The organism is Thermus thalpophilus, from assembly GCF_022760915.1.
GTDB classification, from domain to species: Bacteria; Deinococcota; Deinococci; order Deinococcales; family Thermaceae; genus Thermus; species Thermus thalpophilus.
In genome coordinates, this window is the sequence record NZ_JAKTNS010000003.1 from 1 (window position 1) to 107,894 (window position 107,894).

Annotated in this window: 111 protein-coding genes, 2 tRNA genes and 1 pseudogene (1 of these 114 running past the window's edge); 58 read left to right on the plus strand and 56 right to left on the minus strand. The window is 66.9% G+C overall.

What is annotated here, in order from left to right; genetic code table 11:
* Positions 1-84 precede the first annotated feature (84 nt).
* From L0D17_RS01985 to pgeF, 7 genes are read right to left on the minus strand one after another with little or no spacing between them, the layout of a single operon-like run.
* A complete protein-coding gene (locus L0D17_RS01985) occupies positions 85-714 on the minus strand; it encodes a histidine phosphatase family protein (protein WP_243093678.1) in 630 nt (209 codons plus the stop codon).
* On the minus strand, positions 711-1,712 hold the full coding sequence (gene purM, locus L0D17_RS01990; RefSeq protein ID WP_243093679.1) for a phosphoribosylformylglycinamidine cyclo-ligase: 1,002 nt from the start codon (positions 1,710-1,712) through the stop codon (positions 711-713). The genes L0D17_RS01985 and purM overlap by 4 nt, the downstream gene beginning before the upstream one ends.
* A gap of 5 nt (positions 1,713-1,717) precedes the next feature.
* Positions 1,718-3,127 (minus strand): Asp-tRNA(Asn)/Glu-tRNA(Gln) amidotransferase subunit GatB, encoded by a 1,410-nt coding sequence (gene gatB / locus L0D17_RS01995; protein WP_243093680.1) that lies wholly within the window; start codon positions 3,125-3,127, stop codon positions 1,718-1,720.
* Between the two features lie 17 nt (positions 3,128-3,144).
* Positions 3,145-4,230: a type IV pilus twitching motility protein PilT gene (locus L0D17_RS02000; RefSeq protein ID WP_243093681.1), complete on the minus strand. Its 1,086-nt coding sequence runs from the start codon at positions 4,228-4,230 to the stop codon at positions 3,145-3,147.
* Between the two features lie 11 nt (positions 4,231-4,241).
* Complete coding sequence (gene pilB / locus L0D17_RS02005) at positions 4,242-6,911, minus strand: type IV pilus assembly ATPase PilB (protein WP_243093682.1); 2,670 nt, start codon at positions 6,909-6,911, stop codon at positions 4,242-4,244.
* A complete protein-coding gene (locus L0D17_RS02010; RefSeq protein ID WP_071676685.1) occupies positions 6,908-7,390 on the minus strand; it encodes a YqeG family HAD IIIA-type phosphatase in 483 nt (160 codons plus the stop codon). The genes pilB and L0D17_RS02010 overlap by 4 nt, the downstream gene beginning before the upstream one ends.
* Before the next feature lie 35 nt (positions 7,391-7,425).
* Positions 7,426-8,151: a peptidoglycan editing factor PgeF gene (gene pgeF, locus L0D17_RS02015; protein WP_071676684.1), complete on the minus strand. Its 726-nt coding sequence runs from the start codon at positions 8,149-8,151 to the stop codon at positions 7,426-7,428.
* Between the two features lie 71 nt (positions 8,152-8,222).
* Between pgeF and L0D17_RS02020 the strand changes: the two genes are divergently transcribed.
* Positions 8,223-8,627: a DUF4395 domain-containing protein gene (locus L0D17_RS02020; protein ID WP_071676683.1), complete on the plus strand. Its 405-nt coding sequence runs from the start codon at positions 8,223-8,225 to the stop codon at positions 8,625-8,627.
* Here L0D17_RS02020 and ribH read toward each other — a convergent pair.
* Positions 8,614-9,087: a 6,7-dimethyl-8-ribityllumazine synthase gene (gene ribH, locus L0D17_RS02025; RefSeq protein WP_071676682.1), complete on the minus strand. Its 474-nt coding sequence runs from the start codon at positions 9,085-9,087 to the stop codon at positions 8,614-8,616. The genes L0D17_RS02020 and ribH overlap by 14 nt on opposite strands.
* Before the next feature lie 20 nt (positions 9,088-9,107).
* Between ribH and crcB the strand changes: the two genes are divergently transcribed.
* A complete protein-coding gene (gene crcB, locus L0D17_RS02030; protein ID WP_243093683.1) occupies positions 9,108-9,479 on the plus strand; it encodes a fluoride efflux transporter CrcB in 372 nt (123 codons plus the stop codon).
* On the opposite strand, the gene aroQ is transcribed toward crcB, so the two are convergent.
* Positions 9,476-9,913, minus strand: coding sequence for a type II 3-dehydroquinate dehydratase (gene aroQ, locus L0D17_RS02035; RefSeq protein ID WP_243093684.1), 438 nt, complete (start codon positions 9,911-9,913; stop codon positions 9,476-9,478). The genes crcB and aroQ overlap by 4 nt on opposite strands.
* Positions 9,914-9,942: 29 nt before the next feature.
* Between aroQ and L0D17_RS02040 the strand changes: the two genes are divergently transcribed.
* Positions 9,943-10,911, plus strand: a complete 969-nt coding sequence (locus L0D17_RS02040; RefSeq protein WP_243093685.1) for a LysM peptidoglycan-binding domain-containing M23 family metallopeptidase — start codon at positions 9,943-9,945, stop codon at positions 10,909-10,911.
* Here L0D17_RS02040 and L0D17_RS02045 read toward each other — a convergent pair.
* Positions 10,903-12,123, minus strand: coding sequence for a class I SAM-dependent RNA methyltransferase (locus L0D17_RS02045; protein ID WP_071676678.1), 1,221 nt, complete (start codon positions 12,121-12,123; stop codon positions 10,903-10,905). The two genes, L0D17_RS02040 and L0D17_RS02045, sit on opposite strands and share 9 nt — an antisense overlap.
* 39 nt (positions 12,124-12,162) lie before the next feature.
* On the opposite strand from L0D17_RS02045, the gene L0D17_RS02050 reads away from it, so the two are divergent.
* Genes L0D17_RS02050 through L0D17_RS02075 form a run of 6 tightly spaced genes read left to right on the plus strand, consistent with a single transcriptional unit; the run spans position 12,163 to position 19,384 of the window.
* A complete protein-coding gene (locus L0D17_RS02050; RefSeq protein WP_071676677.1) occupies positions 12,163-12,816 on the plus strand; it encodes a response regulator in 654 nt (217 codons plus the stop codon).
* The gene (locus L0D17_RS02055; RefSeq protein ID WP_243093686.1) at positions 12,816-13,802 is read left to right on the plus strand and encodes a M20/M25/M40 family metallo-hydrolase; all 987 of its coding nucleotides are present in this window, start codon (positions 12,816-12,818) and stop codon (positions 13,800-13,802) included. Before L0D17_RS02050 ends, L0D17_RS02055 begins: the two co-directional genes overlap by 1 nt.
* A gap of 5 nt (positions 13,803-13,807) precedes the next feature.
* Entirely contained in the window at positions 13,808-14,638 is an 831-nt protein-coding gene (locus tag L0D17_RS02060; protein ID WP_243093687.1) for a hypothetical protein, read from the plus strand.
* Positions 14,639-14,688: 50 nt separating this feature from the next.
* Complete coding sequence (locus tag L0D17_RS02065; protein WP_243093688.1) at positions 14,689-16,431, plus strand: ABC transporter ATP-binding protein; 1,743 nt, start codon at positions 14,689-14,691, stop codon at positions 16,429-16,431.
* On the plus strand, positions 16,428-18,233 hold the full coding sequence (locus tag L0D17_RS02070; protein ID WP_243093689.1) for an ABC transporter ATP-binding protein: 1,806 nt from the start codon (positions 16,428-16,430) through the stop codon (positions 18,231-18,233). Before L0D17_RS02065 ends, L0D17_RS02070 begins: the two co-directional genes overlap by 4 nt.
* Positions 18,233-19,384 carry a bifunctional folylpolyglutamate synthase/dihydrofolate synthase gene (locus L0D17_RS02075; RefSeq protein WP_341474670.1) on the plus strand — a complete coding sequence of 384 codons (1,152 nt, stop codon included), beginning with the start codon at positions 18,233-18,235 and terminating at the stop codon, positions 19,382-19,384. Before L0D17_RS02070 ends, L0D17_RS02075 begins: the two co-directional genes overlap by 1 nt.
* Here L0D17_RS02075 and L0D17_RS02080 read toward each other — a convergent pair.
* The 10 genes from L0D17_RS02080 to glnA all read right to left on the minus strand — a co-directional run bounded on the left by L0D17_RS02080 (position 19,374) and on the right by glnA (position 30,577).
* Positions 19,374-20,423, minus strand: coding sequence for a protease complex subunit PrcB family protein (locus L0D17_RS02080; protein ID WP_243093690.1), 1,050 nt, complete (start codon positions 20,421-20,423; stop codon positions 19,374-19,376). The two genes, L0D17_RS02075 and L0D17_RS02080, sit on opposite strands and share 11 nt — an antisense overlap.
* 46 nt (positions 20,424-20,469) lie before the next feature.
* The gene (locus L0D17_RS02085) at positions 20,470-21,318 is read right to left on the minus strand and encodes an ABC transporter permease (protein ID WP_243093691.1); all 849 of its coding nucleotides are present in this window, start codon (positions 21,316-21,318) and stop codon (positions 20,470-20,472) included.
* A 4-nt stretch (positions 21,319-21,322) separates the two neighbouring features.
* A complete protein-coding gene (locus L0D17_RS02090; protein WP_243093692.1) occupies positions 21,323-22,333 on the minus strand; it encodes an ABC transporter permease in 1,011 nt (336 codons plus the stop codon).
* A 53-nt stretch (positions 22,334-22,386) separates the two neighbouring features.
* Positions 22,387-23,970 carry an ABC transporter substrate-binding protein gene (locus tag L0D17_RS02095; protein WP_243093693.1) on the minus strand — a complete coding sequence of 528 codons (1,584 nt, stop codon included), beginning with the start codon at positions 23,968-23,970 and terminating at the stop codon, positions 22,387-22,389.
* Between the two features lie 88 nt (positions 23,971-24,058).
* Positions 24,059-24,772: an ABC transporter ATP-binding protein gene (locus L0D17_RS02100; RefSeq protein WP_039458336.1), complete on the minus strand. Its 714-nt coding sequence runs from the start codon at positions 24,770-24,772 to the stop codon at positions 24,059-24,061.
* Positions 24,769-25,548 (minus strand): ABC transporter ATP-binding protein, encoded by a 780-nt coding sequence (locus tag L0D17_RS02105; RefSeq protein WP_039458339.1) that lies wholly within the window; start codon positions 25,546-25,548, stop codon positions 24,769-24,771. Before L0D17_RS02105 ends, L0D17_RS02100 begins: the two co-directional genes overlap by 4 nt.
* Positions 25,545-26,873, minus strand: coding sequence for a branched-chain amino acid ABC transporter permease (locus tag L0D17_RS02110; RefSeq protein WP_243093694.1), 1,329 nt, complete (start codon positions 26,871-26,873; stop codon positions 25,545-25,547). The genes L0D17_RS02105 and L0D17_RS02110 overlap by 4 nt, the downstream gene beginning before the upstream one ends.
* Positions 26,870-27,838: a branched-chain amino acid ABC transporter permease gene (locus tag L0D17_RS02115; protein ID WP_243093695.1), complete on the minus strand. Its 969-nt coding sequence runs from the start codon at positions 27,836-27,838 to the stop codon at positions 26,870-26,872. Before L0D17_RS02115 ends, L0D17_RS02110 begins: the two co-directional genes overlap by 4 nt.
* 66 nt (positions 27,839-27,904) lie before the next feature.
* Positions 27,905-29,077: a branched-chain amino acid ABC transporter substrate-binding protein gene (locus L0D17_RS02120; protein WP_243093696.1), complete on the minus strand. Its 1,173-nt coding sequence runs from the start codon at positions 29,075-29,077 to the stop codon at positions 27,905-27,907.
* 159 nt (positions 29,078-29,236) lie between these two features.
* Complete coding sequence (gene glnA, locus L0D17_RS02125; RefSeq protein WP_243093697.1) at positions 29,237-30,577, minus strand: type I glutamate--ammonia ligase; 1,341 nt, start codon at positions 30,575-30,577, stop codon at positions 29,237-29,239.
* Between the two features lie 199 nt (positions 30,578-30,776).
* On the opposite strand from glnA, the gene L0D17_RS02130 reads away from it, so the two are divergent.
* Positions 30,777-32,432 (plus strand): bifunctional metallophosphatase/5'-nucleotidase, encoded by a 1,656-nt coding sequence (locus L0D17_RS02130; RefSeq protein ID WP_243093762.1) that lies wholly within the window; start codon positions 30,777-30,779, stop codon positions 32,430-32,432.
* A gap of 54 nt (positions 32,433-32,486) precedes the next feature.
* Here the strand turns inward: L0D17_RS02130 and L0D17_RS02135 are convergent, their stop codons facing one another.
* From L0D17_RS02135 to L0D17_RS02145, 3 genes are read right to left on the minus strand one after another with little or no spacing between them, the layout of a single operon-like run.
* The gene (locus L0D17_RS02135) at positions 32,487-32,930 is read right to left on the minus strand and encodes an MOSC domain-containing protein (protein ID WP_243093698.1); all 444 of its coding nucleotides are present in this window, start codon (positions 32,928-32,930) and stop codon (positions 32,487-32,489) included.
* A complete protein-coding gene (locus tag L0D17_RS02140) occupies positions 32,927-33,331 on the minus strand; it encodes a hypothetical protein (protein WP_039458355.1) in 405 nt (134 codons plus the stop codon). The genes L0D17_RS02135 and L0D17_RS02140 overlap by 4 nt, the downstream gene beginning before the upstream one ends.
* A 9-nt stretch (positions 33,332-33,340) precedes the next feature.
* Positions 33,341-34,621 (minus strand): molybdopterin-dependent oxidoreductase, encoded by a 1,281-nt coding sequence (locus L0D17_RS02145; protein ID WP_243093699.1) that lies wholly within the window; start codon positions 34,619-34,621, stop codon positions 33,341-33,343.
* Positions 34,622-34,707: 86 nt separating this feature from the next.
* Between L0D17_RS02145 and mutS the strand changes: the two genes are divergently transcribed.
* Positions 34,708-37,134, plus strand: coding sequence for a DNA mismatch repair protein MutS (gene mutS / locus L0D17_RS02150; RefSeq protein WP_243093700.1), 2,427 nt, complete (start codon positions 34,708-34,710; stop codon positions 37,132-37,134).
* A complete protein-coding gene (gene mutL / locus L0D17_RS02155) occupies positions 37,131-38,759 on the plus strand; it encodes a DNA mismatch repair endonuclease MutL (RefSeq protein WP_243093701.1) in 1,629 nt (542 codons plus the stop codon). The genes mutS and mutL overlap by 4 nt, the downstream gene beginning before the upstream one ends.
* Here mutL and rraA read toward each other — a convergent pair.
* Positions 38,656-39,144, minus strand: a pseudogene (gene rraA / locus L0D17_RS02160) (ribonuclease E activity regulator RraA); the annotation flags it as partial. The gene mutL and the pseudogene rraA sit on opposite strands and share 104 nt — an antisense overlap.
* An 18-nt stretch (positions 39,145-39,162) precedes the next feature.
* Here rraA and purU point away from each other — a divergent pair.
* Both purU and L0D17_RS02170 read left to right on the plus strand, forming a co-directional pair.
* On the plus strand, positions 39,163-40,017 hold the full coding sequence (gene purU, locus L0D17_RS02165) for a formyltetrahydrofolate deformylase (RefSeq protein ID WP_039458422.1): 855 nt from the start codon (positions 39,163-39,165) through the stop codon (positions 40,015-40,017).
* Between the two features lie 46 nt (positions 40,018-40,063).
* Positions 40,064-41,284, plus strand: coding sequence for a S1C family serine protease (locus L0D17_RS02170; RefSeq protein WP_039458424.1), 1,221 nt, complete (start codon positions 40,064-40,066; stop codon positions 41,282-41,284).
* Here the strand turns inward: L0D17_RS02170 and L0D17_RS02175 are convergent.
* The 5 genes from L0D17_RS02175 to L0D17_RS02195 all read right to left on the minus strand — a co-directional run bounded on the left by L0D17_RS02175 (position 41,281) and on the right by L0D17_RS02195 (position 47,001).
* Positions 41,281-41,694 (minus strand): hypothetical protein, encoded by a 414-nt coding sequence (locus tag L0D17_RS02175; RefSeq protein ID WP_243093702.1) that lies wholly within the window; start codon positions 41,692-41,694, stop codon positions 41,281-41,283. The genes L0D17_RS02170 and L0D17_RS02175 overlap by 4 nt on opposite strands.
* Positions 41,695-41,698: 4 nt before the next feature.
* Entirely contained in the window at positions 41,699-42,673 is a 975-nt protein-coding gene (locus tag L0D17_RS02180; protein WP_243093703.1) for a TAXI family TRAP transporter solute-binding subunit, read from the minus strand.
* A 38-nt stretch (positions 42,674-42,711) separates the two neighbouring features.
* Complete coding sequence (locus L0D17_RS02185) at positions 42,712-44,820, minus strand: TRAP transporter permease (protein ID WP_243093704.1); 2,109 nt, start codon at positions 44,818-44,820, stop codon at positions 42,712-42,714.
* Between the two features lie 61 nt (positions 44,821-44,881).
* The gene (locus L0D17_RS02190; RefSeq protein ID WP_243093705.1) at positions 44,882-45,865 is read right to left on the minus strand and encodes a TAXI family TRAP transporter solute-binding subunit; all 984 of its coding nucleotides are present in this window, start codon (positions 45,863-45,865) and stop codon (positions 44,882-44,884) included.
* A 32-nt stretch (positions 45,866-45,897) separates the two neighbouring features.
* Entirely contained in the window at positions 45,898-47,001 is a 1,104-nt protein-coding gene (locus L0D17_RS02195) for a site-2 protease family protein (RefSeq protein WP_039458431.1), read from the minus strand.
* Between the two features lie 71 nt (positions 47,002-47,072).
* Between L0D17_RS02195 and L0D17_RS02200 the strand changes: the two genes are divergently transcribed.
* Positions 47,073-48,269 (plus strand): MFS transporter, encoded by a 1,197-nt coding sequence (locus L0D17_RS02200; protein WP_243093706.1) that lies wholly within the window; start codon positions 47,073-47,075, stop codon positions 48,267-48,269.
* On the opposite strand, the gene wecB is transcribed toward L0D17_RS02200, so the two are convergent.
* From wecB to L0D17_RS02220, 4 genes are read right to left on the minus strand one after another with little or no spacing between them, the layout of a single operon-like run.
* The gene (gene wecB / locus L0D17_RS02205) at positions 48,244-49,362 is read right to left on the minus strand and encodes a non-hydrolyzing UDP-N-acetylglucosamine 2-epimerase (protein WP_243093707.1); all 1,119 of its coding nucleotides are present in this window, start codon (positions 49,360-49,362) and stop codon (positions 48,244-48,246) included. The two genes, L0D17_RS02200 and wecB, sit on opposite strands and share 26 nt — an antisense overlap.
* A complete protein-coding gene (locus L0D17_RS02210) occupies positions 49,359-50,444 on the minus strand; it encodes an MraY family glycosyltransferase (protein WP_039458440.1) in 1,086 nt (361 codons plus the stop codon). Before L0D17_RS02210 ends, wecB begins: the two co-directional genes overlap by 4 nt.
* The gene (upp, locus tag L0D17_RS02215; RefSeq protein ID WP_039458443.1) at positions 50,441-51,067 is read right to left on the minus strand and encodes a uracil phosphoribosyltransferase; all 627 of its coding nucleotides are present in this window, start codon (positions 51,065-51,067) and stop codon (positions 50,441-50,443) included. The genes L0D17_RS02210 and upp overlap by 4 nt, the downstream gene beginning before the upstream one ends.
* 10 nt (positions 51,068-51,077) lie before the next feature.
* The gene (locus L0D17_RS02220) at positions 51,078-51,917 is read right to left on the minus strand and encodes an aminoglycoside phosphotransferase family protein (protein ID WP_243093708.1); all 840 of its coding nucleotides are present in this window, start codon (positions 51,915-51,917) and stop codon (positions 51,078-51,080) included.
* Between the two features lie 18 nt (positions 51,918-51,935).
* On the opposite strand from L0D17_RS02220, the gene L0D17_RS02225 reads away from it, so the two are divergent.
* Positions 51,936-53,009, plus strand: coding sequence for a radical SAM protein (locus tag L0D17_RS02225; RefSeq protein WP_243093709.1), 1,074 nt, complete (start codon positions 51,936-51,938; stop codon positions 53,007-53,009).
* Here the strand turns inward: L0D17_RS02225 and L0D17_RS02230 are convergent.
* Positions 53,003-53,209 (minus strand): CDGSH iron-sulfur domain-containing protein, encoded by a 207-nt coding sequence (locus L0D17_RS02230; protein ID WP_039458450.1) that lies wholly within the window; start codon positions 53,207-53,209, stop codon positions 53,003-53,005. The genes L0D17_RS02225 and L0D17_RS02230 overlap by 7 nt on opposite strands.
* Before the next feature lie 28 nt (positions 53,210-53,237).
* Here L0D17_RS02230 and L0D17_RS02235 point away from each other — a divergent pair, with 28 nt between their 5' ends.
* The 3 genes from L0D17_RS02235 to L0D17_RS02245 all read left to right on the plus strand — a co-directional run bounded on the left by L0D17_RS02235 (position 53,238) and on the right by L0D17_RS02245 (position 55,222).
* Positions 53,238-53,651 carry a copper chaperone Copz family protein gene (locus L0D17_RS02235; protein WP_039458452.1) on the plus strand — a complete coding sequence of 138 codons (414 nt, stop codon included), beginning with the start codon at positions 53,238-53,240 and terminating at the stop codon, positions 53,649-53,651.
* Positions 53,623-55,152 (plus strand): tRNA lysidine(34) synthetase TilS, encoded by a 1,530-nt coding sequence (gene tilS, locus L0D17_RS02240; RefSeq protein ID WP_243093710.1) that lies wholly within the window; start codon positions 53,623-53,625, stop codon positions 55,150-55,152. The genes L0D17_RS02235 and tilS overlap by 29 nt, the downstream gene beginning before the upstream one ends.
* Positions 55,131-55,222: transfer RNA gene (locus L0D17_RS02245), tRNA-Ser, on the plus strand. The genes tilS and L0D17_RS02245 overlap by 22 nt, the downstream gene beginning before the upstream one ends.
* 40 nt (positions 55,223-55,262) lie before the next feature.
* On the opposite strand, the gene L0D17_RS02250 is transcribed toward L0D17_RS02245, so the two are convergent.
* From L0D17_RS02250 to L0D17_RS02270, 6 genes are read right to left on the minus strand one after another with little or no spacing between them, the layout of a single operon-like run.
* Positions 55,263-57,080, minus strand: coding sequence for a pilus assembly PilX N-terminal domain-containing protein (locus L0D17_RS02250; protein WP_243093711.1), 1,818 nt, complete (start codon positions 57,078-57,080; stop codon positions 55,263-55,265).
* A 22-nt stretch (positions 57,081-57,102) separates the two neighbouring features.
* The gene (locus tag L0D17_RS02255; RefSeq protein WP_243093712.1) at positions 57,103-58,002 is read right to left on the minus strand and encodes a PilW family protein; all 900 of its coding nucleotides are present in this window, start codon (positions 58,000-58,002) and stop codon (positions 57,103-57,105) included.
* A gap of 8 nt (positions 58,003-58,010) precedes the next feature.
* Complete coding sequence (locus tag L0D17_RS13930; RefSeq protein WP_423247944.1) at positions 58,011-58,382, minus strand: type IV pilus modification PilV family protein; 372 nt, start codon at positions 58,380-58,382, stop codon at positions 58,011-58,013.
* Positions 58,379-58,873, minus strand: coding sequence for a prepilin-type N-terminal cleavage/methylation domain-containing protein (locus tag L0D17_RS02260; protein WP_341474671.1), 495 nt, complete (start codon positions 58,871-58,873; stop codon positions 58,379-58,381). The genes L0D17_RS13930 and L0D17_RS02260 overlap by 4 nt, the downstream gene beginning before the upstream one ends.
* A 49-nt stretch (positions 58,874-58,922) precedes the next feature.
* On the minus strand, positions 58,923-59,528 hold the full coding sequence (locus L0D17_RS02265) for a YkgJ family cysteine cluster protein (protein ID WP_243093713.1): 606 nt from the start codon (positions 59,526-59,528) through the stop codon (positions 58,923-58,925).
* Positions 59,525-59,719: a hypothetical protein gene (locus L0D17_RS02270; RefSeq protein ID WP_243093714.1), complete on the minus strand. Its 195-nt coding sequence runs from the start codon at positions 59,717-59,719 to the stop codon at positions 59,525-59,527. Before L0D17_RS02270 ends, L0D17_RS02265 begins: the two co-directional genes overlap by 4 nt.
* Positions 59,720-59,742: 23 nt before the next feature.
* Between L0D17_RS02270 and L0D17_RS02275 the strand changes: the two genes are divergently transcribed.
* The 3 genes from L0D17_RS02275 to L0D17_RS02285 are packed head-to-tail and all read left to right on the plus strand — an operon-like array spanning position 59,743 to position 61,673.
* The gene (locus tag L0D17_RS02275) at positions 59,743-60,231 is read left to right on the plus strand and encodes a DinB family protein (RefSeq protein WP_039458466.1); all 489 of its coding nucleotides are present in this window, start codon (positions 59,743-59,745) and stop codon (positions 60,229-60,231) included.
* A gap of 36 nt (positions 60,232-60,267) precedes the next feature.
* The gene (locus L0D17_RS02280) at positions 60,268-60,663 is read left to right on the plus strand and encodes a DUF3197 domain-containing protein (protein ID WP_243093715.1); all 396 of its coding nucleotides are present in this window, start codon (positions 60,268-60,270) and stop codon (positions 60,661-60,663) included.
* A 59-nt stretch (positions 60,664-60,722) separates the two neighbouring features.
* On the plus strand, positions 60,723-61,673 hold the full coding sequence (locus L0D17_RS02285; RefSeq protein ID WP_243093716.1) for a zinc-binding dehydrogenase: 951 nt from the start codon (positions 60,723-60,725) through the stop codon (positions 61,671-61,673).
* Here L0D17_RS02285 and L0D17_RS02290 read toward each other — a convergent pair.
* Genes L0D17_RS02290 through L0D17_RS02310 form a run of 5 tightly spaced genes read right to left on the minus strand, consistent with a single transcriptional unit; the run spans position 61,670 to position 67,667 of the window.
* A complete protein-coding gene (locus L0D17_RS02290) occupies positions 61,670-62,524 on the minus strand; it encodes a hydroxymethylglutaryl-CoA lyase (protein ID WP_243093717.1) in 855 nt (284 codons plus the stop codon). The two genes, L0D17_RS02285 and L0D17_RS02290, sit on opposite strands and share 4 nt — an antisense overlap.
* A complete protein-coding gene (locus L0D17_RS02295) occupies positions 62,521-64,182 on the minus strand; it encodes an acyl-CoA carboxylase subunit beta (protein ID WP_243093718.1) in 1,662 nt (553 codons plus the stop codon). The genes L0D17_RS02290 and L0D17_RS02295 overlap by 4 nt, the downstream gene beginning before the upstream one ends.
* Before the next feature lie 24 nt (positions 64,183-64,206).
* On the minus strand, positions 64,207-64,695 hold the full coding sequence (gene rnhA, locus L0D17_RS02300) for a ribonuclease HI (RefSeq protein ID WP_243093719.1): 489 nt from the start codon (positions 64,693-64,695) through the stop codon (positions 64,207-64,209).
* Positions 64,696-64,704: 9 nt separating this feature from the next.
* Positions 64,705-65,910 (minus strand): MFS transporter, encoded by a 1,206-nt coding sequence (locus L0D17_RS02305; protein ID WP_243093720.1) that lies wholly within the window; start codon positions 65,908-65,910, stop codon positions 64,705-64,707.
* Positions 65,911-65,951: 41 nt separating this feature from the next.
* Positions 65,952-67,667, minus strand: a complete 1,716-nt coding sequence (locus L0D17_RS02310; RefSeq protein ID WP_243093721.1) for a hypothetical protein — start codon at positions 67,665-67,667, stop codon at positions 65,952-65,954.
* Positions 67,668-67,692: 25 nt separating this feature from the next.
* Here L0D17_RS02310 and L0D17_RS02315 point away from each other — a divergent pair, with 25 nt between their 5' ends.
* Genes L0D17_RS02315 through L0D17_RS02350 form a run of 8 tightly spaced genes read left to right on the plus strand, consistent with a single transcriptional unit; the run spans position 67,693 to position 78,058 of the window.
* Complete coding sequence (locus L0D17_RS02315; protein ID WP_039458483.1) at positions 67,693-68,448, plus strand: PP2C family protein-serine/threonine phosphatase; 756 nt, start codon at positions 67,693-67,695, stop codon at positions 68,446-68,448.
* On the plus strand, positions 68,448-70,400 hold the full coding sequence (locus tag L0D17_RS02320; RefSeq protein ID WP_243093722.1) for a protein kinase domain-containing protein: 1,953 nt from the start codon (positions 68,448-68,450) through the stop codon (positions 70,398-70,400). The genes L0D17_RS02315 and L0D17_RS02320 overlap by 1 nt, the downstream gene beginning before the upstream one ends.
* The gene (locus tag L0D17_RS02325; RefSeq protein ID WP_243093723.1) at positions 70,397-71,041 is read left to right on the plus strand and encodes a response regulator transcription factor; all 645 of its coding nucleotides are present in this window, start codon (positions 70,397-70,399) and stop codon (positions 71,039-71,041) included. Before L0D17_RS02320 ends, L0D17_RS02325 begins: the two co-directional genes overlap by 4 nt.
* Complete coding sequence (locus tag L0D17_RS02330; protein ID WP_243093724.1) at positions 71,016-72,317, plus strand: sensor histidine kinase; 1,302 nt, start codon at positions 71,016-71,018, stop codon at positions 72,315-72,317. Before L0D17_RS02325 ends, L0D17_RS02330 begins: the two co-directional genes overlap by 26 nt.
* A gap of 24 nt (positions 72,318-72,341) precedes the next feature.
* Positions 72,342-72,875 carry a hypothetical protein gene (locus tag L0D17_RS02335; RefSeq protein ID WP_243093725.1) on the plus strand — a complete coding sequence of 178 codons (534 nt, stop codon included), beginning with the start codon at positions 72,342-72,344 and terminating at the stop codon, positions 72,873-72,875.
* Entirely contained in the window at positions 72,876-73,271 is a 396-nt protein-coding gene (locus tag L0D17_RS02340) for a hypothetical protein (RefSeq protein WP_243093726.1), read from the plus strand. It abuts the gene before it with no gap.
* A 15-nt stretch (positions 73,272-73,286) separates the two neighbouring features.
* Positions 73,287-75,491 (plus strand): PD-(D/E)XK nuclease family protein, encoded by a 2,205-nt coding sequence (locus L0D17_RS02345; RefSeq protein WP_243093727.1) that lies wholly within the window; start codon positions 73,287-73,289, stop codon positions 75,489-75,491.
* Complete coding sequence (locus L0D17_RS02350) at positions 75,488-78,058, plus strand: UvrD-helicase domain-containing protein (RefSeq protein WP_243093728.1); 2,571 nt, start codon at positions 75,488-75,490, stop codon at positions 78,056-78,058. The genes L0D17_RS02345 and L0D17_RS02350 overlap by 4 nt, the downstream gene beginning before the upstream one ends.
* A gap of 25 nt (positions 78,059-78,083) precedes the next feature.
* On the opposite strand, the gene rpsI is transcribed toward L0D17_RS02350, so the two are convergent.
* Both rpsI and rplM read right to left on the minus strand, forming a co-directional pair.
* On the minus strand, positions 78,084-78,470 hold the full coding sequence (gene rpsI, locus L0D17_RS02355) for a 30S ribosomal protein S9 (protein WP_039458497.1): 387 nt from the start codon (positions 78,468-78,470) through the stop codon (positions 78,084-78,086).
* Positions 78,470-78,895: a 50S ribosomal protein L13 gene (gene rplM / locus L0D17_RS02360; RefSeq protein ID WP_243093729.1), complete on the minus strand. Its 426-nt coding sequence runs from the start codon at positions 78,893-78,895 to the stop codon at positions 78,470-78,472. The genes rpsI and rplM overlap by 1 nt, the downstream gene beginning before the upstream one ends.
* Before the next feature lie 113 nt (positions 78,896-79,008).
* Between rplM and L0D17_RS02365 the strand changes: the two genes are divergently transcribed.
* Positions 79,009-80,655, plus strand: a complete 1,647-nt coding sequence (locus L0D17_RS02365; RefSeq protein ID WP_243093730.1) for a CTP synthase — start codon at positions 79,009-79,011, stop codon at positions 80,653-80,655.
* Here the strand turns inward: L0D17_RS02365 and L0D17_RS02370 are convergent.
* The 5 genes from L0D17_RS02370 to cycA form a co-directional block, all read right to left on the minus strand.
* The gene (locus L0D17_RS02370) at positions 80,652-81,677 is read right to left on the minus strand and encodes a DUF815 domain-containing protein (protein WP_200883386.1); all 1,026 of its coding nucleotides are present in this window, start codon (positions 81,675-81,677) and stop codon (positions 80,652-80,654) included. The genes L0D17_RS02365 and L0D17_RS02370 overlap by 4 nt on opposite strands.
* A 42-nt stretch (positions 81,678-81,719) precedes the next feature.
* Positions 81,720-81,795, minus strand: a tRNA-Lys gene (locus L0D17_RS02375).
* Between the two features lie 39 nt (positions 81,796-81,834).
* Positions 81,835-82,446, minus strand: a complete 612-nt coding sequence (locus L0D17_RS02380) for a thiamine diphosphokinase (protein WP_243093731.1) — start codon at positions 82,444-82,446, stop codon at positions 81,835-81,837.
* Positions 82,443-83,393 carry an ABC transporter ATP-binding protein gene (locus L0D17_RS02385; RefSeq protein ID WP_243093732.1) on the minus strand — a complete coding sequence of 317 codons (951 nt, stop codon included), beginning with the start codon at positions 83,391-83,393 and terminating at the stop codon, positions 82,443-82,445. Before L0D17_RS02385 ends, L0D17_RS02380 begins: the two co-directional genes overlap by 4 nt.
* 53 nt (positions 83,394-83,446) lie before the next feature.
* Entirely contained in the window at positions 83,447-83,893 is a 447-nt protein-coding gene (gene cycA / locus L0D17_RS02390) for a cytochrome C-552 (protein ID WP_243093733.1), read from the minus strand.
* Between the two features lie 270 nt (positions 83,894-84,163).
* Between cycA and L0D17_RS02395 the strand changes: the two genes are divergently transcribed.
* The 23 genes from L0D17_RS02395 (at position 84,164) to L0D17_RS02505 (ending at position 101,991) form a co-directional block, all read left to right on the plus strand.
* The gene (locus tag L0D17_RS02395) at positions 84,164-84,565 is read left to right on the plus strand and encodes a SoxW family protein (RefSeq protein WP_235283832.1); all 402 of its coding nucleotides are present in this window, start codon (positions 84,164-84,166) and stop codon (positions 84,563-84,565) included.
* Complete coding sequence (gene soxY, locus L0D17_RS02400; RefSeq protein WP_243093734.1) at positions 84,558-85,010, plus strand: thiosulfate oxidation carrier protein SoxY; 453 nt, start codon at positions 84,558-84,560, stop codon at positions 85,008-85,010. The genes L0D17_RS02395 and soxY overlap by 8 nt, the downstream gene beginning before the upstream one ends.
* A 16-nt stretch (positions 85,011-85,026) precedes the next feature.
* Complete coding sequence (gene soxZ / locus L0D17_RS02405; RefSeq protein WP_243093735.1) at positions 85,027-85,353, plus strand: thiosulfate oxidation carrier complex protein SoxZ; 327 nt, start codon at positions 85,027-85,029, stop codon at positions 85,351-85,353.
* A 43-nt stretch (positions 85,354-85,396) separates the two neighbouring features.
* Positions 85,397-86,179, plus strand: coding sequence for a sulfur oxidation c-type cytochrome SoxA (gene soxA / locus L0D17_RS02410; protein WP_243093736.1), 783 nt, complete (start codon positions 85,397-85,399; stop codon positions 86,177-86,179).
* A 10-nt stretch (positions 86,180-86,189) separates the two neighbouring features.
* Positions 86,190-86,765, plus strand: a complete 576-nt coding sequence (soxX, locus tag L0D17_RS02415) for a sulfur oxidation c-type cytochrome SoxX (RefSeq protein ID WP_243093737.1) — start codon at positions 86,190-86,192, stop codon at positions 86,763-86,765.
* Positions 86,762-88,483, plus strand: a complete 1,722-nt coding sequence (gene soxB, locus L0D17_RS02420; protein ID WP_243093738.1) for a thiosulfohydrolase SoxB — start codon at positions 86,762-86,764, stop codon at positions 88,481-88,483. Before soxX (L0D17_RS02415) ends, soxB begins: the two co-directional genes overlap by 4 nt.
* Entirely contained in the window at positions 88,480-89,040 is a 561-nt protein-coding gene (gene soxX, locus L0D17_RS02425; RefSeq protein ID WP_243093739.1) for a sulfur oxidation c-type cytochrome SoxX, read from the plus strand. The genes soxB and soxX (L0D17_RS02425) overlap by 4 nt, the downstream gene beginning before the upstream one ends.
* A 3-nt stretch (positions 89,041-89,043) precedes the next feature.
* Complete coding sequence (gene soxA / locus L0D17_RS02430; protein ID WP_243093740.1) at positions 89,044-89,847, plus strand: sulfur oxidation c-type cytochrome SoxA; 804 nt, start codon at positions 89,044-89,046, stop codon at positions 89,845-89,847.
* 2 nt (positions 89,848-89,849) lie between these two features.
* Positions 89,850-90,284 carry a rhodanese-like domain-containing protein gene (locus tag L0D17_RS02435; protein ID WP_243093741.1) on the plus strand — a complete coding sequence of 145 codons (435 nt, stop codon included), beginning with the start codon at positions 89,850-89,852 and terminating at the stop codon, positions 90,282-90,284.
* Positions 90,281-91,132, plus strand: a complete 852-nt coding sequence (locus tag L0D17_RS02440) for a translation initiation factor 2 (protein ID WP_243093742.1) — start codon at positions 90,281-90,283, stop codon at positions 91,130-91,132. Before L0D17_RS02435 ends, L0D17_RS02440 begins: the two co-directional genes overlap by 4 nt.
* 15 nt (positions 91,133-91,147) lie before the next feature.
* Positions 91,148-92,437: an FCSD flavin-binding domain-containing protein gene (locus tag L0D17_RS02445; protein ID WP_243093743.1), complete on the plus strand. Its 1,290-nt coding sequence runs from the start codon at positions 91,148-91,150 to the stop codon at positions 92,435-92,437.
* Positions 92,438-92,505: 68 nt separating this feature from the next.
* Entirely contained in the window at positions 92,506-93,789 is a 1,284-nt protein-coding gene (soxC, locus tag L0D17_RS02450) for a sulfite dehydrogenase (protein ID WP_243093744.1), read from the plus strand.
* Positions 93,782-94,330: a c-type cytochrome gene (locus tag L0D17_RS02455; protein WP_039458524.1), complete on the plus strand. Its 549-nt coding sequence runs from the start codon at positions 93,782-93,784 to the stop codon at positions 94,328-94,330. The genes soxC and L0D17_RS02455 overlap by 8 nt, the downstream gene beginning before the upstream one ends.
* 9 nt (positions 94,331-94,339) lie before the next feature.
* Positions 94,340-95,008 carry a cytochrome c biogenesis CcdA family protein gene (gene ccdA, locus L0D17_RS02460; RefSeq protein WP_243093745.1) on the plus strand — a complete coding sequence of 223 codons (669 nt, stop codon included), beginning with the start codon at positions 94,340-94,342 and terminating at the stop codon, positions 95,006-95,008.
* A gap of 41 nt (positions 95,009-95,049) precedes the next feature.
* A complete protein-coding gene (locus L0D17_RS02465; RefSeq protein WP_039458527.1) occupies positions 95,050-95,616 on the plus strand; it encodes an ABC transporter ATP-binding protein in 567 nt (188 codons plus the stop codon).
* 41 nt (positions 95,617-95,657) lie between these two features.
* A complete protein-coding gene (locus L0D17_RS02470) occupies positions 95,658-96,323 on the plus strand; it encodes a heme exporter protein CcmB (protein WP_039458645.1) in 666 nt (221 codons plus the stop codon).
* Positions 96,324-96,379: 56 nt separating this feature from the next.
* Complete coding sequence (gene ccsA / locus L0D17_RS02475; protein WP_243093746.1) at positions 96,380-97,066, plus strand: cytochrome c biogenesis protein CcsA; 687 nt, start codon at positions 96,380-96,382, stop codon at positions 97,064-97,066.
* Between the two features lie 91 nt (positions 97,067-97,157).
* On the plus strand, positions 97,158-97,586 hold the full coding sequence (ccmE, locus tag L0D17_RS02480) for a cytochrome c maturation protein CcmE (RefSeq protein ID WP_039458529.1): 429 nt from the start codon (positions 97,158-97,160) through the stop codon (positions 97,584-97,586).
* The gene (locus L0D17_RS02485) at positions 97,583-99,514 is read left to right on the plus strand and encodes a heme lyase CcmF/NrfE family subunit (RefSeq protein ID WP_243093747.1); all 1,932 of its coding nucleotides are present in this window, start codon (positions 97,583-97,585) and stop codon (positions 99,512-99,514) included. The genes ccmE and L0D17_RS02485 overlap by 4 nt, the downstream gene beginning before the upstream one ends.
* Positions 99,511-100,047: a TlpA family protein disulfide reductase gene (locus tag L0D17_RS02490; RefSeq protein ID WP_243093748.1), complete on the plus strand. Its 537-nt coding sequence runs from the start codon at positions 99,511-99,513 to the stop codon at positions 100,045-100,047. The genes L0D17_RS02485 and L0D17_RS02490 overlap by 4 nt, the downstream gene beginning before the upstream one ends.
* Positions 100,044-100,457: a cytochrome c-type biogenesis protein gene (locus tag L0D17_RS02495; protein ID WP_039458540.1), complete on the plus strand. Its 414-nt coding sequence runs from the start codon at positions 100,044-100,046 to the stop codon at positions 100,455-100,457. Before L0D17_RS02490 ends, L0D17_RS02495 begins: the two co-directional genes overlap by 4 nt.
* Before the next feature lie 2 nt (positions 100,458-100,459).
* Entirely contained in the window at positions 100,460-101,440 is a 981-nt protein-coding gene (locus L0D17_RS02500) for a c-type cytochrome (protein WP_243093749.1), read from the plus strand.
* A complete protein-coding gene (locus L0D17_RS02505; protein ID WP_039458543.1) occupies positions 101,437-101,991 on the plus strand; it encodes a Rieske 2Fe-2S domain-containing protein in 555 nt (184 codons plus the stop codon). The genes L0D17_RS02500 and L0D17_RS02505 overlap by 4 nt, the downstream gene beginning before the upstream one ends.
* A gap of 21 nt (positions 101,992-102,012) precedes the next feature.
* Here L0D17_RS02505 and tyrS read toward each other — a convergent pair whose 3' ends face one another.
* Positions 102,013-103,314 (minus strand): tyrosine--tRNA ligase, encoded by a 1,302-nt coding sequence (gene tyrS, locus L0D17_RS02510; protein ID WP_243093750.1) that lies wholly within the window; start codon positions 103,312-103,314, stop codon positions 102,013-102,015.
* Positions 103,315-103,336: 22 nt separating this feature from the next.
* Between tyrS and L0D17_RS02515 the strand changes: the two genes are divergently transcribed.
* Genes L0D17_RS02515 through L0D17_RS02525 form a run of 3 tightly spaced genes read left to right on the plus strand, consistent with a single transcriptional unit; the run spans position 103,337 to position 104,166 of the window.
* A complete protein-coding gene (locus L0D17_RS02515) occupies positions 103,337-103,714 on the plus strand; it encodes a hypothetical protein (protein WP_243093751.1) in 378 nt (125 codons plus the stop codon).
* A gap of 57 nt (positions 103,715-103,771) precedes the next feature.
* Entirely contained in the window at positions 103,772-104,071 is a 300-nt protein-coding gene (rpsT, locus tag L0D17_RS02520) for a 30S ribosomal protein S20 (protein ID WP_243093752.1), read from the plus strand.
* An 11-nt stretch (positions 104,072-104,082) separates the two neighbouring features.
* Positions 104,083-104,166 (plus strand): 30S ribosomal protein THX, encoded by an 84-nt coding sequence (locus tag L0D17_RS02525; protein ID WP_008632889.1) that lies wholly within the window; start codon positions 104,083-104,085, stop codon positions 104,164-104,166.
* Positions 104,167-104,197: 31 nt separating this feature from the next.
* Here the strand turns inward: L0D17_RS02525 and L0D17_RS02530 are convergent, their stop codons facing one another.
* Genes L0D17_RS02530 through L0D17_RS02540 form a run of 3 tightly spaced genes read right to left on the minus strand, consistent with a single transcriptional unit; the run spans position 104,198 to position 107,271 of the window.
* Positions 104,198-104,938, minus strand: a complete 741-nt coding sequence (locus L0D17_RS02530) for a DUF4388 domain-containing protein (RefSeq protein WP_243093753.1) — start codon at positions 104,936-104,938, stop codon at positions 104,198-104,200.
* Positions 104,923-105,798, minus strand: coding sequence for a homoserine kinase (thrB, locus tag L0D17_RS02535; RefSeq protein WP_039458646.1), 876 nt, complete (start codon positions 105,796-105,798; stop codon positions 104,923-104,925). The genes L0D17_RS02530 and thrB overlap by 16 nt, the downstream gene beginning before the upstream one ends.
* Positions 105,799-105,825: 27 nt before the next feature.
* Entirely contained in the window at positions 105,826-107,271 is a 1,446-nt protein-coding gene (locus L0D17_RS02540) for an NAD(P)H-hydrate dehydratase (protein ID WP_243093754.1), read from the minus strand.
* A gap of 34 nt (positions 107,272-107,305) precedes the next feature.
* On the opposite strand from L0D17_RS02540, the gene L0D17_RS02545 reads away from it, so the two are divergent.
* Positions 107,306-107,894 carry the 5' portion of an SIR2 family NAD-dependent protein deacylase gene (locus tag L0D17_RS02545; protein WP_243093755.1) on the plus strand. The gene runs 146 nt beyond the window's last position, so only the first 589 of its 735 coding nucleotides appear in the window; the start codon lies at positions 107,306-107,308; its stop codon lies off the right edge, out of view.

The window sequence follows — 107,894 nt, forward strand, 5'->3', positions numbered from 1 at the left end:
GAGCACGACCTTGCCAAGGTCGGGGTCGCGGGTTCAAGTCCCGTCTCCCGCTCCAAACGCCCCGGGCCATGGTCCCGGGGTTTTTTATTGCACGCTCTCGTCGGAGAGCCAGTCGGCCCAGGTTTCCAGGTGGGCCACGTCGGAGACGCTGAGCACCTCCCGGTTGGGTAGCTGGATGCGGGTGATGGAGGTGTTGGGGATGTGTACCCGGCGCCAGGCGTGGCCTTCCAGGTCCAAGGTCAGCTTGAGCGCCGCCCGGATCACGCCCCCGTGGGTCACCAGGAGGTGGCGGCCGGGGGGGAGGGTTTCCAAAAAGACCAAGAGGCGCTGGGCGAGGTCCGCCATGCTTTCCCCCCCGGGGCGGGGGGTGTGCCAGGGGTCCTCCTGGGCCCTTTGCATGAAATCGGGGAAGCGGGCCTCCGCCTCGTCCCGAGCCAGGCCCGCCAGCTCGCCCACGTCAATCTCCCGCAGGAGGGGGGTGGTTTGGAGGGGAAGACCCAGGACCGCGGCCAAGGGCTCGGCGGTTTCCCTGGCCCGGCGCAGATCGGAGGAGAAGAGGCCGTCAAAGGGAAGGCGGCTTCGGGCCAGGCGCTGGGCTAGGCGGAAGGCCTGGCCGATCCCCACGGGGGAGAGGGGGACGTCCAGGTGGCCTTGGAACCGCTTCTTGACGTTCCACTCCGTTTCGCCGTGGCGGATGAGCCAAAGTTCCTTCATAAGAGGTGCACTCCGCTCCCAGGAACCACCCGGCCCACACGGTAGCCCTCCACCAAGGCCAAGGCTTTTTCCGCCTCGGCCTCGGGAAGAATGAGGATAAGCCCGAGGCCCATGTTGAAGACCCGGTACATCTCCTCCTCGGGGATATTCCCTAAACGTTGCAGGTAGGGGAAGATGGGGGGGATGGGCCAACTGCCCTTGTGGATTTCCGCGCCCAGGCCTTCGGGGAGGGCGCGGGGGAGGTTTTCCGCAAGCCCACCGCCCGTGATGTGGGCGATGGCGTGGACTTTGACCCCCGCTTCCTTCAGGCACAAGAACTCCTTCAGGTAGGCCCGGTGGGGACGGAGTAGGGCCTCTTTGAGGCTTTCCCCCAGTTCCGGCACCGGGGCGAAGAGGTCCTGTCCGGCCACCGCTTTGCGGATGAGGGAGTAGCCGTTGGTGTGGGGGCCGGAGGAGGGGAGGGCGAGGAGGACGTTCCCTTCCCGCACTCGCTCCGGGCCTAGGATCTCCGAGCGTTCCACCACCCCCACCAAGGTGCCGGCCACGTCCCAGGCCCCTTCCCGGTAGACCCCGGGCATCTCCGCCGTTTCCCCGCCAAGAAGGGGGATGGAAAGGGCGCGGCAGGCCTCGGCCAAGGAGGTGAGGAGGGGAACGAGGACGGACTCGTCCAGGCGGCTTGCCGCCAGGTAGTCCAGGAAGAAGAGGGGCGTGGCCCCTTGGCAGAGGAGATCGTTCACCGAGTGGTTCACCAGGTCAAAGCCGAGGCCGGAAACGTCGCCGGCCTCGAGGGCAAGCAGGGTTTTGGTCCCGACCCCGTCCGTGGTGGCAACTAGAACCGGGTGCTCCATCCCCTTCAGGGCCCGGGCGTCAAAGAGCCCCCCAAAGGCCCCAAGCCCTCTGAGGACCGCTTCCGTGTAGGTGGCGGCGATGGCGGCTTTGGCCCTTTTGAGGGCCTCGGCCTTGGCCTCTATGTGGACCCCGGCCTCCTCGTAGCGCATCGGCCCTATCCTACCCCAAGGGCCTCCTGGAGGAGGCGGCGCACCAGGTCGGGCCGGGCCTGGCCTTTGGTCCTTTTCATCACCTGGCCCACCAGGGCGTCCAGGGCCTTGAGCTTACCCTGGCGGACGCTTTCCACCGCCTCGGGCATGGCGGCGATCACCTCCGCCACTACCCCCTTTAGGGCGCCCTCGTCCGCCACCACCCCTAGCCCCCGCTCCCGCACCAAGGCCTCGGGGTCTTGGCCCTCCAGGACCTCGGGGAGGAGGGCCTTGGCCACCCGGCTCGTCACCTCTCCCCGTTCAAAGAGGGCCACCAGGCGGGAAAGGGCCTCGGGGGTGAGGCGGGTTTCCTCCAAGGAAAGGCCCCGCTCGTTTAAAAGCCCCGCCACGTCGGCCAAAAGCCAGTTGGCCAGGGCCTGGGGGGAGGCTTCCCCAAGCGCCAGGGCCCGGTCCAGGAAGCGGGCTAGGGCGGGGCTATAGGCCAGGACCTCCGCGTCCTTCTCCTTGATGCCCAGGGCGCGGTAGCGGCCCTCCTTTTGCCAGGGGAGCTCGGGCATGTTGGCTTGGACTTCCTCCAGCCAGGAGCGGGGGAGGGGGATGGGGGGGATATCGGGCTCGGGGAAGTAGCGGTAGTCCGCCTCCTCCTCCTTGGTGCGCATGGGGTAAGTTTTGCCGCTTCCCTCCTCAAAGCCCATGGTGGCCTGCTTCACCCGCTCCCCCCGCCTGAGGATCTCGGTTTGGCGGCGGATTTCGTATTCCAGGGCCCGCTGCACGCTTTTGAAGGAGTTGAGGTTTTTGATCTCCACCTTGGTGCCCAAGGGTTCCCCCGCCCGGCGCACGGAAACGTTCACGTCGGCCCGGAGCTTGCCCTCCTCGGGGCTCGCCTCGGAGATGCCCAGGGTCTGCACCAGGGCCTGGATGCGTTGCAGGAAGAGCCGGGCCTCCTCGGGGGAGTGGAGGTCGGGCTCGGTCACGAGTTCAATGAGGGGGCTTCCCGCCCGGTTCAGGTCCAAAAGGGTGCGGCCTTCCAGGTGGAGGCTTTTCCCGGCGTCCTCCTCCAGGTGGAGGCGCTTGATGCGCACCTTTTTATCCCCCAAGGGCAGGAAGCCCCCTTGGCCCAGGGGGAGGTCGTACTGGCTGATCTGGTAGTTCTTGGGCAGGTCGGGGTAGAAGTAGTTCTTGCGGTGGAAGACCAGTTTCTCCGGTACCCGGCTTCCCAGGGCCAGGGCCAGGCGCAGGCCGAACTCCACCGCCTTCCGGTTGGGCACGGGTAGGGTGCCGGGCAGGCCCAGGCAGATGGGGCAGACGTGGGTGTTGGGCTCGGCCCCGAAGTAGTCGGCTTGGCAGCCGCAAAAGGCCTTGGTCCTGGTTTTCAGGTGAAGGTGGACCTCGAGGCCGATGACGGCTTCGTACATGCCCTAAAGTTTACCCGTTAGCGCTTGGCCCCTTCCTGCACTCCAGCGAGGCGCATGAACTCCTTGGGGTCCACAGCCCTGGCGAGGCCCATCTCGTAGGTGATGAGCTTGCGCTTGTAGAGGTCGGCCAGGCAGGCGTCCATGGTGATCATGCCGTACTGGCCCCCGGTTTGGATCACGCTCCGAAGTTGGTGGCTCTTGCCCTCGCGGATGAGGGCCCGCACCGCCGGGGTGGCGATCATGAGCTCGTAGGCCAGGACCCGCCCCCCGCCGAAGGCCTTGGGGAGGAGTTGCTGGGTTAAAACGGCCACCAGGTTGTTGGAAAGCTGCACCCGCACCTGTTCCTGCTGGTTCTCGGGGAAGACGTCAATGATGCGGTCAATGGTTTCCGGGGCGGAGTTGGTGTGCAGGGTGCCCATGACCAGGTGGCCGGTTTCGGCGGCGGTGATGGCGGCGGCGATGGTTTCGTAGTCCCGCATCTCCCCCACCAGGATCACGTCCGGGGCCTGGCGAAGAACGCTTCTCAGGGCCTTGTGGAACCCGTGGGTATCGGAGCCGATCTCCCGCTGGTTGACGATGGCCTTCTTGTGCTTGTGGAAAAACTCAATGGGGTCCTCGATGGTCACGATGTGCACGGGCTTGCGTTCGTTGATGTAGTCAATCATGGAGGCCAAGGTGGTGCTCTTGCCGCTTCCCGTGGGCCCCGTGACCAGGACCAGGCCCCTTGGGCTCAAGGCGATCTCGGCGATGTTTTTGGGCAGGCCCAGCTCCTCAAAGCTCTTGATGACGGCGGGCACCACCCGGAGGACCCCGCCCACGCTTCCCCGCTGCAGGAAGACGTTTACCCGGTAGCGCCCCTTGCCCGGGAGGCTGAAGGAGAAGTCCAGCTCCTTTTCCTCCTCAAAGACGCGCTGTTGCTTCTCGTCCATGAGGGCGTACATGAGGCGCCGGGTGTCCTGGGGGGTGAGGGGCTCGTACTCCGTGGGGTGGAACTCCCCGTCCACCTTGATCATGGGCGGGAGGCCCACGGTGATCACCAAATCGCTCGCCCCCCGTTCCACGGCCAGGGTCAGCAGGTCCACGATGTCTGGGATCTTGGGCATGACTGCCTCCTTCACTCAATGGTACGCGCCAGGACCTCCTCGAGGGTGGTAATCCCTTGGAGGGCCTTGTAGACGCCGTCTTCCCGCAAGGTCTTCATGCCCTTTTTGCGGGCGATCTCCTTGATCTCCGTGGCCGACTTGCCCGCCACGATGGCGTGGCGGATTTCGTCGTCCACCACCAAAAGCTCGTGGATGGCGTGGCGGCCCTTGTACCCCGTGCCCCCGCACCGCTCGCACCCGGTGCCCTTGTAGAGCTTTACCCCTTGCATCTCCTCCTCCGGGATGCCCAGCCGGCGGAGCACCTCGGGGTCGGGCTTCACCTCCACCTTGCAGTGGTCGCAGATCCGGCGCACCAAGCGCTGGGAAAGGACGCCGATCAAGGCGGCGGAGATGTTGAAGAGCTCCACCCCCATCTCGTCCAGCCGGGTGATGGCCTGGGCGGCGTCGTTGGTGTGGAGGGTGGCGATGACCAGGTGGCCGGTGAGGGCCGCCTCCGTGGCGATCTTGGCGGTTTCCGAGTCGCGGATCTCCCCCACCATGATGATGTCCGGGTCCTGGCGCAGGAAGGCGCGCAGGGCCCGGGCGAAGGTGAGCCCGGCCTGGGGGTTCACCTGGGTCTGGTTGATGCCCGGGATCTCGTACTCCACGGGGTCTTCAATGGTCTGGGTGTTCTTGTCGGGGGTGGCGATGCGCTTCAGGATGGAAAAGGTGGTGAAGCTCTTGCCGCTTCCCGTGGGGCCGGTGATGAGGAAAATGCCGTAGGGCTTGGAGATCACCTCCTGGAAGCGCTCAAAAACCCCGGGGGCGAAGCCCAGACCCTCAATCTCCGGGATGTCCGCCGCCTTTTTCAAAAGGCGCATCACCGCCTTTTCCCCGTAAACCGTGGGCAGGGTGGAAAGCCGTAGGTCCACGTCAATGGCCCCTTCCCGGTAGCGCACCCGGCCGTCTTGGGGGAGGCGCTTTTCCGCGATGTTGAGCCCGCCCATGATCTTGATGACGCTGATCACCGGGCCCAAAGCCCCCTTGGGCAAGGTGGTGTACTGGCGCAGGGTGCCGTCAATCCTAAGGCGCACCAGCACGTCGGACTGGCGGGGCTCCACGTGGATGTCGGAGGCGTCTTGGAGGTAGGCTTCCCGGATCACCTGCTTGACGAAGCGCTGGGCGGCGCTTTCGTCCAGCTCGGTGGTGAGAGCTTCCTCTTCCGCCTGGTACCCCTTGGAAAGCTCCTTGGCCAGCTCCCCCAGCTCTTCCTTGCCGTAAAAGCGCTCAATGAGCTTGACGATGGCCGCCTCGGTGGCCACCGCCGGGACCACCTCGTAGCCCAGGCCCTTGCGCTTTAGGGCCAGGCGCACGTCGTCCAGGGCCAGGATGTTGCGGGGGTCTTTCATGAGGAGGACCAGGGTCTTGCCCTCCAGGTGGTGGGGGAAGACGCCGTAGCGCCGGGCCAGGTCTTCGGGGATGAGGAGGGCGGCCCCGGGGTCGGGGGGGTTTTCCTGGGGGTCAATGTAGGCGTAACCCAGCTGGGTGGCCACCGCCTGGGCCAAGGCCTCGGGCTTGAGCTTGCCCGACTGGACCAGGGTGTCCTCGAGGCGGCCTCCCCCTTGGCGTTGCTTCTTCAGGGCCTCCTCCACGTCCTCGGGGCGGACGAGGCCCAGCTCCACCAGGATCTCCCCTAAAGGCTTGGCCTTGGGGAGGCGCTTTTGCACCTCCAGGGCCTCCCGCAGGTGCTCCCGGCTCAGGCGGCCTTCCTGCACCAAGACCTCTCCCAGGCGCCCCTTTTCCGGGTAGGCCCGGTGGAAAAGGGCCTCCCAGGCCCTGGGCAGGGTGAGGTAAAAGCGGGCGGGGCGGCCCAAAAGCTCCTCCACCGCTTCCTTGTGCCGGGGGTCGGCCAGGACCACCTCCACCTTGCCCTCACGGATGCTCACGGGGACGGCGCTAAAGCGCAGGGCGTCGGAGCGAAGGAGAAGGGCGGTGGCGGCGGGGTCGGGGATTAGCTCCTCGGTGGAGGGTAAGAACTCCAGACCCTTTTGCTCGGCGAGCGCCCGGTAGAGGTCTTCCTCGGGCAGGCCCTTTTGCACCAGGATCCGGCCCAGGAGGTCCCCGGTCCTTTCCTGCTCCACCAGGGCCTCCTCCAGGGTTTCCCGGTCAATAAGGCCCTTCCCTAGCAGAAGTTCGCCCAGGCGCAGCTCCCCTTGGCTTGGGCCTGCGGGTGGGGGCGGGAGGGGCAGGCCCAGTTCGGGATAGTTCTTGGCTAGGGCGTACTGGAAGGCGCTCTTGGTGGTTTGATAAGGCTCCACCACCAGGCCGGTGAGGTCTTCCACCTCCTCGAGGGCCAAGGTGTCCAAGGGGTTCACGAAGGCCACCCGCACCACCCCCGCCTCCTCGTCCAGGGCGAAGGGGATGGCCCCGAGCTCCTTGGCCTTTTCCGCCGGCAGGAGGGCCTTCACCTTGGGGGGGATTTCCAGCTCGTGGAGCTCCACCAAGGGGATGCCGAAGTGGTCCTCAATGGCCTGGGCGATGCGCCTTTCCGAGAGGAGGCCCGATTCCACGATGACCTCCGCCAGGCTTCCCCCCACCTCCCGGTGCTTCTCCAGGGCCAGCTGGAGTTCCTCGTCCGTGAGGAGCCCGGCGTCCAAAAGGATGGCCCCAAGCCGCTTGTCGCCAATGGTCAGCACGCTCATGGACTCCCTCCCCAAGGTTTCCTAAATGGAGTCTCCAGCATCCGTATGAAACGCGTGTAAAAGAATTCCTTTTCCCGCAAGGGGGGCACCAGGACGGTGTAGGCCCCCACCAGGTTCCCCCCCAGGATGTCGGTGAAGACCTGGTCCCCCACCACCGCCACCTCCCGGGCGGGAAGGCCTAGGGCCCTAAGGGCCTTGTGAAAGCCCAGCCAGGGTTTCAGGGCGGGGGCGTGGCCGGGAAGGCCAAGCCGCCTTTGCACCCGGGCGAAGCGCTCGGGCAGGGCGTTGGAGAGGAGGTAGATGGGCACCGCTTCCTTCAGAGCGGAAAGCCAAGCGGCGTACTCGCTGGGGAGCACCTCTTCCCCGTAGGGCAAGAGGGTGTTGTCCAGGTCTAGGATAACCCCCTTAAGCCCCCGTGCCTCAAGCCAAGCGGGGGTGAGGTGGAGGAGGGAAGGGAGGACCTCCCGGGGGAAAAGCATGGCCTTATTGTGCCACGCCCTAAGTGAACATCGCCTTAATGGGGAAGCATCACAAGCCCCCACATCCTTCCCGTCCTCCCCCGGTCGCGGCGGTGGGAGAAGAGGGCCTGTGAACAGGCGGTGCAAAGCCCCACCCGGTAGGTGCGTTTTGGGGAAATCCCCGCCCTTTCCGCCTGGAGGAGGATGGCCCTTTCCAGGTCCAAAAGGTACTTGCCGGGGGCGCTTTCGTCCTTGCGGAAGGTGGGAAGGCCGGCCCCTTGGAAGGCCTCCGCCACCTCCTCCCCCACCTGGTAGCAGCACCCCCCGATGCCGGGGCCTATGGCCAGGTGGGCCTCCTTGGGGTCCAGCCCCAGGGCTTCCAGGAGGGCGAGGGCCTTGGGCAAAATCCCCCCCACCACGCCCCGCCAGCCGGCGTGCAGGGCGGCCACCGCCCCTTGGGGGTGGTAGAGGAGGAGGGGGTAGCAGTCCGCCACCCCTACCCGGAGGAGGAGGCCCGGGGCGGTGGTGAGGAGGCCATCCCCTTCCCAAACCCCAGGGCCCTCCACGAGGTGGAGGGCGGTGCCGTGCACCTGCTTAAGCGCCGCCACCGGGGGGTGGCCGAAGGCGCTGAGGACCCGGCGCTGGTTCTCCGCCACCTTCTCCGGGTCGTCCCCGGTGGCGGGGGAGAGGTTGAGGCTATGGAAGGGGCCTTCCGAAACCCCGCCGAGCCGGGTGGTGAAGCCGTGGGGTGTGGGCAAGGGGGTGGTGAGGAGGGGAACCACGGGACCATTCTGCCATGGGGAATGTGCCCTTTACCCCTAAGCTTCACGGGCTAAGGTGTATAGTAGCCCCTATGAAGACGGACCAGAACCAGCTCCGTTTCAACCAGGCCCTCTTGGTCCTCCTTCTGCCCCTGGCGGCCCTGATGGACCTCCCCTGGCTCGTGTACGCTCTTTTCCTCCTCATGGCGAGCCAGCACACCCCCTACGACCTGATGGTGGCCCTAAAGCGCCTCCTGCGGGTGCCCCCAAGGCTGGCGGAGGAGGACCCCAGGCCCCACCGGTTCGCCCGCACCCTGGGGGCGGTCTTCCTGGGCTTGGCCTCCCTTTTTCTCCTCTTGGGGCTAGAGGGGGTGGGCTACGCCTTGGCCCTTTTGGTGGCCCTCTTGGCCTTCATCAACCTGGCCTTTGGCTTTTGCCTGGGCTGCTTCCTTTACCTTCACCTCCGCTACGCCCGGGCCCTTTTCACCGGGAAATAACCTCTAGGAGGCGCACCATTTCAATGGCGGTGAAGACCGCCTCGGCGCCCTTGTTCCCGGCCTTACCCCCGGCGCGCTCTTGGGCCTCCTCGGGGGTGTTGGTGGTGAGGACGCCGAAAACGATGGGCTTTTCCGTCTGGAGCATGGCCTGCATGAGGCCGCTTGCCGCCTGGGCCGCCACGTACTCAAAGTGGGGGGTCTCCCCCCGCACCACGGCCCCTAAGGCCACCACGGCGTCCACATCGGGGCGCTGGGCCAGGCGCTTAGCCACCAGGGGAAGCTCAAAGGAGCCGGGCACCCAGGCCACCAGGACCTCGGCCGGATCGCCCCCGAGCCGGGCGTAGGCCTCGAGGGCCCCCTCCAAGAGGAGCTTGGTCACCCGCTCGTTGAAGCGGCCCACGGCGACGGCGAGCCGCACCCCCTTGGCGGTGAGGATGGGGGAGAAGGTCTTGGGCCTCATGGCCCCAATATACTTTTTGCGTGGAGCGCTACCTCCTGGTGGCCTTGGGCGGGGCCTTGGGCTCGGCCTTGCGCTACGGGCTTGGGGCCTACGTCCAAGGGCTCTTGGGCCCGAGTTTTCCCTACGGCACCCTTTTCGTGAACGCCCTGGGGAGCTTCCTCATCGGGGCGGTGCTTCGGCTTTCCCTAGAGGGGGCCCTTTCCCCTGAGGCGCGGCTTTTCCTGGCGGTGGGGGTCCTCGGGGGGTTCACCACCTTCTCCACCTTCAGCTACGAGACCTTAACCCTCCTGCAGGACGGGGAGGTGGCCCGGGCCTTGGCCTACGTGGGCCTAAGCCTTTTCCTAGGGCTTTTGCTGGTGTACTTGGGCTACCGCCTAGCGGGGCTTCGCTAGCCCACCTCCAGAACCTCCGCCAGGTAGGTGAGGGCGAGCTTGTAGGAGAGGGGGCCAAAGCCGGAGATGATCCCCCGGCAGGCCCCGGCGGTCACGGAGTGCTGGCGAAAAGCCTCCCGGGCGTGGAGGTTCGTCAGGTGGACCTCCACCACGGGGAGGGGCTGGGCCCGGATGGCGTCCAGGAGGGCGTAGGAGTAGTGGGTGAGGGCCCCGGGGTTGAGGACGATGGCCAAAAACCCTTCCCGGTGGGCTTGCTGTACCCACTCAATGAGCTGCCCCTCGTAGTTGCTCTGGCGGAAGGCCACCCCGAGGCCAAGCTCCGCGCCCCAGGCCTCACAAAGGGCCTCCAGCTCCTCCAGGGTGGTGCGGCCGTAGACCTCAGGCTCCCGCATTCCCAATAGGTTCAGGTTGGGGCCGTTTAGGATCAGCACCATAGGGGCTCCTTTCCCCCTAGCATAAGGCCATGCCCCGCCTTTTTTCCCTCGCCTTCCTCCTTCTCGCCGCCTGGGCCAAGACCCACACCGTGGCCCCGGGGGAGACGCTCTATGGCATCGCCAAGCGCTACGGCACCACGGTGGAAGCCCTGGCCCGCCTCAATGGCCTCGCCGACCCCAACCGCCTCCGGGTGGGGCAGGTCCTGTGGGTGGGGCCGGAGGAAAGGGCCCTTCCCCGGGGCAAGGTCCTTTTCTGGCCCCCGGTGCAGGGGCGGGCCTTTGGCCTTCGGGTGGAGGGCTACGCCGGGGGCGAGGCGGAATGGTTGGGGGTCCGCTACCCCTTAGCCCTGGGAAGGGGAGGGCTTTGGGGCCTCTTGGCGGTGGGGGCCTTGGCGGCCCCAGGGGAGTACCCGTTGCGCTTCTTCCTGGAAGGGGAAGGGGTTTCCCTCACCCTCCGGGTTGCCCCAGGGGCGTACCATCGGGAAACCCTGGCCCTAAGCCCATCCCTTAAGGCCCTCCTGCAGGACCCGGAAGGGAAGGCGGAACGGGAGCGTGTCCTGGCCGCCTGCCCCAAGGGGGGACCCCTCCTTGTTTCGGGCTCCTTTCTCCCCCCGGTGGAAGGGGCCAGGGCCACGAGCGGCTTCGGCACCCGGCGGCGCTACGGGGACCTCTTCACCGCTTACCACGAGGGCTTGGACCTGGCCGCCCCTCCCGGCACTCCGGTGAAGGCGGTGGCGGAGGGGTTGGTGGTCCTCTCGGCGAGGCTTCGCCTGCGAGGGGAAGCGGTGGTTCTGGCCCACGGGATGGGGCTTTGCACCGGGTACTGGCACCTTAAGGAAAGGCGGGTGCGGGAAGGGGCAAGGGTGCGGGCGGGGGAGGTTTTGGGGCTCCTCGGGAGCACGGGGCTTTCCACGGGGCCTCACCTGCACCTGGAGGTGCGCCTCCAAGGGGTGCCCGTGGACCCGGCCCCCTTTTTCCGGGGGCTTCCCCTACCCTAGCCGGAGGAGGGAGAGGACCTCCACGTGGTGGGTGAAGGGGAAGAAATCGTAGGGCCGCACGAAGGCCAGGCGGTATCCCCCCCGCACCAACTCCCCCACGTCCCGGGCCCAGGTGGCGGGGTCGCAGGCGATGTAGAGGATCTCTTGGGGCCGGCTTTCCAGGAGGTAGGCCCGCACCTCCGGGGCGAGCCCGGCCCGGGGTGGGTCCACCGCCACCAGGTCAAACCGCCCAAACCGAAGGGCTTCCCGGACATCCCCCCGGTGGAAGCGGAGGTTTTCCACCCCAAGCCGCCTCCGGTCCGCCTCGCCCCGGCGCACCGCTTCTTTGCTCACCTCCACCGCCACCACCTCCCGGTAGCGGGGGGCGAGGAGGAGGGAGAGGAGGCCGCTTCCGGCGTAGAGCTCCAAGGCCCTTTCCCCCCCTGAGGCGAGCCCGGCGGCTTCGGCGAAGAGTTCCCCGGCCGCCAAGGGGTTCACCTGGCTGAAGCTTTCCACGCTCACCGTGGCGGTGAGGGGGCCAAAGCGCTCTAGAAGGGTTCTCTCCCCGTGGAGGGGCGTGACCCGGCCGCGAAAGCGCCCCTTGGCGGAAGGTTCTGCCCAGACCACCCCGGCGAAGCCCTCCTTCACCAGGGCCTTGGCGGGGCGCTTTAGGGCCTCGAGGCTCCCCCCGATGAGGCCTAGGAGCACCCTCCCCTCCAAGAGGCTACCCCTAAGGGCCACCTCCTCCACGGGAAGGGGCCAGGTCTTTAAGAGGGCGAAGGCGGAGGCCAAGGGCTCGGCCAGGAGGGGGTCCTCCTCCAAGGGGTAGAGGGCGTGGCTTTCGGGAAGGCGGTAGGCGAGGCCCCCCAAGGGGTAGCGGGCGTACTGGGCGGCGGTGCGGTAGCCCAAGGGCCTGGGCGAAGGGCGGATGGGCAGGAGGGAGGCTTCCAGCTTGGCGATGCGCGCCAAGGCGTCCCCTACCAGGGCCTCCTTGAGGGGGAGCTGGGCCTCGTAGGCCAGGGGGAGGTCGGCGGAGGGGGGAAGGGGATGGGGGTAACGCTGGGGGTGGGGCTCTAGGATTTCCACCTCTTCCAGAAAGAGGGTTCCCTTTCGCCGCACGGGTACCCCCCGCACCACCTCCCCCGGCAGGGCCCCCTTGACCAGGATGGCCCCTTCCTCCGTGCGGGCGAGGCCGTACCCTCCCGGGACGAGCTTTTCTATCCGTGCCTGCATCCCCTTACCCTAGCAGAAGGCCCGGGATAAGATGAAGGGGTGATCCGGGTACTGCTAGCGGACGACCACGCCCTCTTCCGCCAAGGGCTCAAGAGCCTCTTGGAGGCGGAAGGGGATTTCCGGGTGGTGGGGGAGGCCAAGGATGGCTGGGAGGCCATGCGGCATGCCCTCGAGGCCAAGCCGGACGTGATCCTCATGGACATCCAGATGCCGGGCCTGGATGGGGTCCAGGCCACCCAGGCCATCCTCAAGGAGTGGCCCGAGGCCAAGGTCATCATCCTCACCATGTACCGCCAGGACGCCTACGTGTTTGAGGCGGTGAAGGCGGGGGCCCGGGGCTACCTGCTAAAGGACACGGACGCGCAGGAGCTCATTGAGGCCATCCGCCGGGTGCACGCCGGCGAGGTGCTTTTGGATGCGGAGCTTGCCGGGCGTATCATCCAGGACTTCCGGGCCAAAAAGGAGGCCCAGGCCCCCTTGCACGCCGAGCTTTCCGAGCGGGAGGTGCAGATCCTCAAGCTGGTGGCCCAGGGCTACACCAACCTGGAGATCGCCGCCGAGCTCGGCCTTTCCGAGAAAACGGTGCGCAACCGCCTTTCCGAGATCTTCCAGAAGCTCCACCTGAACAACCGCACCCAGGCGGCCCTTTACGCCATCCGCGAGGGGCTCGCCCAGCCCGAGCCCGAAGAGTAGTGGACCCGGTGCGCCACCTCTTGGAGCTTGCCCCCTTGGTGGGGGAGGAGGCGCGGGGGGCCTATGTGGCCCGCCACCTCCCCGGGGCGCAGCGGGACGGGGTGGGGAACGTGTGGGCGGGGGAGGGGAGGGTCCTCCTTCTCGCCCACCTGGACACCGTTTTGACCCCGGTTTCCCCCAAACGGGTGGGGGAGCGGCTTTATGGCCCTGGGGTGGGGGACAACTCGGCGGGTGTGGCGGTCCTCCTTTCCCTTCCCTCCCTCCCCGGGGTGGTGCGGGGCTTCACCGTGGGGGAGGAGGGCCTGGGGAACCTCAAGGGGGCCCGGGCCCTGGTGGCGGCCTTGCGGCCCGAGGTGGTGGTGGCGGTGGACGGCTACCTGCCCGGGGTGGTGGACCGGGCCTTGGGCTCGGTGCGCCTTAGGGTCCGGTTCTTTGGCCCCGGGGGGCACGCCTGGGGGGACCGGGGGAGCCCAACCCCGGTCTTCGCCCTGGCGGAGGCCTTGGCGGGGCTTCCCCCTTTGGTGGCGGGCCTCGAGGCCAGCCTGAACGCCAGCGGCCTCAAGGGGGGCGAGGCGGTGAACGCCATCCCCGAGGAGGCGGAGGCCCTTTTAGAGGTGCGCTCCCCCGATCCTTTTCTGTTGCGAAGCGTGGCGCAGAAGGTGCAGGCCCTGGTGGTGGAGGCAGCCCAACGCCACCGGGTGGAGCTTTCCTGGGAGGAGCTCGGCCAAAGGCCCGCGGGTGCCACCGCCACCTCGGGGCTGTTGCGGGCGGCGGAGGAGGCCTTGGCCGCCATCGGGGAAAGGCCCCTTTTCCAGCCCGGCTCCACCGACGCCAGCGCCGCCATCGAACAGGGCATCCCCGCCTTGGCCCTTGGCGTGTACCGGGGGGGCGGGGCCCACACCCGGGAGGAGTGGGTCCTGCCCCAAAGCCTTTGGGAGGGGCGCACCGCTCTCCTCGCCTTTCTCAAGGCCCTTGGCGTAGGATAGGGCGTATGCGCGTGGGCGTCCTGTTAGGCTTCCTCTCCCGGCGGTACCTGGGGTTCTGGGAGGCGTACTTGGAGGCGCTGGGGGTGGAGGTGGTGCGGGCCGAGGTGGCCCCCGACCTGCGCCAGCCCTACTGCCTTCCCGTCCAGGGGCTTCTGGCCCAGGTGGAGGCCCTGAAGGCCCAGGGCGTGGACTACCTCCTCCTCCCCGACCTCCAGGGCGGGGTGGAGTCGGAAAAGGGCGGGGGGCAGTGCCCGTGGCTTTTGGACCTGGAGGCTACCCTCCTCCGCTACTTCCCCGGGCTTCCCCCCGTGCTCAAGGTGCCGGCGGAGCTTTCGCCCAAGGTCTTGGGCCGCGCCGGGGAGGTGGGCCAGATCCTCACGCAAAACCCCATGCTGGTGGGCCGGGCCTTGGACCGGGCCAAAAGCCTCCTCAAGCCCCCCCCTCCCCTCAAGTCCCCCCCGGGGAGCGTGGGGGTGGTGGCCCAGCCCTACCTCCTGGAGGACGAGGGCTTCCGGGAAGCGGTGCGGAACGCCTTGGCGGCGGTGGACCTCCTGCCCTTCTTCCCCGACCTGCCCCCGGAAAAACTCCGGGAGGAGGGGGATAAGCTCCTTCCCATGGACCTCCCCACGGACAAGGAGCTTGTGGGCATGGTTCACTACCTCCACCGCCTGGGCCGGGTGAAGGGCCTTCTTCTGGTGGTTTCCTACGCCTGCCCCCCCATCCCGGGCCTCTTGCGCCGCGCGGCCCGCAGGCTGGCCAAGCCCCACCGCCTCGTCACCCTGGGGGAGGACTGGACGGAAAGCTTAAGCGCCCTCAAGGCGGAGATGGGGGCTTAGGTGTTCCCCGCCCTAAAAAGGGGTGGGGCTTTTGCGGTAGACTCAAGGGCATGACCGGTCGGTCAGCTCCCTCCTTGCGCCGCCTTTTTTCCTACCTGTACCCCTACCGCTTCCGGTATGCCCTGGGTGTTCTCTTGGGGCTTCTTTCCATCTTTTTCTCCGTCCTGGGGCCCTATTTTTTGCGCCTGGCCGTGGATGCTTTGGGGCACGGCGGCCCCTATGGGCGCTACGCCCTCTTGCTTTTTGCCTCGGCGGGGCTTACCGCCCTGCTTTCCTACTTCATGCGCCGATTGGCGGTGGTGGCGAGCCGCCGGGTGGAGTACGACCTGCGGAACGATCTCTTCCACCACCTCCTCCGCCTGGACCGCTCCTTCTACCAGAAGACCCGGGTGGGGGACCTCATGAACCGCTTGAACACCGACCTCTCCGCGGTGCGGGAGATGGTGGGGCCCGGCATCATGATGGGAAGCCGGCTTTCCTTTTTGGTCCTCCTGGCCTTTTTCTCCATGTACACCGTGGACCTTCGCCTCGCCTTCTACCTCACCCTGATCCTGCCCGCCATCGCCCTTTTCATGTACCACCTGCTCCGCCTGGTGGACCGCCGCTACCGCGAGGCCCAGGAAACGTTTGACGCCATCAGCACCTTAAGCCAGGAGGCCTTTAGCGGCATCCGGGTGGTGAAGGGCTACGCCCTGGAAAGCCGGATGCTGGCCCGTTTCCAGGACCTGAACCGGATTTACATGCAAAAGAGCCTGGCCCTGGCCCGGGTGGAAGGCCCCATGCAGGCCCTCTTGGGGTTTCTTATGGGCTTCGCCTTCCTCACGGTGCTCTGGGTGGGGGGCAGGATGGTCGTGCGAGGGGAGCTTTCCGTGGGGGAGTTGGTGCAGTTCAACGCCTATCTGGCCCAGCTCACCTGGCCCATCCTGGGGCTTGGCTGGGTTCTGGCCATGTACCAGCGGGGCCTTACCAGCCTAAGGAGGCTTTTGGAGCTTCTGGACCAAGAGCCCGCCATCCAGGACCAGGACCCCTTGCCCCTCAAGGTGGAGAACCTCACGGGGGAGGTGCGCTTTGAGGGGGTGGGGCTTCGGCTCGGGGGGCGCTGGCTCCTCAAGGACCTCACCCTCACGGTACCCGAGGGCATGACCCTGGGCATCACCGGCCGCACCGGGGCGGGGAAAAGCCTCATGGCGGCCTTGGTGCCCAGGCTTTTAGACCCCACGGAGGGAAGGGTGTACGTGGGGGGGTACGAGGTGCGGCGGATCCCCTTGGCCACCCTCAGGAAGGCGGTGGGCGTGGCGCCCCAGGAGCCCTTCCTCTTCAGCGAAACCCTCCTGGAGAACATCGCCTTCGGGCTGGACAAGCCGGACCGGGAGCGGGTGGAGTGGGCGGCGCGGCTTGCCGGGATCCACGAGGAGATCCTCTCCTTCCCCAAGGGCTATGAAACGGTCCTGGGGGAGCGGGGGGTGACCCTTTCCGGGGGGCAAAGGCAGCGGGTGGCCCTGGCCCGGGCCTTGGCCAAGCTTCCCAAAATCCTCATCCTGGACGACGCCTTGAGCGCCGTGGACACGGAGACGGAGGCCAGAATCCTGGAGGGCCTCAAGGGGGTTTTGGGCAAGCAGACCACCTTCCTCATCTCCCACCGCACCGCCACCTTGCGCCATGCGGACTGGATCGTGGTCCTGGAGGAGGGGAGGATCGTGGAGGAGGGCACCCACGAAAGCCTCCTCGAGGCCGGGGGGATTTACGCGGAGCTGGACCGCATCCAGCGCATGGAAAAGGAGGTGGGGGAATGACCCAGGAGGACGCCTACACCAAGGCCTTTGACCGGGTGCTCTTCGCCCGCATCCTGGCCTACGTCCGCCCCTACCGCCTTCAGGTGGCCTGGGCCCTCCTTTGCCTCCTCCTCACCACCCTCACCGCCGCCCTCACCCCCCTCTTCTTCAAGTGGGCCATTGACGGGGCCCTGGTGCCCCAAGAGGCCAAGCCCCTTTCCGAGCGCTTCGCTCTCCTCCTTTGGGTGAGCCTGGGCTTTTTGCTGGTGCGGGGGGTGAACTTCGCCGCCACCTACGGGCAGACCTACCTCATTCAATGGGTGGGGCAGCGGGTTCTCTTTGACCTCAGAAGCGCCCTTTTCGCCAAGCTCATGCGCCTCCACCCGGGCTTTTACGACCGAAACCCCGTGGGCCGGCTCATGACCCGCATCACCTCGGACGTGGACGCCATCAACCAGTTCATCACCGGGGGGCTGGTGGGGGTGATCGCCGACTTCTTCACCTTCTTGGGGCTCCTCGGCTTCATGCTCTTCCTTAGCCCCAAGCTCACCCTGGTGGTCCTCCTGGTGGTGCCCATCCTCCTCGGGGTCACGGTCTGGGTCCGGAACGGCATGCGCTTCGCCTACCGGGAGATGCGCCTGCGCCTGGCCCGGGTGAACGCCGCCTTGCAGGAAAACCTCTCCGGGGTGGAGACCATTCAGCTCTTCGTGAAGGAGAAGGAGCGGGAGGAGAAGTTTGACCGCTTAAGCCGCGACCTCCTCCAGGCCTGGGTGGAGATCGTGCGCTGGTTCGCCCTCTTCTTCCCCGTGGTGGGCTTTCTGGGGGACCTGGCCGTGGCGGGCCTCCTCTACGTGGGCGGGGGGGAGGTGGTGCGGGGGGTGGCCTCCTTGGGCCTCCTGGTGGCCTTCGTGGACTACACAAGGCAGCTTTTCCAGCCTCTGCAGGACCTTTCCGACAAGTTCAACCTCTTTCAGGGGGCCATGGCCAGCGCCGAGCGCATCTTCGGGGTCTTGGACACGGAGGAGGAGCTTAAGGACCCGGAAAACCCCAAGCCCATCCACCGCTTCCGGGGCGAGGTGGTCTTCCGGGACGTCTGGCTCGCCTACACCCCCAAGGGGGTAGAGCCTAGGGAGGAGGACTGGGTCTTAAAGGGGGTTTCCTTCCACATCCGCCCGGGGGAGAAGGTGGCCTTGGTGGGGGCCACGGGGGCGGGGAAGACCAGCGTGGTGAGCCTCATCGCCCGCTTCTACGACCCGCAAAGGGGGCAGGTCCTCCTGGACGGGGAGGACGTGCGCCGCTACCGCCAGGAGGAACTCAGGCGGCACATCGGCATCGTCCTCCAGGATCCCTTCCTCTTCTCCGGCACCCTTTTGGACAACCTCCGGCTCTTCCAGGAGGAGATCCCGGAGGAAAAGGTGGTGGAGGTGGCCAAGTTCCTGGGGGTGCACGAGGCCATCCTGCGCCTGCCCCAGGGTTACCACACCCAGGTGGGGGAAAGGGGGGCGGGGCTTTCCACGGGGGAGAAGCAGCTTCTGGCGTTGGTGCGGGCCCTCCTCGCCAGCCCCGACATCCTCCTCATCCTGGACGAGGCCACGGCCAACGTGGACTCGGAAACGGAAAAGCGCTTGCAGGAGGCCCTCTACAAGGCCATGGAGGGGAGGACCTCCATCATCATCGCCCACCGCCTCTCCACCATCCGAAGGGTGGACCGCATCCTGGTCTTCCGCAAGGGGCGGCTGGTGGAGGAGGGGACCCACGAGGCCCTCCTCGCCCGGGGCGGCTACTACGCCACGCTTTACCGCCTCCAGTACGCTCAAGGGTGATGGACTACCGGGAAGCGTTGGACTGGCTTTACGCGAGGAGGCGCCAAGGGGAGCGGGGCGTAGGGCGGGTTTTGGCCCTTCTGGAGCGCCTAGGCCACCCGGAAAGGGCCTTCCAAGCGGTGCACGTCCTCGGCACCAACGGCAAGGGGAGCGTGGTGGCCTACCTCGAGGCCGCCTTCCGGGCCCGGGGCTTGGCCCACGGCGCCTACACCAGCCCCCACCTTTTGGACTTCCGGGAGAGGATCCGCACCCACTTGGGCCTCATCCCCGAGGAGGAGGTGGTGGGCTTCGTGACCTGGGCCAGGGGGGAGGCTTGGCCCGAACCCCCGGGGTTTTTTGACCTGGCCACCGCCTTGGCCTTCCACCACTTCCGGGAAAGGGGGGTGGCCCTGGCGGCGGTGGAGGCGGGGGTAGGGGGTGAGAAGGACGCCACCAACGCCCTGGCCAGGGTGGCCCTCACCGTGCTCACCAACGTGGGGGAGGACCACCTGGAGGCCCTGGGGGGAAGCCTCGAGGCGGTGGCCCGGGACAAGGCGGGGGCCTTCCGGGAGGGGGTGCCCGTGGTCACGGGGGCCCGGGGGGTGGGCCTGGAGGTGGCCCGGGCGGTGGCGCAGGCCAAGGGAGCGCCCCTTTACGTCCTGGACCCCTTGGACCCCCTCTTCGCCCTCCCCGCTTCCCCGGGGCTCAAGGGTGCCTTCCAGGAGGAAAACGCCCGGCTTGCCGCCGCCGCCTTGAGGCTTCTCGGCTTCCCCGAGGCGGCCATTGCCCAGGGGCTTCGGGAGGCCCGGAACCCAGGGCGGCTGGAGCGCTTTCTCCTGGAAGGGGTGGAGGTCTACCTGGACGGGGCCCACAACCCCCCGGCGGCGGAGGCTTTAGCCCGGGAGTTTTCCGCCTACCACCTTCTTTTCGGGGCCTTTCCCCGCAAGGACGTGAAGGGGATGCTCTCCCACCTCCTCCCCAAGGCGCGCACGGTGCGCTACGCCCGGGCGGGGGAAGGGGCCTTGGGGCCGGAGTTGGGGGCCCCCTTCTTTGAAGACCCTTGGGAGGCGCTTTGGCACGGGGTGGAGGCGGCCAAGGAGGACGGCCTCCCCCTCCTCTGCACGGGGTCGCTCTACCTGGTGGGGGCTTTGAGGGGGCGGCTCACTCCCTAGCCTCCGCCAAGACCCGCCCCGAGGGGTCGGCGAAGACCACGCGGCGCACCCGCTGGAGTTCCAGGAGAACGTAGGGACTGGTGAGGGCCTGGGTGACGATGGCCCCGGGCCTGGGGGAGGTGGGGTTCAGGACCACCCGGGCCGCCTCGCCGGCGTAGGTGACCCCGGCCACCTCGAGGCCATACCCCCCGGTGGGCTTCAGGCCCCAGAAGAAGGCGGCCACGCTCCGCGTGCGGAAGTCCACGCTGGGGGCGGGGGGGCGGGGGAGGCGGTTGGCCACGATGAGGTTCCAGACCTCGGCGAAGCGGGCGGGGTCGTTGGCCAGGAAGGCCTTGGCCTCCGTGTCCTGGTAGGCGGCCTGGGTGCCCCGGTCCAGGATGCGGTAAAGGGGGGCGGGGGGGCTCACCACCTCCAGCCTAAGCCCGTACTGGACCAAAAGCGCCCCCACCCGGTAGCCATCGGGGGCCGGGTCCAGGCCGAGGGGCTTGAGGACGGGCTCGGCAAGCTCAAAGAGCACCACCTGCCGGTCTCCCCTCCGGGCCAAGGCCTCCCGCAGGAGGACCTGGGTTTCCGCCCCGGTGAAGGCGTAAAGGTCGGGGGTGAGGTAGGTGCTGGGCTGGACCAGGCTCCTCCTTTCCCCTTCCTTTAGGCCTCCCGTGAGGCGCACCCAGCCCACCCCATCGTAGAGCCAGGTGGCCCGCAAGGCGGTTTGGGTCCGCACCTCCACCAGGCTCCCCCCTACGCCCCGCACCGCCTCGGCCACGGGCCTCAAGGCCGGGCCCACCTCCCGCAGGAGGGGGTTCCCGTCCACCCAAAGCGCTCCTGGCACCGCCCAGAGGCTTTCCCGGGTGGTCTTTTCCAGGCGGAGGACCTTTTCCCCCAGGCGCACCTCCCGGGGCTCCCCGTAAAAGTAGGTCCAGCGCTCTGTGGCCTCGGGGAAGAGGAGCTGGGCCTCGGCCACCCGGTAGCCCGAGCCCTGAAGCACCTCGCAGGCCCCGAGGAGGGGCAGGACAAGGAGGAGCAAAAGGCTTTTCCTCATGCCTCCATGATACCCGGAGGAAAGCCCCGAACTTTTAAGCCTTCCTTTAGCGGCTCCGGGGGTCTAAGGCGTCCCTGAGGCCGTCGCCCAAGAGGTTGAAGGCCAGCACGGTGAGCATGATGAAAAGGCCGGGGAAGAGCATGGTCCAGGGGGCGTTCATGGCGTAGCCCCCCTTGAAGCTGTCGGCGATCATGGCGCCCCACTCCGGGGCCGGGGGCTGGGCCCCGAGGCCCAAGAAACCCAAGGCGGCGGCCTCGAGGGTGGCGGTGCCGATGGAAAGCGTGGCCTGGACCACTAAAGGCGGCAGGCTCCCGGGGAGGATGTGGCGGAAGAGGATCCGCGCGTTTCCCGCTCCCAAGGCGAAGGCGGCTTGCACGAAGTCCTGTTCCCTTAGGGAGAGGACCATGGAGCGGGCCAGGCGGATGTAGATGGGCACCTGGACGATGCCGATGGCCAACATGGCGTTTTGCAGGCTGGGCCCCGAAACCGCCACGATGGCAATGGCCAAAAGGGTTCCGGGGAAGGCCAGGAGTAGGTCAGCGAGCCAGCCGATGAAAAGCTCGGTGCGGCCCCGATAAAACCCGGCGAGAAGCCCCAAGAGGGTTCCCAAAACCAGGCCGATGCTCACCGAGACGAGCCCCACCTGTAAGGAGATGCGGCTTCCGTGGAGCACCCGGGTGAAGACGTCCCGACCCAGGTGGTCGGTGCCGAAGGGGTGCTCGAGGCTTGGCGGTTTCAGCCGATTCAGGTAGTCCCGGTCGGTGCTGGGGTCGTAGGGGAGGAGGAGGGGAACGAAAAGCGCCAAAAGGACCAAGGCTAGGGTGAGCCCGAGGCCCACCTTGCCGGAAGGGGACTTCAGAAAGCGGCGAAAGGCTTGACGGGTTGGGGTTTCCATGGCTTCACCGGTACTGGATGCGAGGGTCCAAAAGGGCGTAGGAGAGGTCCACCAGGAGGTTGACGAGGACAAAGGCCGTGGCGACCACGAGGACCCCGGCTTGCACCACGGGGTAGTCGCGGTTGAGGATGCCCTCATAGATGTACGAGCCGATGCCGGGCCAAGAGAAGATGGTTTCCGTGAGGATGGCCCCGCCCAAAAGGGTGCCGAACTGCAGACCGATGATGGTCACCACCGGGAGGAGGGCGTTTTTGAGGGCGTGCTTGAGGATCACCTGCCGCTCGGCTAGCCCCTTGGCCCGAGCCGTGCGCACGTAGTCCTGGGAGAGCACCTCCAGCATGGCGCTTCGGGTGATGCGGGTGAGAATGGCCAAGGGGATGGTGCCTAGGGTCAGGGCGGGGAGGACGAGGTGCTTTAAAGCGTCCAGGAAGACGCCGGGCTTTAGGGCGAGGAGACCATCCAGGAGAAGAAAACCCGTGATGGGGCGGAAGTCAACGGCCAAGTCGGTGGAAAGCCTTCCCCCCGTGGGTAACCAGTGCAGGTTCACGGCGAAGAGGTAGACCAGCAAGAGTCCGAGCCAGAAGACGGGCATGGACACCCCCACCAGGGAAAGGCTCATGGAAAGGGTATCCAGAAGGCTATTCTTCCGCACCGCCGCCAGGATGCCCACGGGAATGCCGAGGACCACCGCCACCAAGGTGGCGGCCAAGGCCAGCTCAAAGGTGGCGGGCCACCGGCGCTTCAGCTCCTCGGCCACGGGGATGGTGGACACGGCGCTGGTGCCCAGGTCCCCGGTGAGGACGTTGCGCACGAAGGTGAGGTACTGGACGTAGAGGGGCCGGTTAAGCCCGAGTTTTTCCCGCAGGGCGGCGAGCTGCTCCGGGGTCCCCCGCTCCCCCAAGATGGCCTGGGCGGGGTCCCCGGGGATGAGCTGGAGGAAGAGGAAGACCAAAAGGGTGATGCCAAAGAGAACCGGTACAAGGCCCAGAAGGCGCCGGACAATGTAGCTCCACATTTTTCCGCCTCAAAAAGCCCGGACCCCCCGAAGGGGGCCCGGGAGCGAAGCGCTTAGCGCTTCTCTATGCTTTCAAAGGACTCGGAGCCCAAGGGGCTCGGCACCCAGCCCACGATGTTCTTCCGCTTGGCGAGGAGGGGTTGGGAGTGGACGATGGGGATGCGCAGGGCCAGGTTGAAGGTGAGTTCGTCCGCTTGCTGGTAAAGCCGCTTGCGCTCCTCCAGGTTGGGCGTGGTGGCCGCCTTGGTGAGGAGGTCGCCCAGCTCCTTCACGCAAAGGGGCTTGCCGGTACTGTCAAACAGGTCGGCGATGGGGCAGGCGAAGTGGGGGTCGTAGAAGTTCTGCGGGTCGCCGTAGTCCCCCGTCCAACCCAGCATGTACGCCTGGAAGCCCGGGGCCTGCTTGCGGTCGGCCAGGTAGCTGGCCCAGTCCTTGGTCTGGAGTTTCACCCGGATCCCGATGGCGGAAAGGTCGGCGGCCATGGCCTCGGCGATTTCCTTGGGCGTGGGGAAGTAGGGGCGGGAGACGGGCATGTACCAAAGTTCTAGGTCAAACCCGTTGGGGTAACCGGCCTCTGCCAAGAGGGCCTTGGCCTTTTGGGGGTTGAACTCGTAGTCCTTTACCTTGGCGGACTGGAAAGCCTTCATGGAAGGCGGGGTGAAGTGACCGTCCGTGAGGCCTAGCTTGCCCCAGAAGGCCTGGACGATGGCCTTTTTGTTGATGGCCATGGCGATGGCCTGCCGTACCCGGGCATCGGAGAGGGGTTTGTGGGCCGGGTTCAGCGCCAGGTAGCCCACGTTGAAGGAGGGGCGGAAGACCGCATCCAGGTTCTTGTCCCCCTCCACGTCCTTGAGGTTGGCGGGGGGGATATCCGTGGTGAAATCAATGGTTCCCGCCTTCAGGGCCGCAAGACGGGCGGCGGGGTCCTTGATCACGCGGAAGACCACGCGGTCCACCTTGGGGAAGCCCTTCTTCCAGTAGTTGGGGTTCTTCTCCAGGACGATCTGCTCCCCGGGCCGCCACTCCACCAGCCGGAAAGGCCCGGTGCCCACGGCGCTCCCCGTGGGGGAGCCGTACTTGGCCCCGTCCTTCTGGATGGCGGCGGGGCTGGCGATGCCGAAGTACCCCGAGCCGATGGCGGCGGGGAAGGCGGGGAAGGGTTGGGTGAGGACGAAGCGCACGGTGTACTTGTCCACCACCTGGACTTCCTTCAGCAAGGAGCCGGGGTCGCCCTTGAAGCCGCCAAAGAGCTCGGGCCAGATCTCGTAACGGGCGGCGGCGTCAATGCGGGTGGGGTTCTTGGGATCCCACCAGCGCTCCACGTTGAACTTCACCGCCTCGGCGGTGAGCTCGGTGCCGTCTTGGAAGCGCACCCCTTGCCGCAGGCGGAAGGTCCAGACCTTGCCGTCCTGGGAGCTGAACCAGCTGGTGGCCAGACCGGCGGTGACCTCGGTGGAGCCCGGCTTGAAGTCCACCAAGGTGTCGTAGATCTGCCGCTGGACGTAGATGGAGATCCCGTCGGTGATGTTGCCGGGCTCGAGGCTCACCGGCTCCCCGTTAGCCCCGAAGACCAGGGTCTTTTGGGCGAGCCCAAGCCCAAGGGCTACCAACAGGCCGAGTAGAAGTTTTCCCTTCATAGTTCTCCTTTCCGGGGTTCCTCCCCTGGGTGTGCCGGACCAAGTATAAAGCGCCCCCCTTGGGGGGCGCAAGCCTGGTGTGCCGGCCTTAGCCTTCCCCCAGGTAGGCCTTTTGCACCTCGGGGTTTTCCGCAAGCGCCTTGGCCGGTCCCGAGAGGGTGATCTCCCCCGTGGCCAGCACGTAGCCCCGATGGGCGATCTGCAGGGCGAGCCTGGCGTTTTGCTCCACCAGGAGAATGGTCTTGCCCTCTCGGTTGAGCTTCTGGATGGTCTCAAAGATGAAGTCTACCAGCACCGGGGCCAGGCCCATGGAGGGCTCGTCCATGAGGAGGATCCTGGGGTTTTGCATCAAGGCCCGGCCGATGGCCAGCATCTGCTGCTCCCCCCCGGAGAGCGTCCCCCCCTTCTGGCCCCGGCGCTCGTAGAGGCGGGGGAAGAGGGCGAAGACCTGCTCCTTGCGTTCCTGGACCACCTTGCGGTCCTTCTCCAGGTACGCCCCAATTTCCAGGTTCTCCTCCACCGTGAGCCTGGGGAAGATCTTCCGCCCCTCGGGCACATGCCCCACCCCCAGGGCCACGATCTGGTGTGGGGGGAGGCGGTGGATGGCCTTCCCTTGGAAGAGGACCTCCCCCTGCCTCGGCTTCACCAGGCCGCTGATGGTCCTTAAGGTGGTGCTCTTGCCCGCCCCGTTGGAGCCGATCAGGGTCACGATCTCCCCCTCCTCCACGTGGAGGGAGATGCCCTTTAGGGCGTGGATGTGGCCGTAGTAGGTGTGCACCCCCTTGAGCTCCAGAAGGCTCATGCCGCACCTCCCGCCGCCCCCTTGCCCAGGTAGGCCTCAATGACCCGGGGGTTTTGCCGCACCTCCTCCGGGGTGCCCTCGGCGATTTTGGAGCCGTATTCCAAGACGGCGATGCGGTCGGAGATGCGCATCACAAGGCGCATGTCGTGCTCGATGAGGACGATGGTGATGCCGAGCTCCTCCCTTAGCTTCTGGATAAACGCCTGGAGCTCCTCGGTTTCCTTGGGGTTCATGCCGGCGGCGGGCTCGTCCAGGAGAAGAAGCCTGGGCTTCAGGGCCAACGCCCGGGCGATCTCCAGCTTCCTCTGCTCCCCGTAGGGGAGGTTCTTGGCCAGCTCATCCTTGCGGTGGAGGAGGCCCACGTACTGGAGAAGCCTTTTGGCCTCCTCTTCCGCCCGCCTTTCTTCCCTCCGGGCCAGAGGGGTGCGGAAGACGGCGTGGAAGTAGGGGACGTGGATGTGCACGTGCATGCCCACCAGGATGTTCTCCAGCACGGTCATGGCCCCGAAGAGGCGGATGTTCTGAAAGGTGCGCCCGACGCCTTCCTTGGCGATGCGGTCTGGGGAGAGCCCGGTCACGTCCTTGCCGAAGAGGAGGATCTTTCCCTCGTCGGGAGCGTAGATGCCCGTGAGGAGGTTGAAGAAGGTGGTCTTGCCCGCCCCGTTGGGGCCGATCACGGAAAAGATCTCCCCCTGGTTCACGGTGAGGCTCACGTCGTTCACCGCCACTAGGCCGCCAAAGCGCTTGGTGGCGTGGTGTACCTCCAGGGCCTTCATGCCTCCTCCATCTCCGCCTTGTGGCGCTTTTCCGGGATCAGGCCTTCCGGGCGGAAGATCATCATCAAGACCAGGATAAGGCCGAAGACCAGCCTTTCGTACTTGGCGGGGTCCACCTGGCTTGGGATTTGGGGCAGGCTGGTGCGCACGAACTCGCTGAAGGTCTTGAGGATGTCCAGGTTGAGGATGGTGAGGGCCGCCGCCCCCAGGATGGCCCCGGGGATGGAGCCCATGCCGCCCAGGATCACCATGCCCAGGATGGTGATGGAGGCGAGGAGGGTGAAGGACTCGGGGGAAACGAAGGTGCGCTGGGCGGCGAAGATGACCCCCATGACCCCGGAGAAGGCGGCCCCGGTCATGAAGGCCAGGAGCTTGGTGGGCAGAAGAGGAATCCCCATAGAGCGGGCGGCAATCTCGTCCTCGCGGATGGCCACCCAGGCCCGGCCGAAGCGGGAGTTGGCCAGGTTGAGGTTGACCAGGACCACGAGCCCGATCATGAGGAGGACCAAAAGGTAGAAGAACAGCTGGTAGTCCGTGGTCTGGTCCAGCCGCACCCCCAGGGCTCCCATGAGCTCGCGGAACCAGTCAATGGGGGGGCGCTGGATGGGAGTGATGCCCTGGGGACCGTTGGTGAAGTTGATGGGGTGGTCCAGGTTGTTGGCCAGGATGCGCACCACCTCCCCCAGGCCCAGGGTGACGATGGCCAGGTAGTCCCCCCGGAGCCTAAGGGCGGGAAGGCCGATGAGAAGGCCAGTCAGGGCGGTGGTGATGATGGCGATGCCCATGAAGAGGTACATGTACTCCCCGGGAAGGGGGAAGTGGCCTTGCATGAAGTTCTTGGCCTGCTCGCTGCCGAAGATGGCCCAGGTGTAGGCCCCCACGGCGAAGAAGGCGGCGTAGCCCAGGTCCAAAAGCCCCGCCATGCCCACCACCACGTTGAGCCCCAGGGCCATGGCGGCGTAGATGCCAATCTGAATGCCTAGCTCAAAGATAAAGGTATTGGCGAAGCCCGCCATGGGCACGGAAAGGAGGAGGATGGCGAGGCCCAAAAGCCCCCGAATCCAGGTGGGGATACGGGGCAAGGTGGTGAGGGCCACCAGGATGCCCACAAGGCCGATGAGGCCCAAGGTGTTCCCGGAGCGCACGAGCCCCAGGGTGAAGGCCAGGGTGAGGAGGGCCAGGTTCAGGGTGCGCGCCTCGGGAGAAAGCCTTAGGAAAGCGGTGGTTCCCAGGGCCACCAGGCCAACGAGGTTGGCGAGGGGTCCAGGGGCGAGGTAGGCGAGGCCTAGGAAGGCCAGGCTGAGAAGCGTGGCGAGGGCGCTCATACCTTCTCCTTGACCACCTGCCCCAAAAGCCCTTGGGGCCTAAGGAGCAGGATGAGGATGAGGATGAGGAAGGCCACCACGTCCTTGTACTCGGTGCCGAAGTTGCCGTTGGTCAGGATGGGTAGGTAGGTGCCGAAGAAGTTTTCCAGCTGCCCCAAGACCAGGCCCCCCAGCATGGCCCCGGGGATGTTGCCGATGCCCCCCAAGACGGCGGCGGTGAAGGCTTTAAGGCCGGGCAAAAAGCCCACGTAAGGGGTGATGGTGGTGTACTGGAGGGCGAAAAGCACCCCCGCCACCCCGCCCAGGGAGCCGCCGATCAGGAAGGTGCGGGAGATGATGCGGTCGGGGTCAATGCCCATGAGGCTCGCCGTGGAGAGGTCCTGGGCCACGGCGCGGATGGCCACCCCCAGCTTGGTGCGGTTCACCAGGTAGGTGAGCCCGAGGAGCATGAGGATGGAAACCCCCATGAGGATGAAGGACTTGGTCTGGGCGAAGATGGCCCCGCCGAAGAGCTCCACGCTGCCCTCGAGGTCCTGCACGGTGCGCATCCTGAGGAAGAACTCGTTGTGCCAAAGCCCCTCAACGAGGCGCACCAGGTCCTGGAGGATAAAGGAAACCCCGATGGCGGTGATGAGGGGGACCAGGCGGTTGGTGGTGCCCCGTTTGCGCAAGGGACGGTAGGCGAAGCGCTCCACCAAAATGGCGGTGATCCCCGCCACCACCCCGCCCAGCACCAGGGCGAGGAAGAGGAGGACAAAACCGTTTCCCACCTGGGGGGCCAGGTAGCGGAAGACCTCCACCCCCACCACCGCCCCGATCATGAAGATTTCCGAGTGGGCGAAGTTGATGAGCTCCAAGACGCCGTACACCATGGTGTAGCCCAGGGCCACCATGGCGTAGACAAAGCCCAGGATGAAGCCATCAAAGATCACCTGGGGTAGTAGGGCCAGGATTTGTTCTAGCAAGACGCCTCCTTTCTCCGGGCCAAGGGGGTGGCCAGCTGGCCACCCCCTTTAGGATGTTGCCTCAGTTTACCTGGAGCCCGGGGCCGCCATCTCAATGACGCGGATCAGCTTGTTGTCGGCCCACTTGCCGCTGGAGGCCACCTGCATCACGAAGTACTTGGCCTTCTTGTTGTCGCCCTTGTCGTCAAACTCAATGGTGCCGGTGAGGCCTTCCAGCTTGACCTTGCGCACTTCCTGGCTCACCTGCTCCCGGGTGGGCTTCTTGCCCCCGTTCGCCTTGATGGCGTTCTCCAAGGCGGTGAGGATCACCTGGGCAGAGTCGTAGGCGTAGATGCCGAAGCCCTCCATGTCCTTGCCGTACTTCTGTTTGAAGCGCTGGGCCACAGCCCTGGCCTTGGGGAAGGCGGACACGGGGCCCGCCACGGTGGTGTAGAAGGTGCCGGCGGCGTTCTGGGCCCCCGCCAGGCGCACGAACTCGCTGGAATCCAAGCCGTCGCCGCCCATGAGCCGGGTGCGGAGCCCACGCTCCCGGAGCTGCTTCACAAAAGGACCGATTTGGCTGTAGATGCCTCCGAAGTAAATTAGCTCAGGCACGGGACGGGCACCCCGGATCTGGTTGATGATGGGCACGAAGTTGGAGGTTTCCTCGGTGCCCACAAAGGCCACCGCTTTCCCGCCCAGGGCCTCAAACCGCTTCTTGAACTCCTCCGCCAAGCCCTGGCCGTAGGCGGTCTTGTCGTGGATGATGAAGACGTTCTTCACCTTCAGGTTGTTGAAGGCGTACTCCGCCCCCACTGGACCTTGCACGTCGTCGCGGCCGCAGATGCGGTTCACGTTGGGCAGGCGGCGGTCCGTGACCCGGGGGTTGGTGTTGGCGGGGGAGACCATGACCAGGTTCACCCGGGCGTAGACCTCGCTGGAGGGAATGGCCACGCCGGAGTTCAAGTGGCCCACCACGCCCAGGATGTCGGGGTCGTTGATGATGCGGTTGGCGTTGGCCACGCCCACATCGGGGTTGGCCTGGTCGTCGTAAGGCACCAGGACCAGGTCAAAGCCCAGGGCCTTGAACTTGGCCTTGGCCTCCTCCACCGCCAGCTCCGCTCCCAGCTTGATCTGTTCCCCCAAGGCGGCTTGGGGGCCAGAAAGGGGGGACTGGGTGGCGATCTTGATGACGTTGGCCTGGCCCAGGGCCATGCCCAAGGCGGCTACACCTGCTACCAGAAGCCCGATTTTCCTCATAGGCACCTCCTTGAAAGGCACGCGTTCGCGTTGCGGCCCTATTCTACGGGGGGGGTAGCGGGCTTTGTCAATGCCCCCACGGAAAGTTTATGCCTGACCCACGGGTCAGGCATGCAGAAACCCCCACCCGGTACGGGGGCCGGGTGGGGGGCAAGGGGTCTAGTACGTGGCCAGGTACTGGTCCAGCTCCCACTGGTGGACGGTGACCCGGTAGTCGTCCCACTCCATCTGCTTGGCCTGGAGGAAGTGGGTGTAGACGTGTTCCCCCAGGGCTTCGCGGATCACAGGGTCCTTCTTAAGCGCCTCTAGGGCCTCCCGCAAGGTGCCGGGGAGCTCGCGGATCTTGTGCTTCCTTCGCTCCCGCACGCTCATCTGGTAGATGTTGCGCTGGATGGGCGGGGGAGGCAGGAGCTTGCGCTCAATCCCGTCCATGGCGGCGGCGGCCATGACCGCCAGGGCCAGGTAGGGGTTGGCGGAGGGGTCGGGCATCCTAAGCTCCGCCCGGGTGCCCACGCCCCGGCGGGCGGGAATGCGGATCATGGCGGAGCGGTTGGAGGCGGACCAGGCGATGTTGGTGGGGGCCTCGTACCCGGGGGTGAGGCGCTTATAGGAGTTCACCAGGGGGTTGGTGATGGCCACCATGCCCTCGGCGTGCTCCAGAAGTCCGGCGATGAAGTGGAGGGCGGTCTGGGAGAGCTGGTACTCGGCGTTGGGGTCGTAGAAGGCGTTCTCCCCGTTTTTGAAGAGGGAGAGGTGGGTGTGCATGCCGCTGCCGTTGATGCCCCGTATGGGCTTGGGCAAGAAGGTGGCGTGGAGGCCGTGGTTCAAGGCCACCCGCTTCACCACCCACTTGAAGGTGGCGATGTTGTCGGCGGTGGTGAGGGCCTCGGCGTACTTGAAGTCAATCTCGTGCTGCCCCGGGGCCACCTCGTGGTGGGAGGCCTCAATCTCAAAGCCCATGGCCACCAAGGCGTTGACCATGTCGCGCCGGGCCTCCTCCCCCTTGTCAATGGGGGCCAGGTCAAAGTAGCCCGCCTTGTCGTGGGTTTCCGTGGTGGGCAGGCCCTCGGGGGTCCTTAGGAAGAGGAAGAACTCGGGCTCTGGGCCGGCGTACATGTTGTCAAAGCCGAGCTTCTTCAGCCGCTCAATCTGCCGCTTGAGGACGTACCGGGGGTCCCCCTCAAAGGGGCGGCCGTCGGGGTAGTGGACGTCGCAGATGAGCCGGGCCACCTTGCCCCGCTTGGGGTCTTCCACCAGGTCGGGCAGGATAACGAAGGTGTCGTAGTCGGGCCGGAGGAGCATGTCCGACTCCTCAATGCGGGTGAAGCCCTCAATGGAGGAGCCGTCAAACATGATTTCCCCGTCTAGGGCCTTCTCAAACTGGGACTCCGGCACCTCCACGTTTTTCACCACGCCCAGGATGTCGGTGATCTGCAGGCGCAGGAACTTCACGCCCTCGGACTTGAGCGCCTTGAGGATCTCCGCCTTGGTGTACGCCATTTTCCTCCTCCTTGATCCGCCGTGGCCCCTTTTGCGCGGTAAACCCCGGGCGGATTGTGCAAAGTGTACGGCATAAATGTGCAAAATGTCAACCCTTATCGTGTCATGAGTGCTCTAACATGGCACCGGAATGGCCCCTTGACCTTTCCCTGAAGGAACCTCGGCTAGACTTAAAGCGGAGGTACCTATGGCGCATGGGATGAAGCGGCGGGATCTATTGCGGGCGGGTGCGGTCTTGGGGCTTGCGGGGCTTGGCCTGGGGCGAGCCCAAGGGGCCTTTACCCTGACCCTGGTGCACACCAACGACACCCATGCCCACCTGGAGCCCATGGAGCTCACCCTTTCCGGGCAGAAGGTGCGGGTGGGCGGGGTGGCGCAGCGGGTGGCCTTCTTTGACCGGTTGCGGGCAAGCCGCAAGAACCTCCTCTTTTTGGACGCCGGGGATGTCTTCCAGGGCACCCTTTACTTCAACCAGTACCGGGGCTTGGCGGACCGCTACTTCATGCACCGGATGCTCTACCGGGTCATGGCCCTGGGGAACCACGAGTTTGACCTGGGGCCGGGGCCCTTGGCGGAGTTCCTAAAGGGGGCCCGGTTTAAGGTGGTTTCCGCCAACGTGGACGCGAGCCGGGAGCCCAGGCTCAAGGGGCTTTTTGCCCCCTATGCCATTGTGAGTGTGGGTGGGGAGCGGGTGGGGGTGATCGGCCTCACCACCCCCGACACCAAGGAGATCGCCAACCCCGGCCCCACCGTGGACTTCCTGGACCCCTACGAGAGCGCCCAAAAGGCGGTGTACGAGCTTTTGCGCCGGGGGGTGAACAAGATCCTCCTCCTCTCCCACCTGGGCTACGGCGAGGACCTGAAGCTCGCCCGCAGGCTTGTGGGGGTGCAGGTGATCGTGGGCGGCCACTCCCACACCCTTTTGGGGAGCTTCCCCCACAAGGAGCTGGCCCCGGCCGGGCCCTACCCCACGGTGGTCAAGAACCCCGAGGGGAAGGACGTCCTGGTGGTGCAGGCCTGGGAGTGGGGCAAGGTGGTGGGGGTGTTGGAGGTTGCCTTTGACGAGAAGGGGGAGCTTGTCGCCTACAAGGGCGAGCCTTTCCTCATGACCCCGGAGGTGTCCCCCGAGGACTTCTTCGCCAAGGAGGCCCTTTTGGCCTACGCCCAGCCCGTGCTGGCCCTGATGCAACAGGTGATCGCCGAGGCCAAGGTGGACCTGGTGGGGGAAAGGGCCATCGTGCGCCGGCGGGAGAGCAACCTGGGGAACCTGATCGCCGACGGCATGGTCTGGAAGACCAAAAACGCAGGGGTGCAGATCGCCTTGCAAAATGGGGGCGGCATCCGCGCCTCCATCCCCAAGGGCCCCATCACCGTGGGCAAGGTATACGAGGTGCTCCCCTTTGGCAACACCTTGGTGGTGATGGACCTGAAGGGCAAGGAGATCAAGGCGGCCTTGGAAAACGGGGTTTCCCAGTGGGAGCAGACGGCGGGGCGCTTCCTGCAGGTCTCCGGCCTCCGCTACGCCTTTGACCTCTCCCGTCCGGTGGGAAACCGGGTGGTACGGGTGGAGGTGAAGGCGGAAAAGGGGTACGTGCCCTTGGACCTCGAGGCCACCTACCGGGTGGTGGTCAACAACTTCATCGCCGCCGGCGGGGACGGCTTCAGCGTCCTCAAGGAGGCCCAGGGCTACCGGGTGGACACCGGCTTCAGCGACGCCGAGAGCTTTATGGACTACCTCAAGGAGCTCAAGGTGGTGGAGGCGGGCCTCGAGGGGCGGATTGAGGTCCTGAACGAGCCCAAGGGGGAGCGCCCCGCCTACTGGGCCTACCGGGTGCCGGGTCGGGTGGGAGTGTAGGGGTGGAAAAGCCCCGGGAGGGGATAGGCCCCCTTCCCGGGGTTTTCCACAGCCCTAGCCTTTGGTGGGGATTAGGACCAGGACGGGATCCCCCACCCGCACCACCCCGCCCTCCAGGACCCGGGCGTAAAGCCCTCGGCCCCCATAGAGGAGCTTGGGCAGGCGCAGGTCAAACTGGGAGAGGCTCTTGCACACGGTGCAGACCTGGGAAAGTTCCAAAAGCGCCTCCCCCACCCGGAGCTTTGCCCCCAAAGGAAGCGTATGGGGGTCCAGGTCCAAAAGGAGGTTTTCGCCCAAGGCGCCGTAGGGGAGATTTATCCCCGCCTTGTAGGCCTTTTCGTAGGCGGCGAGCCCCGCCACCAGAACTGCTCGGTCGGGGTCCAGGCCGGCGTGGCGGTCCCCCTTGGCGCCCACGCCCGCCACGAGTTCCAAAACCTCCACCTGGGGCTTGGGGAGGCCTTTCCCCAGGCCCAGGTGGAGGGAGAGGATGCGGTTCATTCCTTGCGCGTTTCCGGGGTGTAGTGGGCCTGCAGATAAGCCAGGATCTTCTCCGCCACGTCGGCGGGTATCCACTTCTCAGCCCCGTAGGTTTTCAGCATCTTGTCCATGGTGGGCTTCCAGTTGGCAAGAGGGGGTTGCATGGTGATGTAAGTGACGCTGTGACAAATAGAGCAGTAGCTCATGACAAGTTCTTTGCCCTCCCCTTCCGCCAGCTCTGCCGTGTAGGTGGGCAAAGGGCCAATGTTGATGGTGGAACCTCCTCCAGGGGCCGCTGGGGCGGGTTGCAGGATCAGGCCGAGGGTGCCTCCTGTCCACTGCCCTGCTACCGTGCCAGGGACCTCTGCCGCCACCAGCCCCAGTCCCAGCAAAATTCCGAAGAACGCCACGCGCTTTTTCATCCCGTCCTCCTACTTGGCCGCCAGGACCACCACTTCCTGGCGCTCAATCTTGTTCCAGAGGTAGCCGCCGGGGTTCCACACGGGGGCATCGGGCTGCGTATTGCCCTTCTCGTCCGTGGCCCGCACCGCAATCACGTAGTTCCCGGGCTGGCTGGGTCGCCAGGTGAACTCAAAGGTGCGGAAAGAGTACTTGCCGTAGTCGGCCCCCAGAACCGCTGGCCGCCACGTCTTGCCGTCGTCGGTGGAAATCTCCACTTTCACCACCTTGCCATGGCCGCTAAAGGCCACGCCCCGGATCTTGACGGGCATGCCCACCACCAAGGGGCTCGTGCCATCAGGGTCTATGATGAACGAGCGCACGGGCATGTTGAAGTGGCCGATGGGAACGGTTTTGACCTGCCCCGCGGCCACGGCCTCGGGGGTGGTGGAGCCGTTGGGGGTGTCGGGCACTCTGTAAGCGGTGGCCATCCAGAAGTTCTTGTCGGGCTCAGTAAGGGCGCGGATCCAAGTGACGTGCTTGAGCCAATAGGTGGCGAACTTGCCCGGCACCACCAGGCGCACGGGGAAGCCGTTGAGCATGGGCAGGGGCTCCCCGTTCATGGCATACGCCAGGATGGTTTCCTCCACCACGGGGTCGTCCAGATCCAGGGACTTCATAAACCGCCCCGAGCCCAAATTTTCTGGCCCTTTGCCGCGGTCTAGACCCTCAAACTGGATCTGCACCGTGCCCGGCTTTACACCGGCAGCTTCCAGGAGGTCTTTCAAGCGAACGCCGGTCCAGAGGGCGTTGCCCATGGCCCCGTTGCCCCACTGGCCACCGGCGACCCGGGGTTGGAAGCGGCTTCGGGAGTTGCCGGAGCACTGGTTGACGGCGGCGATGGAAACCGGCTTGAACTTGGTGAGGAGGTCTTCCAAGGAAAGCTCCAAGGGCCGTTCAAAATTGCCCTCGAACTTTAGCCGCCACTGGGAAAGGTCGATCTGGTTGGGGATCTCGTCCAGGTGGTACCGGACGTAGAAGGCTTCGTTGGGCGTGAAGACGGTGCGGAAGTAATGTCGGGGCGTTTCCAACTGGACGGGGCGGTCGGTCATCCGCAGAAGGGGCAACTTCTGGGGATAAATCGCGTAGGGGTGCACCCCGTTCCAGTAGGGGTTGGGGCCGGGCCCGGTAAAAGATGGAATGGGCGTTTCCGCTTGCGCGGAGGTTTGGGCCAAAGCGGGCTTCAGGAGCGCCGCCGCCCCACCTGCGCCCAAGAGCTTGAGCAAGAACCGCCTATTAATACCTTTTTCCATGGGTGCCTCCCTTCGGGACAAAAGTACCTTACCCAGGTTAGCTAAAAGATGTCAATACCCCCTGGCCAAGCGGCATAATAAGAGGCATGCTCAAGGGCGAAGGCCCTGGCCCACTACCCCCGCTCCTTCAGCAGTACGTGGAGCTTCGGGACCGCTACCCCGACTACCTCCTCCTCTTCCAGGTGGGGGACTTTTACGAGTGCTTTGGCGAGGACGCAGAGCGCCTGGCCCGCGCTCTAGGCCTGGTTCTCACCCACAAGACCAGCAAGGACTTCACCACCCCCATGGCGGGCATCCCCATCCGGGCCTTTGACGCCTACGCCGAGCGCCTCCTAAAGATGGGCTTCCGCCTGGCGGTGGCGGACCAGGTGGAGCCGGCGGAGGAGGCGGAGGGGCTGGTGCGGCGGGAAGTGACCCAGCTTTTAACCCCCGGCACCTTGGTGCAGGAAACCCTCCTCCCCAAGGAGGCCAACTACCTGGCGGCCATCGCCACGGGCGACGGGTGGGGCCTAGCCTTTTTGGACGTGTCCACGGGGGAGTTCAAGGGGACCCTTCTCAGGAGCAAGAGCGCCCTTTACGACGAGCTTTTTCGCCACCGGCCTGCCGAGGTTCTTTTAGCCCCGGAGCTCCGGGAAAACGAGGCCTTTTTGGCGGAGTTCCGCAAGCGCTTCCCCGTGATGCTCTCCGAGGCCCCCTTTGACCCGGAAGGGGAGGGCCCCTTGGCCCTAAGGCGGGCTCAGGGAGCGCTTTTGGCCTACGCCCGCTCCACCCAGGGCGGGGCCTTGAGCGTGCAGCCTTTCCGCTATTACGACCCCGGGGCCTTCGTGCGCCTGCCCGAGGCCACCCTGCGGGCCTTGGAGGTCTTTGAGCCCCTAAGGGGGCAGGACACTCTCTTCGCCGTCTTGGACGAGACGCGGACCGCCCCGGGCAGGCGGCTACTCCAAAGCTGGCTCCGCCATCCCCTTCTGGAGCGGGGCCCTTTAGAGGCCCGGCTGGACCGGGTGGAGCGCTTCGTGCGGGAGGGGGCCTTAAGGGAGGGGGTGCGGCGCCTCCTCTTCCGTCTGGCCGATTTGGAGCGGCTCGCCACCCGGCTGGAGCTGGGGCGGGCTGGTCCCCGCGACCTCGCCGCCCTAAGGCGGAGCCTGGAGATCCTGCCGGAGCTCAATGCCCTTTTGGGGGAGGAGGCCATCCTGCCCGATCTGGGCGCTTTGCGGGAGGACCTAAAGGCGGCCTTGGTGGACGAGCCACCTTTAAAGCTTTCCGAGGGGGGGCTCATCCGCGAGGGGTACGACCCGGACCTGGACGCCCTAAAGCGGGCCCACGCCGAGGGGGTGGCCTACTTTGTGGCCCTGGAGGAGGCGGAGAAGGAGAGGACCGGCATCCCCACCCTCAGGGTGGGCTACAACGCCGTCTTCGGCTACTACCTCGAGGTCACCCGCCCCTACTACGAACGGGTGCCCAAGGAGTACCGCGCGGTGCAGACGCTAAAGGACCGGCAGCGCTACACCCTGCCGGAGATGAAGGAAAAGGAAAGGGAGCTTTACCGCCTGGAGGCCCTGATCCGCCGCCGGGAGGAGGAGGTCTTCTTGGCGGTGCGGGAACGGGCCAAGAAGGAGGCGGAGGCCCTAAGGGAGGCGGCCAGGGTCCTGGCGGAGCTGGACGTCTTCGCCGCCTTGGCCGAGGTGGCGGTGCGCCACGGCTACACCAGGCCCCGCTTCGGGGAGCGGCTTTGCATCCGGGCGGGGCGCCACCCGGTGGTGGAAAGGCGCACGGAGTTCGTGTCCAACGACCTGGAGATGGCCCACGAGCTCGTCCTGGTCACGGGGCCCAACATGGCGGGCAAGAGCACCTTCCTCCGCCAGACCGCCCTCATCGCCCTCCTGGCCCAGATGGGGAGCTTCGTGCCGGCGGAGGAGGCGGAGCTCCCCCTTTTTGACCGCATCCTCACCCGCATTGGGGCCTCCGACGACCTGGCGGGGGGGAAGAGCACCTTCATGGTGGAGATGGAGGAGGTGGCCCTAATCCTGAAGGAGGCCACCCAGGATAGCCTCGTCCTCCTGGACGAGGTGGGGCGGGGAACGAGCAGCCTGGACGGCCTGGCCATCGCCACCGCCGTCGCAGAGGCCCTGCACGAAAGGCGGTGCTACGCCCTTTTTGCCACCCACTACTTTGAGCTCACCGCCCTCTCCCTGCCCCGCCTTAAAAACCTTCACGTGGCGGCCAAGGAGGAGGAGGGGGGGCTCGTCTTCTACCACCAGGTCCTCCCCGGGCCCGCCTCCAAGAGCTATGGGGTGGAGGTGGCCAGGATGGCGGGGCTTCCCGAGGAGGTGGTGGAGCGGGCCAAGGCCCTCCTCCAGGCCATGGCGGCGCGGCGGGAAGGCGCTTTGGAGGAGGTCTTGGATCGGCTCCTTGCCCTGGACCCCGACCGACTCACCCCCCTCGAGGCCCTAAAGCTCCTCGGGGAGCTCAAGGCCTTGGCCCTGGGTGCGCCCTTGGGTAGCATGAAGGGGTGATCCGCCCCCTGCCGCCCGAGCTAAAAGGCCTCCTGGCCCGGGGCGAGGTGCTCCTTTCCGTGAAGGACGCGGTGCGGGAGCTTTTGGAAAACGCCCTGGACGCCGGGGCCAAGCGGGTGAAGGTGGAGCTTTGGGGTGGGGGCTTGGAAAGGCTTGTGGTGGAGGACGACGGGGAGGGCATCCCCTACGAGGAGCTTCCCCTCGCCGTGGAGCCCTTTGCCACCAGCAAGCTCCAAGACCCAGGGGCCATCCGCACCCTGGGCTTCCGGGGCCAAGCCCTTTACGCCCTGAGGCAGGCCGCCACCCTGCGCCTCCGCTCCCGGCCCAGGGGACAGCTTGGGGGCGGGCTTCTCCTCGCCCGGGGGGAGGGGGTGGCGGTGCGGCCCGTCCCGGCGCCCCCCGGCACCCGGGTGGAGGTGGTGGGCCTCTTTGCGGGAGAGGGGCGGGACCCAGCACGGGAGGCGCGGGAGGTCCAGGTCCTTCTCAAGCGCTACCTCCTCCACCACCCCCACTTGGTCCTGGCCCTTTTCGTGGAGGGGGAGGCCAGGCTCCTCTTCCCGGGGGCGGGGCTTAAGGAGGCGGCCCGCCTGGCCTTTGGCCGGGTGATGGCGGAAAGGCTTTTCCCCCTGGAGAAGCGGGCCCGGGAGATGGCCCTCTGGGGGCTGCTTTCCGGGCCCCAGGCCTCCCGCACTCGGGAGGACGCCCTCTTCCTTGCGGTGAACGGCCGCCCCGTGGCCTTTCCCCCGGGGCTTTTGAAGGCGGTGCGCCGGGCCTACAAGGAACTTCTTCCTGAAGGGCACTACCCCGTGGGCGTGCTCAACCTCACCCTGCCGCCTGGCCTTTACCGCCTGCGCCTGGACGCAAGAAAGGAGGAGGTGGCCTTAAGCCCTGAGGTGGAGGCCTTCCTGGAGGAGGCCATCCGGGAGGCTTTGGCGGGGAAAAACTTGGCCCGGCTTCTCCCCGAGCCCAAGCCCCTCGCTCCCCTTACCCCCCCCACGCCCTCCGGGCTGCCTCGGCTTCGCTATTTGGGGCAGTTCCGGGACAGCTACCTCCTGGCGGAGGGAGGGGACACCCTTTACGTGGTGGACCAGCACGCCGCCCACGAGCGCATCCTTTACGAGGACTTCTTGCGCCGCTTGGCAGAGGAGGGCCTCGCCCCCTTGCCCTACCCGGTGCTGGTGGAGCTCACCCCGGAGGAGGCCCTCCTCCTGCCCGAGGCGGAGGGGCTCTTCACCTTTGAGCCTTTTGGGCCGCAAAGGGTGCGCCTCCTGCGGGCGCCATCCTTCCTCCATCCCTACCCCTTCCTCCTCCCCGAGGTCTTCCGCGAGGCCTTGCGGGGGGAAGGAAGGAGCTTAAAGGGCCTCTTGGCCCGCTTGGCCTGCCTTCCCGCCATCAAGGCGGGCCACCCCTTGGGCCGGGTTCAGGGGCAAGCCCTTTTGGACGCCCTTCTCGCCTGCGAAACCCCTTGGGTCTGCCCCCACGGGCGGCCCCTGATCCTGGCCCTCAAGGAAGAGGAGCTCCTCCGCCGCTTTGGCCGCCGCTCGGGGGCGAGGGGAGGAGAAGAAGCCCGTCCTCATCCGCCACCAGATAGCTTCCCGGAAGCACCGTCCCCCAAGGAAGGCTAAGGGGCACGTCCACCTCGCCCTTGCCTTCCTTGGCGCTCTTCTTGGGGGTGGCGGCCAGGGCCAAGACGCCTAGGGGGAGGGCGGCGAGCTCGGCGGTGTCCCGCACCGCCCCGTGGACCACCACCCCGGCCCAGCCCCGTTCCCAGGCGAGCCGGGCCAGGTTGCCCCCCAAAAGGGCGGTGCGCAGGGAACCTCCCCCGTCCACGAAGAGCACCTCTCCCCCGCCTTCCTCCAGGATCTGGCGCACCAGGGCGTTGTCCTCGAGGACCTTTAGGGTCCGCACCCGGCCAGCAAAGCGCCGCTTCCCGCCGAAGGCCTGGTAGACCATGGGAACCGCCACCGCCTCGGGGTGGAGGTCGGAAAGGTCCGTGGTGGAAAGCTCCATGGGGATATAGTAGCCGGCATGGAGGCCAGGCTCCTCATCACCTGCCCCGACCGGCCCGGCATCGTGGCGGCGGTTTCCAGCTTCCTCTACGCCCATGGGGCCAACATCACGGATTTGCAGCAGCACTCCACCGACCCCGAAGGGGGCACCTTCTTCATGCGCCTCGCCTTCGCCACCCCCCACCTGGACCTCTCCCGCCCCGCCTTGGAGCGGGCCTTCCAGGAGGTGGTGGCGGAGCGCTTCGGCATGCGTTGGCGCATCGCCTACGCCTCGGAGCGGAAGAAGGCAGCCATTCTGGTTTCCAAGCCCGCCCACGCCCTTTTGGAACTCCTTTGGCGCTACCGGGTGAGGGAGCTTCCCATGGACCTGCGCCTGGTGATCTCCAACCACCCCGACCACCGGGAGGAGGTGGAGCGCTTCGGCATTCCCTACCACCATGTGCCCGTGGAGCCGGGCGGGAAGGAGGCGGCGGAAGACCGGATCCTTGCCCTTTTGGAAGGGGAAGGGGTGGAGCTCGTGATCCTCGCCCGCTACATGCAAGTCCTCTCGCCCCGCTTTGTGGAGCGCTACCCCATGGGGATCATCAACATCCACCACTCCTTCCTGCCCGCCTTCGCCGGGGCCAACCCCTACCGCCAGGCTTATGAACGGGGGGTGAAGCTCATCGGGGCCACGGCCCACTACGTCACGGAGGAGCTGGACGCCGGGCCCATCATTGAGCAGGACGTGGTGCGGGTCTCCCACCGCCACTCCGTGGCGGAGATGCGGCGGCTTGGCCAGGAGCTGGAGCGCACGGTCCTGGCTCGGGCGGTGCGCTGGCACCTGGAGGACCGGATCATCGTCCACGGCAACAAGACGGTGGTCTTCGTCTAATCGCCTCCTAACCGGGGGGGCGTAGGGTGGAAGGAGGAGGTGAGGCATGAACCTTGGCCGTTCCTTCGTGGGTTTCTTGGCCTTGGCCCTCATGGCGGGGGCCGTGCTTTGGTGGGGGATTTCCAACAGCCAGGCTCCAAGCGCCCAACCCCCCAAAGCTCCCACCGCCGAGGGCGGGCTTTTGGAGTACGAGCGGAACACCGTGGAGATCGTGGAGAAGTACGGGGACGGGGTGGTCTACGTGGCCGTGGTGACCCGGCCGCAAAACGTCCAGCTTCCCCCGGGCTTTGAGTCCTTCGCTCCCTTTCTCCAGATGCCGCCCCAGGAGGGCACGGGCTCGGGCTTCGTCATAGACAAGGAAGGGTACATCCTCACCAACTACCACGTGGTGGAAGGGGCGAGCCGCATCACGGTGAAGTTCCACAGCGACCCCAAGGAGTACCAGGCCCGTCTCGTGGGGGCGGCTCCGCCCTTGGACCTGGCCCTCCTCAAGGTGGACGCCCCCAAGGATAGGCTCGTGCCCCTGGTCCTCGGGGACTCGGATCGGATCCGGGTGGGGCAGAAGGCCATCGCCATGGGCAACCCCTTTGGGCTGGAGTTCACCGTGACCCAGGGGATCGTCTCCGCCATACGGGAGAACCCCGGGGCCATTGGGGACGATTCCGGCCTGGTACCCCAGGTGATCCAGACGGACGCCGCCATCAACCCGGGGAACTCCGGGGGGCCCCTTTTGAACTCCCGGGGCGAGGTGATCGGCATCAACACCGCCATTTTCACCCCCTCAGGCCAGTTCGGCGCCGCCCAGTTCGCCGGGGTGGGGTTCGCCCTGCCCATCAACCTGGTGAAGCAGTACCTGCCCGAGCTTAGGGCGGGGAAAACCTTGACCGCCGAGGAGATTATCCGGAGTCGCCCCAGGCTAGGGGTTTCCCTCATTCCCCTTTCCCTCTATCCGGAAAGGCTCAGGCAGCAGTACGGCCTGCCCGCCACGGGGCTCATGGTGCAGGAGGTGGAGCGGAATAGCCCCGCGGCCCGGGCGGGCCTCAAGGCCCCAAGCCGCTTCGCCTACATCCAGCTTCCCACCGGGGAGACCCTGCAGGTGGGGGTGGACGGGGACGTGCTCCTAAAGGCGGACGGGGTGCCCCTCACCTCCATCGCCCAGCTCCGCCAGGTGCTCTACGGGAAGAAGCCGGGGGAGGCGGTGGCCCTCGAGGTCTTCCGCCAGGGGAAAACCCTTACCGTAAGGGTGGTGCCCCAGGTGATGCGCTAAGGGGGCCAAAGGAGCCGGACCCTTAGGCACCCTCCCACCGCCTGGAACCACCGCCCTCCCAGGGCCAGGGCCAGGCCCACCTCCGAGCAGTAGCGGAGCTCTTTGCGCCGCTCCCGGGCTAAGCGCTCGTTCCACGGGTACTCGCCCCCCGTGTAGTAGGCTTCCGTCTCGGGGTCGGTGAAGGCCCGGAAGCCTTGGAAGGCCCAGAGGGGGTGGAACTCCAGGAGGACGGGCTTCCCCGTCACGGAGTTCACAAACTCCACCCGCACTTCCTGCCAGGGACCAAGGAGGATAAGCCTCCTGCTCTCAGGGCCTTCCACCTCCACCACCCGCAAAGAGGCCAAAACGAGGAGGGAAAGCCAAAAGGCCCAGCTCGCAAGGAGCCGGGCCGGAAGCTTCTTGGCCAGCATGCCCCTACTTCAGGGCCCCGATCTCGCGGAAGTAGCGCAGAGCTCCCTCGTGGTAGGGGATGGTGCCCCCCACGAAGCGCACGGCGTTTTCCGGGGAGGTGTCCTTGGCGGCGGCCACCGCTTGGCGCAGGGCGGGAAGGTTCTCAAAGGTGGCCTTGGTGAGGGCGTAAGCGGCCTCCGCGGGGAGGCTTTCCGGGCAGAGGAAGAGGTTCCAGAAGGTGAGGGTGGGGGTGTCGGCCCGGGTGCCGTAGACGCTTTTGGGGATAACCCCGGGGCCCGCAAGGCCGGGGAAGTGGCGGGTGAAGGTCTGGACCACGGTGCTCTTGGGGTCTAGGGGTACCAAGTAGATCCTCTGCCCCTTCCGGGCCAGGGCGGCGGAAAGCTCCGTGATGGCCCCCGTGGGCAGGCCCCCCGACCAGAAGAAAGCGTCAATGCTCCCCTCAGAGAGGGCATTGGCGCTTTCCTGTGCCCCCAAACGCTCCTGCTTGGCGAAGTCCTTGGGGCTAAGCCCCGCCGCCTGCAGGACCAAAAGCGCCTCCACCTCTGTGCCGGAGCCCGGGGCCCCCGTGGAGACCCGCTTGCCCTTCAGGTCCTGCACCACCCGGATGCCCGAGCCTTCCCGGGTGACGAGGTGGAGGTAGTTGGGGTACATGGCGAAGAGAATGCGGGCGCTTTTGGCGGGCCGCTCCCGGAAGCGCTCGTGCTGGCCTGTGTAGGCCAGGTAGGCGGAGTCGGGCAAGACGGTGCCGCAGTAGTAAGTGCCCCCGCCGGTGCGGGTTTCCAGGAGGAGGAGGTTGTCTATGGAGGCCGCAGTCTGGATGGCCTGGGCCTCGGCCACCCCCGCCTTGTTCCAGATCTCCGCCAAGGTGGTGCCGTAGTAGAAGTAGACCCCCCCCACCCCGCCGGTGGCGATGACCACCCGGGGTTTCTGGGCCACGGCCATCCCTAAGAGGGCTACCAGGAGGAGAACCCTTCTCATCGCTTTACCCCCTTTCTGGGGCTACGCTACCCCTTTTCCTACGGCGACGTCAAGCCCTTGGGCTTCATGAAGAAGGGAAGCCCCAGGAGGAAGGCGAGGAGGTTGAGGAGCGTGTGGGGGATGAAGAGGAGCAGGGCCAGGATCCCTAGGGCCCAGGCTTCCCAGCGCTTCAGGACCCGCCGGGTGTAGCCAACGCCGGAGGCGGAGAGGTAGATGATGCCCGCGGCCACGGCCAGGAAGCGCTCCAGGATCATGGGCCACGCTTCGCCGGGTGGGGAGTTTTCTAGGACGGGAACGATGAGGAGGGCGGTGCCGGCGTAGGAGAAGAGGAAGAAGAAGCCCACCAGGTACTTCGCAAGGGCCACCCGGGCGGCGTAGACCCCGGTCCGCAAGGGGTTGGTGCCGAAGACGCTGGCAGCGGCGTAGGCGGAAAGGGCCACGGGCGGGGTCACGTCGGCCAGGACGGCGTAGTAGAAGAGGAACATGTGGGTGGCGAGGAGGGCGGCGGAGTCGGGGATGCCGTTTTGCTTGGCCAGGGTGATGATGGCGGGGGCGGTGAGGGCGGAGGTGAGGACGTAGGTGGCGGTGGGGGGCACGCCCATGCCCAGGACCAGGCTGAAGAGGGCGGTGATGAGGGTGGCGAGGAGGAGGCTTTCCCCGGAAACCTGCTGCAGGAGCTGGCTGAACTTGGAGGGCAGGCCGGAGATGACCATCATGGCGAAGATGAGGTTGGCGGCGGTGACGGCGGCGCCGATAGGGAGGAGGGTGCGGAAGCCCTCGGCGAGGCCCTGGAAGATGGGGGCGATGCCCCTAGGCCTCAAGGTGGGGTCCAGGTAGGCGAGGAGGACGAAGAGGACCAGGGCCGAGCTGGCGGCGGTGCTCACCTCGTAGCCCAGGTAGAGCATGGCGATGATGAGGAGGATGGGGAGGAAGATGATGGAGTAGCGCAAGGCATAGGCCCGGCGGCTCATGCCGAGCTCCGCCCCCACCGGGGGGAGCTTCGCTTTGCGGGAGTAGAACTCGTTAAAGGCCAGGACGGCGGTGAGGTAAAGGAGGGCGGGGCCTATGGCCATGAGGGCCACCTTGAGGTAAGGGATCTGCAAGACCTCCGCCATGATGAAGGCGATGGAACCCAGGACCGGGGGGGTGATGAGGGCGATGGTGCCGGCGGTGGCCACGAGGCCGGCGGCGGTGAGCCTGTCGTAGCCGGCTTTTTCGTAGAGGGGCTTGGTGAGGGCGGCCACGAACTGGGTGTCCGCGGCCCCCGAGCCGGAGAACATCCCCATGAAGATGCTGGCGAGCCCCGTGACCCGCCCCGGGGTGGCGGGGTGCTTGCCCACCAGGGCCAGGGCCAGGTTGGCCACCACCCGGCCCAGGCCCAGGGCTCCGATCATGCCGGAAAGCAGGGTGAAGTAGACCAGGTACTTGGCGGAGACCCCGGTGATGAGGCCGTAGATGCCCGCCTCGGTTTCGTTGAAGGTCTTGCCCAGGAGGAGGTCAATCCCCTGCTTGGTGCCCTTAAAGGGCCCGGGAAAGACGTCGGCGTAGAGGTTGTAGCTGAAGAAGAAGAGGACCAAAACGGGCATCACCGGGCCCAGGAGGCGGTAGACGAGGCCCAGGACCAGCATGATGAGGCCGAAGGACATGGCCATGTCCCAGGGGGCGGGGAGGACGGCCCGGTAGACGAGCTCTTCAAAGTGGCGGAGTTGGTAGAGGGTGGGGAAAAGGGCGAGGAGGACGGCGAGGAGGTCGGCGGGGCGCTTGAGGGGAGGGAGGAGGGCGGGAAGGGTGGCCACCGCCCAGTAGAGGAGGCCCAGGGCCTTGGCCGCCGGGGGGAGCTCCACCCCGGGGATGCCCGGGAAGAGGAAGTGGTAGAGGGGGATGAGGGTGAAGAGGAAGTAGACCCAGGCGCCCAGGGTGCGCTTCCTCGGAAGATAAAAGGAGACGAGGTAGCCTCCCACGAGGAGGAAGAGGACGTGGGTGCTCCGCTCGAGCTGGACAATGTCCAGGATGGGGATGTCCGCTTTGGCCAAGGGGGTGAAGGGGTGGAGGACCAGGTAGAGGCTATAAAGGGCCCCCAGGACCAGGATCCAGTCCGTGAGGCGGCCTAGGGGGGTTTGGGGGGTTCTGGGGTGTTCCAGCTCCATGGCTTAGCCTCCAAAAGGCCCGGGGCCTGGGAGGTCCCAGGCCACCCGGGCGCCACGAGGATCACTTGATGAGGCCTTTCTCCTTCAGGTACCGCTCGGCCCCGGGATGGAAGGGGATGGGGAGCTTGCCGTAAAGCTTGGCGGTGGCCTCGAGGCTCGTGTCCTTGGCCGCGGCCACGGCGGTGCGCAGGGTGTCCAGGTTCTCAAACACCGCCTTGGTGATGCCGTAGGCCGCCTCGGCGGGAAGGCTGTCCGGGCAGACCACGATGTTGCCCGTGGCCAGGCCGGGGACGTCCGTACGGGTGTTGTACACGCTCTTGGGCACCCGGTAAGGATCCACCAGGCCGGGGAAGCGCTTCATGACCACCTGGGCCGTGGTGCTCTTGGGGTCAATGGGCACCAGGTGGACCCGGTCCCCCTTGCGGGCCAGGGTCTGGGAAAGCTCCACGATGGAGCCCGTGGGCACGCCTCCCACCCAGAAGAAGGCGTCCAGGGTGCCCTCCGCCAGGGCCTTGGCCCCCTCGGCCACGGGGAGGCGCTCCCGCTTGGCGAAGGTTTCCGGCTTCACCCCCGCCCCTTGCAGGACCAAAAGGGCCAGGTTTTCCGTGCTGGAGCCGGGCTGGCCCGTGGAAACCCGCTTGCCCTTCAGGTCCTGGACCACCTTGATGCCGCTCTTCTCGGTGGTGACGATGTGGATAAAGGAGGGGTACATGTAGAACAGGACCCGCTGGTTCTTGGCCGGCCGCTCCTTGAAGCGGGGCTCCTCCCCGGTATAAGCCAAGTAGGCGGAGTCCGTGGTGGTGAGGGCGCAGTAGTAGGTGCCCCCGCCCGTGCGGTCGCGGAGGAGTTGCAGGTTATCGTAGGAACCCCCGGTCTGCACCGGCTGGGCCTCCACCACCCCGGCCTTGTTCAGGATGTCGGCCAGGGCGGTGCCGTAGTAGAAGAAGACTCCCCCGGTGCTTCCCGTGCCGATGGCCACCCGGGGCTTCTGGGCAAGGCCCAATCCCAGGACCAACAAACCGATAAGGACCAAAGCTCGCTTCATGGGCACCTCCCGCATACTTTTGCGCCCCTAACCTACCCCACCCCCCTAGGCCTGTCAAGCCCAAGAAGCCGCACCTGGAAGGCCCTTAAGAGGTCCGTTTTGCTCAAGACCCCCACAAGCCTTTCCCCTTCCACCACCAGGGCCCGGACATATCCCCTTTCCGCCATGCGTTCCAAGGCGGCCAGGGCTTCCTCTTCCGGGGAGAGAAGGAGGGGCGCTTGCAGGTAGCGGGTCACGGGGGCCAAGGGGTCGGCCCCCTCCAAACCCTCCAGCCCCACCACCCCAAGGACCCTTTCCCCCTCCACCACGGGAAAGCCGGAAACCTTGTGGTGGAGGGCGAGGCGCACGGCCTCCGCCACGGGAAGGTCGGGGGGGAGGACGATGGGGTCAGGGGTCATGAGGTCCCGCACCCGAAGCCCTTCCAAGGCCTGGGCGAGGAGGGTGGCCTCCGCCTCGGCCCGGGAGGCCATGTAGACGAAAAAGGCGATGAGGACCAGAAAGGGGTTGAGGGCCAGAAGGCCGAAAAGCCCCAGGGCCAGGGCCACCGCCTGGCTTAGGGCCGCCGCCTGCTGGGTGGCCTTGGCGTAGGGCTTCCTTAGGGAGAGGAGGGCGCGGTAAACCCGCCCCCCGTCCAGGGGCAGGGCGGGGAGGAGGTTGAAGAGGGCCAGCATGAGGTTCACCAAGGCCAGGTGGTGGGTGAGGAACCCCAAGGCGCCGGAGGGTGCTTTTACGAGGTGGAAGAGGAGGGCCAAAACGAGGCTCACCGCCGGGCCCGCCAGGGCTATGGCGAGCTCTTTGGCGGGCTCCTTGGGGAGCCTTTCCATCTGGGCCACCCCGCCCAAAAGCCAAAGGGTGATGCGCCGGGTCGCCACCCCAAAGCGCCTTGCGGTGAGGGCGTGGCCGAGCTCGTGGAGGAGCACGGAAAGGAAAAGCCCAAGGGCAGCCGAAAGCCCCAAGAGGAAGGGCCAAGGCCCTTCCAGGAGGCCTGGGTCTTGGGGGAGGCCGAAGAGCTCCAGATAGAGGGGAAGGTTCCGCCCGATGAGGAAGGCCAGAAGGGGAAGGACCAAGAGGAAGGAGGGGTCTAGGTAAAGGGGGATGCCAAAGAGGCGGAAGAGGAAAATCCCGCGCCCCGCCATGCCTCAGTATAGGTCCGCCGGTAGGGGCTTCGCCTTGATAATGACCGGTCAGTCAGAGGTAGGATGGAGGGGTGCTGGCCCTCGCCCTCCTCCAAGACCCCCGCTACCGCGCCTACTGGCTCGCCCTCTTCACCTCCCAGATGGGCACCTGGATGCAGTCGGCGGCCCAGGCCTGGCTTGTCCTCCTCCTCACGGGGAGCGCGGAGCGGCTCGGGCTCGTGGTGGCCTTGCAGTTCCTGCCCTCCCTCCTCTTCTCCTTGCCCGCCGGGGTCCTGGCGGACCGCTACCCCAAGCGGAACCTCCTCCTCCTCACCCAGGGGGGGATGATGCTCCTCGCCCTCCTCATGGCCGTCCTCATCCTCACGGGGGCGGTGCGCTACGGGCATGTGCTCCTCTTCGCCTTCCTCTATGGGGCCCTAAACGCCATGGACCAGCCCGTGCGCCAAAGCTTCACCGTGGAGCTGGCGGGGCGGGAGCGGTATCCCGGGGCCATCGCCCTAAACTCCTTTGGCTTTAACACGAGCCGCCTCCTGGGGCCGGCGCTAGCTGGGGTGCTCATCGCCCTTTACGGGGTGGGGGTGGCCTACCTCGCCAACGCCCTCTCCTTCCTGCCCCTCCTCCTCGTCCTCCTGCGGGTGCCCCCGGGGCCCAGGGGGGAGGAGGGGGATGGGCGGTTCTTGAGGGAGGCCCTCGAGGGCGTCCGCTTCGTCCTGGAGCACCCCCTGGTACGGCGGGTGGTGGGGCTCGTCCTCTTCGCCAGCCTCCTCGGCATGAACTTCCAGACCCTGGTCCCCGCCTACGCCCGGCTTGTCCTGGGGCTTTCCGCCACCGGCTACGGCTTTCTCCTTTCCGCCGTGGGGCTTGGGGCCTTGGGGGCGGCCCTGGTCATGGCCTTCACGGGAAGGCCTAGGCCCGGGCGCCTCCTCCTTGGGGTCTTCGCCCTGGCCCTCGCCCACCTGGGGCTTTTCCTTCCCCACCCCACCTGGGTCCCCCTCTTCCTCGCCCTGGGAGGGTTTGGCATGATCTCCGTCCTCATCAACGCCAACACCTTGGTGCAGCTTTCCGTGCCCGATCGCCTGAGGGGTCGGGTTATGGCGGTCTACAGCCTGGTGATGCTGGGCACGGGGCCCTTGGGGGCTTACCTCACGGGCCTCCTCTTTGAGCTTCTCGGGGGGCGGCTTGCCGCCTTCCTCCTGGGAAGCGCCGTCTTCTTGGTGGGCCTTTACCAGCTTCGGGCCTGGCCTAAGGACGCCAGTCCTCCGGCCTAGGGCCGAGGCCGAGCCGCCAGGCCACCCCCTGGGCCACCCGCTCCCCGGCCCTTCCGTCCCCGTAGGGGTTTTTTGCCCGGCGCATGCGGGCGAGGGCCTCGGGGTCTTCCAGAAGCCCCTTCACCACCCGGTAGACCCCTTCGGGGTCGGTGCCGGCCAGCCTCAGGATGCCCGCCTCCAGCCCCTCGGGCCTTTCCGTGACGTTCCTTAGGACCACCACCGGCACCCCCAAGGCCGCCCCCTCCTCCTGCAGGCCCCCCGAGTCCGTGACCAAAAGGAGGCTTTCCTTCATTAGCGCGGCCATGGGGCCGTACTCCAGGGGGTCTAGGAGGACGAAGTTCCTCACCCCCTTGAGCACCGGGAAGACCGCCTCCCGCACCACGGGGTTCAGGTGCACGGGGTAAACGAAGGTGAGGTGGGGGAAGGCCTCCGCCACCCGCCTTAGGGCCCGGGCCAGCTCGGCGAGGATGGGCCAGTTTTCCCGGCGGTGCATGGTCACGGTGACGTAGGGCCCCGGGGGAAGCCCCTCGGGAAGGCGCCCCAGCTTGGCGGCCAGGAGCACGGCGTCCACCCCGGTCTGCCCCGTGACCAGGATCCCCTCCGCCCGCTTCCCCTCCTTTAGGAGGTTTTCCCGGGCCAAGGGCGTGGGGGCGAAGTCCAGGTCGGTGAGGACGTCGGTGAGGCGGCGGTTGGCCTCCTCAGGGAAGGGCTCCTTGAGGTTGCCGCTCCTAAGCCCCGCCTCCACGTGGCCCACGGGGATTCCTTCCAAGAAGGCGGCCCAGGCCACGGCGAAGGTGGTGAGGGTGTCCCCGTGCACCAAGACGTAGTCCGCCCGCATCTCCTTTAGCGCCCTGGCCGCTTGGGGAAGGATCCGGGCCGCCAGGTCGGGGAGGGCCTGGCGCTCTTGCATCACGTCCAGGTTCCGGTCCTCTGGGATGCCGAAAAGGCTCAGGGCCTGCCTTAACTGCTCCCGGTGTTGCCCCGTGAGGAGGACGAGGGGGGTGAGGTGGGGGATGGTCTTTAGGGCTAGGTACACCGGGGCCATCTTGGTGGCCTCGGGCCGGGTGCCGAAGGCCAAGACCACGCGCTTCATTCGCCCCTCCATAGCGCCCGCAGGCGGCGGTAGGTGACCCAGGAAAGGCCAAAGAGGGTGGCGAGGAGGCTCGCCCCTATGGCTTCCCCGGGCATTCGGAGGTAAAGCATGGCGAGGAGGTTAAAGAGGAGGGCCACGCTCCAAAGGGCGAAGGCCACCCGGCGCTGGGAAAGCCCCCGGGAGAGGAGGTGGTGGTGGATGTGGTCCTTGCCCGGGGTGGAGAGGGGGTTTTGCCGCCGAAGGAGCCTTCGCACCACCACCTGGGTGGTGTCCAGGATGGGTAGGAGCAGGAAGAGCATGGGGGGAAGGAGGCCCAAGAAGGTGGTGAGCTTGAGGTTGCCCAAAAGGGCGGTGGCCGCCAGGGTGTAGCCCAGGAAGTAGGCCCCGGCGTCCCCCAGGATGATGCGGCTTGGGTGGAGGTTGTGCCGCAAAAACCCAAGGGCGGCCCCCGCCAAGGCGGCGAGGACCAGGGTGCCCGCGGCCCAGAAGGGGAACTGGGCGGAGACGAAGAGGAGGCTTACGGCGCTGATGTAGGCGATGCCTCCAGCGAGGCCGTCCAGGCCGTCCATGAGGTTTAGGGCGTTGGTGATGCCCACCACCCAAAGCCAGGTGAGGAAGAGCCCCAAGGCGGGGTCCAAGGGGGTGCCGAAGGCGGCCTCAAAGCGCACCCCCACCGCCATGAGGAGGAGGGCGGCCAGGGTTTGCACAAAGAGGCGGAAGAGGGGCGGAAGGCCGAACTGGTCGTCGATGAAGCCCACCAGGACCAGCCAGGCCCCGCCCAGGAGGATGGCCAGGACCTGGATGAGGACGCTTTCCACCAGGATGGGCCGGAGGAAGGCCGCGGCCACCAGGGCCAGCACCACCCCGGCATAGACGGCAAGCCCCCCGGCGTTGGGCAAGGGCTCCCGGTTGAGCCGGCGCTCGTTGGGCAGGTCGGCCCAGCCCACCTTGAGGGCGAAGCGGCGCACGTGGGGAAGGAAGCGCCAGGTGAAGAAAAGGGCCAGAAAAAAGGCGAAGGCCACGGAAAGCCAACCCGTGCCCCCAGGGTCGGCCACGCCTACGCGCTTCAGAAGCTCGCTCATTTCGTGCCGTAGATGCGGTCCCCGGCGTCGCCAAGGCCGGGGACGATGTAGCCGTGCTCGTTCAAGTGTTGGTCCACCGCCGCCACCACCACCTCGGTGTCGGGGTGGTCCTCGGCGATGCGCCTTAGGCCCTCGGGGGCGGCGATGAGGCACATGAGCTTGATGCCCTTGGCTCCCTTTTCCTTGAGGAGGGAGAGGGCCAGGCTGGCGCTACCCCCCGTGGCCAGCATGGGGTCTAGGAGGAAGACCCGGCGCTCGGCGATGTCCGGGGGGAGCTTAGCGTAGTACTGCACGGGCTTGAGGGACTCGGGGTCGCGGTAGAGCCCAATGTGCCCCACCCGGGCGTGGGGAACCAGCTTTAGGATGCCCTCCACCATGACGAGCCCCGCCCGGAGGATGGCCACCAGGGCGAGCTTCTTGCCGGAGAGGACCTTGACCCGGGCCTCCGCCACGGGGGTTTCCACCGTGGCCTCGGTGAGCTCCAGGTCCCGCATGGCCTCGTAGGCCATGAGGAGGGAAAGCTCCTCGGCGAGCTCCCGGAAGTCCTTGGGGCCGGTGCGCTTGTCCCGCAGGTGGGCCAGCTTGTGCTGGACCAAGGGGTGGTCCACCAGGGTGATCCTCATCCCGTAAAGCCTAACACGCCCTTCGGGGGGAAAGGCAGTCCTGGAAGAAGCTTAGGGCCTTGGGGAGCTTCTCCTTGAGGGCCTCGAGGAAGGCCTCGGGGCGCTTGGTGCGGAACCAGTGGAGGTCGTGGAGGTAGGTGAGGGGGACATAAAAAGCGAGTCTCTCCCGCACCTCGGCGGGGTAGAAGCGGGCGATGCGGAGGAGGGCTTCCCGGGCCATCTCCTCCCCCAGAAGGTCCAGGCTTCCCGTCTTCAGGAGGGCGAGGTCGCGGGCGGGGTCATCGCCCCCGGAACGCACCCAGTCCACCAGGAGGACCTCGGGACCCTCCGCGCCCGGATCCTTCACCAGGAGGTTGCCCGCCCAGGCGTCCCGGTGGCAGAAGCGCCTTTCCACCCCGGCGGCAAGGCCCACCTCCCGCCTTAGCCCCTGAATGAGGGCGAGGGCCTCGGGGATGGCGTGGAGGCTTTCGGCGAAGCGCTCTAGCCTTTCTAGGAGCTCCGCCTTGCGCACGTACCCGGGCTCGGGGAGGCGGTGGAGGGAGAGGAAGAGGTGGGCCAAGGCGGCTAAGGTCTTGGGGGTGAAGGCCTCGGGGGCGAAGGGCCGGCCGGGGAAGCGGCGGGTGATGAGGACCCCTTGGCCCTCCACCTCCGCCACCCCCAGGACGAAGTGCCCCAGGCCCGCCCGGGCCATGCGGCGGGCCTCGAGGGCGGCCAGGTGCGCCTCCTCAGGGCGGTAGACCTTGTAGACCTGCGCCCCGTCCGTGTAGACCCGGGCCTCAAACCCCCCTAGGGGCGTGAGGTGGGCGAGGGTTTCCGGGGAGAGGAGGCCCTTCAGGGCGGAAAGCGCCACGGGGCTTATTCTAAGGCCGTGGAGCTCTTGAGGCCCGAGGCCACCCTCCTCTCCTTGGGAGATAGGGTCCTCTCCTTTGACCGGGAAGGGCGGCTTTACCACTACTTCCGCCAGGGGATGACCTACAAGCGGGCCCTGGACGGAAGCCTCCACCTGCGCTACCGGGAGGGGGTGCGCAGGCGGCGGAAGCTCGCCCCGGAGGAGGCCCTTAGCGTCTACCGGGAGGGCTTGGCCCTGGCGGAGGCCCACCTGCGGGATGAGACGAGGCGGCGGGAAGTCCTCCGCTGGACCCCGGAGGCCCTCCTGGACCCCGGGCCCTACCAGAGGGCCTACGCCTGGCCCATTAGCATCCTTCCCCCCGACGCCTACCTCGCCGTGGTCCTCCAGGCCACCACGGGCTGCACCTGGAACCGCTGCACCTTTTGTAGTTTTTACCAGGACCGCCCCTTCCAGAAGCGGAGCCCCGAGGCCTTCGCCGAGCACGTGGAGCGGGTGCGGGAGCTCCTCGGCCGGGGGATGCTCCTCCGGCGGGGGGTGTTCCTGGCGGACGGGAACGCCCTCGCCCTCTCCGAGCCCCTTCTCCCCCTTCTGGAGATCGTGCAAAGGGCCTTCCCTGGGGAGCCGGTCCTGGGCTTTTTGGACCTCTTCAGCGGGCTTAAGAAGGAGGCCTCCTGGTGGGAAGGGCTTCGGGCCTTGGGCCTGAGGCGGGTGTACGTGGGGCTGGAGACGGGCCACGCCCCCCTCCTCGCCCTCCTGGGGAAGCCCGGCTACCCCCGGGAGGTCGTGGCCTTGGTGGGCGCCTTGAAGCGGGCGGGGGTGGCCGTGGGGGTGATCCTCCTGGTGGGGGCTGGGGGAAAGCCCTTCGCCCAGGCCCACTTCCGGGATAGCCTCGCCCTTTTGGCCGAGCTTCCCTTGGACCGGGGGGACCTGGTCTACCTATCCCCCTTTCAGGAGGATCCCCGCACCCCCTACGCCGCCTTGGGCCTGGAACCCCTTCCCGACGTGGAGGCGGAGCTCAAGGCCTGGGCGGGGGCCCTTCGCCGCCTGGGCCTCAGGGCGGGCCGCTATGACATCCGGGAGTTCCTCTACTGAACCTCTATTTCCCCGGCTTCCGCCTGGAAGCCCACTTCCTTATGGGCGCCGTCGCAGAAGGGCTTGTTCCCGGAGTGGCCGCAGCGGCAAAGGGCGAGCCTGGGCCGCTCTAGCCGCCTTTCCTCCCCGTTTAGGCGGAAGGTGCTCCCCTCGGGGAGGTCCAGGACGTAAGGGCCGTTTTCCCGGAAGCGGAGGCGCATGGCCTTAGGATACCCGTATAGTGGGGGTATGCGCTGCCCCCAAAGCGGCCAGGAGGGGCTTCCCGTGCCCCTCAAGGCGGTGAAGAACTTCCTCACAGGAAGGGCCTTGGCCCGCCTTGACCCAGAAGCGGCCCATTACCTCTGCCAGGACCCTCGCTGTCCCGTGGTCTACTACGGGGCAGAGGGGGTGTACCGCCTGGAGGATGTCCGCTTCCCCGTGTACGACAAGGGCGCTTCCTGGGTGTGCTACTGCTTTGACTGGACGCGGGAGGCCATCCAGGAAGCCCTCTTGGCCGGGAAAGACCCGGTGGCGGAGGTGGAGGCGGGGGTGAGGGCCAAGCGGTGCGCCTGCGAGGTGCGCAACCCCCGGGGTAAGTGCTGCCTGCCCGCGCTTAGGGCGGAGGTGGCGAGGCTTGCATCCCCTCGAGGCCCCCTTCCGTGAACGCCTGGCGGCCCTGGCCCCAGAGGACCCCTTGGTCCTGGCGGTCTCGGGGGGCGGGGACTCCGTGGCCCTGGCCCACCTGGTCCACCGGGCGGGGCGAAGGGGGGTGGTGGCCCACCTGGACCACGCCTTAAGGCCCGATAGCGCCGGGGACCTGGCCTTCGTGCGGGCCCTAGCGGAAAGGCTTGGCTTTCCCTTCTACGCCGAGCGGGTGGAGGTGGGAAGGATCGCCAAAGAAAGGGGGGAGAACCTCGAGGCCTTGGCCCGGGAGGTGCGCTACGCCTTCCTCCACCGGGTGGCCAGGGAGGTAGGGGCCAAGGCCATCCTCACCGCCCACACCCTGGACGACCAGGCGGAAACCCTTCTCCTCAAGCTCCTCCAGGGCACGGCCCGGGGGCTTGCCATCCGGGAGAAGGAGGGCCTGGTGGTGCGGCCCCTCCTCCCCTTCCCCCGGGAGGCCCTCCGGGACTACCTGGGGTTCTTGGGGGAGGCCTGGCGGGAGGACCCCACCAACCAAGACCCCGCCTTGGACCGCAACTACCTCCGCCTCGTGGTCTTCCCCCTCCTGTTGGAGCGCTTTCCCGCCGCCCGGGAGGCTTTGGCCCGCTTCGCCCAGGCCCGGGAGATGGAGGACGCCCACCTGGAAAAGGAGGCCAGGGCCCGCCTCCTCCCCGACCCCCGCTTCTTCGTCCCCGCCTACCGCGTGGCCCCTCTGGTGGAAGCCCCCCCCGCCCTCCGCCGCCGCGCCCTGCGCCAGGTGTTGGAGGGCCTCTTCCTCCGCCCCGAGGCCCGGCACATCGCCCTCTTGGAAGGCGCCTTGGCGGGCCGGGCCGCCACCTTACCGGAAGGCCACACGGCTCGCCGCAAGGGGGGGACGCTCTTCCTCATCCCTCCCGCCCCCAGGCTTCCCCTTCCCCCGGGCTTCCGCCGCCCGGAGCCGGGGGACTACCTGGTTATGCCCTATGGCCGCAAGCGCCTGGTGGACTTCCTGGCGGAAAAAGGGGTGCCCAAGGAACTCAAGGGCCTCTGGCCCGTGCGGGCGGAGGCGAAGCGGGTGGTGGAGGTCTACGGGCTTTTTCCCCCGGGGGAGGGGGAGAGGCTCATGGGGCTTGCCTTGGAGGAGGCGCAGGAAGCCTTGGCCCAGGGGGAGGTGCCCGTGGGGGCGGTGTTGGTGGCGGGAGAGCGGCTTTATCGGGCCCACAACCGGGTGGAGGCCACGAAGGACCCCACGGCCCACGCGGAGATGCTCCTTCTGCGCCAGGCCGGGAAGGAGGCCCGGGGCGGGCGGGTCTACGTGACCCTGGAGCCTTGCCTCATGTGCCAGCACGCCCTCACCCAGGCGGGGGTGGAGGTGGTCTACGGGGCGGAAAACCTCAAGGAGGGGGCCCTCACCCGCTTTGGCCAGCGGGGAAAGGTCTTGGGTGGCGTGCGGGAAGGGGAGTGTGCTAAGCTTTTAAGGGATTTCTTCGCCCGGCTCAGGGAGGGGTGCCGGAGCGGTTGAACGGGCCGGTCTCGAAAACCGGTAGGCCCCGCAAGGGGCCTCGCGGGTTCGAATCCCGCCCCCTCCGCCAAGCAGGCGGCCTTCGGGCCGCCTCTTTTACTGTCAAAGGCTTACTGGCTGCGCTCAAACTCCCTTAGGAAAAGCTCCTGCTTAAGGTAGACGAACCGGGGAGAAAGGGGCGGCAATTGTCCTTGCGAAAAGCGTGTATCGTAGGACCAGTTTCGGACGGGGGGGTCATAGATGTTGCAGCCCGAAACGTTAGCGGTTTGTCCTGTGCTTGGGTTGTAAGTCCCCTGCCCCCCGGTACCACACCATTTGCCGGCCACGTGCCGGGGTGTACCCAAACTTACAAAAGACCCCCGGTACGTGAGGGTCTTATTGGTCCACGTTTCGTGGAAGCGGGGGTAGTTTTCTAGGCCGCCGTTGTAGTTGCCCTTGTCCTGTCCTTGGGTACCCTCGCTTCCCCCGGTGATGTCGGTGCCCGCCAGAAAGGCGGCGTTGATCTCGGTATTGCTGGCTACCCGTTGGGAGAGCGTCCGGTAGCTGCCGGTATCGTCGTTCCAGGCATTGGACAGGATGTTTAAGCTATCGGCGAGAAAGGCGGTAGGGATCCAATTGGTCTTGTTGAGATCGCCTTGGATGTAGACCGCTTGGTCCGTGGCGATGGTGAGGCCCCTGGGCCTCGGCGCGCTGGAAATCGTTGAGGCGATTTCCGCCCCGTTCTTCACGCGAACTCCGTAGTTGTTGATCCCGTTGCTCTGGGGTCCGAAGACAGTGAAGTGGAAGACCAAGCCCCCATCTGTGTCATCGTCCAACGCGAATCCAAAGGCAGTTCGGTTGTTGTGTATGCAGTCTAGAAGTTTACGCAAGTCCACGTCTAGCATTTGGATGCGTTTCTCCTCACGCCAGTTGTAGAAAGCGTTGCTTGTACTAACCGCACCTATGCACGCCTGCAGGGCTGTGGTAGCTGCCACATCCACCACGTTCGTACCACCGCTTACCCGGTATACCTTTGGAACGGGTGGCGTGGTGGAAAGGTCTAGCCCAATCCGGAGGTCAGCCTTTTCCCAATAGGTCCGTCCCGGCTCTGGGTCCAGGGCTTCCGGTTCGGGCACGGTGACCCGGTTTACCCCCACTTGAATGCGACCGCCCCAAGGGGCCACATTCGCTTGGCTAAAGGAGCGCCGATTTGTACCGTTGCAGGCAAGGGTAGACGGATTCCCGTCTGCCTTGTACACGCGCACGGTCCCGGTACAAGTGTTGGTGTCTTTTCTGCCGCGGTACAGCGCGCCTGCGGTGCTTACCTGGCCGGTTACCGTTAGTGTGTTGTCATTGCCAGCGTTCAGGTAGAGATCCCCATTGGTATGGACGCGTCCGTTGAGGGTCATGTCAGGACCGGGAAGGATTTCCAGGTCTTTGTTGTAGAACGCCGCAAATTGGAACATAGGTACCAAGCGGCTTTTGAAGCGGAGTTCTAAGATGGCCTCGGGGTTCCCGTCTACGCCGAGCGCTACCGAAAACAGGGAATAGCGATATTCTTGGGCTTCTAACCCTTCGTAGAGCTCCCCGGGGGGAATAGCTACGCTTTGCGGGTTATTGGGTGCTTCCACCACGTACGTTCGCACCGTGCGACCCCCAATGGAATAGGTCTTGCACTGGAAGTCCCCGCTCCCTTGGTTGGTACCTTGGCAAGGGTTGGCACCCGTGGGGCTTGTGCCCGTGGGGCGGTTGTATCCCAAAAACTTCTGGCGGATCTCCTCAGCTCGAAGGTTGAGCCCGGCTTCTGCTGCGTAGAAGCCGGTGGTTTGACGAACGCTTGCCGTGGTGGCCCCTAGCTCTATACGGGTCAAAACGAAGTAAGCGGTGAGCAAGGACATGAGGACCACCAGGAGGATGAGCGTGCTCACTAGGGCAAAGCCTTTGCGCATAGCTACCTCCTACCCTCGCTTGCTAGTCCGAAAGGATGTTTCTTGGCAAAATCTTCGTCTGTAACTCCCGGGTTAAGGTACCTATCTTTACCCCAACCTTCACCTCTATCTCTTGCAGCTGCCGCCAGTTTAGGTTGTTTGCGGGGAAATTTGTGTACCAGGTATTGCCCACGCGGGCCTTCACCGACAAGGTCGTCACGTTAGCGACAACCCCCTTGCCGGTTTGGGCTCCGTTCTCTGCCAACAAGATTTTGCCATCTTCTAGGTAATAACGCCGCTCCTCCAGCAGGTAAATGCGTGTACCTAGGCCATAGCTCTTTTGCCAACGATCACTATTACCCTTGTGGATCTTCACGCCGGAGTTGTCTTCCGCATCGTAATCAAACCACTCCCCTTGGCCCGAGGTGGGGTTGTAGATGTAGGCCCGCACCACTTCCCTGCGATTGCCGGTTTGGCAGCTTGGCTCGCCATCGCTGGCGCAGCGGTAGGCTCTCCAGGCATCAATGCGGTCATCGTAGCCGTTGTTGTTGGAATCGCGGAAGCGGCATATATCCTCGTATCCGGCAGGAAGCCGATTCTCGTTCTTGATTGCCACAGGTATGTTATCTTGATTTCCGTTTATTCCGTTCGTGTCACATAGAGCAAGAACTTGATCCATCAGGTTGCGCCTCAAGATGAGCTCATTACCATTGCGGACAAGGATGGCGGGTAAATCTCCAGGCAGGCGTTCCCCTGCCTGGCGGGCGTCGGCTACGATTAGGTCCAGCGCGGCCCGAAGGTTTTGGTTGGCAGCGGTGCGGTACTGGTCTAGGGTGTAAAGCCTGCGATTGCTTAAGGCTGTGGCAAGCAGGAGGCCCAGGAGAATGCCACCCATGGCTAGGGCCACGAGCAACTCAACCAACGTAAAGCCTTTTCGTACCATGTTTCACCTCACCTTAGTTGAGTAAAGACGGTTTCCACGTGGTAAATGGGGTTGGTTTCCCCAGAAAGGAAGACTCTCACCGTAACATGACGCGCACCGGAGGTGCAGAGGGAAGCGTTTTCGCAATAGCAGGTCTTAAGGGTAAAGTCCCGCCCGCTTCGGCTAAGGGATTGGTCTTGGCATCCCGTGGTGGGAAGGTTTTGAGGGTTTATAAGCCGTAGGGCCTCCAGGCGTTCTTGCGCAAGCGTTACCGCTTGGCTGCGAATCTCTGTCCGGGTGTTGATGCGTAGGTAGGTGATAAATCCGGCCAGGATAGGGCCGATGATGGCGAGAATGGCTAGAGCAACCAATACTTCTATGAGCGTCAATCCCTGTTTCATCGCTGGACCACCCCCCCGCCTAAAAGCACAGCAAGGGTTGCAACTCTCCCGCGGTTATCCTGCAAGGTCAACGTGGGTTCCTGGGGAGGGTTTCCTCCATTTATGAGCACCAAAAGCCCCCGGCTATTGAAACAGAGGGAGGCCCCAGCGGGACGAATGGAAATGGTTACCTCGGTCGGGAGTTCCAAACGTAGTTGCAGGTCAGTAGTAAAAGTGGAGGCGTTGCACTTATTAGCGTAGCTCGCCTCAAGCCCCTTTCCATCTTGACGCAGGCTGATCCGGTACGCCGATGTAGTGGCCATCGCCTTGGCCCGCACTTGCTTTAGATATCCTTCAGTTCGGGACACGGAGTCCTGCAAGGGATTGTAGAGCGGACGCAAGTTCAGAGCGGCTATACTACCGGCGATGCCCAAGACAGCCAACGCTACCAGAAGTTCTAGCAAGGATATCCCTCGGCCCGACATTTTCCCCACTCCTCTCCAGGCTAGCATAGCCTAGGGGATTTGCTGTATCCCCCATAAAGGGGATAGGGCGAGGGAGCTAGAATACTTCAAACCCCCACCGCCCCCCCAGGACCCCCAGGGCCTTTAGGCGGGTTTCCACCTCCTTTCGCTCCTTGGGAAGCCTCGTCAGGAGGAGGTAAAGGAGCCCCACCATCTCCCCCAGGAGCACGTGGCCGTAGCGCCTTGCCTCTTCTTCCCAAAGCGCTTCCATCCTGCGCCGGGCCATGCGCCAGGGCGCGGGGAGGAAGTGCCCTTCAGGGGCCAAAGCCTCGGGGGCGCAGAGGGCGGGGTCGCCGGCGGTGAGGAGGCCCCGGCAGGCGAGGGGGCGGTGAGGGTAGACCCCGCAGAGCCCCCCTTCCAGGAAGGGGCAGGGGGTGCGGCTTCGGAAGAAGCGGCTTGGGAAGTCCTTTTGCTCCTTGCCCTGGGCTAAGAGGGCGAGGCGCCAAGGGCCTTCCTTCAGGACTCGTTCCTTCTGTGCCTCCGTGAGGTGGGGGAGGAGGGCTTCTCCCTCGAGGCGGGAAAGGGTCACCAGGCCGAAGCAACAGGCGAAGCACCCCGCCCGGCAGGAGGGCGTTATGGCCTTCTTCGCCAGGTAATCGGCGAGGTCCAGGTCCAGGTCGCGCCAGGCCTCCTCTGGGGTCATCGCCGCAGGCGGTAAACCCCCTTCCGGGGGTCAAAGGGGCAAGTGCGGGAAGCCACGTGGGGGCAGAAGCGCCCATGGCGGCGCACCTCCTCCGCCAGGCCCCGGGGGAGGCCGCAGGCGGGGCAGGCGGCGGGCCGCCGGGGCCAGAGGCGGTAAGCGAGGAGAAGCCCGAAAAGGACCAAGAGCTCCACGCTCTTTAGCTTAAACTAGAGCCATGCCCGCGCCCTTTTTGGAACCCTTAGTACCCGGGGTCTCCCCGGCCGTGTCCGCCTGGATTAGGGGCTTGGAGGAGGTGGCCCAGCACTTGGAGAAGTGGGCCTTTGACCTTCCCGAGGAGGCCTTCTGGTGGCGGCCCAAGGAGGGGGCGAACCCCATCGGCGGCCTGGTGCGCCACATCACGGGAAGCTCCTTGCGCCTCGCCTCCTACGCCCTCGGCCTGCCCCTTCCCGAGTGGGCCAAGCGGGGGCGGGAGTGGGAACTCCAAGGGGAGGCGGAGCCCAAGGAAAGGGTGGTGGCCCGCTTCCGCGAGGCCTGGGAAAGCCTTGTTTCCGCCCTCAAGGAGGTGCGGGAGGAGGCCCTGGCCGAGGAGGTGGCCGTGGGCCACCTGGGGGCGAAGGCCCCCAGGGCCCACGTCCTCCACCACCTGGTGGAACACGCCCAGCACCACGCCGGCCAGGTGATTTACGCCCGCAAGCTCCTCTAGGGCGTTTGCCCTCCCCCTTGGGCGTAAGATGGAGGCATGGAACGCGTGGGCTTGCGTGCGGCGCCTAGGCTTACCCTGAAGGCCCTGGAGGAGGCCCTGCGGGGGGTCCGCCTCCCCGAGGCCAAGGTCTACCTCATCACCGACTGGCAGGACCGGAGGGACAAGGCCCGCTACGCCCTCCTCCTCCACGGGGGGAAGAAGGACCTCTTGGTCCCCGACGCCTTCGGCCCCGCCTTTCCCGGGGGGGAGGAGGCCCTGGCGGAGCTCGTGCGCCTCTTGCTCCAAGGCGGGGCGAGGAGGTTTTATGAGGCGGTGGTCTCCCCTGGGGAAATGACCGCCCTCTTAGACCTCCCCCCGGAGGAACTGGTGAAGCGGGTGGTGGCCGTTGCCAACCCCACGGACCCCGGCATCTACCTTAAGCGGGCGGCTTAGTGACCTCTTTGACAAAAAAGGGCCGAGACCTACGGTTAGGTTGAAGCCCGGAGGTGGCCATGCGCGCGGTGGTGCTCAAGGGGTTTGGCGGTTTGGAAATGTTGGAAGAGCGAGACCTGCCGGTGCCCGAGCCAGGGCCGGGTGAGGTTTTGGTAAAGAACCTGGCGGTGGCCGTGAACCCCGTGGACGCCAAGATCCGGGCCGCTGGCCGTTGGGCGGGGGTGGAACCCCCCTTCGTTCTGGGGTACGACGCCGCTGGGGTGGTGGCCAAGGTGGGCCCTGGGGTGAGGGACCTCCGGGAGGGGGACGAGGTCTACTACACCCCGGAGATCTTCGGCAACCCCCACGGGACGTACGCGGAGTACACCCCGGTGCCCGCGAACCTCGTGGCCCGGAAGCCTAAGAACCTCTCCTTTGCTGAAGCGGCGGCCATTCCCCTGGCGGGGGGAACCGCCTGGGAAGCGGTGGTGCGCCGCTTGGCGGTGCGCCCTGGGGAAGTGGTCCTCGTCATGGGGGGCGTGGGCGGCGTGGGTTCCTTTGCCGTGCAGTTTGCCAAGGCGGCCGGGGCCTTCGTCGTCGCCACAGCCAGCCGGGAAAACCTTCCCGTTCTCACCGAACTGGGGGCGGACCTCGCCCTGGACTACCGGGGCCCTTGGCAGGAGGAGGTGCTCCGGGCCACGGAGGGCCAGGGGGTGGACGCCGCCTTTGAGACGGCGGGGGAGAACCTGGTGGAGCGGGTGATCCCCGTGGTGCGTCCCTTTGGCCGCATCGCCACCATCCTGCCTCCCCAGGGGAACCTTTCCGGGCTCTACACCAAGAACCAGACCCTCTACGGGGTTTTCCTCACCCGGGAGCGGAAGCGGCTGGAGGAGATGCGCCCCCTCTTTGAGCGGGGCCAGGCGAAGCCCCTCCTCGCCGAGGTCCTGCCCTTCAGCTTGGAAAACCTGCGCAAGGCCCACGCCCGCATGGATTCGGGCCACGGGCGGGGGAAGATCGTCTTGACCTTCTAGCCGTACCGGAGCTTAAGCCGCGCCGCCTCCTCCGCCAAATGGGGGAGGCGGCTTAGGTCCACCCCCGTGGCCAGGCCCCTGGCCTCCAGGAAGGGGAGGACCCTTTCCGTGGGCAGGTTGCCCACCAGTTCGTCTCCGGCGAAGGGGCACCCCCCCACCCCCGCCAGGGCCCCTTCCAACCAGAAGACCCCGGCCTCCAAGACGGCCTCCGCCTTGGCCAAGGCCTCTTCGGGCCGGGCGTGGAGGTGGGCCCCAAGCCCTTCGGGACCGAAGCGGGCCACGGCGGCCTCCAAAACGGCTCGGATCCTCTTCGCCTCCGCCACGCCGTAGGTGTCCGCCAGGGCGATTTCCCGCACCCCGAGCTCCCTTAGCCGGGCGATGGCCTCGAGGACCCTCTCCACGCTCCACGGGTCCCCGTAAGGGTTGCCGAAGGCCATGGAGAGGTAGACCACCAGGCCAAGCCGTCCCTCCACCGCCTGCACCATTTCCGCCACCAGGGGCCAGGACTCGGCGAGGGAGCGGTTGGTGTTCTTCCGCTGGAAGGTTTCGGAAAGGGAAAAGGGGTAGCCCACGTGGGTGAGGCGTTCTGCCTGGAGCGCCCTTTCCACGCCTTTCTCGTTGGCCACGATGGCCAAGTAGGTGCGCCCCTCGGGGGGCGGAAGCGCCTTAAGCACTTCCTCGGCGTCTTGCATCTGGGGCACCCACTTGGGGGAGACGAAGCTGGTGAGGTCCAGATGGCGGAAGCCTGCCTGCAAAAGCTTCCTCAGGAAGGCCACCTTCTCCTCGGTGGGGATGAAGCGGGAAAAGCCCTGCCAGGCGTCGCGGGGGCACTCCACCCACTTGGCGGTCATACCTGGAACACCCCCACCCTAAAAGGCTCCCGTTCCGGGTTAAGAGCGCAGGCCTCGAGGGCCTTGATGAGCCACTTCCGCGTCTCGTGGGGGAAGATCACCCCGTCCACCCAGAGCCTGGCCGCGGCGTAGCGGGGGTCTAGGGTTTCCTCGTACCGCCCCTTGATGCGCTCGTAGAGCACCTTGAGCTCCTCGTCCGAGGGCTCTTGGCCCTGGCGGCGGAGCTTTTCCACCTCCAGCTCCAAAAGCGTCTTCGCCGCCTGCGCCCCTCCCATCACCGCATACCTGGCGCTGGGCCAGGCGAAGAGGAAGCGGGGGGCGTAGGCCTTGCCCGCCAGGGCGTAGTTCCCGGCCCCGAAGGAGCCCCCGAGGATCAGGGTGATCTTGGGCACCACGGAGTTGGAGACGGCGTTCACCAGCTTGGCCCCGCGGCGGATGATCCCCGCCTGCTCCGCCTCCTTGCCCACCATGAACCCCGTCACGTCCTGGAGGAAGAGGAGGGGGATGTTCATCTGGTTGACCTCGAGGATGAACCGCGCCGCCTTGTCCGCCGCCTCGGGATAGATGACCCCGCCCACCTCAATCCGCCCCTTCTTCTTGAGGACGAGGCGCTGGTTGCCCACGATCCCCACGGGGAAGCCGCCGATGCGGGCGAAGCCCGTGACCAGGGTCTCCCCGTAGGGGGCCTTGTACTCCAAGAACTCCGAGCCGTCCACGATGCGGGCGATCACCTCCCTTAGGTCGTAGGGCCGGGAGCCGTCGGGGGAGATGAGGCCGTAGAGGTCCTCTATGGGGTAAAGGGGTTCCTTGGGTTCCTTGCGCCCCTCGGCCCAGGGGGCGAGGCGGGGGGGCGGGTAGAGGGCGGCGAGTTGCCTTATGCGCTCCAGGGCCGCCTCGTCCGTGGGCTCGTGGAAGTCCACGGTGCCCGAGACCTCCGCGTGCATCCTGGCCCCCCCGAGCTCCTCCGAGGAAACCTCCTGGCCGATGGCCGCCTTCACCAAGGCGGGCCCCGCCAGGTAGAGCCCGCTTCCCTCGGTCATGATGAGGACGTCGGTCATCACCGGCAGGTACGCCCCCCCGGCCACGCAGTTGCCCATGATGGCGCTGATCTGGGGAATGCCCAGGGCGGACATGCGGGCGTTCAGGTAGAAGATGCGGCCGAAATCGTCCTGGTCGGGGAAGACCTCGTCCTGTAGGGGTAGGAAGACGCCGGCGGAGTCCACCAGGTAGACCGTGGGGATGCGGTTTTCCAGGGCCATGGTCTGGGCCCGGATCACCTTCTTGGCGGTGATGGGGAAGAAGGCCCCCGCCTTCACCGTGGCGTCGTTGGCGATGATCATCCAGTCCCGACCCTGGATCTTCCCGATCCCCGTGACCACCCCGCCCGCGGGGGCCCCACCCCACTCCTCGTACATGCCGTAGCCGGCGAAGGCCATGAGCTCGTAGAACTCCGTGCCCGGGTCTATGAGCCTCTGGATCCGCTCCCGGGCGGTGAGGCGCCCCTTTTGGTGCTGGCGCTCTATGGCCTTGGGGCCGCCTCCTTGGCGCACCTTCTCCAGGCTGTCCCTAAAGTCCCGCACCAGGGCCACCCAGGCGTCCTTGTTGGCCTTGAAGGCGGGGTTTTCCCGGTCCTCGGGGCGGAGGGCGGTTTCCAGCATGGCTTGAGTATAACGCTTTTTCGCCTATGAGGAAAAAAGCGTGCCCTCCTGGGGCGGGGGGCAGGGGAGGCCCTTCCGCTTCTCCTCCTCCGCCCGGCGCCGGGCCTCCCGGTCCACCCGTTCGTTTTCCGGGTGGCCGGCGTGGCCCTTCACCCAGTGGAAGCGCACCCGGTGGGGGGCCATGGCCTTAAGGAGGGCCTTCCAGAGGTCTTGGTTTTTCACGGGGGCCCCTTCCGCCGTCCGCCAGCCGTTCATTTGCCACCTATCCAGCCACCCCTCGGCGAAGGCCCGCTCCAGGTACTGGCTGTCCGTGTAGAGGTCCACCTCGCAGGGCTCCTTCAAGGCCAAGAGGCCCTCCACCGCCGCCTTGAGCTCCATGCGGTTGTTGGTGGTGCAGGGCTCCCCCCCCGAAAGGAGCTTCTCCCGGCTTCCATGGCGGAGGAGGGCCGCCCACCCCCCTGGGCCCGGATTTCCCAGGGAGGCCCCGTCGGTGAAAAGCGCCACCCGCTTCACGCCTTTAGCCTACGCCTCTTGGGTCTTACGCCCTTCCCTTGGGGCGGGGATGCCCCCGGTGAGGAGGGTATAGGTGGCGGCGAGGCTCACCCCGAGCCCCGCCAGGAGGAAGACCGTGGGGGCGCCCAAGGGGCCCTCGAGGGCCCCGCCCAGCATGGTGCCGATGAGCACGGCGGCGTTCATCACCGCGCCGAAGGCGGCGAAGATCCGCCCCCGCATCTCCTGGGGGGTGTTGAGCTGCAAAATGGAGCGGGCGGGGACGATGAAGGCCATGTTCAGGAAGCCGCCCCCGAAGAAGGCCAAAAGCACCCAGGCGAAGACGGGGAAAAGGCCCACGGAGGCCTCAAAGAGGCCGAAGAGCAGGAGGGCGAGGAGGAAAAGCCTTTCGCGGGGAACCTTGGCCAAAAGCCGGGGCAGGGCGAGCCCCCCCAGGATGGCCCCCAGGGCCATGGCCGCCTCCATGAAGCCAAAGCCCGCGGAGCCCACCTGGAGCCACTTTATGGCCAGCACCACCCCCAAGGCGGTTTCCACCGAGCCGAAGGCGGCGGCGGCGAAGAGGGTGCCCACGGCCCGGCGGATGGGGGGAGTCTGCCAAAGGTGCCCCAGGCCCTCCTTGACCCGGGCGAAGAAGCCCGCCTTGGGCATCCTCTCCGGCTTCAGGGAAGGAAGCCCCAGGAGGAGGAGCCCGGAGGCCAGGTAGGTGGCGGCGTCCAGATAAAAGGCGTAGGCGGGCCCCACCGCCGCCACCAAGACCCCCGCCGCCCCCACGAAGAGGACCTCGGAAAGCCGGTCGGCCAGGAGGATGAGGCTGTTGGCCTCGTCCACCTCCTCCTTGGGCACCAGGTCCGGCACCACGGCGTTTTGGATGGGGTCGTGGAGGTCGCGGAGGAGCTCTATGAGGAAGACCAAGAGGAGCAAAAAGGGCAGGCTCTTCGCCCCCAAAAGGGGGATGAGGGCCACCAAGGGGGCCCTGAGGAGGTCCGACCAGACCAGAAGGCGCTTGCGGTCTTGGGTGTCGGCCCAGGCGGAGAGGAGGGGGGAGAAGACCACGGTGCCCAGGAGTTGCACCCCCAGGGTCAAGGACACCCACAGGGCGTTCTCCGTGAGAAGGTAGATGAGGACGAGAAGGGCCACCCGGTGGATCTTGCTGCCCGCCTGGGAGACCAGGTAGGCCAGAATGAGCCTGGCAAAGGCTTGGTGCCGGAGTACCTTCATATAACCCCCTTCCCCGGGATTATAACAGGGAAGCCGAGGGGTCAGGGGTTGGGCATCACCAGGTAGGCCAGGCGTCGGCCCTCGCGGGCGAGCACCACAGCGCCCTCCGGCAGTCGGTAGACCAAGAGATCTTTAAGGCGCCGGGGAACCTCCCCCGCCTGGCCCACGTAAAGGGCGTCCTCCCGCAGGCGGAGGGAGAGGACGCTTTGCCCCACCTTGAGGCCCAGGGGTTCCGGGGTGAGGGAGAGGAGGTGCACCTCTCCCCCTAAGGTTTCCCGGGTGGGCGGGCGGCGGCCCAGGTACTCCCGCAGGGCTTCCGCCAGGGTTTGCGCTTCCGTCTCTAGCCCCAGGGCCTGGCCCACCTGCAGGAGGGGTGGGGTGGGGTCGGCGGGGCCCAGGCGCCTTAGGGTGAGTTCCAAAAGCTTTCGGGCGAAGTCCTGCAGGGCTTCCTCGGGGGCCTGGCGGTACTTCTCCGCAAGCTCCTTGCCAAAGCCCTGGGGCTGGAACTCGCCCTTGAGCTTGGCGGAAAGGGCGCGAAGAAGGCGCAAATGGGCGTAGTCCCCTTCCGGGCTTAGGAGCCGGGCCAGGAGGCGGCCTTCGGCCAAGAGCTCGTAGAGCCTAAGGCCGCTTCGCGCCTCCAGGCGGAGGTGCAAGAGCTCGCCTTCCCGCACCGCCCAGACCTCGAGGTCCTCCCAGGGCACCACTAAGGCCTCCTCCAAGACGTGGTCCTCCCCGCCGAGGCCCAGGTGCCAGACGCCCTCCACCTGGCTTAGGGTGAGGACCAAGGGCCCCAAGGGGATGCGGCCTGGGGCGAGGGGAAGGGTGAGGAGGCTTTCTTCCCCATGGCCGGGCTCGGGCACCCAGGGCCAGGGGGTTTCCCCTTGGGGGGTGGGGAGGAGGTTGAGGAGGGCGAGGACCTTCTCCGAGGCCACTTGGAAGCGGCGCTTTTCTTCCTCCAGAAGAAGCTCCCGCCGCCTTTCCTCCAGAGCCTCTTTCTTCAGGCGCTCTTCCAGGCGGGCGATCTCCTGGGCGCTGGCCCCAAGCCGCCGCGCCTCCTCCAGGGCCCGCCGCAGGGCGAGGAGGTCCCGCTTGGGGGGAAGGCCGTAGGCTTCTTCCCACTCCAGGAGGCGGTTGAGGAAGCGGCGGAGGTAGGCCCGGGTTTCCTCTGGGGGTAAGGGGAGGTCTTGGGGGATGTGCAGGGCGGTTTCCAAAAACTCCAGGAGGAGGCCCTCCGCCACCTTGGGGTCCTCCAGGTCCAGAAGGCTCTCCGAGAGGGAAGGGATGGGGTGGGTGGGGGCGAAGCGGGAGAGGTTGAAGTCCCGCTTGAAGCCCTCCTTTTCCCGGTAGTCCAGGTAGTTTTGCAAGAAGGCGTGGATGAGCCTGAGCTCCTCCCGCCTACCCGTGAGGAAGTCCTTGGCCCGGGCCTTCACCTCCCGCTCCACCCAAAGCCGCCACACCTTCTCGGCGAGGGCCTTGAGGACGGGGGCGGCGTCGGGCATGGCCGGGGTTTCCGGCTCCTCGGGGACCAGGGCGGGAAGCTCGGGGGGATGTGGGGGGGGCTCGAGGCTTCCCCTTAGGGCCCGGAAGCGGGCGTCCGCCTGGCGGAAGCGCTTGGCCAGGGGGGCAGGGAGGCGGGCCTGCGCCAACAGGGCCCTTAGCTGCAAAAGCGCCTTCTTGCCCCCCTTGGGGGTGCGGCCCGCCACCAGGTCCTCCACCCGGTACTCGTAGAGGTCCACCAGGTCGGCCAGGTGCTCCACCCCTCCATCCTATACAATGAGGCCGATGCGCCTGGCTCCCCGGTTCAGCGTGGCCGCCGTGTCCCACGTGGGCCGCCGCCAAAACAACGAGGACTTCCACCGGGTCCTTAGGCTGGAGGTTCCCCAAGGAAACCTCCTGCTCCTGGCGGTGGCGGACGGGATGGGGGGCCTCGAGGCGGGGGAGTGGGCGAGCAAGGTGGCCATTGAGGCCTTGTCCGAGGCGGTTCGGGCTTACGCCGAGCACTTACGCACGGGCCGGCCCGCGGTGGGGCTTCCCAAGGTGATGGAAAAAGCCTTTACCTTGGCCCAGAGGCGGGTGGAGAAGGAAGCGGAAAAGCCCGGGCGAAAGGGGATGGGGACCACCCTCACCGCCTTCCTCTACGCCGACTGGCTCAAGGAGGGGGTGGTGGGGCACATCGGGGACTCTCGGGCTTACCTCATGGGGCTCGGGGGGCTTAAGCGCCTTACGGAGGACCACTCCTGGGTGGCAGAAAGGCTTAAAGAGGGGGTCCTCACCTCCACCGAGGCCGAGCGCCACCCCTACCGCCACGTTCTCACAAGGGCCCTGGGCTTGCCCGAGGCCCGGTTTGACCTCGTCCCCGTGCGCCTCGCTCCCGGGGAGGGGGTTTTGCTGGCCACGGATGGGCTTTATGGACTGGTACCCGAGGAGGAGTGGGTCTTGGGCAAGGACTTGCAGGGGAGCCTCGAGGCCCTCTTGGCCGAGGCCCTCCGCCGGGGCGGGGACGACAACGTCACCGCCGTGGCCTTGCGGGTGGAGTGATGCACGGGCTTTTGGCGTTTCTCTTGGTTCTCCTCACCGCCCTGTTGGCGGGGCGGCTTTCCCCGTGGCCCCTCTTGTTCCTCCTCGCCCTGCTCGCCGGAGCGGGGGTGGCCACGGGGGTGAGGGCGGAGGTGGTCCTGCCTTGGATTCTCCTCCTTCTGGGTACCTTGGCGGCCCCCCGGGTCTACCTGGGGCCGAGGCGGAGGCCCACCCGCCGCCCGGCCAAGGCGGCCAAACGGGAGGGGCCCAAGACCACGGAGGAGACCCAGGCCCTTTCCCAACGCTACGAGATCCTGGAAAAGGTGGGCGTGGGGGGGATGGCCACGGTCTACAAGGCCAAGGACAAGAAGACGGGCCGCCTGGTGGCCTTAAAGGTTCCCCAGGAGCGCTTTGTGGGCGACCCCCGCTTCGTGCGCCGCTTCCACCGCGAGGCGGAGGTCTTGGCCAAGCTGGACCACCCCAACATCGTCAAGGTTTACGATCACGGCCAGGTGGACGGGGTCCACTTCATCGCCATGGAGTTCTTGGAAGGGGAGGGCCTGGACAAGCTCATTGAGGAGAGGCGCATAAGCCTTCCCCAGGCCACGGCCATCCTGGCCCGGGTGGCGGACGCCTTAAAGCACATCCACGCCCAGGGCATCGTCCACCGAGACATCAAGCCGGGGAACATCATGGTCCTCAAAGGGGCCCTTCGGGAAGATGGGGTGGACCCCCGGGGCGTGCGCCTCATGGACTTCGGCATCGCCGCCGGCAAGGTCTTGACCCGGCTCACCATCACCGGGGCCCGCATCGGCACCCCCGTTTACATGAGCCCGGAGCAGGCCAAGGGGCAGAAGCTGGACCACCGCTCGGACATCTACTCCCTGGGCATCGTGCTCTACGAGGCCCTCACGGGCCAGCCCCCCTTCACGGGCGGGTATGAAACGGTGATCCACCAGCAGATCTTCCAGGTGCCCACCCCGCCCAAGCAGCTTAGGCCCGAGATCCCCCAGGCCCTTTCCGACCTGGTGCTAAAGATGCTGGAGAAGGACCCCGCCAAGAGGCCCAGCCTGGACGAGGTGATCCGGGGCCTTATGGGCCCGTGGGAGGAGGAGAAGGGCCTGCCCCATCCCTTCTACCTCCTCCTCGGGGTGGAGGCCAAAAAGGGAAGCGTGCGCCTTGTGGACCTGGAGGGCACCGCCGCTAGGCTCATCTCCGGCATCGGCTCCGCCCCCGGCCACTTCTCCGCCCCGCCCCTTTCCGTGGCCGCCGACCCGGAAGGGGGGATTTGGGTTTCCGTGTTTGAGCATGGGGCCAAGCTCCTCCACCGCTTCTCCCCGGAAGGGGAGCTTCTCCTTTCCACCGGGCCTTACGGGATGAAGCCCGGGGAGTTCCTCTTCCCCGCCTCCTTGGCGGTGGCGGACGGGGCACTATACGTCCTGGACGCCGAAACCGCCACCCTAAGCCGCCTGGACCTGGGGGGGCGGTACCAGGGGCGCTTCGGCGGGCAGGGCCCCGGGCGGGGCACCTTCCAAGACCCCAAGGCCCTGGTGGCGGCGGGGGGGTTCCTCTTCGTCCTGGACTACGGCAACCGCCAGGTGCAGCGCCTGAGCCTGGACGGGCGCTACCTTTCCCGCTACGCCTTCCGCCGCGCGAGGGACAGCGAGGAGCTCAGGCTTCTGGGGGGCGTGGGGGCGGACGGGGAGCGGCTTTACCTCTACGACGTGGAGGCGGCCAAGGTGCGGGTGGTGGACCTCGCGGGCAACCTCCTCGCCTCCTGGCCCTTGCCCCTTTTGGAGGGGGAAGACGCCCGGAGCCTGGTGGAGCTTCTGCCCTTTGAGGGCGTTCTCTACGCCGCCCGCAGGGGCTCAGGCCGCCTCCACCGCCTGGACCTCAAGACCGGGGAGGCGCTTCCGCCCTTGGAGGTCTACGCCCCGGTGCGGGCCTTGGCCCTTTGGCGGAACCCGGCATGAGGGTCTTGGTGGTGGAGGACGATCCAGGGGTGCGGGAGGCCCTGGCCTTGGGGCTTTCCCTGGAGGGGCACGAGGTGAAGGCGGTGGAAACCCCCAAGGAGGCCCTGGCCCTCCTACCCTGGGCGGAGGCGGTGGTGCTGGACGTCCTCCTGCCGGAAGGGGATGGGTTTTCCCTCCTCAAGGAGATCCGGGCCCGCTCGGAGGTGCCGGTGCTCATGCTCACCGCCTTGGATGCGGTGGAGTGGCGGGTGAAGGGCTTGAGGGAGGGGGCGGACGACTACTTGGTGAAGCCCTATAGCCTCCAAGAGCTTTTGGCCCGCCTCGAGGCCCTAAGGCGGCGGGCGCAAAGGCCCGAGGAAGTCTTGGCCTACAAGGAAATCCGCCTCTACCCAAGGCGCATGGAGGCCTACCGGGGGGCGCGGCGGCTTAACCTTTCCCCCAAGGCCTTTCTCCTCCTCAAGGCCTTCCTGGAGGCCCCCGAGGAGGTGCTTTCCAAGGAAGCCCTGATGCTCAAGGTCTGGGGCGAGGTGGTGGAGCCCGCCACCTTGGAGGTCCACCTCTCCGCCCTGCGCAAGGCCCTGGGGGAGCCGAGCCCCATCCAGACCCTCCGCGGCTATGGCTACCGCCTTTTCCTCCCTTAGGGGAAGGCTTTTCGCCCTCCTCTTCCTGGCCCTCCTCCTTTTGGCCTTTCCCCTCGCCCTCCTCTCGGCCAAGGAGGCGGAGCGGGCGGCCACGGAGGACCTCAGGCGGGCCCTTTTCACCCGGCTTTTCCTCCTGAAGGAGGAAGGTCCCAAGGGGGAGGCGGCCCTCTTGGCGGAGCTCTTCCGCCTGGGCCAGGTCTATGGGGGTGGGGTGGGGTTCGTGGTGGGGGAGGAGGTGCGCTCCACGGAGCTCGCTCCCCTGGCCCTTCCCCCCGCCCTCCTTTCCGCCCTGGCCGAGGGGCGGACCTACCAGGGGGTGTGGCGGGGGGTGCTCTACGTGGCCCTGCCTTGGGAGGGCGGGGGGTTCGGCCTGGCGGTGCCCCTGGAGGGGGTGGCGGGGCTCGGGCGGCGCCTCCTCCTCCTCTACGCCACCTGGGGGGGCGGGGTGCTCCTTCTGGTCTACGCCTTGGCTGCCCTGGGGTTTTCCTGGGCCTTGAGGCCGCTGAGGGACCTCGCCCGCGCCCTTAAGGACCGAAGCCCTGAAGACCTCTCCCCCTTGCCCCGGCCTCCCGTGGCTGAGCTTATGCCGGTGGTGGAGGCGATGAACGGCCTCCTCGCCCGGGTGCGGGCGCTTTTGGAGGAGCTTTCCGAGAAGGAGGCCCTGGCCCGGCGCTTCGCCCGCCACGCCTCCCACGAGCTCAGGAACCCTTTGGCCGCCCTGAAGGGGTACCTGGAGGTCTTGGCCCGCAAGGGGGAGCCCAGGGCCTTGGAGGGAGCCTTGCGGGAGGCGGGCCGCCTCGAGGCCCTTCTTTCCGGCCTCCTCCGCCTTTCCCAGGTGGAGGCCACCCCCTTGCGCCTAAGGCCCTTGAGCCTCGCCGCCTTCCTGCGGGAGCGGGGCGTGGAGGTGGCGGGGGACGCGGAGGTCCTGGCGGACGCCGAGCTTTTGGCCTTGGCGGTGGAGAACGTCTTGGAAAACGCCCGCCGCCACGGCAAGCCCCCGGTGCGGGGGGAAATCCTGAAGGAGGGCCAAGGCGCCTGGCTTTGGCTCGTGGACCAGGGGCCGGGCTTCCCGGAAAGCCTCCTCCCCCGGGTTCTGGAGCCCTTCGTCCACGGGGGGCGGGGCACGGGGTTGGGGCTCGCCCTGGTGGCGGCGGTGGCCCGAGCCCACGGGGGGAAGGCGGTGGCGGCGAACCGGGACGGGGCGGCGGTGGGGCTTTACCTGCCTTTGGCTTCGCTTAAGGTTCCCCCCGCTGCGGGCTTTGGGGAAGGGGGCTAGGCTTTGGCGTGGAGGTGATGGGGTATGCGGAAAGCGGTCTTCGGACTCCTTCTTCTGGCGGGCCTGGCCCTGGCCCAAGGGGCGGACTACCGGCAGGCGGCCTTGGCGGCCTCGGCCTTGGGCCGGCTCCAGGCGCTGGCCCAAAGCGCCCAGGGCGAGGCCAAGCTCCTGGACTGGGCCAAGGCGGTGCAGGCCCGGGCGGAAAAGGACTTTGAGGCCAAGGCCTACTTCAAGGCGGCCCGGGAGGCCCAAGCGGCCCTCCTCCTCTACCGGGGGGCCCAAGGGGAGCCCCAAGTGCGGACCCCCGCCCGCCCTGGGTTCCACCGCGGCCACGGCCCTTGGGGCTGGGGGTGGAGGGCTAAGGCGCCCCAGTGGGCGGAGCGGGCGAGGCTCGCCGTGGACCGGGCGGAGAAGGAGCTCGCCTACTACCGCGCCCAAGACGCCTTAGTGAAGGACCTGGTGGCGGAGGCCAAGGCTAGGTTGGAAAAGGAGCCGGGTAGGGCCTTCCTCCTGGCCCGGGCGGCCTTGGCCCTCATTTCGGCGGAGCGGGGCTTCTAGATGCGGGGGCTCGCCCTTCTCTTCCTCGTGGGCCTGGCCTGGGCCCAGGGAGGGGAGGAGCGGGCCCTCGTCCGGTGCCTCGAGGTGGTGCGGACCCTGGAGGTGCAGGCCCTTTACCGGGAGGACGGGGCGGTTCTGGTCCTTCTGGGCCGGGACCGCCCCCTCCTCCTCCTGGCCCTGGAGGGGGGAAGGCCCATGCCCCATGCGGGCCTCCCCCGGGGCCGCCCCATGGGCAGGCGCCCCCTTCCCTTCCTCCGGGAGCTCACCCTGGCCCGCTTCGTGGCGGTGGGGGAAGGGGAGTACCGTTGCTTCGTTCTCCACCGGGGCCGGGTGGTGGGGGTTTTGCGCCTGGCGAAGGACTTCACCCCGTTACCCTTGGAAGGCTTTTCCCCTTGAGTAAACTAAGGCCCTATGAAGCCGGGCCTCTATCCCGTGGTGGGGCCGCCGGCTTCGGGGAAGACCGCTTGGGCCCTGGAGCTCGCCCTAGAGGCCCTTAGGCGGCGGGAGCGGGTCTGGTGGGTGGGGTTACCCCATCAACGGGCCTACGTCTACCGCCTCTTGGGGCAAAAGGGAGCCTTTTTGGGCCTGGAGTTCCTCTCCTTCCAGGCCCTCTACTACCGGGTGGTGGCGGAGGCGGGAAGGCTTGGGCCCCTCCTTCCGGGGGCGGGGCGGGTGGCGTTGGTGGCGGAGGCCTTGCGGGCGCTTTCCGGCCCCCAGGTGGCCCCGGGGGAGGCCCGCCTCTTCGCCCGGGCCATCGCCGAGCTGAAGCGGTTTGGCCTTTCCCCCTTCGCCTTGCCTAAGGAGGGGGAGGCGGGGCGGCTGAGGCGGGTGTACTTCCTCTACGAGCGCCTCAAGGGAAAGGCCCTGGACTACGATGACTTTCGCCGCCTGGCCGGGAAGGTGCCCCTGAGGCTTTTCCCCAGGCCGGGCCTGGTGGTGGTGGACGGATTACGAGAAATCGGCCCCTTGGACCTCCACTTCCTCCGCCGCTTGGCGCAGGAGGTTCCCGTCCTCCTCACCCTAGAGCTTCTCCCCGAGGGGCTGGAGCCCGTGGAAGAGCTTTCCCCAAGGCCCATCCGCCGCCAGGTCTACGCCCTCGCCAACCCGGTGGAGGAGAGCCGCTACCTCCTGAGGGCCCTGAAGCGGGCCCTCGCCCCCAAGGCGCTGGGCGGGGAGGGGCTTGCCCCCGAGGAGGTGCTGGTGGTGGCCCCGGAGGGGCGCATCCCCGGGCTTCTCCTCCTCAAGGACGAGTACGGCCTCCCCCTGGTGGACGGGAGGGAACGGGCCCTGGCGGACACGGAGGAGGGGGAAAGGGTCCTCGCCCTCCTCAACCCCTTCCCCACGGGGCGGGACCTCTTGGCCTTAGGGTTTTCCGCCTTGGGCCGGCGCGCCTTGCGCCTGGGCCTGGCGGGGGAGGAGGCGCTTCGGGCCTTGGCGGAGCGGGAAGGCCTCCTTGCGGAGTGGGAGGCGTTTTGCGCCCTCAGGACCCCTGGGGAGGACGCCTTGGCCTGGGGGGAAGCGGTTCTTAAGTGCCTTGGGGTTTCCGACAAGGAGCCCTTCCTCGCCCGGCTCCGCCTGGCCCTGCGGGTGGACCGGGCCAATCCCCTTTCCTGGTGGCGGAGCCTCCTTTTGGACGAAACCTTACCCCCTGAGCCCCAAGGGGGCGTGCCCCTCCTTCCCCCCTTGCGGGCCACGGGGGTGCGGGCCCGGCGGGTTTACGTCCTGGAGTGGCTCGCCGGGCGGTACACCCTCGAGGAGCGGGAGGACTACTTCCTCCTGGAGGACCTTAGGGAAAGCGGGCTTCTTAAGGGGCTTCCCAGGCGGCTTCGGGGGTTAGACCCCCTCTTCCAGGAGGAGATGGCGAGCCGGGGGGAGGAGGTCTTCCTCCTCTACCCGGAGGCGGGGCCCTCGGGGCCCTATGCCCCCTTGGCCCAGGGGGAAAGGCCCGAGCCCTTGCCCCCGGCAAGCCTCCTGGAGGCCCTGCCCCACGAGCCTTTCCGGGTGGAGGACCCCACCACCCAGGCGCCCCCGCCCCACCTCGAGGCCCTCCGCCGCTATTTGGAGTGCCCCTTTCGCGCCTACGCCCTGCGCTTTAACCTCCAAGAGGAAGACGGGGCCCCGGGCTGGCACCTCCTGCCCAAGGAGCTTCCCCGCCTGAAGGAGGACCCCCAAGTGGGCCCTTGGCTTTCGGCGCACAGGGAGCACCTGGAGGGGATGGCCTTTTGGGTGCCTTGGCAGGGCCGCCGATTCGTCCTGCGCCTGGACGGGGTGCGGCGGGAGGGGAAGAGGGTCCACCTCTACCGCCTCCTTCCCCCGGGCAAGGAACCCGACCTGAGCCCCAAGACCCGCTGGACGGAGTGGTACGCCCTAAAGGCCCTCCTTTTGCGGAAGGACGTGGAGGAGGTCTTCCTTTGGGTCTGGCCCTGGCTGGGGGCGCCCAAACTCCACCGCAAGACCCCTTACCGCCCGAAGGAGCGGCTTCCCTTGGCGGAGGAGGTGGAGGAAATGGCGCAAGCGGCCTACCAAGCATGGGAGAAGGGCACCTTTCCCCCCAAGCCCGGCCCCCACTGCTACCACTGCCACTTGGCCGACGTCTGCCGCAAGGAGGAGGTATGAGGCTTTACGTTGCCTCGGCGGGCACGGGGAAGACGCACACCTTGGTGCGGGAGCTTTTGGAAAGTCTCCGCCAAGGCGTGCCCCTAAGGCGCATGGCCGCCCTCACCTTCACCCGCAAGGCGGCGGAGGAGCTCAGGGGAAGGATCCTGGAGGCGGTGGCCCAGCTGGGGGACGAGGCGGCGAGGCGGGAGGCCTATGGGGCGGTCTTCACCACCATTCATGGCTTCATGGCCGAGGCCTTGCGCCACACCGCCCCCTTCCTCTCCCTGGACCCCGACTTCGCCCTTTTGGACGAGTTCTTGGCCGAGGAGGTCTTCCTGGAGGAGGCGCGAAGCCTCCTTTACCTTAAAGGGCTTTCCCCCGAGTGGGAGGAGCCCCTCCGGGCCCTTTACCGCAAGCGCTCCTTGGCGGAGGCCTTCCTGCCCGCCGAGGGGGAGGAAAACGGGAGGCTCCTCGCCCTCTACGGGGAGGTCCTTGCGGGCTACCGCCGCCGGACCCTCGAGGCCCTGGGGCCGAGCGACCTCGAGGCCCTGGCCCTCCGCCTGGTGGAAAACCCCCTCGCCCTTTCCCGCCTGGTGGAGCGCTTCCCCCATCTCTTCCTGGACGAGTATCAGGACGTGAACCCCCTTCAGGCCCGCTTCTTTGGGGCGTTGGAGGAGGCGGGGGCCAGGCTCGTGGCCGTGGGGGACCCCAAGCAGTCCATCTACCTCTTCCGCAACGCCCGGGTGGAGGTCTTCCGCCAGGCCCTGGCCCGGGCGGAAAGGCGCGAGCTTAAGGAAAGCCGCCGCCACGCCAGGGAGGTGGCGGCTTTCTTGAACCGGTTCCTGGCCCTTTTCCCCGAGGCGGAACGGGTGCCCCTGGTGCCCTTGCGGGAGGAGGAGGGGCGGGTGGAGGTGCACTGGGTGGTGGGGGAAGGCGAATTGGAGGCCAAGCGGGCCTTTGAGGCGCGCCTTTTGGCCGAGCGGCTTCGGGCGCTTGCGCAGGAGGGGGTGCCCTTCCCGGACATGGCCGTCTTGGTGCGAAGCCGCACGAGCCTTCCCCCCCTGGAAAGGGCCTTCCGCGCCCTGGGGGTGCCCTACGTGTTGCGGCGGGGGCGGAGCTTCTTCACCCGGCCCGAGGTGCGGGACCTCTACCACGCCCTCAGGCTTTCCCTCCTGGAAGGCCCTCCTTCCCCTTCCGAGCGGCTTTCCCTTCTGGCCTTTTTGCGGGGGCCTTTCTTGGGGCTCAACCTGGGGGCGGTGGAGGAGGCCTTGCGGGCGGAAGACCCCTTACCCCACCTGCTCGAGGAGGCGCAGGCCCGCCTGGCCTGGCTCAAGACCCTGGCGGGGAAAAGGCCTTTGGAGGCGCTTAAATCCCTGGTCCAGGACGAGGTCTTCCTCAGGCGGCTTGAGCCCAGGGCCCGGGCCAATCTGGACGCCCTTTTGCTCCTCGCCGCCCGGGAGCGCTTTCCGGACCTCGAGGCCCTCCTGGAATGGCTCAAGGTGAGGGCCCAGGACCCCGAGGCCGGGGAGCTTCCCGAGGGGGGCGAGGGGGTGAACCTCCTCACCGTCCACGCCGCCAAGGGCCTGGAGTGGCCGGTGGTGGCGGTCTTTGACCTGGCCCGGGGGGAGCCCCCGGACCGGGAGCCCCTCCTGGTGGGGGAGGGGGGGCAGGTGGCCTTGAAGGGCACCCCGGGCTACGAGCCCTTGGCCGGGGCCCTAAAGAAGGCGCAACGGGAGGAGGCGTTCCGCCTCCTCTACGTGGCCCTTTCCCGGGCTAGGGACGTCCTCCTCCTCACGGGAAGCCTCTCCGGGCGCCCCGGGCCTTGGGCGGAGGTCCTTTGGGATTTGGGCCTGGGCCCTGACGGGGAAGACCCCCTGGTGCGCCGCCACTCCCTAAGCCCCCTGCCCCGGGTGCAGCCCCAAGGGAAGCGAGAGAGCCCCAGGCCCGCCCCCTACGCCCCTTGGCGCCTGGACCCAAGCCCCTTGCCCTGGGTCTACTCCCCAAGCGCCTTCCGCAAGGACGAGCCCAAGCCCCTGGCGGAGGCCTTGGAGGGGGAGGCGGCCTCCGAGTACGCCCGGGCCCTGGGCACCCTGGTCCACTACGCCATCGCTCGGGACCTGGACCCCCAGGACGAGGGGGCCATGGCGGCCCTTCTCCTCCAGGAGGTGGCCTTCCCCTTCTCCGAGGGGGAAAAGGCGGCGCTTCTCGCCGAGGTGAAGGCCCTCCTTGCCCGCTACCGAGGGCTTTTGGACCAGGCCTTGCCTTCCCTCGAGGCCCGGGCCGAGGACTACCCCGAGCTTCCCCTGGTCCTTCCCCTGGGGGGCACCGTCTGGCACGGGGTCCTGGACCGCCTCTATAGGGTGGGGGAGCGGTGGTTCCTGGACGACTACAAGACCGACCAAACGGTGAAGCCCGAGGCCTACCGCTTCCAGATCGCCCTTTACGCCGAGGCGGTGCGGCGAGCCCTGGGGGTGGAGGCGGAGGCCAGGCTCGTCTACCTGCGCCACGGCCAGGTCCACGCCTTTCCCCCAGAGGCCCTGCAGGAGGCCTTAAGCCAGGTACCAAGGGAAATCCCCCCGGGGTGAGCCCGGGGGGAGGAAAGGGTGGCGCCTAGCGCTTGGAGTACTGGGGCGCCCGGCGGGCCTTGTGCTTGCCGTACTTCTTCCTTTCCACCATGCGGGGGTCGCGGGTGAGGAAGCCCAAGGGCTTGAGCTTGGCGCGGTAATCCGGGTTGTAGCGCAGAAGGGCCCGGGCCACCCCTAGCTTGATAGCGTCAATCTGGCCGCTCTTGCCGCCCCCCGTCACGGTGATGTAGGCGTCAAAGCGGCCCAAGGCGTCCACCACCCGCAAAGGCTCCAGGGCCGCCACCGCCCGCACGATGCCCTGGAAGTAGTCCTGGAAGTCCTGGCCGTTCACGGTGACCTTACCGCTTCCGGGTCTGAGGAAGACCCGGGCCACCGCCTCCTTGCGCCTGCCGGTGCCGTAGTACTGCTCCATCACTTGACCTCCAGCTTCTGGGGCTTCTGGGCCTGGTGGGGGTGGGTGGGCCCGGCGTAGACCTTAAGCCGCTTGAAGAGCTTCCGCCCCAAGGGCCCCTTGGGGAGCATCCCCTTCACCGCCTGCTCCAGCACCCGCTCGGGGTGGGTGGCGAGCATCTTCTCCGCCGGGATCTCCTTGAGGCCCCCCTGGTAGCCGCTATAGCGGGTGTAGATCTTCTGCTTGAGCTTCTTCCCCGTGAGGCGGATCTTGTCGGCGTTGATCACCACCACAAAATCCCCCATGGCCACGTTGGGGGTCCAGTCGGGGCGGTGCTTGCCCCTAAGGAGGGTGGCGATCTGGGTGGCGAGCCGCCCCAGGGTCTTGCCCTCGGCGTCAATCAGAACCCAACGGGGTTCAATCTCCTTCGGCACGTACGTTTGCATGACCAGGGCCCTCCTCAAGTTCTTGCCGGGGGATCGGGGGACCCCGCAAGAACGCCAAAGAAGACTCTACCACAAACCAAGGCCTTCCGCCAGATGTGGTAGGCTAAAGTCCCGTGAGCGGGGTTTCCGATAGCCCAACAAGGCCCAGGAAGTACGTGTTCGTCACCGGAGGGGTGGTGTCCAGCCTGGGGAAGGGGATCCTCACCTCCTCCCTGGGGGCCCTTTTCCGGGCCCGGGGGTACCAGGTCACGGCCATCAAGATTGACCCCTACGTGAACGTGGACGCCGGCACCATGCGCCCCTATGAGCACGGGGAGGTCTTCGTCACCGCCGACGGGGCGGAGACCGATTTGGACATCGGCCACTACGAGCGCTTTTTGGACATGGACCTCTCCCGGGGGAACAACCTCACCACCGGCCAGGTCTACCTTTCCGTGATCCAGAAGGAGCGCCGGGGCGAGTACCTCTCCCAGACGGTCCAGGTCATCCCCCACATCACCGACGAGATCAAAGACCGCATCCGCAAGGTGGCGGAGGAGCAGAAGGCGGAGGTGGTGGTGGTGGAGGTGGGGGGTACGGTGGGGGACATAGAAAGCCTCCCCTTTTTGGAGGCCATCCGCCAGTTCCGCTTTGACGAGGGGGAGGCCAACACCTTTTACATCCACCTCACCCTGGTCCCTTACCTGGAGACCAGCGAGGAGTTCAAGACCAAGCCCACGCAGCACTCCGTGGCCACCTTGCGGGGTGTGGGCATCCAGCCCGACGCCATCGTCCTCCGCTCCGTGAAGCCCGTGCCCGAGGAGGTGCGGAACAAGGTGGCCCTCTTCACCAACGTGCGCCCCGGGCACGTCTTCTCCAGCCCCAACGTGGAGCACCTCTACGAGGTTCCCCTCCTCCTGGAGGAGCAGGGCCTGGGCCGGGCGGTGGAGCGGGCCTTGGGATTGGAGCCCGTCTTCCCCAACCTGGCCTTCTGGCAGGAGGCGGTCCGGGTCCTCAAACACCCCGAGCGCACGGTGCGCATCGCCATCGCCGGGAAGTACGTGAAGATGCCGGACGCCTACCTTTCCCTCCTGGAGGCCTTGAAGCATGCCGGCATCAAGAACCGGGCCCGGGTGGAGGTGAAGTGGGTGGACGCCGAGGCCCTGGAGGCGGGAGACCTGGACGAGGCCTTCGCCGACGTCTCCGGCATCCTGGTCCCCGGGGGCTTTGGCGTGCGGGGGATTGAGGGCAAGGTGCGGGCGGCCCAGTACGCCCGGGAGCGCAAAATCCCCTACCTCGGCATCTGCTTGGGCCTGCAGATCGCCGTGATTGAGTTCGCCCGCAACGTGGCGGGGCTAAAGGGGGCCAACTCCACGGAGTTTGACCCCTACACGCCCCATCCCGTCATTGACCTCATGCCGGAGCAACTGGAGGTGGAGGGCCTGGGCGGGACCATGCGCCTCGGGGACTGGCCCATGCGCATCAAGGAGGGCACCCTCCTCCACCGCCTCTACGGCAAGGAGGAGGCCATGGAGCGGCACCGCCACCGCTACGAGGTCAACCCCCTTTACGTGGACCAGTTGGAGCGGGCTGGGCTCGTCATCTCCGCCACCACCCCGGGGATGCGGGGCCGGGGGGCGGGGTTGGTGGAGGCCATTGAGCTAAGGGACCACCCCTTCTTCCTCGCCCTCCAAAGCCACCCCGAGTTCAAAAGCCGCCCCATGCGCCCCTCGCCTCCCTTCGCCGGCTTTGTGGAGGCGGCCTTGCGCCGCCGGGGCTAGCGGAGGAGGCTTGCGAACTGCCGGGCCACCCGGCCGGAAAAGCCCTTTTGCAGGGCAAAGCGAAGGGCCTCTTCCGCTTCCTCTTGGCGGAGGGGGCGGCCCAAGTGGTGGGCCACCGCCTGGAGGTAAAGCCCCTTGTCAAAGGGTGGGAAGGTGAGGACGAGGCCGAAGCGCTCGGAAAGGGCCAGGGTGTCCTGAAGGGCGTCCCAGGCCTCGGGGGCCTCGCCCGGCAGGGGGTTCTCCCCCAGGCGGCGCACCAGGTGGCGGCGGTTGGAGGTGGCCAGGAGGAGGACGTTTTCCGCCGCCCCCTCGAGGCTCCCCTCCAAAAGCGCCTTGAGGTGGTGGAAAGCCGCGTCCTCGGGGTCTAAGGAGAGGTCGTCCAGGAAGAGGAAGAAGCGGTGGGGGAGGGAGGCAAGGGTGGCCAGAAGGGTTTCCAGCTGGGAAAGGGCCTTGGGCTCCACCTCCACCATGCGAGCCCCTTCCAGGTGCAATAGCCCCCTGGCAGCGGTGCTTTTTCCCGTGCCCCGGGCCCCGTAGAGGAGGGTGTGGAGGGCGGGCTTGCCCGCGAGGAAGCGGCGGGCGTTTTCCTCCAGGGCCCGGTGTTGCGCTTCATACCCCAAAAGTTCCCCCGGCTTGGGCAGGCGGGGGGAGGGAAGGGGGTGGAGCTCCCCATCAAAGCGGAAGGCGCGGTACAGGGCGAAGGGCCAGGGCCCGTGGGCCTTTAGGACCGCCGCCATGGCCTCGGGGTCGCGGGCGAGGAGGGCCTGAAGCGCCCCTTCCTCCGCCGGGTGGGGGGGGCGTTCCCCCAGGCTTCGCAGGGGGTATTCCCGGCGCAGGCGCTCCAGCTCCAGGTAGAGGGCCTCGAGGTCCAGCCGCATCAGGTCCAATACCCCTGGGGTGGCCTTCAGGGCCCGGAAAGCCCAAGGAGCCTTGAGGAGGCTTTGCGCCAAGGCGTAGCCCCAGGGTTCCCCTTGGGGAAGGTCCATGGGCAGAAGGTCCAAGGGGTTCTTGGGGTGGTCCATAGCGACCATAATACGGAACCCCCGGGCTTCCCCGGGGGTCCTTGGTGGGCCGCACAGGACTCGAACCTGTAACCCACCGATTAAGAGTCGGTTGCTCTACCGGTTGAGCTAGCGGCCCAAACGCCAAAAGCTAGTGTAGCCCCCCCTTTTGCCCCTGTCAATAGACGTAGAGCACCGCCCGCCCCACCGCCACCTCTATCCGGATCGCCCCCAAGGCCTCGTTCTCCAGGGTGCGGGTGGTGGCCGCCAAAGGGGTCAAGGGGAGGTTCCAGCGGGCCCCTTCCAGGGCCAAGGCCACTTCGGGAAAGGGAAGGAGGCTAAAGGGGGTGCCCGGCGCCAAGGGAAAGGCGTGGGCCCCGGGAAGTAGGGGGTAGGCCCAGGTGAGCCCGTCCGTGAGGGCCACCTTTACCCCCCTTTCCGCCAGGGAAAAGGAAAGGGCCAGGTGGGCCAGGGTGTGGTCCAGCCTCCCCCCAATCCCCCCGAGCAAAAGCACCTCCTCCGCCCCCAGGGCCAAGGCCCTTTGCAACAGGGCTTCCCCGTCGGTCAGGTCCTTTTCCCGGGGCAGGACCTCCTTGGGGGCGGGAAGGGCCGACTGCAGCCAAGGGGGGCTTGAGTCAAAGTCCCCCAGCCACACCTCGGGGATGAGCCCTAAGGCGAGGGCGTGCCTGCCCCCTGAGTCCGCCGCCAGGAGGCGGTATCCTTGAAGCTTTTCCCTAAGTGGCTCTGTGACCAGCAGAGGGCCCCCTAAGAGGAGGGCGAAGCGCCTCATCCCTCCAAGGCTACCGCCTGGGCTAGGTCCAGGTGGAGCCCCACTTCCCCCCCTTCTTCCGGGCCCTCCTCCGCCTCCAGGTAGAGCCTCACGCCCCGCGCCCTCACCCATAGCCCCACCCGGTTCCCGTAGAAAAGCCGCTCCTCCACCACCCCCGCCCAGTCCCCCCCCAAGCGCAAGGCCCGGGGGGGAAGGAGGTGAAGCCGGGGCGGAAGCCCGAGCCGCACGCTCTCCTCGGGGCCCAGCAGGTTCTTGTGCCCGAGGAAGCGGGCGGTCCAGACGTCCTTGGGCCGGGCGTAGACCGCTTCCGGGGTGCCCACCTGCACGAGCTTCCCTTCCCGGAGCACCGCCACCCTTGCCGCCAGGAGAAACGCCTCCTTTTGGTCGTGAGTGACCAGGAGGGTGGTGACGCCCTCTTCCCGCAGGGTCTTGCGCAGGAAGAAAAGGAGCTCCTCGCGAAGCCTGAGGTCCAAAGCCCCCAAGGGCTCGTCCAGGAGGAGGAGGCGGGGCCTCGCCGCCAAGGCCCGGGCCAGGGCCACCCGCTGCTTTTCCCCCCCTGAAAGGGCCTCGGGCCGCTTGCGGGCGTGGGGGGAGAGCTCCATGCGGGAGAGAAGCTCCTGCACCCTTTCTTCCCGCCGGGCCTTGGGCCAGCGGGCCTCCACCAGGGGAAAGGCGATGTTCTCCGCCACGCTGAGGTGGGGGAAAAGGGCGTAGTCCTGGAAGAGGAAGCCCACCCCCCGCTTTTCGGGGGGGAGGGGGGTGAGGTCCAGGGGGCCGAGGCGCACGAGGCCCCGGTCGGGGGGCAGGAGGCCGGCGATGAGCTTGAGAAGGGTACTCTTTCCGCTGCCGGAGGGCCCGAGGAGGGCGAGGACTTCGCCTGCTTGCACCTCGAGGGCCACCTCTAGCCGGAAACCGGGGAAGCGCTTTTCCAGGGCGAAGGCCAGCACCCCTCCATTAAAAAGCCCCCGGGGCCCCTGGGCCCCGGGGGCGGGCCATGGCCTCACTTCAGGCCCAGCTTCTTGCGCTCCTCCAGCACCTGCTGGGGGGTGAGCTTCTTGTCCCGCAGGGCCTTGACCTCGGCCGGGGTGAAGGGCTTGAAGCCCTGGACCTTCTTGTCGTCGCCCCAGGCGGTGGCGATGTGGTTGAGGACGGCGGCGATTTCCTCGTCCTTGAGGCCGTTAAAGGCGGGCATGGCTCCGTTATACTTCATGCCCTTGACCTCAATCTGCCCCTGAAGGCCCCATAGGATCACCTTGATCAGGTACTCCCGCCCCCCCTGTTTGCCGAGGATCTCCGCCACGTGGCCCGCCAGGGGCGGGAAGGCCCCGGGGATCCCTTGGCCGTTGGCCTGGTGGCAGCCCGCGCACTGGGCGTAGAGCTTGGCGCCGTCCGCCTGGGCCAAGGCCAGGCCGCCGAGTAGGAGGAAAGCCATAAGGGTCCGCTTCATCTTTACCCTCCGGGGTATAGGGTAGTTTGTCCCTTCGGGTTCGTCAAGAGCCTGGGCTTTAGCTTTCCTTTAGTCGGGGGTAAGGCACCGCTTGGCGCGGGAGGGGGTCATCTACCCCCCAGCTCAAAACAACAGGGGGTATAATGTGAAGAAGCGGTCAAAGTAGTGTAGTCGGGGACTTGATTTTTCCCTGACCAACCTGGTAAGGTACAAATGTCCTTGGGTGTACCCGGGTGGTGTAAGGTGATGTACGCATACAGGGTACTTTGGATGTTCCTCCTCGGCGTGGCGCTGGCGGCGCCGGACTTTGGGCGCTGGTATCCCTTTCCCCAAGCCCAAGCCCTGGCCCAGGAGCACGCCCGGGTGCTCATGGTGTACTTTCATAGCGCCCACTGCCCCTACTGCGAGCAGATGAACACCTTTGTCCTCTCCGACCCCGCGGTGAGCCGCCTTTTGGAAGAGCGCTTCGTGGTGGCCTCCGTGGGTACGGATACCCCGGAGGGGCAGGAGCTGGCCCGGCGCTTCCGCGTGCCGGGCACCCCCACCTTTGTCTTCCTCGTCCCCCGGAAGGGGGCGTGGGAAGAGGTGGGCCGGCTTTTTGGCAGCCGGCCCCGGGCGCAGTTCCTTGCGGAGCTGCGCCAGATGTGCGCCAAAGGAGGTGCGTGTGAATAGGCGAGCGTTTTTGAAGGCGACCGGAGTGGCCCTTTCCGCCCTCGCCGTGGCGGGGCTTCCCGCCATGGCCCAGGGGCTGGAGGGCGAGGACCTGGCCCACCTGGAAAAGGCCCTGCAGGAGGCTTTGGGCAAGGGGTTTAAAGACCTTACCCCCTCCAACCTGGTGAAGCTCACCATGCCGGCCATCGCGGAGAGCGGGGCCAACGTGCCCGCGGAGGTGGAGGTGAACCTGCCCGCAAGCCAGGTGAAGGCCATCCACCTCTTCGCCGACAAGAACCCCACGCCCCGGCTGGTGACCTTCATGCCCATGAAGGCCCTGCCTTACTACGCTACCCGGGTCCGCCTGGCCGAAACCACCGCCATCCGGGCCGTGGTGGAAACCACCGACGGCAAGCTGCTTTTGGCCTCGGCCAGCACCCGCGTGACCGTGGGGGGCTGCGGCTAAAGAAAGGAGGTAGAAGATGCCCATCCGTACCATCGTTCGCCTCACCCCGGCCAAGCCCAAGGCGGGAGAGGAGTTCAAGCTCCAGGCGGTGGCCCAGCACCCCAACGAGCCGGGTACCCGCCGCGACGCCCAGGGGAACCTCATCCCCGCCAACTACATCAACCTGGTGGAGGTCTACTTTGAAGGGGAGAAGGTGGCGGAGGCCCGCCCCGGCCCCTCCACCAGCGCCAATCCCCTTTACGGCTTCAAGTTCAAGGCGGAAAAGCCGGGGACCTACACCGTAAGGCTTAAGGACACCAGCGGCGACACCGGGGAAGCCCAAGTAAAGCTGGAGCTGGCCTAAATGGGGCGCCCGGGAAACCGGGCGCCTTTATGGAGGTGGGTATATGCGGTCCAAGGCGTGGTGGGTGGTAGGCGTGGCCCTTCTCTTGGCCTCGGCCCTGGCCCAGGGAAGCCCGGACCCCCGGGAGGAGGCCAAGCGGCAGAAGGAGCTCCTCCTGCAAACCGCGGGCATCCTCCCCACGGAGCTCGTGGTCCAGCAAGGGGGGGAGCTCTTTAACCGGAAGGGGCCCTCGGGCAAAACCATGGCCGAGTGCGACTTCGGCCTGGGCAAGGGGGTTTTGGAGGGGGCCGCCGCCCGGCTTCCCCGCTACTTCCTGGACACGGGCCGGGTGGAAGACCTGGATGGCCGCATCCTTACCTGCATGACCCGGGTCCAGGGGTTCAAGCCGAGCGAGGTGCGGCGCTCCGAGGTGGTGGCCGTGGCCTTTTACATCGCCAGCAAGTCCACGGGCCACAAGATCCAGGTGCGCCTCCTCTTCCCCCAGGAGCGGGAGCTTTACGCCCTCGGGGAGAAGCTCTTTTACGCCCGCTCGGGGCCTAGGGACGTGGGCTGCGCCACTTGCCATGTGACCTACGTGGGCAAGCGGGCCGGGGTTTTGCCCTACGCCGACGTGCTGGGGAAGGACAAGTCTTGGACCCACTGGCCCGCTTACCGCTACTCCAACGACCAGACCTGGACCATGCAGGACCGCATCCGGGCCTGCTACGGCAACATCGCCCACCCGCAGCCGGATCTGTACTCGCTGCCCATCCTTGCCCTGGAGCTTTACCTGGCCTACCACAGCAACGGGGCGGTGGTGGAGGAGTGGCCCGCTTTCGTGCGGTAGAGGAGGGAGCATGAAGAAGGCGCTATTGTCCCTGGTGGCGCTCGCCTTTGTGGCCTTGGGCCTGGCCCAGCGCTACTTTAGCGAAAAGGAGCTGGAACTCATCCAAACCGCAGGGAAGGATTACGCCCAGGTCTTCTTGAACCAGCGCCCGGACCAGGCCCTTTGCTCCATCCACAAAAACCGCCTTCCCGCCGACCTCCTGCCCCAGTTCATTGAGGAGCAGAGGAGCCTCATCAAGTACCCGGCGAGCGGGAAGCTGATGGGGGACTGGAGGAAGGGCGGGGCCATCTTCAACAACCTTCAGAAGGCCAACTGCTTCTCCTGCCACTTCGGCTCTCCCGTGCACCTGGGCGGGGATGTGGGGCCTAGCCTGGAAAAGTACGGGCTAAACCGGGGCCAGTCCGAGGCGGTGCAGCGGTACACCTACGAGGTGATTTACAACTCTTGGGCCTACTTCCCCTGCACGGTGATGTACCGCTTCGGCGCCCAAGGCCTCCTCACCCCCGAGGAGATCGCCGACGTGGTGGCCTACCTTTTAGACCCGGAATCCGACTTCAACACCAAGCCGGCGGTGGGGTCTAGATGAACCGAAGGGACGTTCTTTTTCTCCTCTCTACCCTTGCGGGCCTGGGACCCAAGGCCCTCGCCCAAGCCTTGGAGAACCCGGCCCGCCTTTATGACCTTCCCCCTTATGGGGACGCCACGCTCCTTTACTTCTCCGACCTCCATGGCCAGGTCTTCCCGCACTATTTCATGGAGCCCCCGAACCTCATCGCCCCCAAGCCCCTCATGGGGCGGCCCGGCTACCTCACGGGGGAGGCCATCCTGCGCTACTACGGGGTGGCCAGGGGGACACCCCTAGCCTACCTCCTTTCCTACCAGGACTTTGTGGAGCTGGCCCGGGCCTTTGGGCCCATAGGCGGCGTGGCCGCCCTCACCGCCCTCATCCGGGACCAAAAGGCACGGGCGGAGGCGGAAGGGGCGAAGGTTCTGGTCCTGGACGGCGGGGACACCTGGACCAACTCCGGCCTTTCCCTCCTCACCCAAGGGGAGGCCATGGTGGAGTGGCAGAACCTGACCGGGGTGGACCACATGGTGAGCCACTGGGAGTGGACCCTGGGCCGGGAGCGGGTGGAGGAGCTTTTGGGAAAGTTCCGTGGGGAGCACCTTTCCTACAACGTGGTGGACGAGCTTTTTGGCGATCCCCTTTTCCCCGCCTACCGCCTCCACCCCGTGGGCCGCTACACCTTGGCCGTGGTGGGGGCCACCTACCCCTACGTGAGGGTGTCCCATCCGGAAAGCTTCACCGAAGGGCTTTCCTTCGCCTTGGACGAGCGGAGGCTCCAAGAGGCGGTGGACGCCGCCCGGGCCGAGGGGGCGGACGCCGTGGTGCTCCTCTCCCATAACGGCATGCAGCTGGACGCCGCCTTGGCGGAGCGGATCCGGGGCATTGACCTCATCCTTTCCGGGCATACCCACGACCTCACCCCCTTGCCCTGGCGGGTGGGAAAGACCTGGCTGGTGGCGGGAAGCGCCGCGGGCAAAGCCCTTATGCGGGTGGACCTGAAGTTGAAGAAGGGGGGTGTTGCCAACCTGCGGGCGCGGGTCCTGCCCGTCTTGGCAGAGCACCTGCCAAAGGCTGAGGACGTGGAGGGCTGGCTTTCGGAGAAGGTGGCTCCACACCGGGAGCACCTCTTCACCCCTTTGGCGACGGCGGAGACCCTGCTTTACAAGCGGGATACCCTCTACTCCACCTGGGACCACCTGGTGGGCCAGGCGGTGAAGGCCTTGTACCCGGAGGTGGAGGTGGTCTTCAGCCCGGCGGTGCGGTGGGGAACCACGCTTCTTCCGGGGCAGGTCATCACCCGGGACCACCTTTACGCCTACACCGGCTTCACCTACCCCGAGCTCTACCTCTTTTACCTGCGGGGAGAGCAGATCCAGGGCGTCTTGGAGGACATCGCCAGCAACGTCTTCACCCCTGACCCCTTCTACCAGCAAGGCGGTGATGTAAGCCGCACCTTTGGGCTTTCCTACGTTCTGGACCCCGACGCCCCCACGGGCAAAAGGGTGCGGGAGCTACGGGTGGGGGATAGGCCCTTGGACCCGGGCCGCCGCTATTTGGTGGCCGCCTACGGGGGAAGGCTCCAGCGACTGGGGGAGGCCAAGCCGGGCTTTGAGCCTAGGCCCATTTATGCGGTCTTGGAGGAGTACCTCAAGGGGGTGGGCCGGGTCAAGGTTCTGCCCGAGCCCAACGTGAAGGTAATAGGGCGTAACTACCGCGTGCCGGAGGTGACGGGATGAAGCGAATGGGGTTGTCGGTCCTAGGCTTGTTGGCGCTGGGCGTGGCCCTTTCCCAGGTGAGCCCCTTCCGGGCTCGCCTCGAGGCCTTGTTGCACTCGGGAGGGCATGAGTTCGCCCAAGTAATGCTTTCCCAAGACAAGGCTCAGGCCCTCTGCTCCCAGTACCGGGACAAGCTCCCCCCGGACCTTGTACCGGGGTTTTTGGCGGAGCAGAAGGCCCTCATCAAGTACCCGGCGAACGGGAAGCTGATGGGGGATTGGAAGAACGGGGAGAAGGTTTTCACCGATCCCAAGCGGGGCAACTGCTACGCCTGCCACGCCGGGGTACCCACGGAGGTGGCCCACGGCACCATGGGGCCGAGCCTCACGGGTTACGGCCAGCGGGGCACAAGCGAGGCGGTGGTGCGCTACACCTACGAAAAGATCTACAACGCCTGGGCCTTCGTGCCCTGTTCCCTCATGTACCGGGGCGGGGTGCACGGCCTCTTCACCCCCGAGGAGACCGCCGATTTGGTGGCCTTCCTCCTGGACCCCGAGTCCCCCATCAACCGGAGGTGAGCCATGAAGCCTAAGAAGCGGATCTTCCTCCTCGGCCTCGTGGCCTTGGGCGCCCTGGGGGGGCTTTGGGCCTACACCCAAGGGGAAAAGCCCCTGGACCCCTTTGAGGAGGCCATGCGCCAGCGGCAGATGTACCTGGAAACCTTCGGCGTCTTGCCCGGGGAGCTTTACGTGGAGGAGGGCAAGGAGCTCTTCTTCCGCAAAGGCCCAAGCGGCAAGACCCTCGAGGCCTGCGACTTCGGCAAGGGCCCCGGGGTTTTGGAGGGCGTCTACGCCGTTTTGCCCAAGTACTTCCCCGACACCAAGCGGGTGGAGGACCTGGAAACCCGGGTCTACACCTGCATGCAGCGGGTGCAGGGCTTTAAGCCCGAGGAGATCAAGCGGGACGAGGTGAAGGCCATCACCACCTACATCGCCTCCTTCTCCTCCAAGGCCAAGCTCCAGGTGGTGCCCAGGCGCCCGGAGGAGCTGGCCCTGTACAACCTGGGGCGGGAGCTTTGGTACCAGCGGGCGGGGGTGCGGGACATGAGCTGCGCCGTCTGCCACGAGCAGTACGCAGGCCATAGGGTGCGGCTTTCCCCGGTGCGTAGTCCCAAGCAGGGTCTCGGGAACGAGTGGCCCGCCTACCGCTTTGAGGAGGACAAGCTCTACACCATGGAGGACCGCATTAACTTCTGTTACGAGTCCATCGCTATCCCCAAACCCAACTTCTACTCGGAAGTCCACATCGCCCTCACCGTCTACATGCTGGCCGAGGCGACCAAGGCCGGGCGCTCCTTTGAGGAGTTGCCCTTCTTCACCCGTTAGCCATGCGCCGCCGCCACCTTCTCGCCCTTTTGCCCCTTTTCCTCCTGAAGGCCCGGGGGGAGGAGGGGGGCGACTGGGTCCAAGCTTTCGGGGCCTTCCTCAAGCGGGTGCCCCCGGCGAGCTACCTGGTCTACCCCACGGAGGCCAAGGACCTCCTCCTCTTTGAGCCCTTCATCTTGGATGTGCGCACGGCGGAGGAGCGGAAGAGGGGCTACATCCCGGGCTCGGTGCACATCTACGCCGGGGAGGTGCCGGACCGCTTGGCCGAGCTTCCCCAGGATAAGGAGGCCCTTATTCTCGTTTACTGCAACTCGGGGAGCGTTTCCGCGGTGGTGGCGGCTTACCTGCAGGCCTTGGGGTATAAGAACGCCAAGAACATCGCCCATGGGTTCAAAGGCTGGCTGGACGCCGGCCTAGAAGTGGAGGGAGGATCATGAAAAAGGTTTTGGCGCTGGTGGTGGCGTTGGGCCTCTCCTTGGCCCAGTCCTTGGTGGTGGAGGTCCGAGGGAGCCTGGAGGCGGTGGAGGAGAGGACGCTCGCCGCCTTGAAGGCGGTGGGCCTCGAGCCCGACCGGGTCCTCAACCTGGGGGAGCAGGTGCGCCAGGTCACGGGCCCGGGCTTCCCCGACTACCGCCTGGTGGTCCTGAAGCCGGAAAAGGGAAGCCTGGAGGCGGTGAGCAAAAATCCCATGGCGGCCATCGTCCTGCCCCCCACGGTGTTCATCACCGGGGAGGGGGAGAGGTACCTGGTGGGCACCTTTGACGGACGGCTCCTCTTTGGGATGCTCGGGGTTTATGGCGGGGAGGTGGAGCGGCTTGTCTGGCGCCTCGAGGCCGCCTTGGGCCGGCTTGGCCTGGTGCGCAAGGTGTCTCCCGCCATGATGCCGGACCCCAACAGCGGCATGATGCCCGCCCTCCTCTACCGGGTGCGGGGGGCCAAGGTGGAGGACGTGGTCCTCATGGTGGAAACCGAGCTCACCTCCGCCGGGCTCAACCTCTTGCCCCACGTCCAGGTGGGCCCCGTCACGGTGATCATGCCCTGCAAGAGCGAGTGGGCCCGCATCATGTTCCTCACCCAGCCCGCCGGGGGCTTCGCCGCCCCCTGCCGCTTCTTCGCCATGCCGATGGGGCAAGACGTCCTGGTGGGGGCCATTGAGCCCATGCTCATGACCATCATGCCGGGGGTCATGGGCTCGCCGGCGGTGGCCATGCTCCAAGAGGCCAGGCGGGTGATGGCGGGCATCCTGGAAGCCGTGGGCGGGGAGTCCTACCGCCCTGGCCAATAAAAGGGAGGGAGACGCATGGGTAAGGTGAACCGGAGGGACCTTCTAAAGTCGGGGGCCGCCTTGGCGGCGGCGAGCGCCCTGGGGGGCAAGGCCTTCGCCCAGGAGTTTTACGCCCGCCCTGCCACCCTGCTCCCCCGCACCCGCAAGCCCCGGGTGGTGGTCATCGGGGGCGGCTGGGGCGGGACCACGGTGGCGCGGAAGCTGGTGCGGTCCGGGGTGGACGCCGAGGTGGTCCTCATTGAGCAAAAGCCCATCTTCATGTCCTGCCCCATGTCCAACCTCTTCCTGGCGGGGGTCAAGCCCTTGGAGTGGCTCGTCTTTGATTACACCAACGTGGTGAAGGATGGGGTCATCTTCGTCCAGGAAAAGGTCTTGGACATCAACCGCGACCGCCGCCTGGTGCGCACCGCCGGGGGGTACGTGGCCTACGATTTCCTGGTCCTGGCTCCCGGCATTGACTACATGTACGAGGCCATCCCCGGCTACGCCGAGGTGAAGCACCTCCTCCCCGTGGGCTTCAAGCCCTTTGAGCACATCGCCCTGAGGCGGATGCTGGACCAGTTTGACGAGACGGGTGGGGAGCTCGTCATGTACATCCCGAACCCCCCTTACCGCTGCCCCCCGGGCCCCTACGAGCGGGCGGCCATGCTGGCCTGGCGGCTCAAGACCAAGGGGGTGAAGGGCAAGGTCATCGTTCTGGACGCCAACCCGCAGCCCGTTTCCAAGGCCCCGGGCTTCCTCGCCGCCTACAACGACCTTTACAAGGACTATCTGGAGTACGTGCCCAACACCAAGATCACCGGTCTGGATTACGGGAAGAAGCGGGTCCTCACCGAGCTTGGGGAGGTGGCCTTCACCCTGGCGGACATCATCCCCCCCATGAAGGCGGGGGAGCTGGTGCGCGTGGCGGGGCTTGGGGAGCGCTGGGCCAACGTGCGCATCCCCTACTTCCTCTCGGAAAAGGACGACCGGGTGTACCTGGTGGGGGACATTACCGGCAACACCCCCTACCCCAAAAGCGGCATGGTGGCCTACGTCTCCGGCACCATCGTGGCCCGGCAGATCGCCGAGCGCCTTAAAGGCAAGCCCTTGGCGGAGATCCCCCCTGAGCTTCCCCAGAACATCTGCTACTCCTTCGTGGACTCGGAGGAGGCCATCTGGGTTTCCGCCAACTACTCCTGGGATGAGGCGGCCAAGCAGATCAAAGCGCAAAGCGCCGTGGACAACCAGCGCTCCAAGGCCAACGGCCAGGCGGCCATTGGCTGGGCCACCGGCATTTGGAACGACATGTTCGGCCCTGCCTAAGGCGTTAGGCCCCGCCCCCTCAGGGGGGCGGGTTTTTCTTGCGCCCGTGGGATACGATAGGAGGGTATATGGACCGACGGAAGTTCTTCCGGCTTCTTGGAGCGGGAGGCCTCTTTAGCCTTCTTAGGGTCCGGGCTCAAGGGGCTCCCTGGAGCGAGGAAACCTTCGCCCCCACCAAGACCCTCGGGGCTCCCCTTTCCGAGTACGGGAACAGGAGCCCCTTTGAGGAGGAGGTGGTGCGCTACATCTCCCCCAACCTGCGCACCCGCCACTCGGGGGCGGACTTCGCTCCCCTGGAGCGGCTGGAGGGGGTCATCACCCCCAACGGCCTCCACTTTGAGCGCCACCACGCCGGGGTGCCCCAGGTGGACCCCAAGCACTACCGCCTGGTGATCCACGGGATGGTGGAAAGGCCGTTGGTCTTCACCCTGGAGGACCTCAAGCGCTTCCCCTCCGTGACCCGCACCTACTTCATTGAGTGCGCCGGAAACGGGCAGAACGGCTACCGCAACCCCCCCGACCCCAACCTCACCGCCACCCGAAGCCGGGGCCTCGCCTCCAACGCCAGCTGGACGGGGGTGCCCCTGGCCCTCCTCCTCAAGGAGGCGGGGGTGAAGCCGGGGGCGAGGTGGCTCATCCCCGAGGGGATGGACGCCGCCATGTACACCCGCTCCCTTCCCCTGGAGAAGGCCATGGAGGACGTCTTGGTGGCCTATGCGCAAAACGGGGAGGCCCTCCGCCCCGAGCAGGGCTACCCCGTGCGCCTGGTGGTGCCGGGCTGGGAGGGGAGCATCCAGGTGAAGTGGCTAAGGCGCATCCTGGTCACGGACCTGCCCGCCATGGCCAAGGACGAGACCAGCGAGTACACGGACGTCATGGCGGACGGGAAGGTTTTGGCCTTCACCTGGGTCATGGAGCCCCAGTCCATCATCACCTACCCCTCGGGGGGGCAGGCCATCAAGCCCGGGTTTCACGAGATTCGGGGCCTGGCCTGGAGCGGGTTCGGCCGGGTGACCAAGGTGGAGATCTCTTTTGACGAGGGGAAGACCTGGCGGCAGGCCACCTTAGAGCCTCCTGTGGAGCGCTACGCCTTCGTCCGCTTCAAGATGCCCTGGCAGTGGCGGGGCGAGGAGGCGGTGCTGTGGAGCCGGGCCTGGGACGAGAAGGGAAACACCCAGCCCACCCGGGAGGAGTTCTTCAAGCGCTGGGGCAAGAACAACCGCTACCACTACAACGCCATCCAGGCTTGGCGCATCCTGCCCGACGGCCGGGTGGTGAACGGGGACCGGCCCTTGGGCGTTCAGGCCCTGGGCCCCGTGGGCGGGTGCGACGGGGAGGTGTTTGATGGCTAAGAAACTCTTCTTCGCCGTGGTCCTTTTGGGCTTGGCGGTGGGGGCGCGGTACGGCCTCGGCACCCCCATCAGCGAGGAACTCGCCGCCCAGTACGACCTTAGGCCCGTGGTCCTGCCCGACGGCCGGGGGCTTCCCCCGGGGGAGGGGAGGGTGGAGGAGGGGGAGCGGATCTACGCCGAGAAGTGCGCCTCCTGCCACGGGGCCCGGGGGGAAGGCTACCCCTTTAACCGCTTGGTGGCGGAGCCCTTCCCCATCACCCCGGACACGGAGCCCGTGGAGTACGCCATCGGCAACTACTGGCAATACGCCACCACCCTTTACGATTACATCCGCCGGGCCATGCCCTTCGGTCAGGAAGGCACCCTCACCAATGAGGAGGTCTACCACTTGGTGGCCTTCCTCCTCTACATGAACGGCATCATAGAGGCGAATGAGCCCGTCAACCAAAAGACCCTGCCCCAGGTGCGCATGCCGGCCCGGGAGCTCTTGGACCTGGACCCGGAGACCAAGCGCCGCTTCCCTTGGCTCACCTTGCCCTAGGATGGGAGCATGACGCTTTCCTTGGGCGCGGCCTTCTTGGCGGGGGTGCTCTCCTTCCTTTCCCCTTGCGTGCTCCCTTTGGTGCCCACCTACCTTTTCTACCTGGGGGGGGAAAGGGGGCGCCCCCTCTTTAACGCCCTCTTCTTCGTCTTGGGCTTCGGGGCGGTGTTTTTCCTCCTGGGGCTTCCTTTTACCCTCCTTGGGGGGCTTCTTTTTGAACACCGCCAGACCCTGGCCCGCGTGGGGGGGGTGGTCCTGGTCCTCTTCGGGCTTTACATGCTGGGCTTGAGGCCCAAGTGGGGGGTTTCCCTCCGCTATGAAGGGGAGACGGGCCGCCCCTTGGGGGCCCTCTTGCTTGGGGCCACCTTGGCCCTGGGCTGGACCCCGTGCATCGGCCCCATCCTGGGGGCCATCCTCACCCTCACCGCCGTGGGGGGCGGGGTGGGCTTCCTGCTGGCGTACATCCTGGGGCTTGCGGTGCCCTTCCTCTTGGTGGCCCTCTTCGCCGAGCGGCTCAAGGGGTGGCTACGGCGGGCGGGAAGGCTTTCCCATTACGTGGAGATCTTCGCTGGGGTGGTGCTCGTCCTCGTGGGGGTGCTCCTCTTCACCGGGACGTACTCCGCCTTGAACACCTTTTTCCTGCGGATCACGCCGGAGTGGCTGCAGAAGTACCTATAGGGACCCTTGTCCCCGGGGTATACCCCTAGACTGAAGGGAGCATGTTGCGCCTCGAGGCCGTTTCCAAGCGCTTTGGCCGGGACTGGGTCCTGCGGGATGTGAGCCTTTCCCTAGGGCGGGGCGAGGTCCTGGCCCTCCTCGGCCCCAACGGCTCGGGCAAGACCACCCTTTTAAGGCTCATGGCGGGGCTTTTGAAGCCCACCCGGGGCCGGGTGGTGCGGGAGGGGAGGGCCCTCTTCCTCGCCAATCCCCCCCCCTTCCACCGCCACCTCACCGCCAAGGAACACCTCCTTTACGACCTGGCCTTCCACGGCGGGAGGGGGGACTGGCGGGGGGCCTTGGCCCGGTATGGCCTGCCGGAGGACCTGCCCCTCGCCGCCTTCTCCAGCGGGATGAAAAAGCGCTTGGCCCTGGCCCGCCTGGAGCTTCTTTCCCCCGACCTTTGGCTTTTGGACGAGCCGGAAACCGCCTTGGACCAGGAGGGGCGCGAACTCCTCCTCCGGGCCTTGGACGGGGCCCGGGCGCGGGGAGGGGTGGTCTTCGCCACCCACGACCGGGCCTTGGCGGAGGCGGTGGCGGATCGGGTCCTCTGGCTGGGGGCGGCGTGAGGGCGGAAGGGCAGAAGGCAGTGGGGAGGGGGGGCTTGGGGGTGGGGCGGGTTTGGCTTTTGGCCCTGCGGGACCTGCGCCTGGAGGTGCGGGACCGGGCGGGGGTGCTCTCCGCCCTCAGCTTCCTGGCGGTGATGCTCTTCATCATGGCCTTGGCCCTGGGCCCGGAGGAGGGGGCCTTGCGCCGGGCCGCCCCCGGGGTCTTGTGGGTGGCCTTGGCCTTCCTGGCCACGCTTCTTTCCACCCGGGCCTTTGCCTTGGAGGTGGAGGACGCCACCTTGGACGATCTCCTCCTGACCCCCGGGGGCAAGGAGTGGGTCTACTTCGGGAAGCTCCTCTTCCAGATGCTCCTCCTCTTCCCCCTTTCCGCCTTTGCCCTGCTCCTTTCCGCCCTGCTCTTCCACCTGCCCCTGGGAAAGGCCCTTCCCCTTTTCCTCACCCTGGCCCTGGGGGGGCTTGGCTACGCGGGCGTGGCCACTTTTTACGCCGGGCTCCTCGCCCGGCTACGGGGGCGGGAGGTGCTTTTGCCCCTTCTCCTCTTCTCCTTGGTGGTGCCCGTGGTCCTGGCGGGGGTCCGGGCCACGGCGGGGCTTTTGGAGGGGGTTCCCCTGGCGGAAGTGGCTTCTTGGTGGCAGCTTCTTTTGGTCTTTGACGTGGTCTACCTCACCGCGGGGGCCCTCCTCTTCCCCGTGGTCATGGAAGGGTAGGGGCCACAGATTTTTCACCCGGGAGGTGGCTATGCTTAGGGTTGTGGAGGCAAGCGATGCTTAAGGCGGCACACCCGGAACGACCCGACGCCCTCACTTGGGCCTTCTTGGGCCTGGGGGTACTCCTTCTGCCCGTGGGGCTTTACCTGGCCCTCTCCGCCCCGCCGGACGTGAACCAGGGGTACCTGGCCCGCATCATGTACCTGCACGTGCCCGGGGCGTGGCTTGGCTACCTGGCCTTCTTCGTGACCTTCCTTTACTCCCTCCTTTACCTCTTCCGCCAAGACCCTCGCTACGACCGGGTGGCCCTGGCCAGCGCCGAGATTGGCCTCGTCTTCATGGGCCTAGCCCTGGTGACGGGGATGCTTTGGGCCCGGCCCACCTGGGGGGTCTACTGGGCCTGGGAGCCCAGGCTCACCACCACCGCCATCCTCTTCGCCGTTTACGTGGGCTACTTCCTCCTTCGGGGGGCCATAGAGGACCCGGAGCTTCGGGCCAAGGCGGCGGCGGCGGTGGGGGTCTTGGGCTTCATCAACGTGCCCATTAGCTACATGTCGGTGAAGTGGTGGCGGAGCCTGCACCAGACCCAGTCCATTGACCTGACCACGGGCAAGATCCACATGGACCCGGCCATGCTCCAGGCCCTCCTCTTCAACCTCTTTGTCTTCACCCTGCTCTACCTGGGCTTCGTGCGCCTTAGGGCCTTGGTGGCGGCCCTCGAGGCCCAAAAGGAGGAAGCGTGAACGAGGTCTTCGTCACCTGGGTCTACGCCCTCACCTACCTCACGGTTTTTGGCTACCTGGCCTACCTCTTCTGGCGCTACCGGAGGGCAAGATGAGGATCAAGTACCTCCTCGGCCTTTTGGTCATCCTGGGGGCCTTGGGCTACCTCATCTTCGGGGGCTTGGGGCAGAACCTGGTCTATTTCCTAACCCCTTCGGAATACCTCCAGGACCAACCCCGCTACCAAAACCGCCCCGTGCGCCTGGGGGGCCTGGTGAAGCCGGGCACGGTGCGGTACGACAAGGACCGGCTAGAACTCCGCTTCATTCTCACCGACGGGGTGGCGGAGGTGCCCGTCTTCCACAAGGGCACCCCCCCGGGCATGTTCAAGGAGGGCCAGGGGGTGGTGGTGGAAGGCCGCTTCCAAGAGGGGGTCTTCCAGGGCACCAACCTCCTGGTGAAGCACTCGGAAAGCTACCAGGCCCCCAAGGAGGGGTGGACGCCCGAGGAGGTGCGCAAGCTCATTGAGGAGGCCAAGTGACCCCGGCGCTATTGGGCAACGTCGGCGTGAACCTGGCCCTGGCCTTTAGCCTCTTGGGCCTGGCCCTGGCCCTCTTGGCCTACTTCCAGGGGGATGGGCGCTTCCTGAAGGGAGCCAAATCCCTCCTCCTCCCCGCCTTCCTCGCCGCCTTGGCCGCCTTCTTGGCCCTAGAGTGGGCCCTTCTCACCCACGACTTCTCCCTGGCCTACGTGGCCAGGAACCACTCGGTGAAGGACCCCCTTTGGGTCACCCTGGTCACCCCTTGGGCCGCTCTAGAGGGAAGCATCCTCCTCTGGGGGCTTTTGCAGACCCTCTACACCCTCTTGGCGGGCCGGCGGGCTTTGGACCCTTGGCGGGCCTCCTTGGTGCTCGCCGTGCTTTTTGGCGTCCAGGTCTTCTTCTTTGGGGTCATGGCCACCATCGCCAGCCCCTTTGAAACCCTTCCCAACCCGCCCCAAGACGGGGTGGGCCCCAACCCCCTCCTGCAGAACCACTGGATGATGGCCGTCCACCCCGTGCTCATGTACCTAGGCTTCGTGGGTCTGAGCGTGCCCTACGCCTACGCCGTGGCGGCCATGGTCACCCGCCGCTACCAGACTTGGGTGGAGGAGACGCGGTGGTGGACCCTCATCGCCTGGGGCTTTCTCACCGCCGGGAAGGTGGCGGGGATGTGGTGGAGCTACGAGGTCTTGGGCTGGGGTGGGTACTGGGCCTGGGACCCGGTGGAAAACGCCAGCTTCATCCCCTGGCTCCTCGCCACCGCCTTCCTGCACACCGCCCTCGTGCAGCAGACCCGGGGGGCCTTTAAGGCCTGGAACTTCGCCTTTGTCACCCTGGCCTTCGCCGCCACGGTCCTCGGCACCTTCCTCACCCGTAGCGGCGTGATCCAATCCGTGCACGCCTTCGCCGAGGGCCCGGTGGGGCCGGCCTTCTTGGGCTTCTTCCTCCTGGCCACCTCCCTTGGCCTGGGCCTTCTTTCCCGGGTTTCCCGCGAGGTGCGGGACACCGCCTTCTTCCACCCCTTTTCCCGGGAGGGGGCGCTTCTTCTGGGGGCCTTTTTCTTCGCCGGTTGGGCCTTGGTGGTGGTCCTAGGGACCTTCTACCCCCTTTTGGTGGAGGCCTTCGCCGGGGCCAAGGTGAGCGTGGGGGCGCCCTTTTTCAACCAGCTTTCCGCCCCGCTTGGGGCTGGGATTTTGCTCCTCATGGGGGTGGGGCCCCTCCTGCCCTGGCGGAGGCCCAAGGCCGAGGCCTTGCGAAACCTTTACCTCCTCTTGGCCGTCCTGGCCTTGGGGACGCTTCTTGGGCTTGCCCGGGGCTATACCGTGGGGGCCTCCTTGGCGGTGGGGCTTTTCCTCTACAACGTGGCCGCCATCCTCCTCCTGGTGCGGGAAGGGGTCTTGGGGCGGGTGCGGGCGGGGCTTTCTCCGTGGGGCTTTTTGGAAAACCGCAGGCGGGTGGGGAGTCTGGTGGTCCACTTCGCCGTGGCCCTCATGGGGCTTGGCATCGCCTTTAGCCAAACCTACCGCCTGGAAAGCGAGAAGACCCTGTACCGGGGGGGGAGCTGGGAGGTGGCGGGCCTTAGGCTCACCTTCCAGGGGGTGCGGGCCCTGGACGAGGGGCGGCGCTTCGCCGTGGAGGCCCTGGTGGAGACCGACCGCTTCGGGGAGGTGCGGCCCCGGCTCCACTTCTACCCACAGATGAACTCCCCCCTGCCCGCTCCTAAGGTGGTCTACACCCCGGGGAACGACTACTACTTCCTCCTCATGGACTTTGACCGGGAAAAGGGCGAGTGGGCTTCCTTGCGCCTTATCGTCACGCCCCTGGTTTTCTGGATGTGGGTGGCGGGGGGGCTCATGGCCCTGGGAACCCTGTACATCCTCTGGCCGCAGGCGCGCCGGGAGGAGGCTAGGGGGGTGAGCCCGGCGTGAGGGCCTGGCTTTGGATCCTTTTGGTGGTGGCCTTGGGGGGGCTTTTCTTCTGGGGGATGCAGCGCAACCCCAAGGACCTTCCCTCGGTCTTGGCCAAGGAGAGGCGCCCCGCCCCCGACTTCGCCCTGCCCGTCCTTCCCCCCTACCGGGCCGAGTGGGGGGAGACCTTCCGCCTCTCGGACCACCTGGGGAAGCGGCCCATTGTCCTCAACTTCTGGGCCAGCTGGTGCTACCCCGCCTGCTACGAGGAGGCCCCGGTTTTGGAGGCCGCCTGGCGCACCTACAAGGAGCGGGTGCTTTTCCTCGGGGTGAACACCCAGGACAAGGAGCCGGAGGCTTTGAAGTTCATCGCCCAGTTCGGCCTAACCTTCCCCCAGCTCTTTGACCCCCGGGGCCGGGTGGGGGTGGACTACGGCATGTACGGGGTGCCCGAAACCTTCTTCATAGACGGCGAGGGGCGGGTTTTGGCCCGCCACGCCGGGGCCATTGACCAGGCCACCTTGGAGAAGTACCTAAAGGAGGCGTTGCCGTGAGGTGGGTGTTGTTCCTCGCCCTTTTCTTCCTGCCCGCCCTGGGCCAGGAGGGGCCTCCCCCTGACCTTTCCCCGGAGGTCTTCCGCATCGCCCGGGAGCTCCGCTGCCCCGTGTGCCAAGGGGAAAGCGCCGCGGAGAGCAACTCGGGGGTGGCGGTGGAGATGCGGCGCATCATCGCCGAGATGCTTCAGGAGGGCAAGACGGAGGAGGAGATCAAGGCTTTCTTCGTGGACCGCTACGGGGAGTGGATCCTCTATAACCCACCCCGGCGAGGAGTGACGCTTTGGGCCTGGGTGTTGCCCGCGGTGGCCCTTATCCTCTTGGCCCTTGGGCTTTTCGCCTATTTCCGCCCCAAGAAGGTGCCCAAGGAGCTTCTGGAAGAGGCGGAGCGCCGCCTGAAGGAGCCCTGAGCATGACCGCCACCTTGCTTTTCCTCGCCCTTTTCCTCCTCGGGCTTTTCCTGGCCCTAAGGCCCCTCCTGGGCTCCAAGGAGCCCTTTCCCGAGCCGCCCCGGCGGGAGGAGCTCCTTCGGGAGCTGGAGGTTTTGCGCGCCGAGGTGGAGGCCCTCGAGGGGGAGGAGAAAAAGCTCGCCCTGGCCCGCATGGTGGCCTTGGAGAGGGCCCTGGAGGGCTACCGCCCGCCGGCAAGGCGCTCCCTTAACCCCTTGCCCGTGGCCCTCGTCTTGGGGGTGGTGGTCCTCCTGGGGGTGGGCCTTTGGCGCTACACCCTGCCCCGCCTACCTGGGGAGACCACGGTGACGCAACGGGCCGAGGCCCGAGAGCTTAAGGCCCTGGCGGACAAGGCCAAGCGGACGGGGGCGGTGGAGGACCTCTTGGCCTGGGGGCGGCGGGCTTACGCCCTCCAGGCCTTTGACCAGGCGGCGGAGGCCTACCTGGAGGTGCTGAAGAAAGACCCCAGGAACATAGAGGCGGTGCGGCGGGTGGGGATCCTCCTCTTCATGGGGGGAAGGCCGGAAGAGGCGCAGATGTTTTTGGAGATCGCCCAGCACGCAGACCCCAAGGCCGCGGAGGGGTGGCTTTTCCTTGGGAACCTCTACTTCCAAAAAGGGGAGATGGACCGGGCCATCGCCGCTTGGGAGCGGTACCTGGAGGTGGGGGGCGAGGCCAGGGAACGGGTGGAGGGCCTCATTGCCATGGCCCGGGCCCAGGCCCAAGGGGGGAAGGATGGGAGAAGCGTCTACCTGGCCCGCTGCGCCGTTTGCCACGGGGCGGAAGGGGAGGGGGGTGTGGGGCCTAGGCTCAAGGGAAACCCCATTCTGAAAGCCAAGGAGGCGGTGCGGGAGATCGTGCTCCAGGGAAGGGGCAAGATGCCCCCGGTGCCTCTTCCTGAGGAAGAGCTTAAGGCCCTTTTGGCGTACCTCCAAGGGCTATGAAGCGGCGCGACCTCTTCTTCTACATCCCCGTGGCCGTGGCGGGGGGGTTTTTCGCCTGGTTTGGCGTGCGCACCTACAACCTCCGCTTCCGGCCCCGGCCCGAGGCGGGGGCCCCCACGTGGAAGGCGGGCCCCAAGGTGGCGGTGGCCCGTCGCGGGGAGCTTGCCCTGTGGCAGGCCAAACCTTTCCTTTACCCCCTACCCCAGGGGGAACTCAGGGCCTTTCTCTTGCGGCTCCCCGAGGCCCCTCCTGGGGGGCTTTCCCTGGGGGAAGAACACTACGCCGCCTTTAGCCGCATCTGCACCCACCAGGGCTGCACCCTGAACTACGTCCCCGACCCCGAGGCGGCCTCCCTCCTCTACAACTTCCGCCATGAACGGCCCTTCTTGGGCTGCCCCTGCCACTTCGGCGCCTTTGATCCCTTGCTTGGGGGAAAGGCCATCTACGGCCCTCCCCGCTATCCCTTGCCCCGGCTCCGCCTCGAGGCGGAGGGGGATACCCTCTACGCCACCGGCCACGAGGTGCCCCTGCGGCCCATGGAGGGGGTATAGGGGCCTGAGGGGCTTCACCCTCTAGTCCCCAAGCCGTACCCGCACGAAGCGGTCCTTCCCCCGCTGCAGGACCCGGGGCCGGGAGAGGTCCACCTCGAGGCTCGGGTCGGTAATTAGCTCCCCGTCTAGGCGCAGGCCCCGGTTTTGGATGAGCCGCCTCGCCTCGGCGTTGGAGGGGGTGAGGCCCGCCAGGGTAAAAAGCCGCGCCACCCAGATCCGCCCCTCCTTGAGCTCGGAGGCGGGGATGGCCACCTCGGGGAGGTCCTCGGGGATCCCTCCCTTGGCCACCTCGTCGTAGCGGGCCTCCGCCTGGCGGACCTCCTCAGGGCCCGCCTCCTTGTCCCGGCCCAAGGCCTCCCAGGCGTAGCCTAGGCTCTCGTAGAAGGCCCGGTCTAGGCGGGCGGGGATCCGGGGCCTGGCGTAGGCGGCGGTGAGGAGGCGGGCCAGGACCCGGTGGGCGGGAACGGGGCCCGCCTGGAGAAGGGCCCCGGTCTCCTCCTCCGTGAGGTCCGTGAGGAGGCGGAAGTAGCTTGGAAGAAGCGGGTCGGGGACCCGCATGAGCTTCTTAAACATCACCTCGGGGGGCTCCGCCACCCCGATGTAGTTGTCCAGGCTTTTGGACATCTTCTCCCGGCCGTCTAGGCCCACCAGGAGGGGCATGAGGAAGCACACCTGGGGGTCTTGGCCGTAGGCCCGTTGCACCTCCCGCCCCACCAGGAGGTTGAACCGCTGGTCCGTTCCCCCCATCTCCACATCGGCTCGGATGGCCACGGAGTCGTAGGCCTGGGCGAAGGGGTAAAGGAACTCGTGCAAGGAGATGGGGATGCCCGCCTCATAGCGCTTCTTAAAGTCCTCCCTTTCCAGCATCTGGGCCACGGTCATGAGGGAGGTGAGGTGCACCACCTCCTTGAAGGTGAGGCCCTCCAGCCACTCGGAGTTGTAGCGGAGCTCAAAGAGCTCGGGCTCCTGCCTGAGGATCTTCCCCGCCTGCTCCACGTAGGTCTTGGCGTTTTCCCGGGTTTCCTCCAGGGTGAGGGGGGGGCGGGTCTTGCTCCGCCCCGAGGGGTCCCCGATCATCCCGGTGAAGTCGCCGATGATGAGGACCACCTTGTGCCCAAGCTCCTGGAACTGGCGCATCTTCCTCAGGACCACCGCATGTCCCAGGTGGAGGTCGGGCCGGGTGGGGTCGGCCCCTAGCTTCACCGTGAGGGGCCGGCCTTCCTTGAGCTTGGCTAAAAGCTCCTCCTCGGGGATGATCTCTTCCGCCCCCCGCTTGAGGAGGGCGAAGGCTTCTTCCGGGGGGATGGTGCCCGCGCCTGCCATGTGCCCAAGTATACTTAGGGCAATGCGGAGCCTGCTCCTTTTGGCCCTGGCCGCCTTGGGCCTTTACTGGTACGCCGAGCGCTACGGCCTCGCCGTGGGTTACCCGCCCTTTTTGCCCGTCTTCTACTGGAAGTACACGGGGGAGGCCCGCTACCCCTTGCGGGTCACGGGGCTTTACGATGCGGTGAAGGTGCGGGTGGAGGGGAGCCTGCAGGAAGGCAGCCTCGAGGTGGCCTTGCTCCAGGAAGGAAGGCTTTTGGGGGAGCGGCGCTATCGCGGGAGCTTCCAGGAAGAGGTGCGCTTTCCCGTGAGCGCCGGCGAGTATCTCCTGCGTTTCCGCCTGCAGGACGCCAAGGGCCAGGTGCGCTACGACTGGGTGGCCACCAAGTTTGCCCCATAGGGCGGGGTGTGCTACACTTAGGCCTGGTCTGCCCCGAGGGGGCATAAGGGGAAAACGATGGCGCAGAAGAAGCCCAAGAGGAACCTTTCCGCTCTGAAGCGGCACCGGCAGTCCTTGAAGCGCCGGCTTCGCAACAAGGCCAAGAAGTCGGCCATCAAGACCCTGAGCAAGAAGGCCGTCCAGCTGGCCCAGGAGGGCAAGGCGGAGGAGGCCATCAAGATCATGCGCAAGGCCGAGAGCCTGATTGACAAGGCGGCCAAGGGTTCCACCCTGCACAAGAACGCCGCCGCCCGCAGGAAGTCCCGGCTGATGCGCAAGGTCCACCAGCTTCTTTCCGCCCAAGGGGCTAGCGCCTAAGGAGGGAAGGCATGGGCAAGGGCGACCGTCGCACCCGCAGGGGCAAGATCTGGCGGGGTACCTACGGCAAGTACCGTCCCCGCAAGAAGAAGTAGCCCAAGCGGCGCTGGGGGGGCCTAGGGGCGCCTAGGCTTCCCCTTCCTTGTCCATCTCCCAGGTGAGGTCCCTTAGAAGCCAGCCCCTCCCCGGGGGCGCGATCTCCCCCGAGCTTAAGGCCTGGACCAGGTAGCGGCGCACCAGGCTCACGGGTACCCCGGCGGCGATCACCTCGCCCAGGTTGCGGGTGCCGTCCAGGAGGGCCTGGAGCTGGCCGTACTCCTCCAGGGTCTTGCCCTTGCGCCCCTGGTAGCGGATGCGCAGGGCGTACCAGGCGTAGCGGCGCAAGGGATAGAGGTCCCCTTCCCTTACCCCCATGTAGGCCCGCTCCATGGCGATGAGGAGGGGAACGCCCCAAGCCTTGGCGGCGGCCCGGACGCTCTTGCCCCCCTGGAAGACCTCCAAGGGCGCCTTGGGGCGGATGGCCTCCAGGACGCGGCTGGGGGAGTCCACCAGGGTGCGGAACCGGTCCCACTCGTCGTTGACCCGGGCCCACTCCCCCAGCAAGGTGGTGAAGGGGAGGAGGGGGCGCTCCTGGGAAGGGGGGCCAGGCTGGAAGCGGAAAGGGCCTTCCTTGGGGTGGAGGGGGAAGGCGAAGAGGGCCTCGATGCCTTCCCAGTCCAGGATGGCCGCCCCCACCACCTCCCCGGCGGAAAAGCGCAAGGAGAGGGGCAGGGGCCCCACCTTCACCTCCAAAACGCCAGAGCGGCGGTGGCCGTGAATGAGCTCCAAGAGCTCCGTAAGAGGGATGGTGTTCAGGTTTCCTTCCAAAAGTATCCCTCCCCGAGGTTCAGCACCAAGGTCTGGCCCTGGCCCCGGTAGCCCACCAGGGCACGGGCCACGCCTTCCTCCGCGCCCTGCCGCACCAAGGCGGCCAGGGTGGGCCCCGCTCCCCCCACAAAGGCGGCCAGGGCTCCCGCCGCCAGGGCGTTTTCTATGGCCTCCATCACCCCGGGCATGAGGTGGGCCCGGTGGGGTTGGTGGAGGCGGTCCCGGCAGGCTTCCCGCAGGGCCTCGAGGCGGCCCGAGTAGAGGGCGGCGGGCCAGAGGGCGCTTCGCGCCAGGTTGTAGACGGCGTCGGCTAAGGGTACCTTTTCCGGCAGGGCGGCCCGGGCCAAGGGGGTGGGCACGGGGTAAGGGGGGACAGCCAGGACGAAGCGCACCCCCTCGGGCCTGGGCAGGGGGATGGCTAAGGGAGGCTCGCTCAGGGCGGCCACAAACCCCCCGTAGACCGCGGGGGCCACGTTGTCGGGATGGCCCTCCAGGCGGGCGGCCACCTGGAACACCCCTTCCCGCCCAAGCCGCCCCCCGGAAACCCGGTCCGCCAGGGCCACCCCCGCCACCAGGGCAGCGGAGGAGCTTCCCATGCCCCGGGCCAGGGGGATGGGGTTGAAGGCGCGGATGGCCAGGGGCTCCGCCTTCAGGCCCAAGGCGGCCATCCCCGCCCGGTAGCCTTGGTGGATCAGGTTGTCCGTTCCCGCCACCTGGCCTTCCCCCTCGTAGAAGAAGGCGTCTTCCCGGGCCGGCTCCGCCTCCACCTCCAGGTAGAGGTCCAAGGCGACCCCCAGGGCGTCAAAGCCCGAGCCCAGGTTGGCCAAGGTGGCGGGGACGTAAAGGCGGGACAGGTCCATGGTGAGGGGCAAAGCCCTTGCCCAAGACTATACCAGGCCCAAGGGGAGGCCGAGGCCCCCCTCCAGGAGCTTCCTGGCCCGGGGCAGGGCCTCCGCCACCTCCCGGGCCAGGAGGCCCACCCCCTTTTCCTCCGCCAAAAGGTCCCCGGCGAGGCCGTGCAGGTACACCCCAAGCCGGGCGGCCTCAAAGGGGGCAAGCCCCGCCGCCATAAGGGCGGCGATGGCCCCCGAGAGGACATCCCCCGTACCGCCGGTGGCCAGGGCAGGGTTGCCCGTGGGGTTCACGGAGACCCGGTTTCCTTCCGCCACCACCGTGGGGTTCCCCTTGAGGACCACGGCGAGGCCCGTGGTCTCCGCCAGGGCTCGGGCGGCGGTCACGGGGTCCTTGGTTATCGCCTCCGGGGAGGCGCCCAAAAGCCTCCCCGCCTCCCCCGCGTGGGGGGTGAGGACCGCTTTAACCCCGGCGCGGCGGTAGAGGGCCACCACCTCGGGGTGTAGGGCATCGGCGTCCAACACCGTGGGCAGGCCCGCCTGGAGGGCCTCCAGGGCCCAGGCCTTGCCCCAGGGCCCCCCGCCCATGCCCACCGCCAAAGCCTCCACCTTCATGGGGGGAAGGGCGGGGGCAGGCACGGGGTGGAAGACGGCCTCGAGGGGCTCTAGGGGCGTCCCTTCGGGGATAACCAGGTGCACGAGCCCCGCCCCCATGCGGTAGGCCCCTAGGGCGGCCAAGAGGGGGGCTCCAGCGTAGCGCAGGGCGTCCCCCCGGTAGCCCCCAAGCACCCCCACCCGGCCCACGCTCCCCTTGTGGGCGGTGAGGGGGCGCTTTGGTAGGAGGGGCCTTAGGACCAGGGGGGTCGCCACCTCGGGGAGGTCTTCCCGTTCCAAGAGGGCTTGGGGCAGGCCGATCCCCGCTAGGAAGAGCTTGCCGCAGGCTTCTCGGTGGAGGAGGTGGGGGGTTTTCAAAGCGGCGAAGGCGAGGGTGGCCGTGGCCCGCACGTGGGGGGAGAAGGGGAGGCCCGAGGGGAGGTCCAGGGAGAGGACGGGGAGCCTCGAGGCGTTCACCCGCTCCACGAGCCCGGCGTAAAACCCCTCCAGGGGGCCCCTGAGCCCGGTGCCGAAGAGGGCGTCCACCAGGACCTCCCCTTCCCCCCAACTGGCCTCCTCCAGGGGGAGGAGGGGAAGGCCCAAGGCCTCCAGGGCCCGCCGCATGAGGAGGGCATCCCTCCCTTCTCCTCCAGCGGCGTAGACCCGCACCCTTACCCCCTCCAAAAGGAGGTGCCGGGCCAGGGCCAGGCCGTCCCCGCCGTTATTCCCTTTGCCGCAGAGGACCACGGCGGGCGCCTCGCCGAAAAGCCTCCGGTAGACCCGGGCCGCCTTCATCCCCGCCCACTCCATGAGGAGCAGGGTGGGGTAGCCCATGGCCTCCGCCTTCTCGTCCGCTTCCCGCATGGCCTCGGGGGTGAAAAGCCGCATCTCCCTTAGCCTACCGCGCTAGGATGGGATGGGGATGGAAAGCCTTCAGGAGGCGCAAAAGCGGCTAAGGGAGGCGAAGCGGGTGGCGGTCCTCACAGGGGCGGGCATCTCCAAGCCCTCGGGCATCCCCACCTTCCGGGACGCGGAGGGCCTGTGGCGGAACTTCAACCCCTTGGACTACGCCACCCCCGAGGCCTATGCCAAGGACCCCGAAAGGGTCTGGGCTTGGTACGCCTGGCGCATCGCCAAGGTGCGGGAGGCTTTGCCCAACCCCGCCCATTACGCCCTCGTGGAGCTGGAGCGGCGGGTTTTGGCCCGTGGGGGAGAGTTCCTCCTGGTGACGCAGAACGTGGACGGCCTTCACGCCCGGGCCGGAAGCCAAAACCTGGTGGAGCTCCACGGCAACATCCTCAGGGCCCGCTGCGAAGCCTGCGGGAGGCGTTTTCCTCTCCCCGAGGCCTTCACCCCACCCCCCTTCTGCCCCGCCTGCGGCCACCGGGCCCGGCCCGACGTGGTCTGGTTCGGGGAGCTTCTTCCCCCGGGGGCCTGGGAGCGGGCGGAAAAAGCCTTCGCCCAGGCGGACGTGGCCCTGGTGGTGGGCACGAGCGCCGAGGTGGAGCCCG

Coding starts and splice junctions, on each gene's coding strand:
- L0D17_RS02120 (WP_243093696.1), bottom strand. CDS start 29,077: ATGAGGAAAATCGGGCTTCTGGTAGCAGGTGTAGCCGCCTTGGGCATG.
- L0D17_RS02265 (WP_243093713.1), bottom strand. CDS start 59,528: ATGACCCCAGAGGAGGCCTGGCGCGACCTGGACCTGGACCTCGCCGAT.
- wecB (WP_243093707.1), bottom strand. CDS start 49,362: ATGAAGCGCGTGGTCTTGGCCTTCGGCACCCGGCCCGAGGCCACCAAG.
- L0D17_RS02540 (WP_243093754.1), bottom strand. CDS start 107,271: ATGCGGCTTTTCACCCCCGAGGCCATGCGGGAAGCGGACGAGAAGGCG.
- L0D17_RS02435 (WP_243093741.1), top strand. CDS start 89,850: ATGCGCCGCCGCCACCTTCTCGCCCTTTTGCCCCTTTTCCTCCTGAAG.
- L0D17_RS02255 (WP_243093712.1), bottom strand. CDS start 58,002: ATGGTACGAAAAGGCTTTACGTTGGTTGAGTTGCTCGTGGCCCTAGCC.
- L0D17_RS02145 (WP_243093699.1), bottom strand. CDS start 34,621: ATGGAAAAAGGTATTAATAGGCGGTTCTTGCTCAAGCTCTTGGGCGCA.
- L0D17_RS02180 (WP_243093703.1), bottom strand. CDS start 42,673: ATGAGAAGGGTTCTCCTCCTGGTAGCCCTCTTAGGGATGGCCGTGGCC.
- L0D17_RS02235 (WP_039458452.1), top strand. CDS start 53,238: ATGCGCTGCCCCCAAAGCGGCCAGGAGGGGCTTCCCGTGCCCCTCAAG.
- ribH (WP_071676682.1), bottom strand. CDS start 9,087: ATGAGGCCCAAGACCTTCTCCCCCATCCTCACCGCCAAGGGGGTGCGG.
- L0D17_RS02090 (WP_243093692.1), bottom strand. CDS start 22,333: ATGTGGAGCTACATTGTCCGGCGCCTTCTGGGCCTTGTACCGGTTCTC.
- L0D17_RS02040 (WP_243093685.1), top strand. CDS start 9,943: ATGCCCCGCCTTTTTTCCCTCGCCTTCCTCCTTCTCGCCGCCTGGGCC.
- purM (WP_243093679.1), bottom strand. CDS start 1,712: ATGCGCTACGAGGAGGCCGGGGTCCACATAGAGGCCAAGGCCGAGGCC.
- L0D17_RS02320 (WP_243093722.1), top strand. CDS start 68,448: ATGCACGGGCTTTTGGCGTTTCTCTTGGTTCTCCTCACCGCCCTGTTG.
- L0D17_RS02140 (WP_039458355.1), bottom strand. CDS start 33,331: ATGAAAAAGCGCGTGGCGTTCTTCGGAATTTTGCTGGGACTGGGGCTG.
- L0D17_RS02000 (WP_243093681.1), bottom strand. CDS start 4,230: ATGCCCAAGATCCCAGACATCGTGGACCTGCTGACCCTGGCCGTGGAA.
- soxB (WP_243093738.1), top strand. CDS start 86,762: ATGAACCGAAGGGACGTTCTTTTTCTCCTCTCTACCCTTGCGGGCCTG.
- L0D17_RS02455 (WP_039458524.1), top strand. CDS start 93,782: ATGGCTAAGAAACTCTTCTTCGCCGTGGTCCTTTTGGGCTTGGCGGTG.
- L0D17_RS02070 (WP_243093689.1), top strand. CDS start 16,428: ATGACCCAGGAGGACGCCTACACCAAGGCCTTTGACCGGGTGCTCTTC.
- rpsT (WP_243093752.1), top strand. CDS start 103,772: ATGGCGCAGAAGAAGCCCAAGAGGAACCTTTCCGCTCTGAAGCGGCAC.
- L0D17_RS02395 (WP_235283832.1), top strand. CDS start 84,164: ATGTTCCTCCTCGGCGTGGCGCTGGCGGCGCCGGACTTTGGGCGCTGG.
- soxZ (WP_243093735.1), top strand. CDS start 85,027: ATGCCCATCCGTACCATCGTTCGCCTCACCCCGGCCAAGCCCAAGGCG.
- L0D17_RS02060 (WP_243093687.1), top strand. CDS start 13,808: ATGCGCGTGGGCGTCCTGTTAGGCTTCCTCTCCCGGCGGTACCTGGGG.
- cycA (WP_243093733.1), bottom strand. CDS start 83,893: ATGAAGCGGACCCTTATGGCTTTCCTCCTACTCGGCGGCCTGGCCTTG.
- gatB (WP_243093680.1), bottom strand. CDS start 3,127: ATGTACGAAGCCGTCATCGGCCTCGAGGTCCACCTTCACCTGAAAACC.
- L0D17_RS02325 (WP_243093723.1), top strand. CDS start 70,397: ATGAGGGTCTTGGTGGTGGAGGACGATCCAGGGGTGCGGGAGGCCCTG.
- L0D17_RS02095 (WP_243093693.1), bottom strand. CDS start 23,970: ATGAAGGGAAAACTTCTACTCGGCCTGTTGGTAGCCCTTGGGCTTGGG.
- L0D17_RS02380 (WP_243093731.1), bottom strand. CDS start 82,446: ATGAGGCGCTTCGCCCTCCTCTTAGGGGGCCCTCTGCTGGTCACAGAG.
- soxX (WP_243093737.1), top strand. CDS start 86,190: ATGAAGAAGGCGCTATTGTCCCTGGTGGCGCTCGCCTTTGTGGCCTTG.
- ccmE (WP_039458529.1), top strand. CDS start 97,158: ATGAGGATCAAGTACCTCCTCGGCCTTTTGGTCATCCTGGGGGCCTTG.
- L0D17_RS02285 (WP_243093716.1), top strand. CDS start 60,723: ATGCGCGCGGTGGTGCTCAAGGGGTTTGGCGGTTTGGAAATGTTGGAA.
- rplM (WP_243093729.1), bottom strand. CDS start 78,895: ATGCAAACGTACGTGCCGAAGGAGATTGAACCCCGTTGGGTTCTGATT.
- L0D17_RS02020 (WP_071676683.1), top strand. CDS start 8,223: ATGAAGACGGACCAGAACCAGCTCCGTTTCAACCAGGCCCTCTTGGTC.
- L0D17_RS02275 (WP_039458466.1), top strand. CDS start 59,743: ATGCCCGCGCCCTTTTTGGAACCCTTAGTACCCGGGGTCTCCCCGGCC.
- L0D17_RS02105 (WP_039458339.1), bottom strand. CDS start 25,548: ATGAAGGCCCTGGAGGTACACCACGCCACCAAGCGCTTTGGCGGCCTA.
- L0D17_RS02340 (WP_243093726.1), top strand. CDS start 72,876: ATGCGGGGGCTCGCCCTTCTCTTCCTCGTGGGCCTGGCCTGGGCCCAG.
- L0D17_RS02190 (WP_243093705.1), bottom strand. CDS start 45,865: ATGAAGCGAGCTTTGGTCCTTATCGGTTTGTTGGTCCTGGGATTGGGC.
- L0D17_RS02075 (WP_341474670.1), top strand. CDS start 18,233: ATGGACTACCGGGAAGCGTTGGACTGGCTTTACGCGAGGAGGCGCCAA.
- L0D17_RS02505 (WP_039458543.1), top strand. CDS start 101,437: ATGAAGCGGCGCGACCTCTTCTTCTACATCCCCGTGGCCGTGGCGGGG.
- L0D17_RS02170 (WP_039458424.1), top strand. CDS start 40,064: ATGAACCTTGGCCGTTCCTTCGTGGGTTTCTTGGCCTTGGCCCTCATG.
- L0D17_RS02350 (WP_243093728.1), top strand. CDS start 75,488: ATGAGGCTTTACGTTGCCTCGGCGGGCACGGGGAAGACGCACACCTTG.
- L0D17_RS02130 (WP_243093762.1), top strand. CDS start 30,777: ATGAAGCGGCGGGATCTATTGCGGGCGGGTGCGGTCTTGGGGCTTGCG.
- purU (WP_039458422.1), top strand. CDS start 39,163: ATGGAGGCCAGGCTCCTCATCACCTGCCCCGACCGGCCCGGCATCGTG.
- ccdA (WP_243093745.1), top strand. CDS start 94,340: ATGACGCTTTCCTTGGGCGCGGCCTTCTTGGCGGGGGTGCTCTCCTTC.
- L0D17_RS02210 (WP_039458440.1), bottom strand. CDS start 50,444: ATGAGCGAGCTTCTGAAGCGCGTAGGCGTGGCCGACCCTGGGGGCACG.
- soxC (WP_243093744.1), top strand. CDS start 92,506: ATGGACCGACGGAAGTTCTTCCGGCTTCTTGGAGCGGGAGGCCTCTTT.
- rpsI (WP_039458497.1), bottom strand. CDS start 78,470: ATGGAGCAGTACTACGGCACCGGCAGGCGCAAGGAGGCGGTGGCCCGG.
- soxA (WP_243093740.1), top strand. CDS start 89,044: ATGAAGCCTAAGAAGCGGATCTTCCTCCTCGGCCTCGTGGCCTTGGGC.
- L0D17_RS02305 (WP_243093720.1), bottom strand. CDS start 65,910: ATGAAGGTACTCCGGCACCAAGCCTTTGCCAGGCTCATTCTGGCCTAC.
- L0D17_RS02330 (WP_243093724.1), top strand. CDS start 71,016: ATGGCTACCGCCTTTTCCTCCCTTAGGGGAAGGCTTTTCGCCCTCCTC.
- L0D17_RS02445 (WP_243093743.1), top strand. CDS start 91,148: ATGGGTAAGGTGAACCGGAGGGACCTTCTAAAGTCGGGGGCCGCCTTG.
- L0D17_RS02080 (WP_243093690.1), bottom strand. CDS start 20,423: ATGAGGAAAAGCCTTTTGCTCCTCCTTGTCCTGCCCCTCCTCGGGGCC.
- L0D17_RS02195 (WP_039458431.1), bottom strand. CDS start 47,001: ATGGCGGGGCGCGGGATTTTCCTCTTCCGCCTCTTTGGCATCCCCCTT.
- aroQ (WP_243093684.1), bottom strand. CDS start 9,913: ATGGTGCTGATCCTAAACGGCCCCAACCTGAACCTATTGGGAATGCGG.
- L0D17_RS02335 (WP_243093725.1), top strand. CDS start 72,342: ATGCGGAAAGCGGTCTTCGGACTCCTTCTTCTGGCGGGCCTGGCCCTG.
- L0D17_RS02045 (WP_071676678.1), bottom strand. CDS start 12,123: ATGCAGGCACGGATAGAAAAGCTCGTCCCGGGAGGGTACGGCCTCGCC.
- L0D17_RS02175 (WP_243093702.1), bottom strand. CDS start 41,694: ATGCTGGCCAAGAAGCTTCCGGCCCGGCTCCTTGCGAGCTGGGCCTTT.
- L0D17_RS02185 (WP_243093704.1), bottom strand. CDS start 44,820: ATGGAGCTGGAACACCCCAGAACCCCCCAAACCCCCCTAGGCCGCCTC.
- upp (WP_039458443.1), bottom strand. CDS start 51,067: ATGAGGATCACCCTGGTGGACCACCCCTTGGTCCAGCACAAGCTGGCC.
- L0D17_RS02315 (WP_039458483.1), top strand. CDS start 67,693: ATGCGCCTGGCTCCCCGGTTCAGCGTGGCCGCCGTGTCCCACGTGGGC.
- L0D17_RS02280 (WP_243093715.1), top strand. CDS start 60,268: ATGGAACGCGTGGGCTTGCGTGCGGCGCCTAGGCTTACCCTGAAGGCC.
- L0D17_RS02525 (WP_008632889.1), top strand. CDS start 104,083: ATGGGCAAGGGCGACCGTCGCACCCGCAGGGGCAAGATCTGGCGGGGT.
- L0D17_RS02250 (WP_243093711.1), bottom strand. CDS start 57,080: ATGCGCAAAGGCTTTGCCCTAGTGAGCACGCTCATCCTCCTGGTGGTC.
- L0D17_RS02290 (WP_243093717.1), bottom strand. CDS start 62,524: ATGACCGCCAAGTGGGTGGAGTGCCCCCGCGACGCCTGGCAGGGCTTT.
- L0D17_RS02065 (WP_243093688.1), top strand. CDS start 14,689: ATGACCGGTCGGTCAGCTCCCTCCTTGCGCCGCCTTTTTTCCTACCTG.
- L0D17_RS02345 (WP_243093727.1), top strand. CDS start 73,287: ATGAAGCCGGGCCTCTATCCCGTGGTGGGGCCGCCGGCTTCGGGGAAG.
- L0D17_RS02440 (WP_243093742.1), top strand. CDS start 90,281: ATGAAAAAGGTTTTGGCGCTGGTGGTGGCGTTGGGCCTCTCCTTGGCC.
- soxX (WP_243093739.1), top strand. CDS start 88,480: ATGAAGCGAATGGGGTTGTCGGTCCTAGGCTTGTTGGCGCTGGGCGTG.
- L0D17_RS02085 (WP_243093691.1), bottom strand. CDS start 21,318: ATGGAAACCCCAACCCGTCAAGCCTTTCGCCGCTTTCTGAAGTCCCCT.
- L0D17_RS02230 (WP_039458450.1), bottom strand. CDS start 53,209: ATGCGCCTCCGCTTCCGGGAAAACGGCCCTTACGTCCTGGACCTCCCC.
- thrB (WP_039458646.1), bottom strand. CDS start 105,798: ATGGACCTGTCCCGCCTTTACGTCCCCGCCACCTTGGCCAACCTGGGC.
- L0D17_RS02135 (WP_243093698.1), bottom strand. CDS start 32,930: ATGAACCGCATCCTCTCCCTCCACCTGGGCCTGGGGAAAGGCCTCCCC.
- L0D17_RS13930 (WP_423247944.1), bottom strand. CDS start 58,382: ATGAAACAGGGATTGACGCTCATAGAAGTATTGGTTGCTCTAGCCATT.
- L0D17_RS02260 (WP_341474671.1), bottom strand. CDS start 58,873: ATGCTAGCCTGGAGAGGAGTGGGGAAAATGTCGGGCCGAGGGATATCC.
- L0D17_RS02010 (WP_071676685.1), bottom strand. CDS start 7,390: ATGCTTTTCCCCCGGGAGGTCCTCCCTTCCCTCCTCCACCTCACCCCC.
- L0D17_RS02465 (WP_039458527.1), top strand. CDS start 95,050: ATGTTGCGCCTCGAGGCCGTTTCCAAGCGCTTTGGCCGGGACTGGGTC.
- tyrS (WP_243093750.1), bottom strand. CDS start 103,314: ATGGCAGGCGCGGGCACCATCCCCCCGGAAGAAGCCTTCGCCCTCCTC.
- L0D17_RS02370 (WP_200883386.1), bottom strand. CDS start 81,677: ATGGACCACCCCAAGAACCCCTTGGACCTTCTGCCCATGGACCTTCCC.
- L0D17_RS02100 (WP_039458336.1), bottom strand. CDS start 24,772: ATGAGCCTTCTGGAGCTCAAGGGGGTGCACACCTACTACGGCCACATC.
- soxA (WP_243093736.1), top strand. CDS start 85,397: ATGCGGTCCAAGGCGTGGTGGGTGGTAGGCGTGGCCCTTCTCTTGGCC.
- L0D17_RS02515 (WP_243093751.1), top strand. CDS start 103,337: ATGCGGAGCCTGCTCCTTTTGGCCCTGGCCGCCTTGGGCCTTTACTGG.
- L0D17_RS02295 (WP_243093718.1), bottom strand. CDS start 64,182: ATGCTGGAAACCGCCCTCCGCCCCGAGGACCGGGAAAACCCCGCCTTC.
- mutS (WP_243093700.1), top strand. CDS start 34,708: ATGCTCAAGGGCGAAGGCCCTGGCCCACTACCCCCGCTCCTTCAGCAG.
- glnA (WP_243093697.1), bottom strand. CDS start 30,577: ATGGCGTACACCAAGGCGGAGATCCTCAAGGCGCTCAAGTCCGAGGGC.
- L0D17_RS02110 (WP_243093694.1), bottom strand. CDS start 26,873: ATGAGCGCCCTCGCCACGCTTCTCAGCCTGGCCTTCCTAGGCCTCGCC.
- pilB (WP_243093682.1), bottom strand. CDS start 6,911: ATGAGCGTGCTGACCATTGGCGACAAGCGGCTTGGGGCCATCCTTTTG.
- L0D17_RS02500 (WP_243093749.1), top strand. CDS start 100,460: ATGACCGCCACCTTGCTTTTCCTCGCCCTTTTCCTCCTCGGGCTTTTC.
- L0D17_RS01985 (WP_243093678.1), bottom strand. CDS start 714: ATGAAGGAACTTTGGCTCATCCGCCACGGCGAAACGGAGTGGAACGTC.
- ccsA (WP_243093746.1), top strand. CDS start 96,380: ATGCTTAAGGCGGCACACCCGGAACGACCCGACGCCCTCACTTGGGCC.